This window comes from Cellvibrio fibrivorans, from assembly GCF_031457055.1.
In the GTDB taxonomy this organism is placed as follows: Bacteria; Pseudomonadota; Gammaproteobacteria; order Pseudomonadales; family Cellvibrionaceae; genus Cellvibrio; species Cellvibrio fibrivorans.
In genome coordinates this window covers 519,045-634,387 of sequence record NZ_JAVDVX010000002.1, presented here as the reverse complement: position 1 = coordinate 634,387, position 115,343 = coordinate 519,045, and the positions used below count along the sequence as shown (strand labels likewise).

Here is a 115,343-nt window from a genome sequence, read left to right as displayed (position 1 = left end):
CACGCTCTGCTTGCAAACCATCAACTAACAACGCCAGATCAATTTTTTCACCAGTTGTACCGTGCTTGACGCTGTCGGAACGTATTGCATCCAATTGATCTTCGTAAATCATTTTGGAGTCGTGCAACAAGCGGCCAATCAGGGTGCTTTTTCCATCATCCACACTGCCGCAGGTTAAAAAACGCAGCAATTCTTTTTGTTCATGTTGCGCGAGATATGCGTTGATATCCTGTGCAATTAATTCGGACTGATGACTCATAAGGGTCTCTTTGCAATCAGTAAGATGTGATAAACATTGTGTTAACGGACTTTAGAAATAGCCTTCTTGCTTTTTCTTTTCCATGGAGCCGGAACTGTCGTGATCGATAACTCTGCCCTGACGCTCTGAGGTAGTGGTCAGCAGCATCTCTTGAATAATTTCCGGCAAGGTGGTCGCCTCGGATTCAACAGCGCCAGTCAGCGGATAACAACCGAGTGTACGGAAACGCACCATTTTCTCTTCAATTTTGTCGTTCGGGCCAATAGGCATGCGATCATCATCAACCATAATAAGCGTGCCATCACGCTCAACAACAGGACGTTTTGCCGCAAAATAAAGAGGGACAATGGGGATATTTTCCAGATGAATATATTGCCAAATATCCAGTTCCGTCCAGTTGGATAACGGGAACACACGGATGCTTTCACCTTTATCTACGCGACCGTTATAAATATTCCACAACTCTGGGCGTTGATTTTTTGGATCCCAGCGATGATTTTTGTCGCGGAAAGAATATACACGCTCTTTCGCTCGCGACTTTTCCTCGTCGCGGCGTGCACCGCCAAATGCAGCATCAAAACCGTATTTATTCAACGCCTGTTTCAAACCTTGGGTTTTCATGATATCGGTGTGTTTGGCACTGCCGTGAACAAAAGGGCTAATCCCCATATCCACACCTTCTTGATTAATATGCACAATCAAATCCCATCCCAGCTCCTTGATGCGCTGATCACGAAACTCGATCATTTCACGAAATTTCCAAGTGGTATCCACATGCATCATAGGAAATGGTGGCTTACCGGGGAAAAAGGCTTTCATAGTGAGGTGCATCATCACGGCAGAATCTTTACCCACAGAGTAAAGCATAACCGGCTTATCAAATTCAGCAGCCACCTCGCGGATGATATGGATGCTTTCAGCTTCTAGCTGTTTGAGATGAGTCAAGCTGTAGTTTGACATTCAATAGTTACCAGATTGAGTACGCATTGGTGATTGGTGCAGTGTTAGAAAAACAGCAGCGATTATATAGAACCAACGCACAAGGTTTAATGACTAAATAATTCTAAGTTTATTGCTTTTAGTTTGGATGCAACCGATTTAATCCTCCTTAGCGGCTGCATGACGCTTTGCCAGCATGAGAGTGAATTCATCGCGTGCTTCTTTAGCGCGACTAAATACACTGAGTAAATAACTACTGTCCTCATGCTCTATTCCGCTACGCAACCGTGAGAGATTATCGATAAATAAATCCATCGATTGCAAAATCGCAGTTTTATTTGCCCGCATAATATCGTGCCACATTACCGGGTCACTGGAGGCGATGCGGGTAAAATCCCGAAAACCACCGGCAGCATAACGAAAAATATTAGGGTTCTTAATATCTTGCGCCAAGGTATCCACTAATGAATAGGCAATTACATGGGGCAGATGGCTGGTTGCGCCAAGAACTTCATCGTGCTCCGCTACTGACATGCTTAACACTTCTGCACCAACAACCTGCCACATACGGGTAACCAGATCAAAATGCTGGGTAGAAGTATTTTCCAGCGGAGTGAGAATGACGCGATGATTTTCATAAAGATTTGGATTCGCAGCAGTAACACCACTTTTTTCTGAACCAGCAATAGGATGTCCAAGCACAAATTGTGGTGGCACTACTCCAAACACAGCTTCAGCAGCACGTTGAACACTGCCTTTCACGCTAGCGCCATCTGTGATGGTTACAGAATCAGCAACGCAGCTTTTAATTTCATCCAGAACAGCACTTACCGACAGTGTCGGTACCGCGATAAAAATCACATCGCCCTGTCCTAATTCACCAGCAATATCACATAAAGAAGTATAGGCGCGATCAACTACTCCATGATTAACTGCCTCAGTGCAGGTATCGGATTTGCGCGCAATTCCAATGACTTCCGCACAGGCGCCACGCTGTTTCAAACCAGTGGCAAGGCTGCCACCAATTAAACCTATACCAACTACAACAAATTTATTGATTAAGGGTTGGGACATAAGTAATCACAACACCGCTTTGGGATAGGAGCCGAGCAATTTTAAATCGGCGCAACGGCTGGCGACTTCTTTCATCACATCGCTGATCAAAGGCTCATCGACATGCCCAGCGAAATCGATAAAGAAAACGTAAGTCCAGGCACCTGTGCGCGATGGACGTGTTTCTACGCGAGTTAAATCAATATTGTGACGATGGAAGGGTTCCAATAATTTATGCAATGCGCCCGGTTCATTGCGCATAGCGACAACGATAGAGGTTTTATCAACGCCACTTTGCGGAACCGCTTGTTTACCGATAATTAAAAAGCGCGTTGAATTATCTGGCTGGTCTTCAATTTTTTCGGCAATCATTTTCAAACCGTACAGTTCTGCTGCCATAGAGCCCGCAATAGCAGCTGCATTCCACTCACCTTTCAAACGTTTTGCTGCTTCAGCATTACTGCTGACGGCGATGCGCTCGGCGTTAGGATAATGCGCATCCAACCACTTGCGACATTGTGCAAGTGATTGGGAGTGGGAATAAATACGGGTGATACTATTAACGCTGGTGACATCTGACACCATCAAATTGTGATGAATACGCAATTCAACTTCACCGCAAATTTTCAGGTTGGAACCCATAAAATTATCAAGCGTGTGGTTTACTACACCTTCGGTAGAATTCTCTACCGGAACTACGCCGTAATTTACCGCACCGGCTTCCACTTCACGAAACACTTCATCAATCGCAGAGAATGGCAATACAACTGCCGAGTGGCCGAAATGTTTTAGCGATGCTTGTTGGGTAAATGTTCCTTCCGGGCCGAGATAAGCCACTTTAATTGGATTTTCCAGCGCCAAGCAAGCCGACATAATTTCACGAAACAAGCGCGCCATTTCTTCATCGCTAAGCGGGCCTTTATTGCGCTCCATCGCTTTGCGCAATACTTGTGCTTCGCGCTCGGGGCGATAAAACAAGATTTTGGCATCTTCAGGCAGATTCGCTTTTTTCACATCCGCAACTTCTTGCGCGCATTCTGCGCGCGCCGAAATCAAGCGACCGATTTCTTCATCAATCGCATCGATTTTGTTGCGCAATGCAAGCAGCTTTTCTGCTTCAGTTTGGTCAGTGCTCATGTGCCCACTCAATTTACTAATTGGTCATTTAGCTATCGATTGATTACTCGTCGGCTACTTCATCGGCCGCGTCATCGACGATATCGTCTGAGACATCATCTGCAGCTACACCATCTTCAAGCGCTTCTTCACCTTCGGCTGCCTCCGCACGTGCCAATTCACGCTTGGCATTTTCATCAACATTCTCTTCAATGCGCTCCAAGCCTTGCATGCGCTCGCCTTCTTTCAATTTAATCAGCCGCACGCCTTGGGTATTACGGCTCAGCACAGAGACTTCATCAACGCGGGTGCGAACCATAGTGCCCTGGTCAGAAATTAACATGATTTCTTCACCATCAAACACTTGTACAGCACCAACCAGTTGGCCGTTACGCTCGGTAGTTTGCATACCGATAACACCTTGTGAGCCACGACCTTTAGCAGGAAACTCGCCTACTTCGGTGCGTTTGCCATAACCATTTTCACTGACTGTCAGTACCTGGCCGTTTTCCATCGGGATGACCATGCCGACTACGCGCTGACCTTCGGCTAAACGAATACCGCGTACACCACGCGAGGTGCGGCCCATTGCTCGAACTTGCGATTCGCGGAAGCGCGCCGCTTTACCAGAGCTTGAGAACAGAATTACATCGCATGAACCGTTGGTGATAGCGGTGCCCACCAAGGTATCACCTTCATCCAATTCGATTGCACGCAAACCGACGCTGCGTTGACGCGAGAATTGAGTGAGCGCAGTTTTCTTCACTGTACCGTTAGCGGTGGTCATGAAAATAAACTTGTCGTCATCGTAAGATTTCACTGGCAGGATCGAGGTAATGCGCTCACCCTCTTCCAATGATGGCAACAAGTTGATAACTGGACGGCCACGTGATTGGCGACCAGCGACAGGAATCATATAAACCTTCAGCCAATACACTTTACCGGCGTTAGTAAACAAGAGCACGGTATCGTGAGTGCTGGCGATCAATAAGTGCTGAACATAATCTTCATCTTTTACGGCGGTCGCAGATTTGCCCATACCGCCACGACGCTGCGCCTGGTAATCATCAAGCGGCTGGCTCTTCGCATAACCACCATGAGAAATTGTCACAACGCGATCTTCAACATTAATCAGATCTTCCGTGGTTAAATCGAGTGTCGATGCAACAATTTCAGTGCGACGTTTATCGCCGTAGTCATTAATAACTTGCGTTAATTCTTCGCGGATAACTTCCATCAAACGCAAGGCATTGCCGAGAATTTCAAGAAACTCAGCAATCTGGATTAATTTCTCGTCGTATTCAGCGAGCAGCTTGTCGTGCTCCATGCCGGTCAAACGATGTAGGCGCAATTCGAGAATCGCCTGCGCTTGTGCGGCTGACAAATAATAATGTCCATCGCGCATGCCGAACTCGGGACCCAAATCTTCCGGGCGGCAAGCGTCTTCACCGGCGCGCTCAAGGTAAGGCGCCATCTCAGCGGCATTCCAGCCACGGCCCATCAAACTGTCTTTTGCCTCTGCAGGAGACGCTGAGTTTTTAATGAGTGCGATGACTTCATCAATATTGGAAATGGCAACCGCCAAACCTTCCAGGATATGGCCGCGTTCACGCGCTTTGCGCAGTAAATACACTGTGCGGCGGGTAACCACTTCACGGCGGTGCTTAACAAAAGCTTCAAGCAATTGTTTGAGATTGAGAATTTTTGGCTGGCCATCATCCAGCGCGACAATGTTAACGCCGAAGGTGGTTTGCAATTGGGTTTGTGAGTAAAGGTTGTTGAGCAACACATCTGCTGCTTCGCTCTTCTTCACTTCGATAACAATGCGCATACCGTCTTTGTCAGACTCATCGCGCAATTCGCTAATACCTTCTATTTTCTTTTCTTTTACCAGCTCGGCAATACGCTCAATCAAGCGCGCCTTGTTCAGTTGGTAGGGGATTTCGTGGATCAGAATTGTTTCGCGTCCGGTTTTTTCGTCGCGCTCAATTTCGGCTTTGGCGCGCACGATAATGCTGCCACGGCCAGTGCGGTATGCCTGCACAATGCCCGCTCGGCCATTGATGATGGCGCCGGTGGGGAAATCTGGCCCCGGGATAAATTCCATTAATTCATCGATGGTGATATCCGGGTTATTGATTAACTCTAAACAGCCTTGTACCACTTCTTTTAAGTTGTGCGGCGGAATATTGGTCGCCATACCTACGGCGATACCGGAGGAGCCATTGACCAACAGATTGGGAATACGGGTCGGCATTACTGCCGGAATTTGTTCAGTGCCGTCGTAGTTGGGTACAAAATCGACGGTTTCTTTGTCCAGATCCGCTAACAGATCGTGGGCAATTTTCGCCATACGGATTTCGGTATAACGCATGGCCGCTGCGCGGTCACCATCGACCGAACCGAAGTTACCCTGGCCATCGACCAGCATATAACGCAACGAGAAAGGCTGAGCCATACGGACGATAGTGTCGTATACAGCGGTATCACCATGCGGGTGGTATTTACCGATTACGTCACCCACCACACGGGCAGATTTTTTGTAAGGCTTATTCCAATCATTGTTAAGTTCGCTCATCGCAAACAGCACGCGGCGATGCACGGGCTTCAAACCATCGCGCACATCGGGCAAGGCGCGACCCACGATTACACTCATGGCGTAATCAAGGTAGGACTGTTTGAGTTCGTCTTCGATACTTACTGGTGATATTTCTTTGGCGAATTCGACCATGGGAATACAGCTTTCCTTTCTTATATAAAGCTATGGGCTTAAAAAGCGTTGGTTACGGACTGCGATTACAAGCAATTAAACGGATAGCGCCTGTTTTGCGCACCAATCAAATACAAGCAAAAACCGCTACCCTACTACCGGCCAAACAAAAGGCTGGCTAAAAATGCATCTAACGCTTAATTCAGGGCCGCGATGGTAGCATAAAATCTGCTGGATAGGCACTTGGCAGACTTGTATCACTATGAAAATACGAACGAATTTAACCGTAAAAGAAGCGCAGCCAGAGCAAGAAACCGCTGCGCAAATCTGCCATAACTGAGCAGAGGCTTTGCAGTATACTGGGCTCCCCTTTTTGCGACCAAAGCCGCCAGTTTACGCCTATGTTTACGCCTACCCCTGAACCTCATCCGATTGATTTGATTATCAAAGCCCGCTGGATTATCCCTGTGGTACCCGAAAATCGCGTGTTGGAAAACTGCGCAATAGCAATCGATAAGGGGCGAATCCTGGCACTGGTTCCCAGCGATGAAGCCGGGCGCCGTTTTACTGCTGCCGAAACAATCAATCTCGGCAGCCACGTATTGATTCCCGGGCTTGTCAATGCGCACGGTCATGCGGCGATGAGCCTGCTGCGGGGTTATGCTGACGACCAACCGCTGCACACCTGGCTTAACGATCACATTTGGCCAACGGAGAGCCGCTGGGTGGGAGAAGAGTTTGTACGCGATGGCACCCAGCTTGCCATGGCAGAAATGATTAAGACCGGCACCACCTGCTTTGCCGATATGTATTTTTACCCGGAGCAGGCCGCCCAAGTCTGCCTGGATGCCAAAATGCGCAGCCAAATCAGTTTCCCAATTTTCGACTTTGCCACCTCGTGGGGTTTGGGTGCTGACGATTACTTCGCCAAAGGCCTCAACCTGCACGACAGCTTGCGCGCAACAGACCTTGTCAATATTGCCTTTGGCCCTCATGCGCCCTACACGGTATCGGACGCGCCGCTGCAAAAGATTGCTGTGCTTGCACAGGAAATGGATATGCCAGTGCAGATCCACCTGCATGAAACTGCGTTTGAAGTAGAAGACTCACTCAATAAATTCGGCAAACGCCCAACCCAGCGATTGATGGAGCTCGGCTTGCTCTCACCACTCACACAATGCGTACATATGACGCAGATTACTGATGTGGATATAGTACTACTACAACAAACCGGCGCACATGTTGTGCACTGCCCGGAATCCAATTTGAAATTGGCGAGCGGCTTTTGCCCGGTCGATAAATTATTAAAAGCCGGAATTAATGTTGCTCTCGGTACCGATGGTGCCGCTAGCAATAATGACCTGGATTTATTTAGCGAATTAAAAACGGCTGCATTACTTGCTAAAGCGGTTGCCGGTGATGCCGCCGCATTGGATGCCCACACCGCATTGCGTATGGCCACACTCAATGGTGCCAAAGCGTTGGGCATGGAGGAAAAAATCGGCAGCCTGGAAACGGGGAAATTTGCCGACATTACCGCAATTGATTTAAGCGGACTAGGAACGCAACCTTTATATAACCCCGCATCGCAACTGGTTTACACCCATTCAGGTCAAGGTGTCACCCACGTATGGGTGCAAGGCAAAGCGTTACTCCTTAATCGCCAGTTACAAACGCTGGATGAACGCGAAATATTAGGTAAAGCCAATTGGTGGCGAAAACAAATCGCCACTCACTAAATCTACGAGATGGAAAAAATTATGGCCAATGTCGATACTGCCGAAATTGCAAAATTTGAAGCCCTCGCCAGCCGCTGGTGGGATAAGAACAGTGAATTCAAACCATTGCATGATATCAATCCACTGCGCGCTAATTTTATTGACGAACGCTCGCCGGTTGCACAGAAAAAAATTATCGACGTGGGTTGCGGCGGTGGCATTCTCGCCGAATCACTTGCACAGCGCGGCGCGGTAGTAACGGGCATCGATATGGGGGAAGCCCCACTTGCCGTTGCGCGTTTGCACGCACTGGAAAGTGGTGTTGAATTAACTTACGAGCAAATCACTGCAGAAGATAAAGCAGCGAAAATGCCCGGCGAGTTTGATGTTGTTACTTGTATGGAAATGCTGGAACACGTACCCGATCCCTCATCGGTAGTACGCGCCTGTGCGCAGCTGGTAAAAGAAGGTGGTGATGTATATTTCTCTACCATCAATCGCAGCCCGAAAGCCTATGCCTTTGCCATTCTTGGTGCAGAATATATTTTAAAATTGCTGCCCAAGGGCACACACGAGTACAGCAAATTTATTCGCCCCTCTGAACTGGCGCAATGGTTGCGCGCAGCAGGTTTGGAATTGCAAACCATTACCGGTATGACTTACAACCCGCTGACCAAACACTACAAGCTCAATCCCAATGATGTCAGCGTTAATTATCTGTTGCATGCTAAAAAGGTTAGCGATTAATGGCAAAATCTATTCGCGCAGTGATGTTTGATCTGGACGGGACTTTATTGGATACCGCGCCGGATTTTATTGTCGTCGTCAACCAATTACTCGCTGAACAACAACGCCCTGCCCTCGCTACAGAAACTATTCGCGCAGGCGTATCAAACGGCTCCAAAGCATTGATCAAACTTGCTTTTGCTATTGACGAGAGCAACGAGCAATTCGAGCCGCTACGCCATCGACTATTGGAATTGTACCTGGCGCATATCGCGGTCTATACCACTCCATTTCCCGGCATTAATGATTTACTCGATAAATTGGCCGATAACAACATCGTCTGGGGCATAGCTACCAATAAACCGGCAACCTATACCTTACCCTTAATGGCCGCACTGGACATACACCCTGCTCCGCTCAGTGTGATTTGCCCCGATCATGTAGCACGCAGCAAACCCGATCCTGAATCTTTATTTCTCGCCAGCAAACAATTGGGCTGCACCCCCGATGAGATAATTTATATCGGCGACCATAAACGCGATATCGACTGCGGCAAAGGCGCCGGTAGTATCACTATCGCTGCGGCTTATGGTTATGTAGATGAAGGTGATGATCCGGCAAGCTGGAATGCGGATTACTGCGTAAACCACGCTAATGAAATTTGGCCAATCATTGAAAAATATTTGTAAAACCATTTGTTAAAGGCATAGCCATGCAAACTCCTCACGATTACACCATTAAATCTGACGCACTGAGTGGAAAAATTATTCTCGTTACGGGTGCTGGTGCAGGCATTGGCAAAACGGCAGCAATAACGTTTGCCGGGTGTGGCGCGACCGTCATTCTCTGCGGGCGCACACTGGCCAAACTGGAACAGGTTTATGATGAGATTGAAGCGGCGGGCCATCCACAGCCCGCCATTTACCCTATTAATTTCGAAAGCGCCGTTGAAAAAGATTACGACGATATGTGCAACGCACTTGAAGATACGTTTGGGCGATTGGATGGAATCCTGTTTAATGCGGCAGATTTAGGTGAGCGCACACCTATTAGTAATTATTCAGTTAGCGCTTGGTTGCGCTGCATGCAAATCAATGTGAATTCACCGTTTATGATGACGCAGGCTTTGCTGCCATTGCTAGAGCGCTCAGAAAACGCGAGCATTTTATTTACCAGCTCCAGCGTTGCATTTAAAGGTCGTGCATTTTGGGGCGCTTATGCTGCATCCAAAGCGGCGACCGAAAATTTTATGCAGACGCTACACGACGAACTGGAAGGCGCGACTCACATTCGAGCCAATAGTATCAACCCCGGCGCGACACGTACTGCTATGCGCGCAGCGGCTTATCCTGCAGAAGATCCGGAAACGGTAAAATCACCAGAAGCATTAATGTCGTCTTACGTATATTTATTAAGCGATGATTCTGTTGGTGTTAGCGGGCAGGCATTTCATTATCAACAATAATTTCATGCTGCCAAATTCACGCAAAAAAATGACGCAATAAAAAAGGAGATCAATGGATCTCCTTTTTTTACACTCACGCTTGATGCTATTGTTAGTGACTGGATTTTTGCATCATCTCCAATAGCGAGGCTTCCGCGCGCGACAATCCACAGCGCCGCGCTACCTCATCGCAATCCATACCCATCTTAAACATTTGCGCCGCTTGTGAATAAGGCTGGAATTCATCGTCGTTGTAGTAATCAATTTTTTCCGGCTGTTTGGCCGCATTGGCTTGCAAACGCTTTTCCATTGCCAGCAAACGCTGCCCCATGCCGACGGAACCACTGCTGGACGCCGCAACCTCACGCATCAATTTTTGAATCAGTTTTTCATTTGCATCTGCTTGACGGCGCACGTGCTTCAAACTGAGCACGGCAATCACCAGTGCGATAACACTGACAATTGCAGATGCCGACAAACCTATTTCCAACACTGTCATGGGAGTTTCTCTGCGTCCGATTCCATCAATGACCGACAGCTTGCCCTAAGTGGTTTAACAACTCAAACATCTTCCAGTTCTGACCACTCTTCACTGGTCAGCAGTTTATTTAAATCGATCAGGATTAAGAGTTCGTTGTTTTTGTGGCAAACCCCCTGGATAAATTTAGCGCTTTCCTCATTGCCAACATTGGGAGCCATTTCAATTTCTGATTGGCGCAGGTAAACCACTTCGGCCACACTGTCCACCAAAATACCAATCACATGGCGGTCAGTTTCGATAATCACGATACGGGTATTATCGGTAATCTCGCCGCTGGATAAATTAAAGCGGTGGCGGGTATCAATCACCGTTACTACATTGCCGCGTAGATTGATAATCCCCAACACATAGGATGGCGCACCCGGTACCGGGGCTATCTCGGAGTAGCGCAGCACTTCCTGCACTTGCATTACGTTAATACCGTAAGTTTCGCCATCCAGTCGAAAGGTTACCCACTGCAGTACGGGATCATCACTACTCTTATTCTTTGCTGCATCAGTTGCCATCGTCTAATTCCTCTATAGCCGCCTCCGGTGGACGGCAAATCACATAAATGTCGTTATAACTATAGCCGAGGACTTTTCCTATGCCACTTTTGTTTAGTCATTGAGGCCGGCGTTAATAATCAGTTTGGCGCAATCAGGCAGGTACAAAATTTTTATCCGCATCAACCAGCATTTGACCGATACGGGGGATGTCCAACAACGCGCACATATGATCTTTCACTGTACCAGCAAGCCAAGGGCGATTGCTGCGATCACTGCGCCACTTAACATCATCTGGCATCAAGGTGATAGGTTGATTCACCGAATCAACGGCCAACCCCCAAGGCACTCCGTTGATCGACATAACATACTTTGCGGTTTCCAAAAATCGTGGATCATAACGCTCAGGCATCACAAACTTGGCTGTGTTGACCGTGCGGATTTTACCGGCCGGTGTAGGTTGCAACCCCATAAACCAATCAGCCTGACCAAATAACGGAGTCAGCTCATCCGTTAGCGGCTGTATTTGCCCTAGCGATATCAGCGGCACCGCAAGCGTCAGCCCTGATACCTTAAATAAGAGCACATCAAACCGCGACTGTGCCCATTGCGGACGGCCATTCTCCAGCCATTCCAACCCCTCCATTTGAAAATGCGCAACTTGGGAGATTTCTTCATGCGTAACCGCTGTGATCACCTCTACAGGAACAGCCTCGACAACTGGAGTTTCAATAATCCATTCCTGAATTTCATCAGGATCGCTGACAAATGAGGTTTTTGTCTCAGTCGAAATCTGCGTAGTTACTGGTGTATCCACTAATAATTGTGTTCGCGCCGATTGCAGCAGCCTTTCAAGTTGACGCTTCTGCTCCAGTGTTTGAACGGGTTCGGGTTCAGCAAATGAGGCTATAGGTTTGGGAGCAGATTTGGGCGTTGGCTCAGCGCGCAGGTTGGTTTTTTTAAGTTTTTCTTCCTGATTTTTTTTAGTCGGCAAGGAAACCACACGTGCACCACCGGAGCCGGCAGCAATCGGCATGGGGCGCTCATCCATTGCCGCAAACGCTTGCTCAAGCACATCTTCGCCACCCAGCAAATCATCAAAGTAATTACTCAAGCTGTCGTCAGGCGGCTTGATATCATCGCCGGAATCTTTTCGCTTACTCACGACACGACACCCGCCTTATTGGCGATAACTACTGGCGAGGTCTCGATTTTTGCTTCATCCGCACGTATCGCTTTTTCCAACCAATGCCAGAGAGACTGATAAGCCTCGGCACCGCGGCTGGCTGCATCAAATAAATGGGGCGGCACACCCGCTTTACTTGCATCGCGGAAGCGGGTATCGATAGGAATATGGCCAGGCCAGGCCTGTTCAGGATAAGTATTTCGAATGGTACGCAAGCTCGTGACCGATGCTTGGGTACGGCGGTCAAACATAACGGGAACAATAGTATAGGCCAGGGCTTTCTTGCGTGAACGCGACATCATCTTAAGTGTGTTGACCATGCGCTCCAACCCTTTGAGCGCAAGGAACTCCGTCTGCACGGGAATCACCAAATACTGGCAAGCCGCCAATGCATTTACCATCAATACACCCAACAAGGGCGGTGTATCTATCAACACATAATCGTAATCATCGGCGATATGCGCCAACGCCCGGCTTAATACGAGCCCCATCCCATCCTGCCCTATCGCTTGGCGCTCCAGGGTAGCCAAGGCAGTGGTCGACGGCATTACATGAAGATTGGGATAATCGGTGGCGATGATCAGCCTGCGGATAGAATCCCGCGAAAGCTCTTTGCGCTCCTGGAACAAGGTGTAGCTGCTGAGGGTTTGGGAGTCAGGATCCTGACGGAAATAGGTCGATAGCGAACCATGCGGGTCAATATCCAGCAATAGCACACGTTTCCCTGATGAGGCAATTAGCCCCCCAAGCGACACACTAGTGGTCGTTTTACCCACCCCACCCTTTTGGTTTGCTATTGCCAGAACACGCACGTTTGAATCCTCGCTGGCGTCAAACACCAGACATTTTTTGCCCCTACACCAAGCAAAGCAAGCTCTATGCCCACTCGCCTAAAAATCAGGATTATCAGTTTTATACTTTGCGGGTTATTGTCGCCTTTATCAACACCACACGGTAATGAAAATCCCTTATCGAACACTTGCAATGGACAGGGGCGATTATTTTTCAACCAGCCGGAAGTTAATTATTGCCCAGCCCCAAGGAACGTCAAGCTATCGGCATTTATCCGGGAATATTTAGCGAGGATGTAAAGCGCAATTGCGCGCTTACGACAGGGAAAAGATGCGGCAGGTTTTCAATGGTGGCGACCTATTACTGAGGTGCATCACTGAAACTAAAATTACTTAGCGGTATCACGCGGCGATTTGCTTGCTTGAGCATGGATTCAGCCCAGGTAAAGTTCTCAAACTGATGAAACAACGCATCAAAACTGCCATCGTCCACCGCTATTTTCAACCCAAGTGAAAGCCGCTCGGCAAGTAAAGTATTCGATTTGTTCACGTAAAAATACACCGGGTTTTCATAGCGAAGGAGCAGCTCACGCTCCAGTGCCAGCCCCTTATCTGCATAAGCGCTCACTTCAGGCAATACCTGATGGATGCCACGGGAGTAATAATCAAACCGGTTGGAGACAAGCATCTTGAACAAATTAAAATAACTTAAGCTTAATACCAGTGGCAGTCCGTTTTCTTCCATAACGGACCGATCAGGCCAATGCGAGCCAATACCACCGCGTAAGCGACGCAAGTCTTCTATGGACTTAACCTGGGAGAATCGAGCCTGATCATCTGCGCGAATTAAAAATACACGATGGTCACTCAAATTTTTTAACAGACGAATTTTAATGGGCATTAGCTGCGCTGGTGCATTCCTATTGTAGGGCATCCAGGTGATATCAACTCGGCCCAATTCAATTTCGCGCAGCAGCCGGTTAGTAATTGGCATAACCGGAACCAGTTTAATCTGGTACGGCCCATGAGTAGATGCAGTTTTAGCCAGCGCCAGCTCTAGCAACTTGCTGAAGTAATAATCGTCGTGATCAGGTGTGAGTTTGCTTTCGCGCGAAATCACCACCGTCATTAGAGGTTTTACATCATTAGCGAGAGAACTCACCGGTGCGACCGTCAAATAGAATGCAATAAAAACCAGCATCAGGCATCTGCAGTGCAAATACATTTTACCCAATGCCAATAGACGCATGAATGGCCTCATGGAGTTCACACTGAATGCCCCGGCTTTTTATCAATAGTGGGCTAACAGGCTAATTTGATACTGACGAATCAGGTACAGCTTGGGGCAATGGTTTAGCAGGTTCAACACCAATCTTGGGGCGATCCATTTTGCGTTTGGCAACCATAATAGTGACTCGGCGATTTTGTGCCCTACCCTGTTCCGTATCATTCGCGGCCACAGGCTGATACTCACCATAACCCACGGCAGACAAACGTTCAGGAGCAACACCTTTACTCGCCAGATACTTCACAATTGCGCTGGCACGCGCAGTGGAAAGTTCCCAGTTGGTAGGGTATTTCACACTCTTGATGGGAATGTTATCGGTAAACCCTTCTACTTGAACCGGGTTTGAATAGCCCTGCAAAATACCCGCAATCTCATCAAATATTTTTTGCGCTTGCTCACTGGTATCTGCACTGCCCGATGAAAACAAAATGCTATCCTTCAACTCAATCTGCAACCACAACTCATTGCTGGAGACCTGGATCATTTGATCATTGATTAGCTGCGTAAATTTTTCAGTCACCAAATCAGAAATTTGTGTGAGTTCATCACTGGTTTTAATTGGTTCATCCGGCTGCGGAATTTCAACGGTAGATTGGCCGCTAATTGCTGAGGCCTGCTCCCCACTCACCGGTTCTACTGCTGTTTGCCCCATATCAATAGGTGCAATGATCGCTGTTGATGGCGAGTTAGTGTCTTGCGGATCAGAATTTATTTGTGCATCGGTAGGCTGGTTGAATGCTTCAATAAAGGTATCAGATAAGACACGGTATTTACTGTCATTTACCTGGGAAATGGAATACATCACTACAAAAAAAGCAAACAGCAGGGTAATAAAGTCGGCATAGGAAATCAGCCAACGCTCTTGATTAACATGAACTTCTTGCCGTCTGCGACGCACCATAAAAAATGACTACTGTGAACTTAATGAGGATGTAAATACCCGTTTAATTTCATTTCAATCGAACGCGGGTTCTCGCCATCAGCAATAGCGATGATACCTTCGATAATTAATTCACGGTATTGGGAATTTTCATTTACACACATACGCAATTTGTTAGACATAGGAATGAATACCAAATTAGCAAGCGCCACACCATAAATGGTCGCCACAAACGCAATAGCGATTCCAGGCCCAAGAGTGGCAGGATCAGCAAGATTATTCATTACATGAATCAACCCCATTACGGCGCCAATAATTCCGATAGTGGGCGCGTATCCGCCCATGGATTCATAAAATTTTATTGCATCAAAATCGCGCTGCTCATCCACAATCAAATCTGTTTCCAGGATGCGGCGAATCACTTCTGGCTCATTGCCATCCACTAATAACTGCAATCCTTTTTTTGCAAACTTATCTTTTTCCCGCTCGGAAATCGCTTCAAGCCCCAAGAGACCATCCTTACGCGCGGCAGCTGCCCAGCGCACGATATTGGCAACACCTTGTTTAAAGGGAACATAGGGTGGTTTAAAAACCCAACTAATAATTTTTAATGCACGTTTCAAACTATTTTTGGATGTCTGTAGCATGGCAGCACCCAAGGTGCCACCAAATACAATAAAAGCAGCAGGTCCATTGACTAACGTACCCAACCCTCCACCTTCCAAAAAATTTCCACCGATAATGGCGGCAAACGCAATAATAACGCCAAGGATGCTGAGTAAATCCATTACATTACCTCTCGCACCAAACGCGGCCCTATGTCTTTCAGGCTAAGCACTTTATCTGTCAGTCCAGCACGCGCGACTGCCATGGGCATACCATAAATCACACAACTTGCTTCGTCCTGTGACCAGAGTGCTGAACCAGCCTCTTTTAATAGACGCGCACCATTGCAACCGTCCGACCCCATTCCCGTCAACACGACTCCCAACACTTTATCGCCATAAATATTAGCCGCCGATCCAAAGGTGATATCCAGCGACGGCTTGTAATTAACACGCTCATCATCCGGCAACACTCGCACAGAGCCACCATTGCGTTTATCCAGCATCAATTGTTTTCCACCTGGCGCCAGCAGCGCCAACCCCGGTTGTAATTGATCGCCATCAACCGCTTCACGAACACGAATGTTGCATTGTTTGTTTAAACGCTCTGCAAATGCTTTGGTAAAGTTTTCAGGCATATGCTGCACGAGCACTATCGGCAACGGAAAATTTGCTGGCAAGGTAACTAATACTTCTGCCAGGGCGACCGGCCCACCGGTAGATGCACCAATCACTAATATCTTGGGTTGTTTTTTTAAGCGGTAATTATCAGGACCAGATGCTTTTGCTGATTCATCTTGCTGGGAACTTACGGGGGCACGAGCAGGTGCAGATGCACCTGGAACCGGTGCGCGCAAATTAGGTGCGATAGGAATCGATGAAGGTTTCGGTTCAGCAACGGGAACTGCACGTGCTGTAACACCAGCCAGCGTAATTAAACGCTCGTGCAATTTTTTCTTTAGGGATTCTGAGCTGCGCGATACTTCAGCAAAATCCTTGGGAATAAAATCCAATGCACCTGCTGCCAATGCATCCAAAGTCACTTTCGCTCCCTCATAGGTGAGAGAGCTAAACATTAAAATAGGAACTTTACGATTCGCCATGATGAGCTTGATCGCCGTAACACCATCCATCACCGGCATTTCAAAATCCATGGTGATGATATCAGGCTTAAGCTGCTCTGCTTTCTCTACTGCTTCACGGCCATTACTGGCGATACCAATCACTTTTAAATCCGGATGCTCATTAATAATATCTTTCAGGCGATGCTGAAAGAAATTCGAATCATCAACTACCAATACCCGGACAGGCATCTAACTCACTCCGCAGTTGCAACTGCTTTGGAAAATAAAATGGTTGGAGCAACCTTGGGAAAAAGTATTGCCAGCTTAACGACAACTAACTATGACCCCAGCTAGTCGATCCCTTTGCATAGCGACGAAGTAAACTGGGAATATCCAAAATCAATGCGATGGTGCCATCACCGGTAATAGTTGCACCTGCCATACCCGGAGTACCTTGTAACATTTTTCCAAGCGGTTTAATCACCACCTCTTCCTGACCGATCAGTTGATCCACCACAAAACCAACACGGCGGGTGCCTACCGTGACAATCACCACATGTGCATTGTCCGGGCGCTCACCGTAGGCATTTTTTACCAACCAATCTTTCATATAAAACAGCGGTATTGCCTGGTCGCGAATAGCAACGCAATCCTGGCCGTCAACAATATGGCTCCTGGTGAGATCCATATGGAAAATTTCATTGACACTCACCAGCGGAAACGCAAAGGTTTGTTGCCCCAGCATAAACATTAACGTTGGCATAATCGCCAAAGTCAGTGGCACTTTGATGATAAAGCGTGTGCCTTTACCTAATTCTGATTTAATTTCCACGGTGCCGTTAAGTTGGGTGATTTTGGTTTTCACCACATCCATCCCCACACCACGCCCTGACACATCCGAAATTTCTTTTTTAGTAGAAAAACCCGGAGCAAAAATTAAATTATAGGCTTCCGTATCTGAGAGGCGATTAGCGGTGTCTTCATCAAACAACCCTTTTTCGACAGCAATCGTGCGTAGCTTAACGGGGTCCATACCTGCGCCATCATCGCTAATCGATAAAAGGATATGATCACCCTCTTGTTCTGCAGAAAGTATCACTTGCCCCAACCGTGGTTTACCGGCGGCTTCACGTACCTCAGGAAATTCAATGCCGTGGTCGACCGAGTTGCGTACCAAATGCACCAAAGGGTCGGCGAGCGCTTCTACCAAATTTTTATCCAGATCAGTTTCTTCACCTACCAATTCCAGATTGATTTCTTTGCGCAAACTGCGCGCCAAATCGCGCACTACACGCGGGAAACGACCAAACACCTTTTTGATCGGTTGCATGCGGGTTTTCATGACCGATGTTTGCAGATCGGCAGTCACCACATCAAGATTTGCGACAGCCTTTACCAAGGCCTCATTAGTAGAACTATTACCTAAACGCACTAAACGGTTGCGCACCAAAACTAATTCGCCAACCATATTCATAATATCGTCGAGACGCTGGGTATCGACACGCACAGTCGTTTCAACTTGCGGCGCTTCTTTATCGCTGACAGGTGCGGGAGAGGTCGCTGGTGCAACAACTGGTTTAGGCGGCTCTACTTTTTTGGCTGCAACCGGAGCAGGTTTTGCTACTGCAGGTGCAGGTTTTACTTCAGGTGCTTTTACGTTAGATGCGGGTACTGATGATGCAGGTGTAGCTGCTGTAACACCAGGCCCCTTACCTTTGCCATGAAGTTGATCCAGTAGCGCATCAAATTCATCATCACTAATTAAATCACTGCCACCGCTAGCTGCAGTTGGGGCTGGTGCAGATACCGCAGGCGCTACAGGTGCAGCAGCAGGCCCTTTACCCTTACCGTGCAATTGATCGAGTAATGCTTCGAATTCGTCTTCGGTAATCTCATTACTGGTGGCGGCAGTAGCAGGTGTGACAACAGCTGCCGCGGGAGGCGCGATGCCGGGAGCACTCCCTTTGCCGTGCAATTGATCAAGTAGTGCATCAAATTCATCTTCAGTAATTTCATCGTTGCCCGATGTACTGACGGGTGCAGCAGCAACAGATGTAGAAGCAGCCGATGCCGGTTGACCCGCAATTGCATCAAGTAATTGTTCAAACTCTGCATCGGTAATATCACCAGTGGGAGTTTCTGCAACCACAGTTTCACTGGCAGCCGCAATGTTTGCGTTTGCAGCTTCAGCGGCCTCATCCAAATCCGCGCATGAAACCAAACGTTCCAATGCTGCAATTAATGAGTGATCTACTGGGGGCAAGGCTTCGCGTTGGGAAACCAATTCAAACTGTTGGTTCACTAAGTCCAAAGCTTCTAGCACTACGTCCATTAATTCAGAAGTAACGGCGCGTTTTCCATTGCGTAAAATATCAAACAAGTTTTCCGTCAAATGACAACATTCAACCATTGGGGTCAACGCTAAAAAGCCGGCACCACCTTTTACGGTATGAAAACCGCGAAAGATTGCATTTAGCAAGTCTTTATCTTCAGGGCGCTGCTCCAAGTCAACCAATTGCTGGCTGAGGCGCTCAAGGATTTCTCCCGCCTCTACCAGAAAATCCTGGAGAATATCCTCGTCATCACCAAAACTCATTCAACGTTCCTCGCGTGACCCGCAGACCTAAAAACCAAGGCTAGACAATAAATCATCGACATCGTCTTGCCCGGACATTACATCTGCACGCTCTTTATTAATTTGTGGGCCTTCGGCTTCGACCTTGCGCTTATTCATAATTTCTTTGTCATGTTCGAGTGTCTCGCTGTCATTCGAAAGACCAGCAATTTCTTCCACTTGACCCGCAATACGCACCAGACTGACTAGATCTTTTTCAACATCGTTAATTAAACCGATCACGCGTTTTAACACTTGCCCAGTTAAATCCTGAAAGCCCTGCTCCAGTACAATGTCTTGTAGATTTTTACTTAATTGTTCGGTGCCAGTTACCATCTGCTTGAGAAAATCATCCATGCGGTCATAGAGCTGGCGAAATTCATCAGGGCCCATTTCACGGCGCTTAAGCCGCGCCCATTCTGCACGTAAGCTGCTGGCCTCTTGCCCAAGGTTCATCGCAATAGGTGCTGCCTCATCGACCATATCCATGGTTTTTTCAGCTGCTTTTTGTGTGAGATCAATAACGTAATTCAAACGATTGGATGCATCATGAATATCTGAGTTGGCAATTTTGGGCGGCTCTTTGGTTAAGTCCGCGTCCACATTAAAATTGACAATAGCATTGTGCAGACCGCGCGTTAAACGCCCCACCGACTGAAATATATGTCGGTCGCGCGCTTGGGTGATGGTGTGAATCAGCACCGATGCCTCTTCGAATTGATTGCTTTGCAATTTCTCCGTGAGCAACTTGGCGCACTCTTTCAATTCGACAACAAATTCTTCGTTGAAAGATGTTTGGGGTTCAGATGCCATGACAACGCCTTATTTATTATTTGATCGAGCCAAACTAACCTACGCGATCAAAAATTTTCTCGATTTTTTCCTTGAGTGCTTGTGCGGTAAATGGTTTGACAACATAACCATTAACACCCGCTTGCGCTGCCTCAATAATCTGGTCGCGCTTGGCCTCAGCCGTTACCATTAACACCGGTAAGGTGCGCAACTTTTCATCTGCCCGAACGGCTTTCAGCAAATCGATACCCGTCATACCTGGCATATTCCAATCCGTGACTAGAAATTGAAAGTCACCACTTTTCAGCATCGGCAATGCTGTAACCCCATCATCCGCTTCATGGGTATTGGAAAAACCCAAGTCCCGCAGCAAGTTTTTAATAATCCGTCGCATTGTTGAAAAGTCGTCAACAATTAAGATTTTCATATTCTTATCCAACGCAACCTCCACTCACCCTGACGGGATTTTCATTTAATCATAGTCTAGTAGGAGTTGAAGCTTCGGCCAGTTCCGGCGCATCAATCTTCAACTTTTAATTCGAATCATAGCCCAATTCGCTGAAAACACAGAGTTTTTGATATTTACACTGCAACTTGAACGATGCTTTTTGCTAGATTCGTTTGTTATTTAAACAGTCATCAGCCCGATTGCCAATCTGCCAATTTGTGGCGCAGCCGCGCTGCCGCCTGACTGTGGATCTGGCTCACGCGGGATTCACTGACTCCGAGCACCATACCAATTTCTTTCAGATTTAGTTCTTGATCATAGTAGAGCGCCAACACCATCCGTTCACGTTCGGGCAAGAGGGCTATAGCCTTCACCAGTGCTTTTTTTAAGCCATCGCGCTGGATACCATCGAGCGGGCTGACAAACGCGCTGCTGTGCTCAGATGCATCTATATTGCTGTCTTCCTCGCCAAAAGTTTCTTCATAGCTGAATAGGCGACTGCCGTTGGAATCTTGCAGCATTTCAAAATATTCATTGAGCCCCACACCTAACTCGGCAGCGACTTCACTGTCAGTGGCATCGCGGCCGGTGCGCGCTTCTACTGCAGCAACGGCCTGGGAAACACGGCGTGCATTGCGGTGCACTGAGCGCGGAACCCAATCGCCGCGGCGCATTTCGTCAACAATTGCACCGCGAATTCGGATACCCGCATAAGTTTCAAAACTTGCACCGCGGGAGGCATCGTATTTTTGGGAGGCTTCGATAAGGCCGATCATGCCAGCCTGGATAAGATCGTCCACCTGCACGCTGGCCGGCATACGCATCATCATGTGATAGGCAATACGCTTTACCAAAGGCGCGTAGTCTTCAATATTGATCTGTACATCAAGTAAGGTTTTTTTATCGTACATGGCTAAACCATTGACTACGGCCATTGAGCACCTTCTTATCAGCAACAACCCTGCGTTTTACCAACGATCTGGCGGCACAACGTATTACATACCTATTTTTTTCTGCATCACACACTAGGCTAACGCGCATTCGCAGCCTGCAATAAACGTTCTACAAAAAATTCCAGGCGCCCTGTAGGCGAGTTGGGTAGCGGCCATTTATCTACGACTTGTGCAAGTGCACGTATAGCGACAGACGCTTTGGAAGTGGGCGCAAATTCCAGCAGGGATTTTTGTTTTTGTACCGCTTTGCGCACGTTTTCGTCGAAGGGAACCTGGCCGACAAACTGCAAAGTCACATCCAGAAAGCGTTCGCATACGGTATTGAGCTTGTTAAACATATTGATGCCTTCCTGCGGTGTACGCGTCATATTCGCCACCACCCGGAAACGCTGCATGCCGTATTCTTTGTTGAGTAATTTGATCAATGCGTAGGAGTCGGTAATAGATGAAGGTTCGTCGCAGACAACGATAATCACTTCATTGGCAGCACGCACAAAACTCACGACCGTATCGGAAATACCGGCTGCCGTATCGATAACCAGGATATCGACTTGATCCGAAAGATCATTGAAGGCATTGATCAGTCCTGCGTGCTCAGCAGCACTTAGTTCTGCCATGCGCTGTACACCGGATGACGCAGGAACAATCTTCATACCTGCAGGACCACTTACCAGTACGTCCGCCAAACTATGGGTGCCGGCAAGTACATCTGCCAGCGTATGGGTCGCCCTGATACCCAACAGCACATCGACATTGGCTAAGCCCAAGTCAGCATCCAACAACACCACACGCCGACGCAATTCTGCCAGCGCAATGCTGAGGTTAACGGAAATATTGCTCTTCCCTACTCCGCCCTTGCCGCCGGACACAGCGATCACTTGTACTGGTCGCATTTGGCTCATCTACGCATAACTCCAAACCTATTTCTTCGAGTTGTACACCTGATTGCCAGATAGGCATTGGGGTACACAAATGGTGATCTGAGTATAGATAGGGATTGGAACTTCATCCGACTAATTTCAGTTTCACCGACAAATTCCTGTGGTTATAACTGTTGTTTAACCTTCACCGTTTACGAGACAGCCGTTGTTGGATTGGATTTAAGCAATGCAACCGCTTTCGACACCAATTGATGCGCACGCGCCACATCCAAATTTTTGGGAATGTCTTGCCCGTCGGTGGTGTAGGCAATCGACAGGCGATTTTGCATGGCAACTCCCAAGGCTTCACCAATGCTTGCGGTCTCGTCCAATTTGGTAAGGATGCAACCTTGCAAACGCGCAGCGCCATATGCATGGATCGATGCTTTTAACATCTGTACCTGGCTGTTGCATGACATAACAAGATAGGTTTTTACCACTTGCTGCTCAGCCAATGCTTTCAATTGTGCTTTCAGATGCGGGTCGCCGTGGCGGAAACCAGCGGTATCAATTAACACCAAAGAACAATGACGCAGGCTGCGCAGGACTGAATCCAGAGGATTGGCTTCGTCCACCACGCGCACTGGTACACGCAAAATACGCGCGAGTGAACGCAACTGGTCATGAGCGGCGATGCGGTAGGTATCGGTAGTAATAAGCGCGACCTTATCGGCACCATGCTGTAATACATAGCGCGCCGCCAATTTACCAATGGTAGTGGTTTTGCCTACACCGGTCGGGCCGACAAATGCAAACACACCGCCTTGCTCGACCACATCACGCCCATTAATTGGCAATTGGTGCGCAAGGTTCGCCAACGCATCCGGCCAGGCATCGCTTAGAGTTTTGGCTTTAGTGCAGGCGTTGATAACGCTGCTGATAACATCCTTCGGCAAATTCAATCGCTCAAGACGACGCGCAACGCTGGCAAGCACAGGGGAATTAATCGGTGCCGATTGTTGGCCAGTAAGACGATCCAATTGCTGCTCCAGTAAAAAGCGCATATCGGCAATTTCTGCTTGTAGATCGGTGAGCTGTGAGGATTGGTCAACGCTTTCCCTGGTTGGGCCTTCAGCCTTGGGCGCTTCTTGCAAGCGCCCCTCTTTCAGCAAGGTCTCGCGGAATGACATTGCCTCTTTGCTGAGTGCTGTCGCTGAAGCTGCTCGCAACGAGGGAGCTAAAGCAGATACCGGAGCTGCATCAACTAACGGATATCTTTCGGCGGCACTCATACCCACCATTGGCTTCTGTGCTGGTGCCGGAGTATTGCGCGGAATCCCCGCGTTCACGACCGTATTTTTTCCCACTAAAAATTCTTTTGCCGAATCTTCTGCTTTGCGCGCAGCAATCATGCGCAAACGCGCTTTTTCAATATCATCGGCCAACTGCGCACCGCTTTTACCTGCATTAGGATGGGCGGGCTGATCAACCGCTCTACTAATCACTGGCGCGGCGCGGCGCGGTTGCGGATTTGCCAAAGCGCGGGGAGAGATATCACCATCACTCAACAGCGGCTCGCTCGGCGCAAATGTGGATTCGGAAAAAGGGCGATTTTGCAATTGCTTGAGTTCGTAATCGGAACCCATGGTAGTCAGCAATTCCACCCCTTCCGGAATGCGATTGCTGGAGAGAATAATGGCATCTGGCCCCAGTTCCTGGCGAACCAATTCCAACGCACGGCGCATATCAGCTGCTACGAAACGTTTGACTTGCATATTCAACTCCTACCCGGTTGGGCTATTTTTTATCGGCACCGACACTTGCATCGATACTGATCTGTTTGTTGTCGGGCACTTCGGTGTAAGCCAGTACCCGCATATCAGGAACACTGTGGCGAACAAAGCGCGATAGCATTGGCCTGAGCGGCGCTGCTACGAGCAATACCAAAGGTTTACCTGAAAGTTCTTGTTTCTGCGCTGCGCTAATCAATGATTGCTGCAGGCGATCTGCCAAGCCAGGCTCAATAAAGGCGCTATCATCCGCGCCAGCTTTTTGTGCCTGCTGTACGGTGTTTAGCAACAACTGTTCCAACGTCGGCTCAAGCGTGATAACTGGCAGGTTTCGGTCATTACCCACAATGTTTTGGACAATTTGACGGCATAAGGCCACCCTGGCCAATGCGGTAAGAGCGGCGGGATCTTGACTCTTGCCACCGCTTCCCGCCAAGGCTTCGGCGATGGAACGGATATCGCGGATAGGTACGCGTTCGCGCAGCAAGTTCTGCAACACTTTCAACAGGACATTAATCCCCATCGTGTTAGGCACTAGCTCTTCCACAAGCTTGGGCGATGTCTTGGCTAGCATATCCAGCAGCTTCTGCACATCCTCATGACCGAGCAGTTCAAAAGTATGCTGCTGAAGGATTTGGTTGAGATGAGTCGCCACCACCGTGCTCGGATCAACTACGGTGTAACCCAATGTCTGCGCCTGTTCACGCTGGCTGGGATTGATCCAGATTGCATCCAGGCCAAACGCCGGATCTTTGGTTTTAATACCGTCGAGGGTACCGAACACCTGCCCCGGATTAATCGCCAATTCGCGATCGGGATACACGTCGGCTTCCGCCATCGAAACGCCCATCAAGCTGATGCGATAACCGGTGGGGTTCAAATCCAGATTGTCGCGGATATGAACTGAAGGAATTAAAAAGCCCATCTCTTGCGAGAGCTTTTTGCGCACACCTTTGATACGGCCAAGCAGTTCGCCACCTTGATTTTTATCGACCATAGGAATCAGGCGATACCCCACCTCCAAGCCGATGACATCCACCGGCTGCACATCATCCCAACCCAGCTCTGGCGACTCCTGAGCACCCGGAGGTAAAGCTGGTGCCGAGCGCTGCGGTGCAATACTGGCACCGCCCGACGGCGCAACCTCTCCCGCAGCACGAGCACCTGCAGGAATAAATGTATTCTCTTCCACTACAGCCGGTTGCTGCTTACGCCAATGGATGTAATACGCCAAGCCAGCACACAACAAGCCCAAGCCCAAGAATGCAAGATGTGGCATACCGGGGACGGAACCCATAATAATCAACATAATAGCAGCGACAGCTAAAGCTTTAGGCGAGGTAAACATTTGGCTTACCACCATTTTGCCCATGTCTTCAGAGCTATTAACGCGGGTTACCAAAATGGCGGAGGCAACCGACAGCAAAAGACCAGGGATTTGCGCCACAAGGCCATCGCCGATAGTGAGGATGGTGTATTTTTCAAAGGCATCACCAAACTCAAGATCATGCTGCATCATGCCGATGGCAAGTCCACCAAAAATATTGATGAACATAATCATGATGCCCGCGACAGCATCGCCGCGCACAAACTTACTTGCACCGTCCATTGCACCGTAAAAGTCAGCTTCGGCAGACACTTCCTGACGACGTGCGCGCGCCTGATCCTGATCAATTAAGCCCGCATTCAAGTCCGCATCAATCGCCATTTGTTTACCGGGCATTGCATCGAGGGTAAAGCGTGCGCTCACCTCGGATATACGGCCTGCACCCTTGGTGATTACCACGAAGTTGATGATCATCAAGATGATAAACACCACGATACCCACAGCGAGATTCCCGCCAATAACTACGTGCCCAAAGGCTTCGATTACCTTACCTGCCGCATCGCCACCATTGTGGCCTTCCAACAACACCACACGGGTGGAGGCTACGTTCAAGCCCAAGCGGAGAAGAGTTGCAATCAACAAAATAGTAGGGAAAGCGGCGAAATCTAAAGGGCGCATGGCATATACAGCAACCAGCAACACCACCAACGACAGCGCGATATTGAAGGTGAAGAACGCATCCAGCAGCAAGGGGGGAATCGGCAATATGATCATTGCCAGAAGCATCATCAGCAGGATTGGAATACCCAGATTGCCACGCCCCATGGCGCGTACTGAGCCAAACGCAGCTTTGCCGTTAAAGTTATTCAACTGGTTAAACGTTGGTAAGGCCATAAGCACGGATTCTTGACAGTTAGGTCATTTTTCCGTGATATCGCAAGAAGCGTACCGATTTACGCAATTACTACAACAGATCTGCAAAGCTGTTTATTATTTGATCTTTAATAAAAATGCGCATAAACTATGCGCATTATAATTGAGCATTAATCATGAACAACATCTACGATCCCAGCGCGTCCAAGAAGCCCACAAATGTGAGTATTAACAGTGAGTTATTGCGCAAAGCTAAGGAGTTTGAGATCAATTTATCCGCTACGCTCGAGCAGGCGCTAGTGGAGAAAGTGAAGCAGCGCCAACAGGAGCTTTGGTTATCCGCCAATAAAAGCGCCATCGATGAGTACAATCAATACACCGAACAAAACAGCAATCCCAATGATCCACAGCGGGGTTTCTGATGAGCCAATTCCGCGCTTACAAAAACCACAATCTGGAAAACCACCACGTCCCTTATTTGCTGGATGTGCAAAATGACCTACTTGCAGGCTTGGATACACGCATGGTGATCCCACTCATCCGCGAGTCCAGCTTTAAGGGCAGCGGCATTACCACCCTAACCCCCAAGCTCACCATCAACGGTGAAACGCTGTTGCTGTTAACACCGCAAATGGCGGGTATCAGCAAGCATCTGCTAACTGAAGAGGTAGGCAACTTGGGGAATTTTCGCTACGAAATTTTGGCGGCAATCAATTTATTGATAGAAGGGTTCTAAGTTTAATCCAACTTACCTTTAGCGTCGTAACGCAAGTCACGCGGTACATTGATATTGCGTGGATATGTAGGTTTCTCACCTTTTCCTTTACGGAAATTGCGCAGTTGAAACACATAAGCCAATATTTGCGCGACCGCAAGGTACAACCCGGATGGAATTTCCTGATCTACTTCTGTGGTGTAAAAAATCGCACGCGCGAGCACAGGTGATTGGATAATTTCGATTTTGTGGGCGTTGGCAATTTCACGGATCTTTAATGCCGTGTGATCACCACCTTTGGCAATCATAATCGGCGTATCCATATTTTCCGGATCGTATTTCAGGGCCACCGAAAAGTGTTCCGGGTTGGTGATGACGACATCGGCTTGGGGGACATTAGACATCATGCGGCGCTGCGCCATTTCCCGTTGCAATTGACGAATACGGCCTTTTACTTCCGGCTTACCATCCGTATCTTTGGATTCATCTTTTTGATCCTGCCGTGACATTTTTAATTTTTTATTGTATTCGTAAATTTGCAGAGGAACGTCAATCGCAGCAATTAAAATCGTAGTCGCAGAAAGTGCGATAGTGGCAAAAATGGAGATTTCCAGGGAATGGATAATCGCGTTGCCAACACTTTCATCCACCAAGCGAAACATATCCTGCGCGTAAAATTTTAACAGCCAAATAGTCGCACCTAAAATAATCAGTACTTTGCCCAGGGCTTTTAATAATTCAATCAGGGATTTAACTGAAAACATGCGTTTAATCCCCGCCAGCGGATCCATACGACTCAGCTTTGGCTCCATGGCTTTACCGCTGAAGTTCCAACCACCTAAAGCAATCGGGCCGACAATCGAGGCGATTAATAAAATCGCCATCAGTGGAGCAATACTAAAAAGGCCGTCATAAATGGCGCTAGCCAAATGGGCAATCATGGCATTGGGGTCATAAATCGTTGCGCGGTTGAGGACAAAATTGTCGCGTGTAAGGCCAATCAATTTTGCGCCCATAAATTCAGCAAAGAAATAAATACCCAGCGCCGCCAACATTAAAACCGCTGTAGTCGTGAGATCTCTGGAGCGGGGAATCTGGCCTTCTTCGCGCGCTTTTTCAATTTTGCGCGAACTGGCCTCTTCCGTTTTTTCCTGACTGCTATCGTCTTCTTCAGCCATTGCAGTACCTTAAGGTGTCAATGCCAAAGTACGTAGCACACCTATGCCCTCTTCCATAATTTCAAAATATACCGGGAGGAAGTTAGCAAGGGTGAACCACATAAGGATAAAACCAAAAATCAAAGTGATGGGAAAACCGACTGTAAACACGTTCATTTGTGGTGCTGAACGGCTCATCACTCCAAACGACATGTTCACAATCATTAAAGAGGTAAACAGCGGCAAGGTAATTAATAAGGCCGCACTAAATAACCAGGAACCCAAATCCACAATCGTCATAAAATGGGCGCTATTCATGCCTGCCCCACCAATCGGAAAGGTGGTAAAACTGTCGATCATTAATTGCAACACCACCAAGTGGCCATTGCTGGCCAAAAATAATAAGGTGGACACCAGTAAATAAAATTGCGATAAAATAGTTACACTCACACCGCTGGATGGATCATTCATCGCAGCAAATCCCAAGCCCATTTTCATTGCGATAAACTGCCCCGCCAATACAAACACATGCAGCACTACCTGCATGGCAAAGCCTAAAGCCAGACCAATCAGCACTTCTTGAATGATCATCATAAAACCTTGCGCCGACACAAACGAAACCACTGGCGCAGGCGGCAATACCGGAGCGATCATGATGGAGGTAAACAGGGTGAGGATAATACGCACACGGGCCGGTACAGTACGCGCACCAATGACCGGCACGGCAAAATAAAAAGCGCTGATACGTAACAACGGCCAGAGGTACTGGCCGATAAATTGCGATAGCTGCTCTTCACTTATGATTAATTCTTGCATTGCTCTGACCGACCCGATGAGGCCCCGTTTTACCCAATAAGAGAAGGTACGCTCGAAAATAATCGATTAAATAAATCCATAAACTTGGTTAACAACCAGGGACCCGCCATCATCAATGTAATCAAAGTAACGATAAGACGCGGCAAAAAACTGAGGGTCTGCTCGTTAATTTGAGTCGCCGCTTGGAACATACTCACGATCAGCCCCACGATCAAACCGGGGCCAATAATAACCAGCAGCATCAAGATCACCAGAAAAAATGCCTCTGCGAATAAATCCATTACTACTTCGGGAGTCATCATAATAAAGCCTCCATCATATGCCGTAGCTAGCGGCGAGCGTGCCTACAATCATCGCCCAGCCGTCAACGAGGACAAACAACATAATTTTAAACGGCAGGGAAATAATCAATGGCGAGAGCATCATCATACCCATGGCCATAAGCACACTGGATACCACAATATCGATTACCAAAAAGGGAATGAAAATAATAAAACCAATTTGGAATGCCGTTTTTAATTCACTGATAATGAATGCGGGCACCAAAATACTGAATGGTGTTTCCTCCGGTGTGGCTATCGGCGGATGCTTGGCGATGCCTACAAACAAAGCGATATCGGATTCGCGCGTCTGGGCAATCATAAACGCATGAAAAGGGGCAGCGGTTTTTGCCAGAGCTTCCTGCGCACCAATCTGCTGGTTAATGTAGGGCTGCAGCGCATCTTCATTCACCTTATTTAATACCGGCTGCATAATAAACAGGGTTAAAAATAACGCGAGACCAATCAAAATCTGGTTTGACGGCGACTGTTGCAAACCCAGTGCCTGACGCAAAATAGAAAACACAATAATAATGCGGGTAAAGGATGTCATCATCATTAATAGCGCCGGTAAAAACGTCAGCGCCGTCATAATGGCGAGGATTTGCAGCGTAACCGTATATTCCTGCGTGCCATCCGGATTGGTTTTAACCGTTAACGCTGGCAACCCAGGAATGGCAGGCAGGCTACCCAGGTTAGAGGGAGTTGTTTGCGTCAATGGTAAATTATTTGCGGCCGTATCCACTACATTAGGGGTATTGGTCTGCGCAGAAACAACCCCCGCAAACACCAGGCATAACAGTGCAAGCAAGATCCGCATAAATACCACTTTGGTATCAACAGCATTATTCAACATGGTATTTCCTAGGGAGCAGAATTGTTTTTATTATTGGAATCTTGCGCGGAGGTTAGCGATGACTTTTGCTGCAGGATCGCCATTAACTTACGGCTAAAGTCAGATGGATTTTCGGTTTTATCATCCACCACAATAGGCGTTTCAAATACATGCAGGGTATTAATATGAGTTGAAGTAATACCCAATAATAATTGCTGCCCACCCGCCTCAATCAGCACTATGCGTTCGCGCGTGCCCAAAGGCATAGCTGACAAAATTTTAATATGGGCGTTAGCTGAAAAAGTCCCTTGGCTAAAACGTTTTACGAACCAGGAAATCGCAAAAATTAAACCGATAATACCCATCAATGCCAGCGTCACATTTACCAGGTGACGGCCACTGCCAATTTGCGCAGTGGGGACCGTAGCCTGTGCATAACTGAGCTCGGTGAAGGACACCAACAACAATACCCAAAAACCTCGTCCTTTAACGGAGAGCCAGTTCCTCGATGAGAAGAGGATTGTTGTTAACAAGACTAGGTTCATTCTTTTATTCCTAACGCAATTTTTTAATGCGTTCCGCAGGGCTAATAACATCGGTCATACGAATACCGAATTTTTCATTGACCACCACCACTTCACCGTGGGCGATCAATGTACCATTGACCAATACATCCAACGGCTCGCCTGCAAGACGATCCAATTCAATTACCGAGCCTTGGTTAAGTTGCAATAAATTGCGAATCGTAATCGAAGTGCGCCCTACTTCCATGGAGATGGAAACTGGAATATCCAGAATCACATCCAAATCCGGGCTGCCCGGCGGTTGTTTAAGCACATCACTTTTTAATTCATCAAACGACACTGTGCTGGCCATGGCTTCATCAACATCAGCCTGCTCTGCCATAGCGGCAGCCCAATCATCGGCCATTGAGTCTTGATCAACATCATCACTTGCCATTTTTTCCACCTTTAGTTGCAGTCACGCGTTCATCTTTAGCGTTAGTTGTTTCATCCGTTTTTGTGCTATCGCCTTTAGTACCGGTTATATTGTAAGCACTGCGACGGTCAATAAATTCGCGAATTTTCAAACTGAGAAAACCATTGGTTTGACCTAACTGGGTCCTGAACATGGGAACACCATTGGCGGTCAACACATGGTAATCCGGGAATTCAATGGGGATAATATCGCCCGCTTTTAAATCAACAATATCGCGCAGGGTAATGTCGCGCCGCACGATATCGCATTCCAAATCCACGCTTGCCGAAAGCACATCCTCGCGCAAGGCCTTTTCCCAACGCTCATCGTGCTCGTCACTGTCACTTTGCAAACCGGCGTCGAGCACTTCACGAATCGGCTCAATCATTGAATAGGGAACGGTGATATGCATTTCACCACCGCCGCCGTCCAATTCAATATGGAATGTACTCACCACTACAACTTCACTGGGGCTCACAATGTTGGCAAGCGAGGGATTAACTTCTGAATGGACATATTCAAAATTGATGGGGAAAACCGCTTTCCAGGCCTCGGTTAAATCGATAAATGCCTGATTTAATACCATCTGCACAACGCGCAATTCAGTCGGGGTAAATTCGCGGCCTTCAATTTTTGCGTGGCGGCCGTCGCCCCCAAAAAAGTTATCCACTAATTTAAAAACCAACCGCGCATCGAGAATAATTAATGCCGTACCACGCAAAGGTCGAAACTTCACCATATTCAAACTGGTAGGCACGTAAAGCGTATGAACATACTCGCCAAATTTTTGGATTTGCACACCACCAACAGAAACATCGGCAGTTCTACGCAATAAGTTAAACATACTGATGCGGGTGTAGCGGGCAAAACGTTCATTGATCATTTCGAGCGTGGGCATGCGCCCACGCACAATACGATCCTGGCTGGTGAGGTCATAGTTTCTTACCGTGCCGGGTTCAGCATCGCCCTCGGTATCTATGTCACCGTCATCAACGCCATGGAGGAGCGCGTCAATTTCGTCTTGCGAGAGTAAATCTTGCACAGCGGTTTCCTTATTGCATTACAAAGTTGGTAAACAACACTTGTTCGACATTCGAGGGGGAAACCTCCTCGCTTTTGCCACTGGTAACCAGTGCCTCTTGTTCTTTTTGCAATTGGCTACGAATAATTTCCAGCGCTTCTTTCCGTAAAATTTCTTTCCCTTCGTTGGTCTGTAACTCTTCAAAGTTTTTGGCACTTAACAGCATGACCAAACCGTTGCGAATTGCCGGCATATGTAACTTTAATAGCTCCTCCAGCAAAGGATCGCGATACAACAAAGTAATTGCCGCCTGTAGATAACGCTGGCGGCCATTCACATTGAAATTAATCGTAAAGTTAGGGGTCATTTCATAATAGAGCGCTGGCGCTAAAGTCGATTCTGCCTGCTCTTCTTCTGCAACCTCACCCTCGGGTGGTGCTGGTGCTAAAAATTTTAACGCCACAATAGTACCGCCGATGGAAATTGCTATCAGCGCCACCGCCAGACCAATGATTAACAACAATTTCTTTTTTTTCTTTTTTGCATCTGCAGCTGCATCAGCGTTGCCTGCATCAGTTTTTGCTTTGGGGGCTGCCGCCATGTCAAAACTCCGTCACTTTCAAAGTCTAAAAGGGTTTGAGCAATACCTATGCCAGTATCGCCTTTGAAAGCTTAGCAGCGGATAGAGGGTTTGCGAGGGCAAGCGTGAGAAAGGTGTTTAGAATGAAGAAAAAAATCTGATGCAAAACAAAGGTGTAGAGAACCTGATCAATCTGATCAGGTTCCCGGCAAAAAAAGCTTAGCTTAATTAATGAGGAACAGATTAAATCTATGCGTAATGATCAACCAGACGCATTGAAACAGCTTGGGTGATGGCCACCGGCGCCAACTCCTCTTCATCCAACCCGGCATTACCTGAATTTTTAGTTGACTCCTCCTTTTCTCGCTCGTGTTGGGCAAAGGATTTGTCGGATACATCCACATTCACCAGATTTAATCCCTGCTCGGAGAACATTTCGCGCAGGCGATTCAATTGCTGATCCAGAGCTTCGCGCACCGCTGGATGTGGGCTGGTGAAAGTCACGCTGGCTTGGTCCTGATTAACGCTCACCCTGACTTGCATAGGGCCCAGCTCGGGCGGATCGAGGCGTATTTCAGCAGAGCTCACATTTTGTGCTGCAAGCCATAGTACTTTATCGCCCACTGCTTGACTCCATTGGGGCGTACCGACTGTTACTGGAACTCCCGTTTGAACAACAAACGCGCGCGCAGCAGGTGATTGTGCATCAGCTAATCGTGTCAATGTTTCAACTGCCGCGCTCACCGCTGCGGGTTTTGCCAAATCAGCGGCGGGAGCTGCTCTATCTAGCGTCGCTGTAGTCATGGTAGTTTCGGCCAATTTATTCAGCGCAGCTTTGGAGTTAAGCAGCAGAAAATCCGGGTTTTCTCCGGAATCAGTAGCGGAGCTATCGCCGGTCAATACATCGATTTCACCCTCCGCACCATCCAAGGCCAGTTCACTCACCAAGTTTGACGAGGTTCCGCCCAAAGCTAGCAGAGCGGCAGGCTGTGCATCTACAGCAGCACTTGTGATGGTGGGTCCAGCAACTTGACCCTGTGTAACCTGGGTAGTTACGGCTAAGGGTGGTTGATTATTGACTAATGTGCCTACTGCTAGCCCTGGCAATATGGAAGCTTCCGGCGCTACAGGCATAACAGATGGTTGTATTGCCAACACGCCTGGATCAAGCACAGAGTTATCTGATGATAAATCTATATCGTCATCATTTAGCGATTCATCTGCAAGCAACGGCTGCGGGTTCGCGGCATTGAACAAATTTTCAGGCGAAGCCAACATCTCATCAACCTTGCCCTCGCCTGATAAGCCGTGAGTAATCAACAAAAAATTATCGAGCGCAACAGGCACTTCATCGGCCGATTGATCCTCCCCCTCACCGGTGTGAGTAGTTCCTGCCTGTGTTTGCGGTTGGGCGTCGGCAGATTGCTCTTCAGTTTGATTATCCATCACAGGTTCATCCACACTTGTATCGCGAACTACCGTCTCTGATTTCTCTACCGGTTTACTAGCAACATCTTGCGCATGGTCGCGCGCTTTAGACGGTGTATCCGTCTTGTGTGTTTCTTGCACTGAATTGCGCTGGGCTGCAGGTTTTGAGGCTTGGCGCGCGGCCGCAGGCTCAGCGGGCGGATTTTCTTTGCGCGCAACCGGTTTGCGGGCGGCAACCTCTGGCCGCACTTGCTCAAGTGCCTGCTGGAATTTTTCAGTCGATTCGGCACGCGCTTTGGCGGCAGATGCTTTAGTCACCACCGGGTTTGCATTGGTTATGCCCAATAAACTATTTAAAAGATTGCCATTGTTCATCTGCTGCTCCTGCTCTTGATCACGGCAAGGGTTTGCCGCTCGATCAGCCAACAATTCGGTTCAGGAGAGTCTTTGCAAAGCAGGTGCCAATTCGCGGTGACAGCCCCACCCCGGGTCGGGATCGTTGTCGATGAATAAGGCAGGATGAGGAAAGGTGAAATGGGTAAAAATAAATCGCTAATCAGGGCAGAGAACGCAACAGAACCATAACTTGGGCAAACTCTCTTTCGATGGAATCGAGGTCAACGTCCAAGGCTTCCAGTCGCTTTTCCAAGGCCTTTTTTTCCAATGCAGCACACAATGACGACAAATGTGGAGCGCCAATGTTGCTGCTACTCCCCTTAAAGCTATGGGCTGCACGGCGGATCAAATCGGCATCGGTACCCTGGATAACCTCGCGTAAGGTGCTGATACGGTCAGTGGAATCTTGTACAAAGGTATCTATCAGCAACGCAAAATCATCCTCCATGACTTGCTTGAGCGTATTTAAGGTGTCGTAGTCCAGATGTTCCATTGGGCTGCATCTCATTCGTATGGGGGAATGCTCAGGGTTAATTCATCAACATGAATCAATCATCGCTCACCCATGAAAAAGCGACTTCGACGATATTACCGCATCCCAGATAGGTAACGGTACCACAAAGTTTCTCCACCAGCGCAATACCGCGCCCGCTATAACCGAATGACGTCAGATTGTCGGTAGAACGCTGCTGATGATCAAAGCCGTCACCACTGTCTTCAATGCGCACTTTTAATAGCCCGCCATTTTCATTGGTCTTGTGGGAGATATTAATGCGCACAAACCCTTCAGTGACTTGATTAATTCGCTGCTCGCGCAACTCATAATAATCGGAAAAACCATCCGGTGTTTTTTTGAGTTCAGAATCCAGTTTTAATACGCCATGCTCAAGGGCATTGGTGTATAGCTCGGCGAGAATGGTGTAAAGCGTGCTGCTAAACGCGCGCAAGCTGGGCACCTCCATCAGAACATTTAGCAGCATCGGCAGTGGATCAAATACTTTGAAGCTAGTGGGTTTGACTTCAAACCCCATGGTCCATTCAATTTCCGAGTTGCCAAATTTGTCGCTAGCTTCTTTAGCGAAACTATTCACCCGTGCAGGTTCATCCATGCGAATCTCAAGCAAGGATAAATCATCATCTTTTTCACCACTGCCAACAAATTGCTGCACACTTTCAATGATGTCGTTAAATAAAAGTTCGGGGTTGCTGTTGCGACTAAATACCGCCTTCAAGCGCTCTTCACCAAACATATCACCATCTGCATTGCGCGCCTCATGAATTCCATCCGACCAGACAAAAATCCGGTCCTCCTTCTGTAATTCAAAATATTCACAATTATCTTTAAAGGCGCGATTGGATAACACACCGAGCGGCAAATGGGTTGATTTAACTGGGGTGATATTGCCCTCTTGATGGTGATATACAAAACAATCGGGCAAACCACCATTCCAGATTTTCAAACGTTTTTTGCGGAAATTGATATCCATCATGGTGGCGCAACAAAAAATCCCTACCGGTAAAATATTTTTTAATTTGCCATTTATTTCACGCAAGATATCGGTCATGGAAAAGCCTTTCGACACCATACCGTAAAAAGTAGATGCCAAAGGCATAGCGCCAATTGCAGCGGGCAGACCATGGCCAGTAAAATCGCCAAGCAACACCATCATGCTGCCATTAGGACGCATAGCGGCGACCAATACATCGCCGTTAAATACCGCAAGCGACGATAAAAAATAACGGACATTACTGGCATTCAAGCAACCGCTGTGTGCGACATTGTCAAACACGTGTTTTGCAACGGTTTGTTCCTGCAATAAACGATTGTTGTACTGCACGATTTGGTTGCGCTGCGTCAGCATTGTGCTGTGCATCTCGCGCATACGGTTGAAGGATTTTATTTTGGCTTGCAGGATAATGCGGTTGTAAGGTTTGGAGAGAAAATCATCGCCACCAGCATCCAGGCACTGCACCAGGGATTCAGTATCGGAAAGGGAGGTGAGAAATATAATAGGGACTAATTCATCGCCCGCAAGCTCTTTGATTTTGCGCGCCGCACCAAAACCATCAAGTTCTGGCATGAGCGCATCGAGCAACACAATATCGGGTTTTTCAGCGGAGTAGACCTGAATCGCTTCAAGCCCGTTACAAGCGGAAACAACGTGATGGCCTTCTTTGCGAACAATACTTTCAAGGATGAGCCTGTCAGTGTCTGTATCATCGGCAACCAAAATTTTTAAACGCCGGACATCATTCATAAAATCGCTTCCATACATCACTCAACACGCAATTTGGGCATGCATGGCCACCTATTGGATATCAAATAATTGCTCAAAATTGGAAATTAATAAAATCTTTTTCACATCCGGTGCACAATTCACAATCTGAATATTGGATTGTTCGCCGCCCGCATAATCACGCAACAGCAATAACATGCCTAAGGCCGAACTATCCAGATAAGAAGTACCCTGCAAATCGACACGGTAATGAATGGGAGCTTGGGCGAGCTTTTCATACGCTCCGCGAAACTCCTGGTGGGAACTAAAATCGAAACGGCCCTGGATATAAATAGTGACTTGATTGCCATCAGGGGAAACTGTTGACGTGATCGCCATGTCTTACCTCATCAAAAAACTCTGAACATTCCTGATACGAGTCGGCAGGAAGTAACCCACTACCCTGCACCAGCACAACCTAAGGATAGCCTATAAAACTATAGTTGCTGGGGACTTACACAATATAACCAGTAAGCGATAAAACTGCTCTAAATGGCCAATTTACAATAACTATTGCGTTGCGGGTCCGGGTTATTGGCCGTTGTCCGACTGCCGCCGTAACTGCTGCGAGCTTAATTCATCCATTTCTTTCTGCAAGCGTTTATCGAGCAGAAGATTATCTTCCTGCTGCAAGCGAGTGATTAAATCCTCAATAGATTTTCGTTTTTGATGTTTAACGCGCCATTGTTGCTGCAAGGATTCAAGTATCGCTTTGTAGCGCTGTACTTTGGCTTCTTGCTCACGGCAGGCTTCATTGAGACGATTGATGAACGTACTGTAATTGATCAACTCGTGGGCAAGAACACCCTCGCGCAACTCCCCCTGGGCATGTAGATACTGGGTGGCATACTCACGCAAATCCGCCAGTTGCATTTCCTCCTGTGCAAGCTGTTCGCGAAACTGGCTAAGTTTTTTGGCCGCTTCATCCTCCTGACGCACAGCCAATGTCAGCACCACCTGCATACGTTTAGCGCGGGATTCAGCCATGACAGGGGCTCTCTGCTAGATAACCCAAGTTAATTTACCTTTTGTTTTTTTATTGGCGATTGATTTTTTATCGTTGCCGATGTTGCTGCGCCAGCGGGCTGTTAGCTTTGCTATTGGCGGGTGGCTTGAGTAACACTTTTAGATTGGCGATAGACTCCGGCAGACGCACCCCCTGCTTGATCCCCTGCTGAATGAACGCGCGCAAGTGCGGGAAGCGTTCGATAGCCGCATCAGTTTCCGGATCAGCTCCCGGTGTGTAGGCACCAATGGCAATTAAATCGCGGTTCTGTTGATAGCGGGCCAACAGTTGTTTAAACCGTTGCATCATTTTCAAATGGTCGTCATCAACGATATTTTGCATAGCCCGGCTAATCGATGCCTCGACATCAATTGCGGGGTAAACGCCCTCCTCCGCCAAGCGCCGCGATAGCACCACATGGCCGTCAAGAATTGCGCGCGCCGAATCGGCAATCGGGTCTTGCAAATCATCACCTTCCGTCAATACGGTATAAAAAGCGGTAATTGAACCCTCACCTTCTGCCGCATTACCGGCGCGTTCGACTAGCTGTGGAATTTTCGCGAACACCGAGGGCGGATAACCTTTTGTAGCAGGCGGCTCGCCAATTGCCAGTGCAATTTCACGCTGCGCCTGCGCAAAGCGCGTTAATGAATCCATTAGCAAAAGTACGTTTAATCCCTGGTCGCGATAATATTCTGCAATGCGGCTCGACAACTGCGAAGCGCGCAACCGCATCAAGGGCGCATCGTCGGCCGGTGATGCAACCACAACCGCACGGCGCAAACCTTCCTCACCGAGGATGTGATCAATAAATTCTTTTACTTCACGGCCACGCTCGCCTACCAACCCCACAACAACTACGTCTGCTGTCGTAAAGCGGGTCATCATTCCCAGGAGCACACTTTTACCCACACCGGAACCGGCCATTAAACCCAGACGCTGGCCACGCCCAACGGTAATCAGTGCATTGATTGCACGCACACCTACATCCAGCGGTTCGCTAATTGGGTGACGCTGCAAGGGATTAATTTCGTGCGGAGTGAAATCGAGGAATTCATCGCCAACGAGTGGGCCTTTACCATCCAACGGTTGGCCGATGCCATTCACAACACGGCCTAACAAATGCGGGCCAACCCGCATCCCCATTTGGGTGGCAATAGGCACGACGCGCGCACCTGGCTGCAAACCTTCAACGCGTTTAATCGGCATTAAAAAAACTTTATCGCCAGAAAAACCAACCACTTCTGCTTCAATACGGCGGTTGTCACTATTGATAATTTCACACTGGCGGCCGACAGATACATTCAAACCCACTGCTTCAAGAGTCAATCCGACTGAACGGGTAATACGCCCTTCTGCCTGAGGTTCCACCACAACTAACTTACGCGGTGCGTAAGTGCGTAAACGAGAACCGATAGATTGACGTTCTGACATGCTTACACCTCATCCTGTTGATCAGGTTTCAGGTCAGATTTTTTTTCACGTTCTTTCTCGTTCTCCAGTTCCGCTTTATGCAACATATTTCCGTGAGCAAACGCATCATCACCTTCGTCATCGTCTCTGTCTCCACTTGCTAACTGCTTGGAAATAAATTGTTCCAACACGGTTTGCAAACGCGATGACACAGAAAAATCCACGCGGCTTTCCGGAGTTTCAATTCGGCAACCACCGGGCAACAATTCCCCATCGCCAAAAAAACTCCAGGCTAATTGCTGTTCTGCAGCATAGGTTTCAACAGCGGCGAGATCGTCGGGATTTAAACAAACACGGATATTTTTACTGCCAATAGGCAATGCATCCACCGCATTTCTTACTAAACTGACAATATGGGATGAATCCGTCAGTAATTCGCGCTGCACCACACTTTGGGTGAGCGTGCAAATCACATCCAGTAATAAATGTTCTACATCGGTATCTTGTGCGTTGATGGGTTCGAGCAATGCATTGGCCAATTTTTGAAAACGCTGCTGCTCGGCAACCAACTGCGCGCGCATTTCCATTAGTCCCTGCTGGCGCCCGGCTTCATAACCCTCGGAATTGCCTTTAGTAAAACCTTCCTTATGCCCCTGCTCAAAACCGTCTTTTTCTGCAGTGTCAAAAATCGCCTGCATCTCCTCGGCGGTCATGCCTAATTGTGGTGGCGCTTCCGGCTCGGGGATTTCAACGGTTTCAATCGTTTCTTTTTCGCGGCGCAACAACCGCTCACGTCGTTCACGTGCTTCTTTTTCTGCCGACGACAAAATTTTGCCGTGTTCCGTAATCGGAGGAATTACCCAAGTCGTGGCATTTTCGACCACTTCAGCGGGAATACGATTTAGCAAACTGTTATCCGACATGGACGCTCTATCTCAATTTGGATACCCGCGTTCGCGGGTATGACGAGCAATGTACTGTTATGACGAGAAATGTATTTTTCAACGACCCCGTACTTAAACCATTTGATCGCCACCGCCACCCAACATAATTTCGCCAGCATCGGCCATACGGCGCGCGGTAATAAGGATTTCTTTTTGCGCGGCTTCCACATCGGCCAACCGCATTGGGGGTTTGGTTTCCAAATCGTCGCGCAACAATTCGGCGGCACGCTTGGACATATTTTTGAAGATTTTTTCTTTGAGTTCGTCGTCTGCACCTTTAAGTGCAACCACCAACACATCGGAGGACACTTCGCGCAGCAGCGCCTGGATTCCGCGGTCGTCCACCTCTTTGAGGTTTTCGAACACGAACATCAGATCCTGTATTTGGTTGCCCATATCCTCGTCGATTTCTTTGATGCCTTCCATCAATTCGGCTTCAATAGAACCATCCAGATTGTTCATAATTTCCGCCGCCACTTTGTAACCACCCATGGCTTTGGTTTGCGATGCCGCATTGCCCGAGAATTGTTTTTCCAGAATATCGTTCAATTCTTGCAACGCGCTCGGCTGCACCGTATCCAGCGATGCAACGCGCATCATAATATCGAGGCGCACTTTCTCAGGAAAATATCCCAAAATTTCTGCGGACTGATCCGAATCCAAATAGGCAATAACAATCGCCTGAATCTGCGGGTGTTCGTTGCGAATAATATCGGCTACGGAACGCGCCTCCATCCATTTGAGCGTATCCAGACCTGTGGTATTTCCACCAATCAAAATACGGTCGATCAAACTATTCGCTTTATCTTCACCTAACGCAGTGACCAGCATTTTGCGGATGTAATTATCAGCACCCACGCCAAGCCCGGTGAGTGTGCGCACTTCATCTAAAAAGTTACCGAGCACAGCATGTACTTCTGATTGCTGCACATTTTGCAACTGGGTCATTGCAGCACCAATCCGCTGCACTTCTTTTGGCCCCATGTGCTTGAGTATTTCTGCTGCGTCCGATTCACCCAGCGACATCAATAAAATGGCCGCCTGATCAACGTAGCGCAGTTTAAGTTTGGCTTTATCGACCGCTTTATCGTTAGCTTCAGTCATCGCGATTTATCCACTGTTTCACTACCTGAGCCACACGGCCCGGGTCATCGGCAATCAAACCTTTAATGGCGTTCAGTTGTGCTTCGTAACCTTCTTCCGGGCTGGGCAATAACAGCGCCGATCCGCCGGTCAGTGTGACAGTTTCATCAGACATGCCATCTAACCCGCCAGCGCCAGCTGCTTCCAGAGCGGCCAATTGACGCGCCTCTTCTTGTTCTGCCAGCGCGCCACCTTGTTTGGACAAACTTTTAAACATAGGGCGGAGCAAGCCAAATATGATCAACAGAATAACCAGCACACTGGCGATATATTTAATATTGGGAATAATCCATTGCTCCCACCAAGGTACGTCTACCATCACACTGGGATCTTCCACGCGATTGGCAAACGCCGAGTTCAAAACATTGACGCTATCGCCACGCACAGCACTGAAACCCACTGCGTCACGTACCAGTATAGACAAGCGTTCCAATTCGTTTTCTGTCCAGGGCACCATGGTTTCAGTACCGTCTGCATTTTTAACAACCTTATCATCGACAACGACAGCAACGGTCAGGCGCTTAAGGGTTCCCTGTTGATGCTTGGTGTAACTAACCGTGCGGTCCAGTTCGTAATTACGAGTTGCCTGTTCGCGGTTATTGGTCGGTTGCGCAGCAGCAACTGGCTGGCCAGTGGCAGGATCAATTTGTTCCGGCGCTTCTGCAGTGCCTGGTGGTTGATTGGTTAGGGCGCCAGGAATACCGGCAGCAACATCGCCCGCGCGGCGGGTTTCATTGAGGGTTTGCTCAGAGCGGATTGCCGGTAAGTCCGGGTTAAAGGTTTCGGCCGCCTGCTCTACCGCCGTAAAATCGATATCAGCGCTCACTTCTGCACGGAATTTACCACCGCCAACCACCGGTTCCAAAATACCGTTTATGCGTTTGATTACGCTGTTTTCGACCTCCTTGGAATATTGGTGTTGCTTCGCGGCCATCAACAAATCAGCACTGTCTTCGCCGGTGGAAATTAAATTGCCGTGTTGGTCTACCACCGTCACATCGGCCATTTTCATTCCAGGCACTGAGGATGCCACCAAATTCATAATGGCTTTGACTTGCGCAGGCTCAACACTGCGGCCAGCAAACACTTCCACAAATACCGATGCCGTTGGATTAGTTACATCGCGTACAAATACGGTTTTTTTCGGAATTGCCAAATGCACGCGCGCGTTACGAATACTGGTAATACTGGTAATGGTGCGCGCTAATTCGCCTTCAATGCTGCGCTGATAACGGGTGTTTTCCACAAATTGGCTGGTGCCTAGTGGCTGCTCTTTATCCATCAATTCAAAGCCCTGGGTCGGGCTGGAAGGCAAACCGAACTCAGCGAGTTTCAACCGCGCCATGTGCACATCTTCGCTAGCGACTAAAATCGCACCGCTGTTTTCGTCCACCTTGAATTTGATTTGGTTTTGTTCAAGCACGTCCACCACATTGGCGGCATCAAGGTTATCCATGCGGCCATACAGCGGGCGGTAATCCTCGCCCTGCATCCACATCACAATCGCAAAACCAATCGCAACACTGGCCGCGAGGGTGATCATCAAACCGACTTGGCGCAACAAATTCAGGTTGCTTAAACCTTCCAAAAAATCGCCACCCAATTTCGGTTGCGCTGGTGCATTTTCAGATTCGGAAGCGGCAGACGTAGCCATAATTTCAACACCTTAAACAAATTTTTAATCGCACTGGGTGATGCAACATAACCATCAGGTACAGCCATTAAATTGGCATGTTCATCACATCGCGATAGGCATCCACTAATTTATTGCGCACCTGCACCATCGCCTGAAACGACACTGAGGCTTTTTGCGAGGCGATCATCACATCGGTAATGTCTACACCGGCAACGCCGCGTTCATAAGCATCCGCCATAGAGCTGGAAGCCTTTTGCACATCATTCACTTTGTTGACTGCCTGCGTCATTAAATCGCCAAAGCTGGGAACTTTTGATGTCCCTTCCACCGGTAAAGCGCCAAGGCTACGCATACCGGCAGGTGTATCACCAACACCCTGCGGGCGCTGAAATGCCTGGGTTTGCGCCTTTAAATTACGCATATCGCCTAATAATCGGTTGATATCTACGCGATCAGTCATGGTATGCCCTCTCAAACAAGCTCAAAACAATCCCAAACAGCCATTTCACTTGTACAACTCACAGTGACAATAATTTGGCATTGCCGCCTATAAATCTGTCATTGCAGGGGATTTTGCACAAAGCAGGCCAACCTTTGCCGCCCGGCAATCACTTGCCCCAAGCTGCGCAAGCATTAATCAATTTGTCGCAGATCCTTAACCGGTTTGTCACCCAGCGCGATTAAGCTCAAGCCGTCACCAACCCCATCAAGGAGTTTTTCATGAGCGACATGAACCAACTAAGCGATCTGGAACTAATCGAAAATGCAATGGCGAGTTTCATCGCCGACGTGGTGATCTCAAAAGGAAAAAAACAACAGATACGCCGCAACATGGAATGCCGCCGCAAGCTGGAAGAAAAATGGGAAGAGAAAAAATTACAGCGGGAAACCTGTGAGTATGAATTTGAGTATTTGCACTAAATTGCCAGCGCAATTTAATGTAGGGGCGCTGCTTGCCGCGCCCAGGGTTTTTTCAGTAAATCGGGCGCAGCAAGCGGGGCCCCTACAATAAACGTCAATCACCTCATTTGCCGGTGATTGTCAGGTGGGTGTCGCCACCGTAAATTCTAATTTAGGCAACATTCTTTTCTGCGGTTCGCTATAAACCTCCCCAACTTTCATTGCGCCTTTCTTTAAATAAAATCCTTCAGCTTCAGTGTATTGCATTTTCTTTTTTCAAGTTGATACCGAGATAAGGATAGTTTTAAGCTCGACTTTATTAATAAAACAAAATAAAGCAGAAAAATTATAATGCAACGACACGGTAGCTGCGCATCAATTTATTTGTGTCTACCCTCATGATCCCAAAGCAAGAACATCTGATTTGAGGTCGATGCCATCGCCTGAATCAAGCGCTCGTTATTTAATGATGGAATTTCCTGAAGTCGTCGTAGCAGTTCGCCAGCGCCTGTAGCTTCACTCGGATATGTTACAACACCATTTTTCGTTGCCAGGTGCCACCACACATCCTCTACAAATGGCCCTTGATCAGTTGTTTCAACGGCCACTCCGATTAGTTCACTCCAAGCGACGGACTGAGGCTCTTTTTCCGGCCATCGTACATGAGCATAATCTTCATCGAACCAAACCTTTACCGCAGCATATGGGCTCGCCTGCCCCGCCTTCTCTGCAGATTTTTTGAGCTTAAATTTTGCAAGTAAAGATAAAATCAGATCAAACATCAACTATTCCCATTTTTCCAAAATTTTAAACCCGGAAGAGCTATTAAACAGCGCCTTAAAAAAATCAGTGGAAAAACTTTTCCGGCTGTACGCACAACAATCAGAGAACTACATATCTTCAGAGCTGAATTAAATCTTATCCTTCCCCATTAAATGTTCTCACACAGAAGGAACAGCAATCGCTCTACTGGTAAGCATTAACTGTTGAACAAGTTTATCAGGTGTTGTGGAATATACGCCCGTCAGCCAGTCGCTCAATAAAGAGAGTTGAGTTGCAGCCAGTGCCTGAGCAATAGCGGACACAGGCACGTAACGATTTTGTGAAGGTGAAGACATGTTATGCAATTGCTCAACAAGTATCTGGCTAAGGCAACGGCTGACATGCTTGCGTGTAGTGCCCGTCAATATAGGGCGAGCAAAACTTCTGTTCTGCCAAAAATGCTCCAGTATCCCTTGTAAATCCAACACCTTGTTCGGGGGTAACATCGCAGAGGCCAAAACAGTCATCGGCCAGCGCAAACTCGCATAGAGTAGATCGTCTTTGTTTTTATAATGCTCATAAAACGTCGAGCGCCCCACATCAGCCTTGGCGATGATGTCTGCAATTTTTATCTTGCTGTAAGGCTGCGATAACACCAGTTCAAAAAACGCGTTGCGCAACGCTAACCCTGTGCGCTCTGCTCGCTTGTCTCCTTCAAATTCCTCTGTCACACAATTTACCCAAGGTTTTGTTGTAGATGCCGGACATTCTAATCGTATTGTCCGCCAAGTATCCATATGCGCTTGCTAGGCTGGCACTGCATTTAAATAATTATCTCTGGAGGCATCGTGTTAAACGAAAACGAACAAAGAACACATTCGTATTACCGTCTTATTGGCTGGAGCTTAATTGCCCTATCCATATTGGCAAACGCGGGTATGGCTCATCACCCGTATATCAGCGCGTCGCAACCTGAAGCCCAAATTGAACAAATGGCTCAAATTGCCGGGCTGACTATGCATGTGCACGGCTTATTAATTCTGGTGGTACTCATCTACGTTTGGTTATTTACACTTTATGGTGCCGCAAAAAATACCCCTATCGTTTGGCTCGGAAGTGGTTTATTTGCAGCAGGCGGATTAGCGATGGCTGGCGCAGCGTTGATTAGCGGTTTTCTCGCACCTCCAATGGTGCTCGGAGCAGAGATCAATACCGCTGAGCAATTGGCGATTTTCGAATTTCAATCGCGCTTATTGATGCAATCGAATCAGGTGCTAGCGAATGCAGGAACCTTTGCATGGCTATGTGCGTTGATCTGTTGGAGCGGCAATCTGGTTCAGGATAACAAACTCTTTCGCTGGGTAGGATTAGCAGGTTTATTAATCGGCACAATCAGCTTGTTCATAATAGTTACTGGAAAGTGGCATTTGAATGTGAAAGGAATGAGTCTATTCGTGTTAGCTATTACCATCTGGTTTTGTGCACTTGGGAGTTGTTTGTTGTGGAGTACGCGTAGAAATAAGAGTTAGGAAATTATTTTTTAAAGAAAGCGTGATTGTTTTGGCATTGCATGAGCTGTAGGGCATGGATGCCTAACGGACGTTCTTTCGCCCATTTTAATACTTATTAAATTATGGAAATTTAATTATTGCTCACCCATTTTGCATTTGTAACAACCATATAGGTGAAGCCACTATCACTGGGAGTACGATAAACTCCGATTGCATTTAGGTGTTTAGCTAAAACAGCGGTCATTTCCCATCCATCAACCTCAGTAGCTGCATAACGACCTGCTACTAATTGCTTAATGCCTAGCTTCTGCCCGATAGCTCTAATATCCCTTGAAGATGCCTTAACATTTTCGTCTAAACTTTGGTTAGCCCACGCCCACATCCAGGTATTTGATTTAGTCGAGTAGGTGCCTGAAAACTGGATATCGGCCTCAACTTGAGGCACACCTTCATGAGAGAAAACTAACTTTGCGGTATCTTGATACCAATCCCATCTCTCATGCTTGCCAGCGTTGTATTTTGAAACAAACTCTTTATGTCTTGGCTCGATAAAGCTAAAACTGTTTCTAACCATGTTGTGATATACGTCTTGATCTTGAATCCAGTTTCGCTCACGAACATCCTCATAACAGTCAGCGCATACAAGCTTTATATCGGCGAATTTCTCAGACCTATTATTCCACTCGCCCTCTGCTTCAAAAACCTTTTCACATTCATCGCACCAAGCATCGGGCCACAAATCGTCTGGTTTTTCAGGATCATATCCTAAATTGAAACCAAGATTTTTACCCTCGATTAAATGACTACAAAGGAATGTAGCGTTATTAGTTCCGTGAGTTGTACATTCAACTTTATTTTCTGATTCGCTCATTATTCTATATCGTTTTTGTCTGCTTAAAATTGCTGCTCGATAGAAACAAAGCAGATGCGATTATTCGCCACACACCACCTACAATAAAAACTGCCAAATCCGTCATCGGCAAAATCACAACTCATGAGTTCGCTTACATACGTGAACTTGCGATTTAGTCAGGTTTCAGCCTAAGAGGACATTGATAATAATAGCTTTGTTGGGTTTTTCGCGATTACGGAAAACATTAATCTGATTTTCCTTGCTACTCATTTTCTAGATTTACTCCAAATTTCTTTACCCGTATTTTATTAATTACACTCTCTTTTGCTATGATTATTAGTGCTGCCTTGGCCCGGATAGCAATCTCTTTTTGTTGGTCGCTAGCATTACTTGATTGACCGAATTTTAAGCACGCAGTTACAAACGATGATAAATGGCGTCCAACCTCAGATTTGAATAAATCATAATACTCATCTACAGAGGTATTCGCTAATACCACCTCATCGTTTGGGTTCCAGCCATTTTTTCCTGCGATACGATCTAAAACACTTTTAGCTGTCTCTACAGTAATGGATTGCATATACGTAGCATTAAATTTTTCTACTATTTCTGGGTCTCGTACATCACCAAAAAAATTAATTTCTTTCATATTGAAAAGGTTAGTTTCTTCTTTCCTACGCTCAATATATATATCTATTATTTCGGATGCTTTTTCATTTTCATCAAGCTCTCTAAACAAAGATACAGTTCCATTAAGATTCGTTGGCGTTATGTATTTACAGTTCTCTTTAAAGCTTTGATACAAACGATTGACAACCTCATCGCCATTATCATTAAAGGTATCGTGATAAAGTCGCCAAGCTTCGGAAAACGATCCCTCAGATTTCGAGGCAATAATATATTCATTGTTGATAGATGCTTTTTTTCTAAATTCATCTTCAACAAAGTAGCCTGTTTTTATAGCTTCCGCCAACAACAGATCAAGCTCATCTGTCAGCCGATACCCATAAGATTCTAAAGTAGTCAACCACTTTTTCTCATTTTCATCAGGTTTCTCCTCGCCTATTCCAAGCCACGCATAACCTTTGCTGGTTATGAAGTCTAACGGCGGAATGTTTTCGTTTGAGCCTGAACAGAAATAACTCCACGAATAGAGCACAAGTGAGTGTATTACTTGATCTGTAATCTCTGGCTCAAAGTCTTTAAGCAACGGCAAGGAAAGCAGAACTAAGCGTTCAATTTTTTTCAGTATTCGTATATTACGAATTCCTAAACTTGCCGTCAGATCACCTAATTTGGAGTGAAGAGATGCGTCATCTGCATATGCGATGAAGGCACATTCGTCTGGATTTGGTGAAAAAGCAAGCTCAATATCAATTACTTTTTCACGATATTTTTCATAGTCTTGTAGTCCGTCCTCTCCGTCGTTTAGTAGAAAAACCACCTTGCATTTTTTTTGTTCTTTTAACAGGGAGGCTAAACCTAAAACATCTTTGATCTCCAATCCATTTCCTTTTCTCTCTAGATCATCAATGCAAATAATCGTACTGTTTAAAGACAAAAAAGAAATGGCTTCTATCGCGGGGCTAAATGATTCTGCTAGTGGCGATCCCTTAAGTACATTCAACGATCGCCGACCAAAAGACTCCATCAAACCTATAGTATTTCTTCTAAAAGTTGCGATATTTGCTTCCGTATCGATAATTTCACGCTTTACAACATTCTCAAATATCGCATATTTAAATGCTTCCAATGAGTTAATGCCAAACAAAGAAACGTACGAATAGCGATCTAGCTTTATTTGATTGTTAGATTTAGCTTCTATAAGAAATTTTTTCCAACTAAAGGTTTTCCCTACGCCCCATTCACCCTTAATAGCCATAATCTCAGGTTTGTCTGATGCTAAAAAATGGAAAATTTGGTCTTTAATAATTTCTACCGACATAGAGGTTCCTTCAGTATTACTTAAGAGTTAATTTAATGCGATTAAGGCTTATTCTTTACTTGTTATCTTTCATGAATAAAAACAGTCTTTGAAATTTTATCATTAAAATATTTGACAATTCAGAGCTGAATCGAACTTCCGCTTTGGGCACATTACCGCCATTTAATCCGCATCGGTTGATACTAGCTGAGAACAGCTAAATAGATCCATCCCGCAACACAGCCAATCATTCTGGCTTCCCCTTCAAACAAATCCCAAAGACTATTCGACTTACATCAACAAAGAATATTACAGAGCATTACACGGTTTGAATGCTCTTTTTATAGGCTAAAAACGACAGATTCAAAATCACCAACAGAGCTGTTGGATCACTAGGGCACCCGCATATCAGTTGCATTTAACTTCAACGCAGGCGCATTTTTCTGGACCGGCAAAAGCCTTGCATCGGTAATCACTATGCTGGCTTCTTTGCCAATAGATGAGTTTGCGGGGCGTATTTGCAAATGGTAGCTATCAACGCTGTCGGGGTATTCGGGAAATTCCATTTGCACAATTATGCTGTCGCCGACGTGGAGTTCTCCCCAAGGCTTGGGGCATAGTTCACTGGGTGATGCAACAAAGTGTTCGGTAAAATGCTCGGCGCTATATTGATATTGCAAACGAATGCAGACAGGTGAAACTGCGAAGCTGTAGATGTAAACCGGCACTGAATCGCGATTCAACCACTCGGCGCGGCTGAGTTGTACATGACCTTGCTGGAGAAAAAGTGCATCGCGAGCGGGATCGCGATGAGGGTAGCGGAGCCAGCGTGTGCGTAGACCATCAGGTAAATCGATTGATGGGCTGTCGCCCCAGCCGATGGAATTTTTTACGACGGATTCTTCGCCGACAATTAAACCCTTGTCGCCGTCTTTACCGATGTACACATGCTTTTTTTCAACGCCGTCGCGCACTATAAATCCGTCACGGCAGTAATAATCATGGTTACGCAGGTAGCGGATTTTGCGGTACGAGCCATCGATAATGCGCCTCGCACCGCCTGCGGCGAGTTGTTCAACACCAGCTTCATTGATGGAAAACTCAAACTCAATCCATGCACCATCGTCCGGTTGACGGACTTCAACGCGTTGCTCAACGAAACGTTCGCGCATGCGGATGCTGTCCATGCCGATCAGTGAGGCTACCAGGTTTTCGTTTGCGCCATCGTATTGGCCGCGCATGTCCGGGCAGCCATTGAGTCGATTAAAAAACCAGCCTTTGTCGGGCGCGGCCCAAGCATCGGGATAACCGGCTGGTCTTCCGCATCCGACGAGAGTGCAAACAAGCAGGATGCAACACAGGCATTTAAGGTGTTGAATTTTCTCACTCCGTAATTTCATACCCCTCTTCACGCAACCGCGCGATTTTATAACGCAGGGTACGCGCGCTAATGCCCAAACGCTCTGCCGTATTTTTGCGGCTGCCGCGTTCATTGCGCAGGGTGTTCATGATGATTTCGTATTCGCGCTGTTTAAGGTCATTGCCCAGCGCCGGGTTATTTAGCGATGAGTGATGCACAGGTTGGTTGCTGATCAGCGCGATATTATCAGCGATTCCGCCGACAGGAAATTGGCTGGCGCGGGCATAGGCTTGTGCCGCAAAAGATGATTCACCATTGGAATCAAAATCGGTCCCGGGGTTAACAGCTTGCGCGGCCTCTAACAAATTCGGTTTTTGGCTGTAGTGCGCAGGGCTTTGTGAATATGGGCCGTTTGCGCCCAAACCCAAATCATCCGCCTGGATGGATTTGCCTTCCTGCAAAATTAACGCGCGCTGCATAATATTGTCCAGCTCGCGCACATTGCCCGGCCATGGATAGGCGAGCAGCATTTGCTGTGCAGATGCCGACAAACTGACGCCGCGACGATTTTGTTTTTGTGCGTGTTTTTGCAAGATTTTTTCGGCGAGCGGAATAATATCCTCTGCGCGATCACGTAACGGTGCCCATTGCAGTGGCAATACGCTCAAGCGGTAGTACAAGTCTTCACGGAATTTTCCGGCCACAACATCGCTGCGCATATTGCGGTTGGATGTGGCAATCACACGCACATTTAATTTAATGGTCTTGCGGCCGCCCAAACGCTCTACTTCGCGCTCCTGCAATACGCGCAATAATTTCGCTTGCAAACCAATATCCATTTCGGAAATTTCATCGAGCAACAAAGTACCGCCGTTTGCTTGCTCAAATTTACCGGGGCTGCTGGTGTGCGCGCCGGTGTAGGCGCCCTTTTCATGGCCGAACAACATGGCTTCCAACATATTTTCTGGAATAGCCGCGCAGTTAATCGCAATAAACGGTTGATTGCGGCGCGATGAATGGTCGTGAATATAACGTGCGAGCACTTCTTTACCGGTGCCTGATTCGCCTACTACCAATACGGTTGAATCTGATTGCGCTACACGGCGGGCGAGTTGCAATAATTGTTTGCTGGACTGCGCCATAGCAACGGGTTCGTCACCCTCAATTTGTGCTACGCCCAGGTGACGCGCTACGGTTTCTACCAGGGTTTGTGGTTCAAAGGGCTTCACCAAATAATCGACGGCGCCCTGCTTCATCGCATTCACGGATTCAGCAATGCTGGCATAAGCGGTAATCAGCATCATGGGAATTTGTGGATATTCTTGCTTCACGCAGCGCAGTAAATCATGGCCGCTCATTGCGCCCATATTGACATCGGAAACAATCATGCGGATATCGCCATAAAGTGCTAACTCTTTTAGCGCCTCTTCGCCACTACTGACGGCAATTACCGAATAATCGGCTAATTGCAGCGTGTCTGTTAACGCCTCGCGGAGATTGTTGTCATCTTCAACAACCAATACCTTGATCGCATTTTCAAAATCAGCTTGTTGCAATGCTAACGCCATGATTATTCCCCTAAGATGTAAAATTCGCGAACGGCAACAGCAGACTTGCACAAGTCCCTTTGCCTACTGTTGATTGCAATAAAAATTTTCCGTGATGCGCACGCGCAACGGCTTTCACTACACTTAACCCCAAGCCAGTACCTTGCGCTTTGGTGGTGACAAATAAATCCCCTACGGATTTGAGCAACTCGGCAGACATTCCAGGCCCCTTATCGCACACGCGAATCCATAAACGCTGCTCTTCAGATGCGAGCTGCGCGCTGAGTGTTGAATCATTCAGGGTTTGTGGATAGAGATTGAATTCAATGCGCAGCGCCGCTTTGCGGTCTACTGCTTGAATCGCGTTATTGACCAGATTTAACAACGCGCCAATTAATGCATCGCGATTGCATTGGATGTAACGTTCGCGGCAATTGATAATCCAATCGCAGGTGGATTCGCTGGTCATCAACGGGACTTCCATTGCCTCTGCCAATTCAGACTGCAATTGCGCAACGCTGATCACATCGTTCAGCGCAAGCTCGCCCTTCACATAGAAAAGCATGTCTTGCACCTGACGCTCGATATTGTTCAAACGCCCGAGAATTTTTTCTGAAAATTGTTGGCGACGCGCATCATCCAACTTGCCGCTGCACAAATGGCCGGCGTATAACATGGCAGACGATAAAGGCGTGCGGATTTGATGCGCGAGTGCGCCCATCATTTTGCCTAATGCAGATAAACGCTCATGGCGACTTAATTCGCCCTGCAAACGACGGGTTTCAGTTTGATCGGTGAGTAAAATAATTTGACCATCAGCACCCAGGTTGCGGGTTTGAATACTAATGAGGCGGCCATCGCGCAATGACACTTCGTGGCCGTCATCCTGACGCGGTGCAAAACAGCGTGCGATCACTTCGCGCCACAATTCGCCTTGCAACGGTTCGCCCAGTAATTCAATCGCAGCGGGGTTTGATTCAGACACGCGGCCGGAGGAATCCAATACCACCACACCACCGGGTAAAAAATTCAGCAGGCTTTCAAGACGATTAGCTAATTTTTCTTTTTCCGCCAATTCCTGCAAGCGGCGGTCACTAAGGCTGGACAGTTCTTCATTTAATTCAGCAACGCGGTTTTCCAACAGGTGATAGGAATCCGCAAGCTGTTCAGACATCTGGTTAAACAGCTCAAACGCACTTTTGAGATCCTGGCCTTTTTCACTGAGCGCCTTCTCCATCGGCAGTGCCGCCAAAGGCTCATCCGAATTGGCAGCCAGTAGGCCAGCGCGCGCTTTAGCCGTGCCGCCGACCTTGATCACATTGGAAACTGCTTGCGTCATAAAAACCCCTGTTGCACAACTCTTGCCCTGCCCGAAAAACCAAACCGTCAATAAAACAACGGATATTTGTCGTTAAAGGCTTGCTTGAGGGGTTAATTGCAAGCTGGATGCCAAAATATTTAGTTGTTATTTTTCATATACTTACAACTAATTAGACGCAACAAAAGTCAAACATTTGGCTTGCGCGGGATTTTCAGGTTGTCGCATTAATCATGCATCCTTATAATGCGCGAACCCTCTCGGGGGAGTAATCTGCTCCAGCATTGCGATGCCTGTACCCGTAAATGCTGAGCGCTTTTGTCAACAAACTTGCCGCACTCTTCCTTCAAGAGCGCATTTACGGCATGGCAAAAGCGTCCTCTGTTGTGCTTACAGCACACATCGGATTGATGAGACCTGAGATACCACTGTGGCCCCGGCGGGACTGCGGTTGTATCTCATGTTATTCATCCCGCCCTGGTAAATTTTATGGAAGCCTTTCTCAGCTCAACCTTCGCTGTCGCCATCGCAGAAATTGGCGATAAAACTCAATTGCTCGCACTCTTCCTCGCTGCGCGCTATGGCCGCCCCTACATCATCAGCTTGGGTGTAATAGTCGCCACCATCGTTAACCATGCAATCTCGGCCTGGCTCGGAACTGTTTTGGCAGATGTGATTCCCGCCGAGTGGATTCGCTGGATTATTGCGGGCAGTTTTTTTGCTATCGGCCTTTGGTTATTAATTCCCGATAAAGAAGATGACGACATGGGCCGCTTTGCTAACTACGGCCCCTTTGTTGCAACGCTGGTGTTATTTTTTCTGGCAGAGATTGGCGATAAAACCCAAATCGCCACCGTCATACTCGCGGCCAAATACAATGCAGATATGTGGATGACCTGTGCCGTTATTGCCGGAACAACACTCGGCATGTTGCTGGCAAACGTGCCGGTTATTTTTGCAGGAAAATGGTTAATGGATAAATTGCCACTCGGTGTTGCACACAAAGCCGCCTGCGTTTTATTTATCGGGTTGGGAATTGCAACGCTGATAGGAATGGGCTGAGTTGATTCGCTAAACCTGATGTACTATGGTGGCACAGTCACCATAGTCGTCACGTCAGGCCAGAGATTAATGATTACTCCTATTTTTAATTTAAACGATATTATTCTCATTCTGGCGATAGGTTTGAGTTTAATTCTGGCCTTATTCCAACCCATCTTACCCGCCAAGAAAAAACTCACCAAAGCATTATTAGCCAGTTTTTTCTTGAGCCTCACATTATCCGATATCGGCATTATGTTGATCTGGAATGAATACATTCCACAATCGACCCTGAGCGCAACACTGGTGCCCTACTTCTATTGCTGCTCCATGCTGTTAAAAGCGCCTTTGCTGTTACTGTATGTGCGCAGTATTACGGAAGAAAATTTCCAATTAAAACGCATCCATCTTTTGCATTTAACACCGATGCTCATCGCCATCCTGGTGATATCCAGTTTCGATATTAATATCAACCGGCTGAAACTCGACACCTTTGGTATGGATGCACTGCTCTATCAAGTCATAGACAGCCTTTGGTATTCGCTGAAAATTATTCCACTGGGATATTTCATCGCTGCAACCTTTACTGTTTGGCACTATCACAAAATGCTGCGCCAACAACATTCCGACGTAAATGAAACTGCTCTCTGGTGGTTGTATTATTTAACCCTGGGTTTTGTATTAGCCGGTGTGTGGACGCTCTCCCTAAGCATACTTGCCTATTTCTATCGTTTGCCGTTTGGTGTTACCGATAACTACCTGAACTTTATTTTATTGATCGCACTCTTCTATTACAGTATTTCCCATGCGCAAAACCTCACTACCACCAAGGAAGAAGAGGAGTTTGATGATCCGAAAGAATCTGCTGCACTGGTAGACACCAAACCGCTGGATTCCACCATCAGCAAGATTATGGACGGCATAGTCAACCAAAAGCTTTACCTTAACCAAAGCCTTAACGTCGAGCAGTTTTCAGCAAAAATCGGGGTGCCCTACCGGGATGTCTCTTTTGCTATCAACAAAGCTTTTGGTACGAACTTTTTTGAGTTTGTTAATTCCTACCGCATTGAAGAATCCAAACGTTTTCTCGCCGATGAAAAATACAAAGACATGACCATTATGGATATTTTGTTAGAGTCGGGCTTTAACAGTAAATCGGCATTCCAACGCTTCTTCAAACGGTTGACCGGTACATCACCAACAGAATTCCGCCGCGAGGCATTGCGTAAAGCACATTTTGCGCAGGAGTAGTGTTCAGCACTTGAGGCTGTTTTTATGGATACCCGCGTATGCGGGTATGACGACAATATAACTATCCATTGATTTGCCATTATTTAGGCAAAAGACCAGCATCAGTTAATATCGCAATTGCAGGTTCAAGATAAGCCGCATAATGTTTCCATTGCCCAACACTTGCCGCTGAAATCGGTTGCCGGACTTGCACTGCGCTAGCCGTAGCAACTGGCTTGCTATTCTTCTCTACGGCCAAACAGGCCTCCTCCCACTCCAGACTACAAAAACCTAATAGTGTTTTAATTTCGCCATTAGGGTTAGCCACTAGGGATTCATAATTAACCACATAAAAATTATTGGGGTAAAGCGTTTGCCAGTGGTCAACCAAACGTTTGAACTCCACGTAATAGCGCGCGGCATCTTCAAGATTCAAGGTGTATCCAAAGGTGGAATCATGGAAGCTGAACAGTTGACGATAATTACTGACGACAGTGTCGAGCGGATTACGGTCAAGGCAGACAATTTTTGCTTCGGGCAAGGCCGCGATAATTAAACCGGCATAGAGTATATTCAACGGCAATTTATCCACTAAATAACGCTTGCCCGCCAACAAATAATCCGTGCTGGCGATATATTCACGCCCCAATGCTGCAAGATCCACCCCGCCCAACCGGTTAATAAAATCGCTATCAATAAATTCATTTCTGGTTGAATTGAGTTGAAGCTTTAGCGCCACCGAAAAATTATACAGCTCGCCGCCTGTGGCCACCTGGCTATGGTTTGAGATAATACGCTCAACCAGTGTGGTGCCCGTGCGCGGCATTCCAACAACAAAAATCGCTCGCGCATTTGCATATCCATTATTTAATACTAGCGGTTTTGCTGAAAAATGCTGCATCAATCGTGCAAAAATATCCTGATCCCGTGCAAACTGATAGGCGAGCTTTTTAGTCATTTTCTGCTTTGCTTGTGCCAGCACTACCATGGATTCATCAAAACACTTTAATGACTCAAGTTCTTTGGAAAGCGCATGAGCGATGCATAAACTATCGTCAGGATCTGTTGCTGTGGGCAAGAGTTCACGTAAGCGGGCAATGTGATTAGTTTCTGATGTAATGCCACCCAAGCTGGTTAACGCGGCATGTGCTTTGTAATAATCGGGTTTTAATTCGATAGCACTTTCATAAGCGGAACGTGCACCTGCAAAGTCACCACAAAATTTTAGTGACGAGGCAAGATTAAAAAAAAGACCAGGTTGTGCTTGCCCAAACGCGATAGCCTTTTTAAAACAAGTCGCCGCTTGCTCGTACATGCACAGCCGATTATAAGTAACACCCATCACATCCAACACTTCTGCCGTATGGTTTTCCAACCGCTCTGCACGTGCCAACAAATACACAGCATCACTTGTATTTCCAGCAAGCACCTGTGCACGAGCCAAATACACCGTGTATTCCAGTTTATCCGGCTCAAGGTGGTAAGCATGGGTAAGCATCTCAACTTCTTTGAGATGGTTTTTGAAATCATAGGCAATGCGGCTCAGCAAAAAATAAGCACCTGCCCAGTTTGGATAACGACTAACGGCATCAGTCAATAATTGAAACGCATTGCGGTAGTCGCCTTGCAGCAAAGCAAGGCGCGCCGAATCCTGAATCAGCATTTGTTCATGTTCATTATCGACTACAACCATACAATCGCCATTCTTTCAAAATTACTGGACGTCACAACCATTGGAAATAACTCCGCCCGATTGATTGCCATTCAGGTTTTTTACATCCAGGAACTTATCATAAATAAACCAGGTAGCACCAACGACCTCGATATTTTCCTTCCATGGCTTATTGAGTGCATCATACTGTTCGCGCCAGGATTTATAAGCCTGCTGATGTGGATTCTTTTCCAGCCAACATCCCATAAACGGAATATCGTTGGTGTTTTTTGGGCCTTCGTTGGAGAAAATGGGCGCAATTTTTACCTTGCGGCTAGCGGCAGATAGCCACTCAAGACGCTCAAGGCCGTAATTGATAATAGTCACATCCGTCTGCATGTAATAGTGCACTAAAATCCGGTCGGTAACATTTCCCAACCTAACGGCTTCATTTGCATTAATCCAACCAACATAAATTTCCGTTTGCAAATCATGCACCATGCCGACGGATTTAAAATGTTCTAACATCGCAATCGTATTGTTAAATGCAGTGGCCCGATCAGGCATATTCCAGAACTCGTACTCCACATTCAATACGTTGATACGTTCGGATTCAGGGCGCCCCTGATTGTAGGCCACAACTGTATCGGCCTCGCTAATATGACCTACTGCAGCGGCGACGCTTTTAACTCCGGCAGTTAATTTAGCGCGGCTGACCAACGCAGCAAACTGTTTAGCGGTGGTTGAGGTTGGATTAAGGCCTTCCAAATCATAAAAAATGAGATAGTTAAATCCATTATCACGCACAAATTTTATAAATTGATCTTCACGCTCAACATTACCCAACAATGCATTAGTGCGCCCAGTATTAAGGGAAACATACATACCGTATAGTTGATCGTTTTGTGGTTCACTACCTTGAGCTGATGATGCAATTGAGGAATTAGAGCTTGAAACTTCCGCGCTGGATGCACTTGCTTCTGCTGCTGAACTCGTATTCGTTACTATCTTAGATGAAGCGTTTGATGAAGCACTTGATCCAACAACAGAGTCGCCACTGCTATTGGTATTTTTTATTGCAGAGGAACCGCCACCGCAGGACACCAATGCAAGAATAAAACTAGAAATACATAAATTGCGTAACATTATAAAAACCTTTCAATAATTTTCCCGGAAGCGGCTGTATAGCCAATACCCTAATCAACAGTCGCTATATTGCTTACCACGGAATGTAAGCGGCTGCGCAGCAATACTTGCCCTGTCCCTACATCCACTTTATCTTGATACTGAACCCAATCTTTACCGTTATTAAGGCTGTACTCGATACCAATTCCGGGTAACGATGAATTAGCACTTAGCTGGTTGTTAACGCGAATACCGCCGGGGGGTGGCAAATAAAATTTAACGCCTGACTGTTCCAATTTGGGTAACTCTTTTGCAACCAAGGTGGCCGCGAACTCTCGCCAATCAGTAGCGCGTTTGCTCACATCAGGACTATCACTTTCCCACTCCGCCTTAAACCATGCGCGCTCTGCCAATACAATTACACGCGGGAAAATCATGGTTTGTAATTGTTCTGCAGTCCTGATGGTTTCAGTCCACACCTGCCCTTGCATACCCAGAACATGCCCGGGTTTTTTCAGCGGTGGAAGAATGCGGCCAACCAAGCCATTTAAATTGGTTATTTCATTTCCAATAAATGTCCTATCGGCATTGGCGTAAAGATTATCTGGCATAAAACCAAATACTTTTGCGAGATCGGTATAACGTGTTGCCCAGTGGTAGCCGCGCTCCCCTGCACTGGCTTCATGTGGGTGATCAAAATACAAATGTGTTGCACCGGAAATAACAACATCGTAACCGTTATTGGCTAAACGATGCGCACGGTCAGCGACACCGGCCTCCCAGATATTGTCCCAAGCATTGGCGATCACGCGTTTATTGAATAATTGGTTGCGGTTAAAGGTATTGTTCGGGTCGTACATCAAACCGTCTTCCCAACCCATCAAATCGAGGCCACGTTTGTTGGTCATTTCAGAAACACGTTGGACAAAATAGGGTTTAAGGTCAGCTACACCGGCTACGCCTTTATCATTGTTGGCAAATAATTGAGCACACGCGGGTGATGAAGTCCAAGCACCTGCACCGACTTCATCGCCACCCATGTGGAATACCGTCAGTTTTTGCCCTGCTTTGCGATACATTTGTTGCAGTTCGTAAGTCACCTTTTCAATAAATTCATAGGTGGATGGCAAGCAGACGTTGGCTGCGTTATCCGAATAACTTTGCACCGACATGTAGCGGGATTTGTCCTGTGGATCACTCAGTAGATATTGCTCTGCAGCGGCTTTTTGACCAGATGCCATTAACTTTTTATAGCGTGCCTCCATGGATTTAATGGCAGCGCGGGAATGGCCGGGCATATCTATTTCCGGGATAACATCAATATGCCGCTGCGCTGCGAATTTAATAATGTCAGTAAAATCTGCTGCCGTTAAATAGCCATTGCCAGCTGCTGATTTACTCGGGCCATTACCCAATTGCGTCATCAAGCAGGTTGTTTCGGTTAAATCGAAACAGCGGAATGCACCTACTTCGGTTAATTCCGGCAAGCCGGGAATTTCAATTCGCCAACCTTCGTCTTCCGTCAAATGCAAATGCAGCTTATTAAGTTTGTAACGCCCCATTTGTTCAACCAGCGACAGCACGGCTTCTTTGCCGTGAAAATTACGTGCAAGATCGTAATGCATGCCGCGCCATTCCGCCCGCGGCTCATCAAATACCCGCAGCGCAGGCACTGATTGCACGGTTGCTTTTTCTACTGGCAACAGACTCAATAAACTTTGTACTCCGTAAAACACACCCGTCGCGGTACCGGCTGAAACGGTAATTTTTTCGCTGGTAATATTTAGCTCATAGGCTGCAGAATCCGCGAGTTTTTTATCAACACTGAGTGCGATAACTTGTTGTTTGGGAATGTTGGTAGATACTCTTTTTTCAAGCGACAAGCCTGCATCATGCAACCGCTGCTGCAAATAACCGGATTCAAACGCAAGGCCACCAACTTCAATAATCACCCAGCGATTATCAATTTGTGCGCTGCCCTTGCTGTAGGTTACATTTTTGGGTGTCGGAACTATCTTTACGTGTTCAGTATCTACATCCAATTGGTTAATCGCCATATTGGTGTGATAACGGCTCTTGGTGGTTACAACGGAATAAAAGTCTTTAGGCGTATCAAAACGTAAAAATTGTTCTGGCTTAATAAAGGGATCAACAAAAGCTTCAAGGTTTTCAGTATCGGTATTGGCAAATACGGCTGCATCCCCTGCGGTATTGGCAATAAATGCGCGCGGCATAAAATCGCTGTAACTCACGATGTGGCCACGTGCCACATAGGGAAACCGCAAGGATTTTCCAGATGTTAAACCCGGGAATTTATCAGTGGGCGAAAGCTCATAAAGATCACCTTGCAGATGCTTAAAGGTAAATTCGGCGGAGTCACTCGACAATATGCGTTTGACCGAGTGAATATAAATTCTCCAATTTCCCTCTCCTTTTGGTAAGGCCAGGGAGGAATTATTATTGATAGTCACTTGCGCAGTAAAAGCACCTTCGCGGCCAAAATTACTGACTGTGCCAAAGCGCAATTCCGCGTTTTGGGCAAACACCCTTAAATCCGCCGATGAAAGCGACCCCGCGCACACCTGACCCGCAATAAGAACAAGCCCTGCAACTGATAAATATTTTTTCCACATAGTGCTAATACCTCTACCACATCAAACCCTGGGGTTTGATTAACAATAAAAATGACTGCCTCACAGAGGCAGTCTGTAACGAATCAATAGACTTCCAACTCAAACAGCGAGAAGCCCCAGGCAGGCAATGCCTTCGCTGTGCCGTTGATGCGGACATAACGCCCCGTGCCACTTAGGCCGGTTTGGTCATTGACCAGCGCTGTATTTCCCGTAACTGAACGCAGTGTTGTCCAGTTATTGCCATTAGTAGAAATCTGGATTTGATAAGCCGTTGCGTAAGCGGCTTCCCAGGTTAATTTCACCCGGGTAATGCTGTATGAAGCACCCAGATCAACCTGAATCCATTGTGAGCCGGAATAAGCACTTGCCCAGCGGGTTGTGGTGGTATTGCCGTCAACTACTTTTGCCGGTTCATAACCCGCTGCGATAAATGAAGATGCCGTAACCGATTTATTCAGCGCGCGATTTGTTCCAGAACCACCGCAGCTACCGCCTACGCTTAAGCTCGCATTGGTTGAGGTAAAACTGGTGGGATTATTTGCATCGTAACTAATAACCCGGGCCGCATAATTACCCACATCTGCTGCACTGATGTTGGAAACAGTGAGCGATGCCGTGCGTGCGCCAGCAATGTTTCCACCATCAATCAAGCACTTGCCATTTTTCATCCAGCAATAACTTTTGTTGGTAGCAGAACTCGCGACAGTAAAAGTGCGCGACTGACCAGCGCAGGCAGTTTGATTGGTGGGATTGCTGGTAATGTGATTGGGTTTAGCAGCGTAAATAGCGGGAAAATGATTGTATAAAAACCAATTGGAACCCACGACTTGAAGATTATTTTTCCAGGTGGCATTCAGTGCGTTGTAGCCGGTAATCCAACTTTTAAACGCTTTATCATTCGGGTTGGTTGCCAACCAGTTGCCCATAAAATAGGTTTCGGCATCGTCAGTAGTTGTTGGGCCTTCATTGGAAAAAATGGGCGCTATGTTCACTTTGCGGCTGGCACCAGCGAGGTACTGCAAACGCTCTATACCGTAATTAATAATTTCCGTATCGGTCTGGCGATAAAAATGTACCAATACACGATCAGCTGCATCACCCAAGCGCGCGCCTTCTGTAGCGGTAATCCAGCCAATATAAATTTCAGTGGTTAAGTTATTGGCAGTACCAAGATTTTTGAAGTAATTCAGTACATTGATGGTTTCATCAAATTCAGCAGCTCGGTTAGTTGTAGAACGCCAAAATTCACGCTCCACATTGAGCACATCAATTCGCTCGTTAAATGCATGGCTATTGTTGTAATCGACAATGTTGTTACCAAATTGTGATTCCGCTAATGCTGCCCCCACTTGCTGCACGCCATACTGGGTTTTTGCACGGGAAATCAGCGATGCCAATTGTGTTGCACGGGTAGAATTGGCCACTAATCCTTGCAGGTCGTACATGATCAGGTAATTGATGCCGTTGTCGCGCGCAAATTTGAGCAAAGTATTTTCAGCTGCGGCATCACCCAATACGCCAGCGATTCTGGAGGTTGAATCAAGCTTTACATACATTGCATTAATATCAGCGCAACCGCCACCGACATAGGCATTACAGGTTTGTTGTGCGCTAACTGAATAACAAAAAATAGATGATGTGATAAGTAACGATAGAAATTTAAAAATACCAAGGTTGAATAATTTTTTCATATAACACCTTTATCGGATAACAAACATTATTGTGTGATTAACGCTATCTACAGCAAAGATGTGGTCCATTACGCAGTACTTCCTGTTGAACACAAATTTCAGGCAAAAGGGGAAAAAGGCCCGGCCGAAGCCGGGCAAACGGGAGTCACAACTAAAGGACAATTAAGTAAGAACGACAAAAACCTAGAGCTTGGCGCGAATACCAAAGGTGTATAAAGCACCGGTATCTTCAAAACCAATAAATTGGTTTTTGTAACGGCCATATTTGTTGACGGTTTCGCCGGTGACGTTACTGCCTTCAACAAACACCGTAATCTTGTCGGTGAAATCGTAACTCGCACTGACATCAACCGCGCCATAGGCATCGTAATGAACAGGTTCACTACTTGGCCCGTTAGATACACGGCCGAGGAATTCGGTGCGGTAGTTATAGGCAACACGCAATTGCAGGCCATTTTTATCGTAAAAAACCGTTGCGTTTCCGGTGTCACTAATACCTGGCAACGCAAATCGTTGGATTGCACCAGCAGCACTTAGTGACGCATCGCTGTTCACAAATGTGTAGTTACCGGATAAACCAAATCCATTTTCAAACACGTGAGTCCAGTTAAGTTCAGCACCTTCTATAGTGGCCGACTCACCGTTTTGTGGACGCGTAACGGTAAACGTTCGCCAAGCCGGATCTTCAACATCAACAATCGTTTCCAAGGTTTCCGGCAAACTCATGGTCACGATAAAATCGTCGATATCTTTTTTATACAACGCCACAGCAATCATGTTCGCATCGTCGTAGTAGTACTCAAATGACACGTCCAGGTTTTGCGATACAAAGGGTTTGAGGTTCGGGTTATTACCACGCGCCGTACGCACTGAAGTCGTCGTTGTCTGATATGACGTGTAGGGAGCCAAGGCGGTTAATGTTGGACGAGTCAATGTCTCACTAAACGCAGCGCGAATATAAAAATCTTCAGTAACTTCAAGGCGCGCATTGAGCGATGGCAACCAATTGTCGTAATCATTTTTCATCGCAACAGCGGTACCTGCTGCATCCGCAAATTGTTGTACCAACCAGGGTGATGGTGGTCTGCCCGGCTCAGCAGCTTCTCGCTCAAGCCCAACCAATACTTGCGTAGTACCTGATGATGTCAATGCAGTATCGGTGTAACGCACACCGCCCGACACATGCAACGGCATTGCAAAAATATCTGTATCAGCTGCAGCTTCTAAATAGAAAGAAGTAACATCTTCTTCGATGATGGAGGAATCGTTGGATTTAACGGCATCCCAACTGCTTCCATTGGCCAGGAATGCTTCTTTTGAGGCGATACCCGCCGGTGTATTTGCGCGTGTACGACCGTCAATGTTTTCTGCCATCCAATTGCGATAGGCAACCGGATCAATCATGTAAACATCGCCGTTTAATCCGCCAAACACATTGCCCGGTTTTAAAACGCCTTTAATAACTGCATCTGTATCCATGACTTGCTGGGTTGCAAGGCCGTGATACATACGACGAATCAAATCGGGAGTTTTCCAGTATTCGGTCGCTTTTTCTGCAACGGTATTGTTCGCACCAAATTTCACTTGTGACAGGAATGAATCAGCTGGAGACCACTCAAAATCCAATTTGAATTCGTGGTTTTTGGCTTTGTTGTAAACACCATCATTCGAATTAATACGCGCGCGCAAATCTTTCATATTGGCGCTGCCCATTTCCGGTGTTATGGCTGCGGGATTAGCGTACTCAAGGGTTGGAATACCACCATTGGAGGTCATGATGTATCCAGGTCGATCCAAAAATTCAACGATGTACAAACGATCCAAACCACGGTTGTCGAGAATCGCATCGGACATGGAAATATCGGCGATCATTTTCCATTCGTCAGAAATATCCCAAGCCGCATTTAAACCGCCAACATTGGATTCTGTCGGGCGCTCGGTGGTCGTCAATAAATGCGCATAACCGGTGATATTGTAGCCAGCGTCATATCCGTGATTGATGACGTTGTAGAAACCGTGCTCATCAATTTGATTCAGCGGAGATAAAGTCGGCGCCCACATGTAAGAACCAGTGGAGTATTTTGATGTAGACGAATCATATTTGGAGTGGATTACATCTGCAGTTAATACCAGATCATCGGTTGCCTGCAATTGCAGCACTAAATTACCACCAATACGCTCGCGGGTTTCGTTGGTGATGCCCGCATACAAACTTTGGATGCGGTATGTATCTTCTTCCAAACCATCACCTGAATAAGCGTAACCGCCCGCCCAACCCTGTGAAGGATTGGTGAAGTTTAAAAAAGGTTCTTCAGTGGTTTTGGAAATATGTTCGTTCTCAACGGTATATTTCGCGCTGGAACGCTCTTGATAAGTGAGCGATGCAAGCACACCCAATTTTTCATCGTTAAACGTGTTACTGACAATAAATGATGCCTGTGGACTCGTGTCTTCGCTGTTTTCTTCATACATACCTTTGATGCTGCCTGCAGCATGGAAGCCATCAAAGTCAAAAGGACGTGCGGTAATAATATTGATAGTACCGCCCAAACCGCCCTCTTTCAGGCCGGCGTTAGAGGTTTTGAATACATCAACCGTGCGCACCAATTCAGAAGCAAGAGTATCGAAGCTGAATGCGCGGTCTTCGTTTTCCGTTGCCGGTGAGCGACCGTTGATCAACACTGCGCTGAAATCCGGCCCCAAACCGCGGATGCTGACAAAGCGCCCTTCACCGCCCGCGCGATCAATCGCCACACCGGGAATACGCTGCAATGAATCGGCGATGTTGTTGTCGGGGAACTTACCCAAATCCTCAGCGGTAATGCTGTCGCTGACCAATTCTGAATTACGCTTTTTATCGATACTGCGCCCCAGGCTCGCTGCAATACCCGTGACCACGACTTCTTCCAGGTTTTCATCGACAGTTGTATCTGCTGCCTGAGCACTCCCCAGTGCCAGTGTCGAGGTCATGGCTGCAACCACTGCCATCGACATTCTTGATTTTATGAACATAACAGCGTCCTCCTCGGACCTTTTTCTCGTTGGTTATCTCTCATTGGCTGCGTGGTCTTGTTGCTTGAGCGATCAACCTGACACTGGGTCTCTCCTCCCAGTGTAGGCTGGCTTATCTCCAGTGCAGCCATAGTTACCCAACGGAAAATAGGTAGTCGCTTCACTTTGGCGCCAGACGCAAAATGCTCCGGCTCAGTTTTGACGGAAAAGCGACCCACTTTTAATTAATTGATTTATAAAGAGTTTCAACAAACCAACTTAAACAATCCGGAGAATATGGGTCGGATTATTCACTGTTTTTAATGCTGGATAAACGCGCAGACGGGCACAAGCGCGAGAAAATACCAAGGCTACCGAAAGTCGCACTCGGCAGAAGGCATGGAAAAGAAGATAAAAAGAAAGCGGAGGTAGAATTAACGCGAGGTTACTTTTTATGCACCAGGTTTAATCTTTTAAATACCAATCATCGCGATAGGTTTTCACCATGTCGGGATACAACACCGTCATCACCGTAGCGATAAGACCGTTTACAAAACCTTCGGGAAAGGTCATCAACACAAAAACAATGAAATGCTCTTGAGTAGTTGCGAACTGAACATCACTACCTGTAACTGCAAATAACAACATGGCAGCAAGGCCGAGCCAGATACAACTTAGCATCGCGCCAAAAAATCCAACACCCCAGAAATAGGTGAAAGGATTTTTGAACTTCCAGCGATCCACCAACCAAAGTACACACCAGGCCCATCCCACCGGCACAGCGACGCTTAAACAAAAATCGACCGGCAAGGTGCTCAAATCAAACTGTGCGACGGCGACATCCCAATCCAGTGTGAGTGCATGTAGCGGTACTTGATAGATCTCCAGCGCAACCAAAGCCATGGCTCCGATTAAGGTCGCAAGGCTCCAGCCAAATACCATGGTGGTGACTGTCATTAATAAAGGATGAATTGCCAAGGTATCGCGCACCGATACTTGCAACAGCCACAACAGCGCCAGCGCAAGTATGGTGGCAAATAATGCATGTTGGCGTGCTTGGCTAGTGAGCACTTGTTGCCAGGGAGCATGGCGGACTGCCAATAATAAAATCGGGAGGGTGATACAGGTGGTTAGCCAGAAAAGCAGCGAATTGGTTGCGAGTAAGAGATTCATATAGGACATAAATACGCATCCAACTCGCGAATAGTTGGATGCGTGCTGTAATTAGACCTTCGCCTCAACAAAACCCTGCCCTTGTAAAACGCCGCGAATTTTTTCGGCTGTTTGTTTTAACACCTCACCATCGGCATTTTTTGCAAACGCGAAACTTAAATCATCCATTGAGTCCATGGGCACCAAGTGAATATGGGTGTGGGGAACCTCAAGGCCTGCGATCATAAAACCAACGCGGGTTGCGGGATAAGCCACTTTCAATGCGTTGGCGATGTTGTGGCTCACTTGCATTAAGTGTGACGCAAGATCCAATGGCAAGTCGCTCCACTGATCAATCTCTGCGCGCGGGATCACTAACACATGGCCCTGGCGTATAGGCTGAATAGTCAGGATGGCGACGGCCTTGTCATCTTTCCAGACAAAATTACCGGGGATTTTTCCTTCCATAATCATTGTAAAAACACTTGCCATGAGAAACTCCTAAAACTATTTATTAATAAACGGCAATGCCACGCCGCAACAATTCCCGCGCGAGTATTTCGTCTACCTGATGAATATTTTCATCGCGAAACTCGACGTAAGCAACCTTGTGTTTTTTGTAGGCCTGATTTTTTTCCAGTTCGCCGCTAATCACCGCCGCACGGTTGTTTTCCAATCCGAGTTCATCGGCCCAACACTCGATACAAAGCTCAGCATCAGGCAAATAAAAATCCGCAACCGCAGAATCCAGATCCCACAACAGAGAATAATCGCGTGCATGGATAACACGGGTCAGGTACAGCCAATTATCGATGCGGCGCTGCACTGCGTTATTCACACTGTGACCATCTAGTGTTGGATGACCAGCTAAGCCTTCATCGCCAGTAATTTGCAAGAGCGAGGCGATAAGCTCGGGTTCATCCAGAATTGTTTCCGGCCAGGTTACAAAAGGGATGCCGGAGTCAGCTTCCTGTTGCTGCCCGCCCATCTTCTTGCCTTTGGCGGTTATCAGCCAGCCGCGAATATGTTTCTTGATCAACCCTTTCTCGGCGAGCAACAAATTAACGAGGCGCGCGGGAATATCCCATTTATGGGCAAGATTGGTCGCACTCAAAGGAGCTTCCGGTAGGAGCTTTAATAGCGGATGCTGCTGGATCGATTCTGGCCAGGCAATATATTCGCCATATTTGGGATGATTGACGTAAATGCCACCCTCAAACTTACCTTTCTCGGTCAGCTGCCAATGGTTATCCACTTTGACGATCCAGCCACCGGTAGTCAGCAGGATAAATAGCTCTTTGCTCTCCTTATTAATCAGACGGGCAAGCGCGGTGGTAGAGATATGTCGTTCAGCCATAACATTCAGCCATAAAAGGGAATCTTTATTAAGGATAGAAGTGTAAACCCAGCCCCTCGCGCCGAACAGTCCGTTTCGCCAAGGGCGCTCACTTATGCAATTTTGTGCGCGATATTGCGCCGGCTTAGCACTAATTTGCGACGGGATTCAAATTTAACTGGCCTTGAAAGCCGCAAGCCTCTATACTCCGCGCACTTTCAGTAACCCCTCTCTTGATCGTGAATGTCTTGCCATGGGGTAAATGCTGAACAGACTGGATGTCTGAGGGCTGCCCGACCATTTGTTATATTTTTAGACACTTGGTAGATATTTACGCTGATCGATTCTGTTTTTCAAATCTCTTCAGCCTGCCCCATAGTATGCAATCGGTTATACGAATCGGAGTTTGTGGATTGCATAAACGTCTGCTTTGCAGATGACGCGGGAATTCGTTGATTAAATCGCCTTTTACGACTGCACTTGTGCCCTGACTCCTTGAGTTAATTTCACACGCAGCCGAACCTTGTATGTAGTTCATACGCTTAGCGATCAATCATCGCCCCCCACTTTATTGTGTTTGCCCATTCACTGTTGCCCTCCTTTATATTGGGCGATGCTTTTCGCAAACACCCATTAAAAAACTAATAAGAATCAAACCGTAAAAAAGTACAGATGCAGCGTTTCGCTGTTGTCTCGTGATTTTTTGCGTGCGATTTTTATGTTTAAACACAGGTTATTACATGTCTGAACCCATTATGTTTTCCGATTTAGCCCTCTCTGAACCCGTTATGCGCGCCATCCAAAAAGTTGGCTACGAGCAACCATCACCCATTCAAGCAGCTGCAATTCCCGTGTTGCTTGCGGGTGGCGATATACTCGGCATGGCACAGACCGGCACCGGTAAAACGGCGGCATTTGCATTGCCTTTGTTGTCTCGCATTGACACCAAGCAAGCAGATCCACAAATTTTGGTATTGGCACCGACGCGCGAACTCGCGATCCAGGTTGCAGAAGCTTTCCAAAAATACGCCAGTGAAATTCCTGGTTTCCACGTGCTGCCGATTTACGGCGGCCAGGATATGACGAGCCAACTGCGCTCATTAAAACGCGGTGCCCACGTAGTTGTAGGTACTCCAGGTCGCGTAATGGATCACTTGCGTCGCGGCAGTTTGAATCTCAATAATTTAAAAGCACTGGTACTCGATGAAGCCGACGAAATGTTGCGTATGGGTTTTATCGATGACGTTGAATGGATTTTGGAACACACGCCAAAGACTCGCCAGACCGCATTGTTCTCTGCCACCATGCCGAAAGAAATTCGCCATGTGTGCAACAATTATTTGAACAACGCCACCGAAATTAAAATCGCCAGCAGCCAATCAACCGATGCCAATATTGAGCAGGTTTATTGGATGGTCAGCGGCACCAACAAACTCGATGCGCTCACCCGCATTCTGGAAGTTGAACCTTTCGACGGTATGATTATTTTTGTGCGCACCAAAACTGCCACCGTTGAACTCGCCGAAAAATTGGAAGCACGTGGTTACTCTGCCTCTGCACTCAACGGCGATATGAACCAACAATTGCGCGAGCGCACCATTGAGCGATTGAAAACCAACAAGCTCGATATCGTTATCGCCACCGACGTTGCCGCGCGCGGTATTGACGTTGAACGTGTAAGCCACGTGGTGAACTACGATATTCCGTACGATAGCGAAGCCTATGTTCACCGTATTGGTCGTACTGGCCGCGCTGGTCGCAGTGGTAAAGCGATTTTGTTCGTTGCTCCACGTGAAAAGCGTTTGCTTTATACCATCGAAAAGGCAACTAAAAAGCCCATCACTTTGATGGAATTACCGAGTGGTGCAACGGTTACCAAACATCGTATCGACCAATTTACCCAGCAAATCACCGACACCTTGCAAGCGCAAGCTGACCTGAGCTTCTTTAACGATTTGCTGGCTGAATACAGCCACAAAAATGATGTATCGCCAGAACAAATTGCCTCTGCCCTCGCCTTTTTGTTACAACGCGAGCGTCCATTGCAAGTGAAATTTACCGATGTGAAACCTGAGCGTGAGCGCAGTGAACGTGGCGGCCGCGATGAGCGTAGCTCGCGTGATGATCGCGGTGGTCGTGATGGTGGACGCGATCGCGGCTCACGTGAAGATCGCCCGCGCCGCGAGCACAATGACGAGAACATGGATCGCTACCGCATTGAGGTGGGTCGCAACCACGAAGCTCGCCCAGGCGATATCGTTGGCGCTATCGCTAATGAAGCAGGTATCGAGAGCCGTTTCATCGGCCACATCAAATTGCACGATGAGTTTTCTACTGTCGATTTGCCCACCGGCATTTCAAAAGACATTCTTGCCAAATTGAAAAAAGTGCGCGTGCGTAACCGCCCATTGGAAATTTCTCTGGATACTGGCCCACGCACTGGCGGCGATGATTTTAGCCGCAAACCAAAACGTGACTTTGGTCCGCGAGAAGGTGGTGGCCGTGACTTTGGCAATAAAGATGGCGGCCGTGACAAACCACGCTTCGGCGAGCGCGATGGCAAAAAAACCAGCTTTCGCCCAAAGAAAACCGATTAATTTGTAGCGATTATTAATATTGAGTTTCTTGTTAAGTAGTCGGATGAATAATTCGGCTACTTAAACTCCCTTGTCGTCATAACATGCAAATGTTATGGCGATTTTTTTATTCATCAAATCGCAGCTTTCCCTTTACATCGCTATTCACCCGCTCCAACATTTTTTCACTTTCCGATTGACCACCGCAGGCTGTGAAATACCAATTTTTGGGTGCGCCGATTTTTGTGTTCGCGGGAGAACTCATACAACCTCCACTAGGCAACTTCACTACCGTTGCACCGGCCGGATCGGTAAACGTTTGCAAACCTGAATCTTCAACTCGCATCAGTGTTGGTTTGTTTGCCTCAGCAGAGAGCCGTGCGCGCAGACCGGGATGAAATACATTTTCTGCGATTGCAGCAGTGGAATGAGAAGCCGATTGCGCGTCATGTCTCTCAGCAATCTCTTTTAGCTCTTGCGCTGACAGTGGGTCGATCACCAATCGAGTGGCGGGTTTGGCTGCAAGCGGTTTTTCAACTGTGACAATTTTTTCCGCAACAACAGACGAGGCAACAACCTTTGGTTCTACATTCGAAACATGCGGGATCTCAATAACACCCGGTGTGATTATCTCTGGCGCAATTTCCGGTGTCTTAACGGGTGTTTGACGCAAATCAATATGGAGTGTTGGAGTCGGTTGAGGATGAAATTGTTTTTCGCCAAATTGGAATAGCAGTAAGGATAAATGCAGCAACAAGGATAAAAGTAACGCCAGCCATAGCAAAGTCGATCGCTGCTTGCGCACAGGCTCGACCGATTCTGGATTGGTACCCGCAATGGAGAGATGGGAAAAATCAACTTCCCTGAATTCAGGAATGCTAGCCAACATGCTTGTAGTGCCAGAAAAAGTGCCAGTGATAAAAACTTATCTCTAGACCCACAAGCAGTTTAAAAGTTCGCGCTGTTATTGCACTGCATTCATTTCACTTTAAGCAATTTATTTCACTCTACGCAAAGGAACGGACGCCAAAGCGGCAGGAGCGCAAACAGATTGGCCAAAATAATTTTTTACTTCTTTGCGTTTGTTGCGGCTTATGGCCACTTTCAATCCATTAGTCATGACACAGTAAGCATCGGTAGTAGTGATATGAACTTTCACAATATGTTTTTTGGCAACCCAATTGGCGCGATGCACCTGCATACCGGAATCCACCAGGGCTTCGGCGTAATATTTCAAACTGCCCAAGATCATGGTTTTTCCGAGCGTCGTATATACATTGAGATAATGCAGATCAGAAGAAATGGCAACTATATCCCTGCCAAGCACCTCCGGCAGGCGTTCATATAGATGTTCCAAACGCTGCTTGCGCTCTTGAATCTCTTTTTCAGTCTCGTCAAAACTGTCATCTGGAGCATCGGGCTCGGATATAGTCGTCAACACGGGTTTATTTAACAGATAGGGTAAGTTTACGGTGTACCAGCTCATCAACATGATAGGCATCACACACGCAAACTCAGCAACAATTGCCTGCCACCATCCCTGTGAAGCAAACTCATCCAATGCACCATCAATTAACTCGGGTGGATACATTAGCTCCACCACACAATAAAGCGGTGCAGCCAGAGCCGCGCCTATAACACCGGTGATACCCAAGGATAGTACTGTGGACAGCTGCGCCAACCGCCAAAACCTTAAGCAGTAACTCGCCAATAAAATGGCCAATAACCCGATTCCAATATGCAGCACCCAAAAACTGAAACGCGCCCAGAATCCCAATCCGGCCGATGCTTCGGGTTTCACCAGGGTAAAGAGCACACTCAAAGATGCAGCCACTAACAACAAACTGGTTTTGATTGGCGTCGCGCCCAGGACGGTCCCATTCACTAACATACTGTAGCTTCCTGATTGTTTATCGTTCATTGTGCATTTCCCTTCGGATTCCGCATGTTTTTTTGTATGGGTGGCAGTTTTTATTCATCAAAAGTCAATCAGGGTCACAAGCTGTTTTGACGCAGGGGAACTGCGCGAAAAGCGGATTCAAGCAAGATAAACAATTTCAGCCTGGCCTTTCATGAAAAATATCAACATTTCATACAAGCCAGTGAAATAAAACCGGAGTGGCTACGTATAGTCGAGGGAATCAAAACATCACCAAGTCCACTCACAGCGTGGATGAATTCAAGGAGTCGTCACATTTATGTTCCGCCACAAGCATACCAACCCATTGTATCGTTTCACCCACACACTCCTGCCGCTGGTACTTGCAGGTTATGTATCCAACACCTTCGCGGATACCGGGAAAATTCGCCTGACAGTGATCGACTCCAGTACGCAGAGACCTATCCCTAATGCCGCGATCACCCTTCTATCGCGCGCTGGTGCGACTACAGAAACCCGTGCGAACGAACAAGGCCTGGTGCAAATTGATGCATTGGATGCCGGACTCTATACGCTGCTTATCAATCATCCGGATTACCAAAGTGTGCGCCTGCCGCGAGTAAGAGTCCTGGATAATAAGACAACGCCGATAGAAACCAAACTTGCTGGCGTCAGCCCAGGTGTGGAAGAACTATTAGTTGTTGGAAAAACGATTGCAGGCAATCCGCTCAACCCGGCTGGCACCAGCTTTATTGATGGGGAAGCACTGAACAGCGCCGCTGGCAGTGGTAGCGATGTGCTGCGCTCGCTGGATGGATTGCCGGGCTTGTTCGGCGATGGCGAGTTCTCCAGCTTTACCGTGCGCGGCAATGGTCCGCGCGACAATTTGATTCTGGTGGACGGCATTCCATTCGATAAGGTGGTGCATTTCAGCGATAGCTTCGGAGAGCAGGAAGAAATTGAAGGCGGCGGGCGCTACTCCGTCTTTGCACCCAACACCATCGCAACCGCCGAATTTCAACCGGGCGGCTGGAACCCTGCCTATGGTGGTCGCGCTGGTTCCTTATTGAAGTTAAATGTCGCCGAAGGTAATCCGGATACTCCCTCCTATCGCACCCGCCTGGATATTGCCGGCATCGAAATTGGTTACGATGGCCCCAGCGGGTTTCACGACCAAACCTCTATTTTATTTTCTGCACGCGATTACGATTTCGGCCGGTTGTTTGAAACCATCGGGTTAGATGATATAGGCACACCCAAACTCACCGATGTGATTTTTAAATCCACCAGCGAACTTGGTGATAATGATCAATTAAGTTTTCTGGCGATTTACGCCCCCGAAGAATACCAGCGCACTATCGATAACGTTTTGGCATCGGATGAAGATGAACCGGGCAATTATGTAGATGTGGAGCTGGTAGACAGCGAAGCGGATAACAGCCTCTTTGCACTGACCTGGACCCGTTTGATTGGCAGCGATGGCGAACTCACCAACCAAATTTATTTACGCAATTATGATGAGCGCAGCAGCACCGGTGAAGCCTATCCGGATCTGGTAGAAACGGGTGCTCCTGCCAATACAATTCCTGTGCGCAATAATATTCTTCGCTCCGAAGCCGAGGAACAAGAACTCGGGTTACAAACGGATTTTGAAATCAATAATACATTCGGCCGGTTATCCAGCGGCCTGCGCATCACCCAGGTTGATTTGGCATTTTCACTGGCACTGGATGATGACTGGATTCGCTACACCTATGATCAAAATGATTATCGAGAAAATCCCGAGCAAAAATATGTAGTACTCACACCGCAAGCAATCAACAATCATTACACACAGACTGAAACCAATTACGCACTTTACGCCAACCAGGAGTTCGCGCTCGATGATTGGAGCTTTCGCGCCGGTGCGCGTTACGATCGCGATAATTTTTCCAGTGAAGACTTACTATCACCACGCGTTGGCGCTACCTGGCTCATTAATAGCAACCTACGTCTGACAACTAGCGCAGGACGCTATTTTCAAGCGCCGCGCTTTAATGACCGCGCCAGCGATGCAAACAACAGCCAACTTGAAAACGAAGTAATCGATCAAGTCAGCATAGGATTTGTCTATCGCTGGAATAATGATGTTGAGTTGTTAGTCGAACCCTACTACCAGGATTTGCACAACCTTGTTGTCAACGGGGACAATGTTAATCAAACACTGGCCAATACAGGCGAAGGAAAATCTTTTGGTGTTGATACCGCGCTTACGCGGCTGTTCGATAATGGCTGGTCAGCCAGCATCAATTATTCCTATAACGACGCGCGCGTGCGCGATAATCCTGATGCAACAGAATACGATGCCGACTTCAACCGCCCGCATATTGTGAGCATCGGTGGCGTTTGGGAAATCAATCAGCGGTGGAAATTGTCGTCGCGCTGGAAATGGGCATCCGGAAAACCCAGTGACACTTACACGATCCACGATAATGTTTTGGGTGATGCACAACCACTGCGTTATTCACGCGAGACTATCGCAACCAATACGGATAGATACGGCAATTACAACTCATTGAATTTTCGCGCGGATTATCTCCGCAGTTTTGGCCGCACCAATGTTATTGCATTTATTGATGTCATTAACTTGCTCGGCTCAGAAAACCCCGGCAATTCAGATTTTAACGAGCGCAGCGGAAAAGAGGAAATTGAAGACGGGGAAGCAATACCCATTGTTGGCTTAATGTTTGAGTGGTGAGATTTTACCAATGAGTCCGGCGGCTGATAAAAAATTCACTGCCATCTAGCCGCCGGATTTTATTGAGATTATTTATTTTTCAAACATTGGGATATTTTTCAAACATCGGTTTATTCGTCAAACATCTGGATCATATAACCGTCTTTCAATGCTTCTGCCATCGCTTTATCGGCCGCAACCACACGCGGATCACTAGTCAGGTTGCTAGGCACCAGTTTGCGGTTTTCAATTTGTATTTCAATAAAACCTGCGCGCATCAAATAAAGTTTGCACAGGTGCTCTGCGCCGAATAAATCTTTGAAATTGATATACACAATAAAAGGCACCATTTGGCCTTCTTTAATATCATCGAAGGCTTTTTTTGCGCGGCCATTGGCAGAGAAAATATACATAATGTTTGTCTCGGGTTAATTCAGGCAAAAACCATTGAATCATTGCATCTATTAGGTAAGCATTCCCAAGCTGAGCTTGGGAATGAGGGTTAAATGAATTTTTATATCGTCATTACGACACGCAGTGCATCCAAACGAATTTTTGCTTGCGACAAAAAGTGTTGGCTTGCGCTCAAGCGCTGCTGCAAATAATCAATCTCCTCTTGGCGCACATTCGGGTTCACATCTTTCAGCGCCTTCATGCGCGCAAGTTCACCGTTCAACTGCTCGCTAACTTTCGCCTGTGCTTCAGCAATTAGTTCAGTTTGCTTTGCAGCGGTAATTTCTTCCGCTTTCTGCACCATAGTCGTCAAGGTCGGGCGCGCGTGGCGAACCAGATCTTGGGCGTTGTTGCGTGGCACTTTTTGCAACAGCTTACTCAGTTGGTTAATGCCCAGCACATTGGATAAATCCTTGCCCTTATCGTCCAACAATACCCGCAATAAGGATTGCGGCATATAGCGGAATAACTGTAATTCCGCCGGTGCCGGGCAATGCAATACAAACAGGGCTTCCAGCATCAGGGTGCCGGGTTTTAGCGGCGGTAATTTCAAGGTACAAAAAGCAGTGTTGCCAAATTCGCTGAGTGATATCAGGTCCTGCGCACCGCGCACCAGTGGATGTTCCCAGGTGAGGAATTGCATATCCTCACGCGATAGCGCCTGTTGGCGATCATAGGTCACGGTCAATCCATCTTCCGGTAAACCGGGAAATTGTTCAATTCGCATATGGTCGCTGGGGTGCAGCACCAAACTTTTTTCGCTGTGCTTTTCAAAATCGATACCGAAGCTGTCGAACACCTGCTCCATATAAATCGGCAGCACACTACTCGCATCATTTTCTGCCAAGGCATCTACCAGGGCTTCGGCTTGTGCGGGCTTGCACGAATTCAATTCCAATAAGCGATCGCGCCCCTGTTGTAACTGGGCGACCAATTCAGCGGAAAATGCGCGCGTCTCGTCTAACAATTGTGCAAAGGTGGTGTCATCGTTATTCACTAATGCTGGCAAAAGCGTATCAGCAAATTTGACATAGGCCGCCTGCCCAATTGCACAGGTTTTTTCAAAGGCATTTAAACCCTGGTGATACCAATCCAACAATTTTTGCTGTGCAGTATCTTCATAATAAGGCACATGGATATTCACTGTGGCGGTTTGGCCGATACGATCCAAACGGCCAATACGCTGCTCCAACAAATCCGGATTGGTAGGCAAATCAAACAACACCAAATCCTGCGCAAATTGGAAGTTGCGCCCTTCACTGCCAATCTCCGAACAGACCAATACCTGCGCACCGTCTTCAGCTTCAGCAAAATAAGCGGCAGCGCGGTCACGTTCGATTAAATTCAAACCTTCGTGAAATACGGCTGTGGTTAAGCCTTTGCGCAAACGCAAATACTCTTCGATTGATTGCGCAGAATCCGCGTTGGCACAGATCACCAATACTTTTTTCCGGCGATGTTGACGCAGCCACTCAGCGAGCCAAACCACACGCGGATCTTGTGTCCACCAATCGGATTCCGTTTTTTGTTGCCAATATTGTTCGGCGCAAATTTGTGTCGCCAGTGGTTGCTCAAGTAAGGCGATAAGATCTTCATCGTCCAAATTAAGCGCGTGCGCTTGCAATTTACGCTCGGGAAATCCACTCACAGAATTACGCGTATTGCGGAACAACACGCGGCCAGTGCCGTGGCGGTCCAATAGATAGTGAATGGCGGTATCTATCGCCGCGCCCAGACTTTGGGTTTCCGCTTGCGCTTGCAATTCGTTGATAGTTTCAACGGGCAAATAAGCGCTTAAGGATTTAACCAGCGCGGCGGAAATTGTTCCGGTATCGTCACGGTGATCCTGTAATAAATCTTGTACCAAACCATTTAAAGGTTGATAGGCTTTTTGCTCGGCGACAAATTTTTCCAAATCGTAATAGCGATCCGGATCGAGCAAACGCAAACGTGCAAAATGGCTTTCAACACCCAACTGCTCCGGCGTTGCCGTCAACAACAACAGGCCTTTGGATTTTTTTGCCAAGCCTTCTATGCAGGTGTAGGCCTTGCTCGGCTTCTTTTCGCTCCATTGCAAATGGTGTGCTTCATCCACCAATAATAAATCCCACTCGGCCGCCACCGCTTGCTCGTAGCGATAATTATTTTTGGTAAGAAAATCCAGCGAGCAAATAACCAGCTGCGCAGTTTCAAACGGGTTACTGATATCCGCCGCTTGTGCAAACTCGTCTTTGTCATCGCCTTTAAAATCATCATCTGCAAAGTCATCGACGTAATCGACTGACTCTTCAACGCTATCCAACCCCACCAAAGCATTGCAGCGTGCTTCATCAAGCAGCGTAAATGCCAAATTAAACCGGCGCAGCATTTCCACCAGCCACTGGTGTTGCAAACTCGCGGGCACCACAATCAATGCACGCTGCACACGCCCGCTCATTAATTGTTGATGCAAAATCAAACCGGCTTCGATGGTTTTACCCAAGCCCACTTCGTCTGCTAATAACACGCGCGGCGCATGGCGCTGGGACACTTCGCTGGCGATATAAAGTTGATGTGGCAGCAATTGCACACGCGGCCCCGCCAATCCAAACATGGATGATTGGCGATGCTGGTTTTGATAATGGAGTGTTTGGTAGCGCAGAGTGAAATGGTTGTGTTTGTCGATCTGCCCCGCGAACAAACGGTCGCGCGGTGTACTGAATTGCACAAAGCTATCCAGCTCAAATTCGGGGATGGAAAACTCCTCTCCCTCTTTAGTCAGACCGACATACATCAAACAACCAGCCTGCTCGACAATACTGGTAATCTGGATTTTGGTTCCGTCCTGATGGCGAACCTTCTCACCCACTTCGTATTTCACACGGCTGACGGGCGCATTATCTATCGCATAGGTGCGGCGTTCACCCGCGGCGGGGAAACTCAGGGTAAGGCGGCGATTGGCCACATCCAACACGATTCCCAGCCCCAAATCTGCTTCTGACTCACTAATCCAGCGCTGGCCGATGACAAAAGCCGTTCCACCCACAAACTGCGTCTTACTACTCACTCAAGCACCTACTCTATTCCAGTATCCGGGCACTGCCCAAGAAAAATCAAAATTGTCGAAAAGGCGCGCATCATACTGTTTTAAAGCCCACAAAACCAAAAAATTTGGCTGTTAGCTGGCACGCTTTTCTATAGAATCGAGCCCATTAGTCACATAAATGGAAGCCATCATGCATATCAACACCCCCGATGCGGAAAGCAAACTCCACCTGGATCAACTGGTGGCCAAATCCGGCTTCTTACGCCTTACCACCAGCAAAGAACAATACCCCAATTCACCCGGGACAGGCTTGCCGTTATTGGTGGTAGAAACTGAATTGTGCAGCGCGGTCATTTCACTGCAAGGCGCGCATCTCTTGGAATTTAAAACCACCAACGGAGATCCATTGCTTTGGCTCAGCCCTAATTGCGATTTTTCCGCAGGTACCGCTCTACGCGGTGGCGTTCCCCTATGCCTACCATGGTTTGGCGTCAACCAAGCCGACCCAACCAAACCCAAGCACGGTTTTGCGCGCAATAATTTTTGGGAATTAGGAGAGGCGCATTTACTGAGCGACGGCAACGTCGAGCTGGAATTTTTATTTTTAAGCGATGCTAACGATTTATTTCCGTTCGATTTTTCAGCCGAATTGCGCATGACATTAGGCAAGACGGCAAAACTTGAAATCACCATCAACAATACTGACACCGAAGACTTTGAGTGCAGTTGGGCGATGCACAATTACCATCGCATCAGCTCACTGAGCGATGTGCGTGTGCTGGGCTTGGCAGAGAGAAAGTATCTCGACAACTTTGAAGGCTATGCAGAAAAACACCAATCCGGCGATGTGAGTTTTCCGGGACCCGTAGATCGTGTTTATCACGCAATCGACAACACAGTCAGCATCATCGGCTCACCCAACATTGAAATCACCCACAGCAATTGCCCGAGCGTTGTCGTGTGGAACCCGGGTAGTGAAGCTGCCGCAAAAATTGCGGATATTGGCGAAGGTCAGGAACAATTTTATATTTGTGTGGAGCGTGGTGCAGTGCTTAGCGAAAAATGGCATTTGCCTGCAGGGACTAGCAAAAGTGCATGGATGGAGTTTAAGCAAATTTAAAAACGCACAATAACAATTATCAACAAAAATGCCGCTGCTTCTCACAAAGCAGCGGCATTTTTTCATCAACTTATTGCGAATTACGCAGGCAGCAATTCTTTTACTGCATCGCGCTCTTCTTGCAATTCTTTCTCGGTCGCAGTCATACGCGCACGCGAGAATTCATTGATTTCCAAACCTTGTACGATTTCCCAATCGCCGTTTTTGCACACGCATGGGAAAGAGTAGATCAGGCCTTTCTCGATGCCGTAAGAACCATCGCTGTATACACCCATGCTCACCCAATCGTTCGCTGGAGTGCCCAGAGCCCAATCACGGATGTGGTTGATTGCCGCGTTAGCAGCTGAAGCAGCTGAAGAAGCACCACGTGCAGCAATGATTGCAGCACCACGTTGTTGTACGGTTGGGATGTAATCTGCTTCGTACCAAGCTTGGTCAACCAGGCTCAATGCTGGTTTGCCGTCAACCAAGGTGTTGTGCAGGTCTGGATACTGGGTAGATGAGTGGTTACCCCAGATCAGCGCTTTGGTGATGTTGTTGATGCTGGTGCCGGTTTTGGTAGCCAACTGTGACAGCGCACGGTTGTGGTCCAAACGGGTCATCGCAGTGAATTGACGTGGGTTGATGTTTGGAGCGTTGCGTTGGGCGATCAAGGAGTTGGTGTTAGCTGGATTGCCTACAACCAATACTTTGATGTTGCGTGACGCATGGTCATCAATCGCTTTACCTTGCACAGAGAAAATAGCGGCGTTAGCTGCCAAGAGGTCTTTACGCTCCATGCCTGGGCCACGTGGACGTGCGCCTACCAGCAATGCGTAATCTGAGTCTTTGAAAGCAACAGCAGGATCATCGGTAGTAACAATACCAGCCAACAGTGGGAATGCACAGTCATCCAACTCCATGGCCACGCCTTGCAGGGCTTTGAGCGCCGGGGTGATTTCCAGCAATTGCAGGATTACTGGTTGATCTTTACCCAACATGTCGCCAGCGGCAATGCGGAACAACAAGGAATAGCTGATTTGGCCAGCGGCGCCAGTGACGGTAACTCTTACAGGTGCTTTCACGATGAGACTCCATTTATTCGGGTGATATTGGATAGGAAACGAAAGTTCGGCATTGTGTGCCAGGGTTTACTGCTAAGACGGGTGGGCATTATAGGCATTTGGGCAAAAAATTCACCCTGTTAATGCGTATGAATGAGAAAGGCTCGCAGATTTCATCCGCGAGCCTTGACTCAAAACCAGATCGGTCATTAATGAAGCAATTAGCGAACGCTTGCCGCTAAGCGCCCGGGCCACAATCCAGGCAGGCGTCCGGCATCCGCGCCGTTTTATGCAACTTATGATTAAGATCGCGTAAAGCCGTGCGCATCCCCTCTTCCAGCACGGGGTGATAGAAAGGTAACTCGAGGATTTGGGACACGGTCATCCGCATTTGTATAACCCACGCCAGCTGGTGGGCGATATGTTCCACTGCAGGACCAAACATTTCAGCGCCTAACAGTAAACCTGTGCCTTTTTCACCGTAGACTCGCAGCAGTCCGCGGTTTTTATTCATTACACGGGCGCGCCCCTGATTTTCAAAGCTGACTTCACCGATTGCATAACAATTGCCGCAATTTTTTCTGATTTCCTCCAAATTCTGTCCGACACTGGCAATTTGCGGATCGGTAAATACAATGCTTAACGGCGTTCGCCGCAAGCCAGCGCGTATATCTTCAGGGTTTCTTAACGAACGCCCCGCATTACCGCCTGCAATTCGTCCTTCATCAGCAGCCTCATGAAGCAAAGGGATGTCATTGGATACATCGCCCGCTATATAAATTGAACTGGAACCGCACTGCCCTGTATACCGATCATGAAATGGAATTCCTCTATGATCCAATTCGATATCTGCATTTTCCAACGCGAGTGTATCGATGTTCGGCCGACGTCCTGTTGCAGCAAGCACATAATCAAAAGCTTCCTCGACCATTCCTTTTTCGCGATGACGATATTCAACAATCACCGAATCCTTTTCGGTGCGCACAATATTGATAAAGGCATTTAAATCCAAACAGAATTCGCGGTTGAATTCAGCATCCGCATATTCACTGATTGCTGGATCTTTAATGAAAGTAAGCTCGCCGTTTTTACCAAACACGGCAACCTTCACACCCAGCCGGCTCAATGCCTGCCCCAATTCCAACCCGATTACACCAGCACCAAAAATTGCAACCGATTTGGGTAAGTTGTCCAATTCAAACAAGTCGTCACTGGTTAACAAGCGCCCGCCCACCCCCTGAAGAAAATCGGGAATGACGGATATTGAACCAGTTGCGATAACAATTCGTTCAGCACGCACTTGCGACACGGAACCATCAGCACCGGTTAGTTCCAGTTCGCGGGTGGAGATAAATTTAGCTTGGGCTTTGATTTTATGTTGAATGGGAAATTCATCAATAGCCTCAACGACAGAACCGACAAATCTATCCCGCTCATACCTGATACGTTTCAAAACCGCTTGCCCATTGATAAAGAGCGTTGGGTAATCCACTCCAAAAACACCGTTTTGGCTGGCGTGATGGGCGTGATCAGCCGCTGCAATAAGCAATTTACTCGGCATACAACCAACGCGTGCGCAGGTTGTTCCGTAAGCACCGCCCTCGATCAGGACAAGGTTATCAGTGTAGTTTCGCGCTTCGCGGTAAGCGCTCAAACCGGCAGTGCCGGCGCCAATGACAGCAATATCAACGTGACGTATTTTCATCAAATCCTCGCAATAGAAAAACATCACTTAATGTATAAATTCACACCAGTTGATTCGGTACGGCAACCCACATATACCCGAACCTGCTAGCCTCGCACGACAGTGGTTTACAATATTCTCCTTAGTCGGCGCGATATATAACCTCATCAAGATTACGTGCCACCAAACATTTATCCGCAAGCGAGCGAAGAAAACCGGGTAAACATTGATAAGTAATATCGGGATGATTGTGCCCGGGCCTTCCATCATGCATGAGCACAATATCCCCAGACTTTATTTGATCCAAGCGCCTCGCTATACCCACTTTGGTTCCGCAAAAACCCCAATCAATAATACTGCGGCTCCACAACACCGTAGTCATTTGCTCGCTGTGTGCTTGCACGCGCATAGCAGTGCGCAAACGTCCAAAGGGCGGGCGAAACCAGCGCGGTGTTATTCCGGCAATAGTGTTAATCACCAAATTTGTTTGAACCACTTCTTGCTTAGCTTGTTCTGATGACATCCCCCAGGGATGACGGTGACTGTAAGTGTGGTTACCGATGGAATGCCCCGCTTGCAGTATCTGCTCTACCAAATGAGGAAATTGCTCAGCCGCCTTACCTAATACAAAAAAAGTCGCCTTAGCTTGATGATCGGCCAGCACGTCAAGTATTTTCGGGGTATATAACGGGTCTGGCCCGTCATCAAAGGTTAAACAAATCGAATGAGCCGGATTGATTTCTGATAATGCAATAATGTCTGGAGCTGGCACTTTATGCACAGGCGGAGGCAAAACCCGATTGACAGATGAAACAGAGGCGAGCCCTGTATTGTTAATGAATAAGAGGCTCATGCGATGACTCCGGCGTAAAATTTTTAAGTAAACTTTGGCGGGTCAACCAATAGGCATGCGGTTGAACGCGATTTTTTTCCGCCGCCGCAAGATGCGGAAAAAATGTGTTTAACAGAATTTTAAAATATAACGTCCGCACCTGATTCAACATAGAATCTGGTAGGCGCTCAATAAGAAAACCCAATTTTTCGCCATGTGGTGGTAACCAGCTAACACCGTGAAACGCTTTTACCATGACAAATTTTTCGTTCGCAATTACATCCAGCGCCAATTTCCTTAGAGATGACAAGATTAGCTTCCTGAATCGTAAAGCGTTGCGGATGTAATCTTTTGGATTAGCCGAAGAGCTGGCAAAACATTCGCGATTAAAATGTAAGATGGCTAACCAATCTCCAGGCTCAATCCAGGTGCCATCATTCATAATACGACGTTCACCCGCGTATTTTTCAAACGAAAAACTCAGTAACTCGTCAAATTTTTCCACGCCGTGAGTGCGGCGCCAATAGGCGTCGTACCAGCACATAAATCGATAGAACAAATGGCTCTTCATAATCCGAAAGCGCTTGTTGGCTCTATATAACGGTCGTCATCCTGTTGCAGGATATTTTCCAGTTCTGCAACAACTGCCATAGCCGCATCAGGCCGACCCAATTGATAAGCGTTTCTTTTCATATTTCGCAACAGTTCTGTATTACTGAACAGCTCATCCAATACCTGCGGCAATTGCTCCAAGCCCGCTTGCAGCCCCACTTTATTGGTTTGCAAAAATTGCACGTTATGCGCTTCTTGCCCACCTAAACAGCAGGTAGCAATAAAAGGTCGTCCACACGCTAGCGTTTCACTTAAGGTTAAACCACCGGGTTTACCCACAACCACATCGGCAGCGCAGATCAAGTAACTGATGTCGCTGCACCAGCCATACAATCTAAAACGATGCTGATGATGTCTGGCGAGTTGTTGCAATGTCTCCATATCAGCCGTGTGCTTCCCTGCCGTCACCAATATTTGATAATTGTGATACTCGTCATTCAATAATTTTTGAACTGCATTTAAAACACCTATGCTGCACTGACCTCCAGTTATTAAAACGGTTGGACATGAATCCAATCCAAGATGCGCACGCGCTTGGGACTGGGTAGGAATATTGGAAAATGCTGGCACCAAGGGGATTCCCGTTACTTTTATACGGTCTGCGGCTATACCCTGCTTGCGTAACTCTGCAGCAACGTCTTCATGACTAACACAGTAGGTGTCCGTTGTGTTGCGCACCCATACACCATGTACACCGTAATCGGTAAGCACGCCTATCACTGGTTGTTTAATCAAGCCTTTTTTAATGGAGTGCGATAGCAATGCATTAGGGTACATTTGGGTGGCAATTAAAATATCCGGTTTATATTCATTGACAAACTTTCTTACACGCGCAGCAAGAATGTTAAAAATCAACACGAGCAACCCTTGGGTCAGGAGCCTTCCGGCTGGAATTTTTTCGCGGTTGCAAATGCTGTTAATCAAGGTATTTAATAACGCACTATCAAGACTTTTGTAAAATACAGGCAGTGAAAACCGGGAACGCTCAAACACTTCTGGAAAAAATCGTCGCTGCTGCTCTTCAAGAAAATCTATCAAGTTTTGATCCGCAGGAATTTTTCCTGCGAGTTGGCGATAGAAATTTTTGTCCATGTCATACAGTTTTTGATACAGCTCTGGCTGTTCTGCAGTCATCCTGAGATAACCGTCCTGAATGGCATTACTCACGTGACTATCGAGCAGACTGGTGATATTTAAATATTCCGTTTCAATACCGGGATACCGGCACTGGAGCGCCATATCAATGGCCTCTGCAGCGCGGGTGTGGCCGTAACCGGGACTAGACGTGAGAAATAGGCATTTCATAATATTTCCTTTTTAAAATGCAGCGTATTTGTAACAGGTTTATCGTCATAATCTGCATGAGCAACAACGATTAGCTTACAAACAAAGCTGCTTGTGTATCAATGAGAGCTTAAGATTAATCACCTCTTATGCGATCTTCGGTACGCCAAGCCACATATGAACCACTTCCTAAAACAGTGCTGTTTATACCCTTAGCGGAATAAAAAGGTTATTCGTTAATATTGGTACTTGAGGATCATTTCAGTTAAATCGCGCAAGGGTACATCTAACCAATCCGGGCGGTGCTCCGCCTTAATAATTTCACGCGCACGATTATCCAAACAAAACAGTGCAAGCGCTGCGGCTTCACCACCGCGTTGCGACCAGTGTTGAGCCAGTTCATTCGCAGCACCCACATAGGCATCATAAAAAGCCACACTGGCCGCAGAGGTGTAAGCAACGATTAAACGACGAATTTCTTCACTATCGGACGACACGTTAGTTGTCTGCGCGTTGCGAATGGCCAACGCCGCAGCATCATTAAATGCACACAACATATCGGCGACATCCCGCAATGGATTTTGGTGGGAGGCATCTTCAAAATTTACGAAATAGGCATCACCCGCCACGACCAGTACCTGTACCAGATTGAGGTTGCCATGAATACGTGTGCGTATACCACCGAGTGCGCGAGTGCCGAGTTGCGCCATTAACTGCTGTATTTTTTCTGCACGTGCGATCAGCCAATTCGCATCGCGCGTGTTTTGATTACGTAATATTTCCAGCGCTTTGGCAAACCGCCGCCCAATAGCGTCTACCCATTCTGCGGTGTCTGCGGCGTGAATTGGCCGCACACCAAAACGTGGATCGTCACTTGGTTGTGCCAATACAACATGCATTTCGCCCAATCGCTGGCCGAGTAAATTAGCAAAGCTTTTTAATTCCCGCAGTGCCGGGTATTGCATGTCCATTGAAGAACTGCCGGCTGAAAGCTGGTCGCGCAATGCACGCTGTAAGGTATTTTGCGTCCACTGCCATGCATCTCCCTGATTGCTAATAAAATCTTGCAAGATGATCAATGTGAAGGTTTCACCTTGTGCGTTGACACGCTTCATCTCACCATAAATGGGCGCAATATTCGGAAATTTGTGGTCGCCAAGGTAGGCGCCAATCTCTACTTCAGGGTGAATACCGGCGAACACTTTACGCAGCGGCTTCAAGCGCATTTTCTCGCCGATAATGACTGAACCATTGATGCTCATTGTAGGTGCGAGATTAATATCCTCATCCAGAGTCGCATCAAAACTCGCCAACATTGGTCGAGCAATAAAATGCAACTCACCAGTACCAAAAGGCAGTACCGCTGACTCGCGCATGTAGCGCATTAGCTTGCGACTAAAGTCCGGCAGAGTGAATGCATCTGTCAGTAAACCCACGCGCCGTTTTTGGCGTAAGCGCGCTAAAGCTAATTGTTGTGCGGGTGTCCCCGCCAAATGATCAGCCACTACTCCCATTGGTAAAAAATATATTTCTTCCGTTGCGTCGCGCTGGACGGCTACTTCCGTCAATACCAACAAATCAGAAGGGTCGCCTAAAGGAAGCGCATAGCGCAGCTCTACTGAGGAAATTGGACGCCCCGATAACGCAAACCAGGGACATTTCGGCAAATACACGGGTAAAGATTCGGTTTCGATATGCGCGCGCACTGGTTCGGATTCAATTAATTCAAGCAGGCTCTGCTTGATAATAATGGTCGTGAGTTCAGGCATAGGTTCGACTGGCGCCACATACCAGCTGGGCATTTGCGCCTCATCCACCAATAAAAACCAATAAAAACCATAGGGTGGCAAAGTGAGTTGGTAATTCAATTTACTGATCAATGGAAAAGAGGTTCCGCCAATAAGCTCAACCGGAATTTTTCCGGCATAGGCTGACAAATCCAACTCAGCTGCCTGTGCTGCACGGCTCACATTTGCCACGCACAAAATAATTTCACTCACACCTTCCGCACTTGAATACTCACGCAAATAAGCGAGTATCCTGCGATTAGCCGGAGTCAGCATTTTTAAATTGCCGCGCCCAAACGCTTTTTGCTGCTTGCGAATAGCCAGAATACGCCGCGTCCAATTGAGCAGCGAATGCGTATCGCGCGCTTGCGCTTCCACATTCACACTTTGAAAACCGTAAAGTGGATCCATAATTGCCGGGGCGATAAGACTGGCCGGATCAGCGCGGGAAAAACCGCCATTGCGATCATCGGACCACTGCATAGGTGTACGCACACCGTGACGGTCACCGAGGAAAATATTATCGCCCATGCCGATTTCATCGCCGTAATACAAAGTCGGTGTGCCGGGCATTGAGAGCAGCAAACTATTTAATAATTCAATGCGGCGGCGGTCACGCTCAACCAGTGGTGCCAAGCGGCGGCGTATGCCCAAATTAATCCGCGCCCGCTGATCGGCTGCATAGTGATTCCACAAATAGTCGCGCTCTTGATCGGTCACCATTTCCAGCGTTAATTCATCGTGGTTGCGCAAGAAAATCGCCCACTGGCAATTGGCGGGTATCTCCGGCATTTGCCGCAAAATATCGATAATAGGAAAACGGTCCTCCTGCGCAATAGCCATGTACATGCGCGGCATCAACGGAAAGTGAAATGCCATATGGCATTCATCGCCGTTGCCAAAATATTGCTGGATATCCTCAGGCCATAAATTGGCTTCTGCTAACAGCAAACGATCGGGGTAATTCGCATCTAATTCGGCACGGATTTTTTTCAATACCTCATGGGTTTCCGGCAAATTTTCATTGCTAGTTCCCTCGCGTTCAACCAGATAGGGAATTGCGTCCAAACGCAAACCGTCAACACCTATATCGAACCAAAAGCGCATGATACTCAGCACTTCTTTTAATACGTCGGGATTATCAAAATTTAAATCCGGTTGGTTGCTGTAAAAACGATGCCAAAAATATTGACCTGCGAGCGGGTCCCAGGTCCAGTTGGAACTCTCAGTATCTGAAAAGATAATTCGTGTCCCTTCATATTTTTGATTGGTATCAGACCACACATAAAAATTTCGCGCTTTGGAACCTTTTTTTGCGCGTCGGGATTTCTGAAACCAAGCATGCTGGTCAGAGGTATGGTTAATGACCAGCTCAGTAATAATCCGCAAGCCCCGCTTATGCGCCTCGGTAATAAATCGACGCACATCACCCAAGCTGCCATACGCAGAATGCACACTGCGGTACTCCGCAATATCGTAGCCATCATCGCGCATAGGTGAAGGATAAAAAGGCAATAACCAAATAGCATTGACGCCGAGGTCAACAATGTAATCCAGTTTCTCCATTAACCCTACAAAATCCCCTACTCCATCATTATTAGCATCAAAAAACGACTTGACATGCGCCTGATAAATAATGGCGTCTTTGTACCAGGTGATGTCATTGAGAAAATCGTTCTTGAGAAAATTGTTGCTTTTTTCAGTCATAGAAATGCGCTTCCACGCGATAGGATTGCTAATAGGTATAACTGAACGACAACTATCCCACTGTGCGGCACATAACATATGCATTTATTTCGCTGGCGGCGTTTACGTATTCCACCTTTTTTAACTTTTTTAGTTATAGGTTAGATACCACACCGAAGCCCCTCATTTTTCTTGGCAGGATTAACCTAAGGTAGGTAGTGAACCTATCGTCAAACCAATCTGGTTAAACCGATTAATTTTTCAAACCAGATTTATAAGGATTAATCCAAAAAGAGGTACTAACGATGACTATCAAAAAACTACTGACTAATAGCGCGCTTGTGTGCATTTTCGGTGCAACCTCGAGCCTGACCTTTGCTGTAGATAAAATTGACGCAGATGATTTTGTCGAAGAAGTGTCGGCCAAAGGTGTCGCCGAAGTTGAAGGTGCAAAACTGGCATTGGAGAAATCAAGCTCACCCGATGTGCAAGCATTTGCACAAAAAATGATTAGCGATCACACCGCTGCCAATATGGAATTGGCAGGCATCGCAAGCCGGAAAAATCTTGAGGTGTCGGATGAAGCAGAGCTGACTACCAAAGCAAAGAAATTCGTATTGGAGCAACGCGATGGTGAATCCTTTGACGAAGCCTATGCAAAAAATCAGGTTTCGGCTCACGAAGATACTATCGAGCTGTTTCAGCAAGCTGCAGTGTCTGATGACGCAGAAATCGCCGCATTTGCCAAACAAACTCTACCCAAATTGCAACACCATTTAAAAATGGCAAAAGCGTTGGTCGCTGCGCACGACAAGGAATAAATCAGCAACTTCCTTCAGCTGCGTAGCGATTTGATCGCTGCGCTGCAGGCGGCGTTATTCTGAAAACGGAAACTCAGCAACGCTTTCTAATAGCACAAAAATCCGGGAGATTCATATGGCTATCGGCAGCAAGCAAAAATATACCGACGCCCAAAAGCGAAAGGCGGAACACATTGAAGACAGTTATGAAGCCAAAGGCGTTTCGCATGAAAAAGCGGAACAAATTGCATGGGCCACGGTAAACAAACATTCGGGCGGTGGTGAGCGCTCCGGCTCTGGCACTACGACACCGGAAACGACAAAAGAAGCGGCGCGTAAAGATTCGGCGGAGCATGCAGCAGAAACACGTCAAGCAAAAGCTGAACCCAATGCACTTGAAAAGCAATCCATCGCCGCACTGAGATCGAAGGCGCGTAAAAAACATATCAGCGGCCGCTCTACAATGAGTAAAGTTGAGCTCATTCTGGCACTAAGACAGAAGCGCTGATATTACGACGCAAAATTCTGTGCGTAAAAACGCGTTAATAAAGGCATAGTCATGAATTACAACTGGGCAGAGCATGTTCCTGAATTAACTTTTTTAGCAACGGCGCTAATTACCCTTGTTGTACTTTCATTAGTAGCACCAGGGGTTACGTTTTTATTGACACGTATAGCCAACCCATTTTCGTTTGCGCGCGATTTACTTGAACGCGTCAAACCGCCGCTGCATTTTTTAATACCCCTTATTGGTTTGCAAATAGTGTGGCGTTCAGCACCAGAGACGTTGCGTTTTGCAGGTGCTGTCAACCATCTTATTACGCTGGCTATTATTGGCGTAATTATCTGGCTGGGATTACGTTTTGTAGACGCAGGCCGTCAGGTGATTTTCAAACGTCACCCCATTCAAGTGAGTGACAACCGCACGGCACGAAAAATTCACACACAGACACAAGTGCTCGTTCATACACTCTCTTTTTTCGTTATTTTATTCGGCGTCGCCGCCATGTTGATGACTTTCCCCGGCGCAAAACAAATCGGCGCCAGCTTGTTAGCTTCTGCGGGTTTAGCAGGTCTGGCGGTAGGTTTCGCGGCGAAACCCGTGTTAGGTAATTTGATCGCAGGATTACAGATCGCAATCACCCAACCTCTTAGTCTCGACGATGTGGTGATTGTGGAAAATGAATGGGGGCGCATCGAAGAAATTACCAGTACTTATGTGGTTATAAAAATATGGGATGAGCGGCGCCTGATAGTGCCGCTGCAATATTTTATTGAAAATCCATTCCAAAACTGGACAAGGGAATCCACCCAATTATTAGGTTCATTATTTTTATGGGTCGACTATGCAATGCCGCTTGATCCCTTGCGCAATGAACTGGAGCGCTTGTGCAAACAAAATCCTGAATTATGGGACGGCCGCGTAAGCAACATCCAGGTCACTGATACCAGCGATAAAGCCATTCAGTTACGCATTCTGGTTAGCTCCAGCAACGCCAGCAACAGTTGGGATTTGCGCTGCCTGCTGCGTGAAAAACTGGTGCAATTTATTGCCACTAACCATCCGGATTATCTACCGCAATTGCGCACCAATTATTTTGAAGACTCAGCAACTATCGACTTTCAACCAGCTAAAAAAAATCGTGATAGCACTCCGGCAGCCGATTAAACATTGCGATTGCCTCTACGCAAAAATACGCGGAGCAGTTTGATATGCCTTATAGCACCACCACTAAAAGCGCTTTTACCAAATATGAAAGCGTGCAAGAAACTTATTCACATGGCGCCTTTCCGTTACCGGATGGCACTACACGCTTTTCACTGTGGGCTCCCGATGCGGACAAAGTTGATGTCAGCTTGGGGGATGGGCGACTTTATCCACTGGAATATAAAAAAAACGGCTGGTACAGCACCCGCGTTGAATGTGTCGCGGGCACAGCTTATCGCTACATCATTAATGGCAAGGCACGAGTACCAGATCCTGCTGCCCGACTCCAACATGGCGATGCCCATGGGTTGAGTTGCGTAGTTGATCAGGCATACCCCTGGCAAACCAATTCATGGGAAGGTTTGCCATGGCACCAGACCGTATTGTATGAGCTGCACGTCGGGCTCATTGGCGGTTTTAGCAAGGTCGAGAGACTGTTGCCTTCGCTGGCACGATTGGGGATAACCGCTATTGAGCTAATGCCCATTAATGAGTTTCCCGGTACTCGCAATTGGGGTTATGACGGTGTCTTGCCTTTCGCCCCGGAGGCGTCTTACGGTACACCTGACGAATTGAAGCGCCTGATTGATACTGCCCACAGCCTGGGCCTAATGGTATTTCTGGATGTGGTCTACAACCACTTTGGCCCGGATGGCAATTATCTCGGTGAGTACGCAAGCGGGTTCTTTCGTCACGACATACACACTCCGTGGGGGGCCGCAATTGATTTTCGCAAGCGCGAAGTGCGCGATTTTTTTTGCGAAAACGCCCTCATGTGGATTTTCGACTATCGCTTTGATGGATTGCGCCTGGATGCAGTACATACGATCAGCGAAAAGGATTTCCTGGTCGAATTGGCCGATCGGGTACGCAGTGCCCTTCCGTTCAATCGCCATGTCCATTTAATTCTGGAAAATGAAGACAATTCCGCCAGTCTGCTGGAAGAGGGGTTCAATGCCCAATGGAACGACGACGGCCACAATGTGCTGCATTACTTGCTCACTGGTGAAGATGAAGGCTATTACGCCGATTTCGCCAAATCCCCTACGGTCAAGCTGGCGCGCTGCCTGGGTGAAGGATTTATTTACCAGGGTGAGATGAGCCATACCGGACGTTACCGTGGTGAACCCAGCGCCCATCTATCGCCGACTGCTTTTGTACTTTTTTTACAGAATCATGATCAGGTGGGCAATCGCGCGCTAGGCGAGCGCCTGCCCCAAATTGCCGATCCCGATGCGTTGAAAGCTGCGGTTACATTAATGCTCCTCTCGCCCATGATCCCAATGTTGTTTATGGGCGAAGAGTGGGGAGAAAAGCACCCATTTTTGTATTTCACCGACCATGAAGACAATTTGGCCAAAGCGGTACGTGATGGGCGGCGGGCAGAATTTGCGCACTTCACGCAATTTCAGGACCCATCAATGCGCCAACAAATCCCTGATCCCAACGCCATCAGCACCTTTCTCAGCTCCAGAATCGAATTCACCGGAAACAGTGACACTGATGAGCAAGAGGAGGGCCAGCTGTCGGAGCGCGAACGTTGGTGGAGCTTTTACCAGCAGCTACTCACTCTGCGTCGCACCCACGTAACTCCTTTCCTGCCAGGGGCACGCTCGACTGGCACCACCATCATGGGGCCGAGGGCCATACGGGCGGCCTGGATTTTGGGTAACGGTAGCCAGCTGGGTATTTATCTTAATCTGTCGCATTCCCGGGTAATGGCGTCCCCCCCGTGGGACGGTGAACACCCCCTGTTTCGCCATAATGTGGCGGAGTCTGATTACCAGCAAGGAATCCTCCCGCCCTACAGTGCGGTCGTCATTATGCGTCTTTAATCCCTGCTGCCCCTCTGTTAGCTAACCAACAGACAGCAAAGCGCAGGATTTGAGACAAAGCGGGTATTGTTTTAATTGATACCCATGCGGGAACTCAACACGATGCCAGACGTTCGTGCCACTGTCAGACTGCAATTCCATCGCGATTTTACGTTTGATGACGCGATACCCTTGGTCGCCTATTTTAGCGAGCTGGGCATAAGCCATATCTACTCGTCACCCATCCTTAAAGCGCGTGCAGGCTCGCAACATGGATACGATGTCGTCGACCCAACGCAGGTAAATCCGGAGCTAGGCGGAGAGGAAGCGCTGGAGCGGCTCGTCGCCGAACTGCGACGATATGACATGGGCTTGATTGTCGATATCGTCTCCAACCATATGGCCGTAGGTAAGGACGATAACCCCTGGTGGCTTGATGCGCTGAAATGGGGAGCCAAAAGCCGCTACGCCAAGTTTTTTGATATCCAATGGAATTCCCCTGACCCGGCTCTTAAAGGCCAGTTATTAGTTCCCTTCTTGCGTACCAACTACGGCGATGTATTGGCAGCAGGTGAAATAACCGTCCATTTCAACGAAGACACTGGCGAATTCTATGCACGCCACTTTGACCACTATTTTCCGCTGAGCCCTGCCAGCTACAGCCATATCCTGTACAACTCGCCAGATCCGGTTTTGCAGGCATTCGCCCAACCTTTTGCCGCTCTCGAAACCAGCGCCGATGGTTGGCAAGCTGCACCTACTCTGCACCAGCAACTGCGAGAGACCGCCCGGCAACCAGAACAACGCGCAAGTATTGCAGCTGTGCTTGCGCTCTATCGCATTACCCCGAACAACGCAGAGACATCCGACCAGCCCGAACCTGCAATAACAGATTCAGATGGGACACAATCAACTGATAACCTCGACAGACTCCATCATCTGCTGGAACTTCAGTATTACCGGCTAGCCAGCTGGCGCACCGCCGCTGACGATATCAATTGGCGCAGGTTCTTCGATGTAAACGAACTGGGCGGATTGCGAGTGGAACGGCAGCAAGTGTTTGAGGCCATCCACGCCAGGATTTTTGAGCTGATTGAGCGCGGGATAATTGATGGGCTGCGTATCGACCACGTGGATGGTTTGGCCAATCCACGCGCTTACTGCCGTAAATTACGCCGCCGTCTTGATCGCCTCGTCCTTGAGCGCCCAACAGAATTAAAAAAGGGCCACCTGCCCCTTTATGCGGAAAAAATACTGGCAGACGGCGAACAACTTGCGCGGGATTGGATGCTCGATGGCACCACCGGCTATGAATTTATGAACCAGGTATCGCTGTTGCAACACGACCCCAAAGGAGCATTTCAGCTTTACGATTTATGGAGCCGCGTGAGTGGACGCGCAGGAACATTTGAGGAGGAAGTTAAAGAAGCGCGGCGTTTGGTGCTCTCCAGCAATCTGGCCGGGGACGTGGAAACCGTCGCGCAAGGACTGCTATCGATTGCCCGCCTCGATATACGCACCCGCGACCTCACCCTCAGCGCATTGCGCCGCGCGCTGATCGAATTGGTCGTCCACTTCCCGGTCTACCGCACTTATGTCACTGTTTGTGGCCGCACCGCGTCTGACCAAATTGAGTTCTTTAATCGCGCATTGGCGGGCGCGAAGACGACCTTGGCCGAAGCTGATTGGCCTCTGCTGGAACATCTTGACCGCTGGCTGGGTGGTGAGCCCTTGCATGAGTTACCCCCGGGCGCAACACGCGATTTGCGGCGGAAAGTACTTGCGCGTTTCCAGCAACTTACATCACCTGCCGCCGCCAAAGCAGTTGAGGACACCGCCTGCTACCGCTCTGCAGTGCTGTTATCACGCAACGACGTCGGCTTTGATCCGCAACATTTCAGCGCCCCACCCGCGCAGTTTCATGCGCGCAACGGAGAGCGCGCCAGAAGCTTCCCACATAACTTGCTTACCACCGCCACCCATGACCATAAACGCGGTGAAGATACGCGCGCGCGCCTCGCGGTAATCAGTGAGCGGTCCGTGTGGTTCAGCGAGAAAGTGGCCAACTGGCAAACCGCGGCAAGATCGTTGCGGACCGAGCTACCGGACGGAATCGCGCCATCTCCCGGCGACGAACTGATTCTCTACCAAACCCTGCTTGGATGCTGGCCACCCCAACTGGAGGCCGATGATGAAGCGGCGATGGAAGCCTTTCTCACGCGGGTGTTGCGCTGGCAAGAGAAGGCACTGCGCGAGGCAAAATTACGCAGTCATTGGAGCGCACCCAATGCCGAATACGAAGCCGCCTGTACCCGCTTTGTCACTGATCTCCTGACGTCTGTAGACAGGGTCGAATTGTGTGAGGACATTTGCGCTGCGGCGCATACCATCGCACCGGCTGGTGTGCTGAATAGCCTGAGCCAGACACTGTTGCGGATGACCTGCCCCGGTGTGCCGGATCTGTATCAAGGCACCGAATTTTGGGATTTCAGCCTCGTTGACCCGGACAATCGCCAACCCGTGGATTTCTTCTGCCGCCGCACGGCGCTCGCACAGGTAGAACGCACTGCGCCGGCTGATTTAGTTCAGCACTGGCCGGATGGCCGGCTAAAACAATGGCTGATCAGTCGCACGCTCAGCACTCGCAAGCAGTATCCAGCATTATTTTCCGCAGGCGATTACCAAGCATTAACGGTGGAGGGCGAGCAAGCAGATCACGTGCTCGCCTTTACGCGCGAACACAAGGATAACTGCTTGTTGGTCGTGATACCTCGCCTCACCACTTCGCTACTCGACGATACCGGTTTACCCCTGATTCCAGCCGCTGCCTGGGGAGATACCCAAGTGTTATTACCTTCACAACTCTCGGGCCGGATTTTTACTCACTCATTGCTCAGCAATGCGCGGTGTCAAGCCCCTTCAGGCCGTTTGCCGGTAGCGCAACTATTGGATGGATTCCCGGTGCATTTATCGATTGCACGCTCCACCACATCCCTTCAACCCAACCAATCCACATTTAAAACACCTACCCCAGGAGAACTGCATGATGAATGCTCATGAACAACGCATCCGCGAATTTGCCCACCAAATTTGGGAATCTGAAGGCTGCCCTACGGGGCATGAATATCGGCATTGGGAGATGGCCTGCAAATTAGTAGAGGCTCAAAAAAGCGTATATCCCCACGAAAAAGTCACCGGCCACATCAAAAGCATCATTGCTCCGGAAGAGCCGTTCGACCCGAATCCAAAACCCGAAATCGATCCTGCGCCGCCGCAACCCGACCAGCCTGCGCAACCCAATGTACCGGTTGACCCTATAGCGCCGGTGCAACCGCCACCGCACATATCGCCAACTCCACCGCCCCAACCTATCCACCCGACCGACCCCGTTCAGCCCGGGAATCCAGCCCAGCCTATTCAGCCAACCGCGAGCAAACCAAAAAAGGCAGCCTCAACACCGTCATCGTCAACATCTATGAAAAGTGATGAGGCGAATGCGTCACCCGGCCCGAGGACGACCAAAGCGCGCAAACCCCGCGCCACCAAAAACCAGGATTCAATGAGCCTGTAACAATTGTCTTTGCACAAGGAGAATGGCCATGACCACCAGAGAAAAAATTCATGCGGCAGTAAAGCAGACCATGCGGATTTGCGAGGGAAAACCTTTTCCTCTCGGCGCAACCTGGGACGGACAGGGAGTCAATTTCGCAATTTTTTCTGCCCACGCCACCAAAGTTGAACTCTGCCTGTTTGACCAGCAAGGCAAACGGGAACTTGAACGTATTGAATTACCGGAGTTTACCGACGAAATCTGGCATGGGTATTTGCCGGATGTACGCATTGGGCAGGTTTACGGTTATCGCGTGTATGGCCCATACGAGCCGGATGCGGGTTACCGCTTTAACCATCACAAATTGCTCATTGACCCCTACGCCAAGCAGTTGGTGGGCGAGCTGAAATGGGATGCCGCTATCTTTGGTTACACGCTCGATTCGCCCGATGGCGACCTGAGCTTCGATGAGCGCGACAGCGCGGCGTTTGTACCAAAAGCAAAAGTCATCGACTCGACGTTTGACTGGCAGGGCAAACATTCCCACAGCGTCGCCTGGGATAAAACGATTATTTACGAAGCACACTTGCGCGGCATGAGCATGCGCCACCCCTCGGTACCGGAACATTTGCGCGGCACGTTTGCGGGCTTGACCAACAAAGACCTACTCAAACATATCAAATCACTTGGCGTCACCAGTCTTGAACTGCTCCCGGTGCATGCTTTTGTACACGACAATCAGCTGCTGGAAAAAGGGCTCAAAAATTATTGGGGCTACAACAGCATTGCGTTTTTGGCGCCCCATTGCGAATACCTTGCCACGGGGGAATTGCGCGAGTTCAAAGAGATGGCAGCAGCACTGCACGATGCAGGTCTGGAGCTCATTCTCGATGTGGTTTACAACCATACCGCCGAAGGTAACGAGCGCGGCCCTACGCTGTCCATGCGCGGCATCGACAACCTCACCTACTATCGGCTAATGCCAGATAACAAACGCTATTACATCAATGATTCTGGCACGGGTAATACGCTGGATCTGTCCCACCCCTGCGTCTTACGGTTGGTCACAGATTCGCTGCGCTACTGGACAATTGATATGGGCGTGGATGGTTTCCGCTTTGATTTGGGCACCATTCTGGCGCGCGAAAAAAACGGCTTCAACGAACGCCACGCCTTCCATGTTGGCTGCCGCCAGGATCCAACGTTAAGTCAGCTAAAACTGATTGCCGAACCTTGGGATTGCGGCTTGGGCGGTTATCAGGTGGGTGCATTCCCACCGGGCTGGGTTGAGTGGAATGATCGCTTCCGCGATACGGTGCGCACCTTCTGGCGTGGAGATAAAGGCAAGCTTCCTGAATTGGCCAGTCGAATTACTGCTTCAGGCGACTTATTCAATAAAGGCGGCCGCAAACCTTATTCATCCGTCAACTTTATCACCGCGCACGATGGTTTCAGCCTGCGCGATTTAGTGAGCTACAACTCACCGCACAATGAAGCCAACGCCGATGAAAATGACCGGGGCAACACTAACAGTTTGTCATTCAATCACGGTGCAGAAGGCCCCACGGATGACCCCGACATTCGCGCAATTCGGCTGCGGCAAATACGCAACTACCTTGCCACATTATTGTTGTCGCAAGGTACGCCTATGCTTCGCGCCGGCGATGAAATTGGCCACACTCAACAAGGCAATGACAATACTTATTGCCAGGACAACGAATTGAACTGGTTGAATTGGGATCTCGATGAAGAAGCGCAAGAGCTGCTCGATTTCACGCGACGATTAATCCAGTTGCGTCACGATTACCCGATCCTGCGCCGCAATCGGTTTTTGGTCGGAAACTATAACGAAACTACAGGCGTTAAAGATGTAACCTGGATTACCCCCAACGGTGATGAAATGACCGAGGCTCACTGGGGAAATTTGGATGCATCCTGCCTGGGTGTAATCATCGACGGGCGTGCACAAGTGTCGGGAATTCAACGCCCGGGGCACGATGCCACATTATTATTAATATTAAATGCGCATGATTTTCCCGTTAATTTCACTCTGCCAGAAGTCGTGAAAGGAATAGGCTGGAATTGTTTGCTCGATACCAACTTAACCGCTGCGAGGTCAGCAGAAATTTTCGACTTTAGTTACACATTCGTAGTAACGCAACGATCGCTATTACTATTTGAACTTCACTCCGATAACACCAGTGCAATAAATCCAGAAGAAATTTCAACGCTAATAGAGGCTTTACCCATACTCACATCCGAGAAATAGCGAAAATTAAAAAAGGTTTTATAGATAAGTTAGATGTCACACAGACCAAAAACCGGGCTCTATTTAAGATTAAATGGATGGTTGGCAATAGGTGAATAATCCAACCAATTGCCAATAAATATATTTCATTAACCCTTAACGTAGAAGGTAGTTGCCATGTCAATACTATCCCATACCGCCAAAAAAGAAGTAGGCATTAGTAAAGATAAAATTCACGAAGCATCGACAGATATCACCAACGAATTTAAAAGTTTTGTTAGTGATATTGAAAGCCTCGTCAAAGAAACTGCGTCGCTAACTGGCGACGATTTGGCGCAGGCCAAAATCAAAATTAATCAACGCATCAATGCAGCCAAACATCGCTTTAGTCATGCTGGCGACACGGTGCTAACACAAGCGCGGAAAACCGCCGTTCGCACCAATGAGTATGTCCATGAAAAACCTTGGGCTATTATTGGAACCAGCGCACTTGTGAGTTTTGTTTTAGGCATGTTACTTGGCCATCGCGATGAAAGCTCAGCCAAATAACCATTCGGGAGGGGCAATCTTGCCCCTCGTTTTCTTGCCGCTTCGCTATGCTTTTTGCACAACCTCCCTTCCCCTTAATTTTCCTGCAATCTATTTATATCGATAAATCCATCCTCATTGTTTTAATTTCTGATTTTATTTACCTCTGTTAACTCTCGTACAGACCATCAAAATTTGCTTGGTTATAGTGCACATAAGATGAAAGGAATTAACTGCGATCCTTTTATTTTAATGATTTTACCCCTGTTAATAATTAGGAGATCAAAAATGAACTACGAAACTCGCGACACTTATGGCATCTATAAAGCAGATCATCACAATGATGGCCCGGGACCACGACTCATGGGAGCAGACACGCTAATAGGTAATGATGTTTGCAATCTCCAAAATGAAGACATTGGTGATATCAAGGAAATTATGCTCGACGTTGCCACCGGCAATATCGAATATGCCGTGTTGTCTTTTGGCTCATTTCTCGGCATGGGCGAAAAACTTTTTGCAGTGCCTTGGACTGCTCTTAAACTCGATACTGAAAACAAACGCTTTCTACTTGATGTAGATAAAGATCGACTGAAAAATGCACCGGGATTTGATAAAGACAGCTGGCCAGATTTGGCTGACAAAACCTTGGCAAATGACCTTCATTCCTATTATGGAACCAAGCCTTACACCAGTCGTCTGCGCAATTAATTGCGCGCAAGCATCTGCCCTCGCAATACCGAGGGCGTTGTTTTTGCGGACTAAACGCAGTTAAACTTACTTTGCTTCAGTGTAATCGCCTACTGCATCCTTGAAAATTTTCCCGGCAGTCTCTGTCTCTTCAATCGACAAAGTTTCAACTACCACCACCAGACTTCCACTAACTATTGCATCGTGAACCAATTCGGACAAAGGTTTTACTTTTTCCGCAGCACCCACACTTGCTCCCACCAATCCACCAATACTCGCTCCCCACCCCAACATAACCAACGGACCGATTAATGGGCTGGCAACAAATAACGTCACATTTGCAGCAACCATTGCCGCAGTCAATAAAGCACCCACTCCTGTTCCTACAGCCGTTCCGATAGCACCATCAACAACAATGTCTTTTAAAACCCCTTCGCTACTGTCAGTAGCCGTATGAGTAGGAGGCATGGAATCTTTGTCAAAAAGGTGAACGCGCACCAATGGCAAACCAGCAACTACCAGTTCTGATACCACCTTTTCCGCTTGATCGCGGTGCGCAAAAAAACCGGACACATAGTGATGATAAGTTTCCATTATCTTTCCCCTTTGATGAGAACCAAAAATGGCGGTTAATACATCATGGTACTCACCCACAAATGGACACTCTGTGCGTTTACGTACTTATTAATAAATTATTTTCCAGAGCCATTTATTAAACATTTGTTTAACTAACAATGTAACAGCCGCTGAAATAATGTGACCTGGATTCAAAACCAGCGAATATCTTCATACGAACTTTCCCAAAAAGGTGGATATGTTAGCCATCCAACAGACCGACACACGCAATAATCGGATTATCCGGCGGTTACAGGCATATCATCACAGCCGGATGGCTCTTCCAGAGCAACGTATAGCAACAACTATTACCCCCCTTCAGCACAATGAGTCTATGACCGTGTAGTAGAGTAGATTTTATGAAAGCAAAAGTTACCCGCAAGAATATATTTTTACTCAGTACGCCTACGATTATTGTGGTGATTATTGCAGCTACATTATTTTGGTTTTTTGACCGGATGAAAGCAGCGGACAGGCTTCGCATGCAAACAACACTCGCTATAAATAGCGCCCAAAAGATTTTATCGCTACTTGTAGACTCTGAAATCGGAACTCGTGGATACATATTGACCTATGACACCAAATTTTTGCAGCCCTATTTTGATACACGGGATAATATAAAAAAGGAAATAAAGCTCCTACGGAATGCATCAAGCAGCACTGAAAGCATGGAACAAGTTGATAAGCTAACACCTATTATTGACGAGCAACTCGAATTTCTTGCAGCCACTATTGCAGACACAGGCCAAATAGAATCAGGCGACCTGCTTCTCAGGTTTACCAATGGTGAAGGCACAGAGCTAATGAATAATCTCCGTGCCGTACTAAAAGAATATCAAGAGATCCAAAATAAACTGCTTCAGCGATACAGAAGCGACCACCGCAAATATATGGGATATCTATTTGGATTTATCGTACTCGTCAGTGTTTTTATGTTGTTATTTGCCCAGGCATTTGCCTATGGAATTTATCGCAATATTCACCAGCGCTTAATGGATCTGGTCCATCTCGAAACAAAACGCTCCCTCGACAAACAAGAGGCAATGAATCAGCAACTGAATCTTGCTTATATCACCGTGCAAGATAGTGAAAGAAAACTGGAGGTGACACTCAATTCAATCGCGGACGCAGTAATAGCTACTGATTGCAATGCATCGGTAACCTTGATGAACCACGTGGCTGAACAGCTAACGGCATCTACAATTGAAATGGCTGCCGGCAAATCAATTTGCGAATTTTTCCATCTCGTCAACAAAGAAACGCGCGAATCTGTATTAAATCCGGTATTGGAAACTCTGCTGCACGGCGTTGCCCAGGGTGCAAGTAATAACATACTCATTTTGCCCGATGGTACCGAATATAATATCTCCCATAGTTGTGCACCGATTCGCGACCGCGATGGCCAGGTTATCGGTGCCGTATTAGTATTTCGCAATATCACTGCAGAAAACGCCGCGCAACAAGCCCTCCTTGATAGCACTGAACGGATCAAAACAATATTGGATACGGTGAGTGATGGCATAGTGACCTTTAATGCACGCACCCAGGTAATAGAAAGCGTTAATACCGCAACCGAGAAAATGTTTGGCTATAAAGCTGCTGAATTGGTTGGCCAAAAAATTAGCATCATTGTCCCCGAGTTAGATGGGACACCAGGTGCACTGGACTATTACAAAACGTCGCTGGAAGAACGCAGTAAAGGCATAGTTCGCGAAGTTATAGGGCAGCAAAAGGATGGACAATTCCTACCCATGGAAATTGCTGTCAATGAAATGCGTTTGGGCGGCCAACGCTATCTAGCCTGCGTATTGCGCAACATCACTGCACGTAAGCATGCTGAAGCCTTAATGCTCGAATCCGAATACCGTTACCGCAGCTTGTTTGAAACGATCGATGAAGGCTTCTGTGTCGCTGAAATTATTTACAAAAATGATCAACCCGTAGATCAGTTTTTTCTCGAAATCAATCCTTCTTTTGAAAAACACAGCGGCTTCAAAAATGCACAGGGTCGATATGTCAGTGAATTTATCCCCGACTTAGGCGCGGATCTATTTGCTGTCTATGATCAGGTGCTACAAACCGGTGAGCCAATCCGTTTCGAATACCAGGTTCCATCGCTCCAGCGTTGGTTTGATATTTATACCTGCCGCTTGGGTAAACAAGGTAGCAAGAAGGTCGCTATTTTATTTACCGATGTCACACAACGAAAATTATCAGAACAGGCGTTACGCGAAAGTGATGAACGCGTTCGCTTGGCCACTGAGGCAACTGGCGTAGGCATTTGGGAATTGAATCTTGTCGATAATCGTATGCGTTGGGATAAGCAAATGTTCCGCATCTACGGTGTACAACCGACTCCCGATGGTATTGTAACGCGCGACCTCTGGCCACAACACTTGTTGCCTAATGACAGGATTGAACAAGAAGGCTGGGACAATGCTATTCACCTGCAAAAAGGAAGCACCCGGGAGTTTCGCATCAAACAAAGCGGCACTAATGCTATTCGACATATCCGCTCTGTTGAAACCTTGCGCACCGATTCGCAAGGCAAAGTAGAATCCATTGTCGGCACTAACCTTGATATCACCGAAATCAAACGCACTGAAGAAACATTGCGCGAAAGCGAGCGTCATTTGCGCGCCGTGATCAATGCACTACCTGTTGCTATTTACGCAACCGATGCCGAAGGCAGGTTAACGCACTTTAACCAAACCGCAGTGGAATTTTCCGGCTGCGAACCCGAATTGGGTAACGACAAGTGGTGCAAGGGTTTACGGTTATTCCACCCCGACGGCTCCGCCATGCCTTATGAAGAATGCCCAATGGCAATTGCACTTAGAGAGGGGCGAGCTCTATTCGGTGTAGAGGCAATGGCAGAACGGCCAGACAAATCACGCGTCAACTTTGTCGCCCACCCTACCCCTCTGCGCGATACTGCTGGCAAGATTATCGGCGGCATCAATATGCTGATTGATATAAGCGAACGAAAACGGCTAGATCAGGTGCTTCTGGAAAATAATCTTGAACTGAATAAAGCCAAAAATCTCGCAGAAAAAGCCAACCGCGCAAAATCCGATTTTCTTTCCAACATGAGTCATGAACTACGCACACCATTGAATGCCATCTTGGGATTTGCACAATTAATTGATGCCAGTAATCCACCACCAACCCCGTCCCAAAAACGTAGCGTGCTACAAATACTACAGGCGGGATGGTATCTACTGGATTTGATTAATGAAATTCTTGATCTTACGCTCATCGAGTCCGGTCGCCTTCCGCTATCCATGGAAATGGTTTCGCTCCCCGGCCTTATGCGTGAGTGCAAAGCCATGGTTGAACCGCAAGCACTTAACCGTAATATCACGCTAAATTTCCCAGAATTTGAATCAGCATTTGTAGTGACCGCTGACAACACCCGGTTAAAACAAGTACTCATAAACCTCCTTTCCAATGCCATTAAATATAACCGCCCAAACGGCAAGGTAACCGTGACCTGCAAGGAATATCGACCGGGACGCGTGAAAATCAGTGTCGAAGATACCGGCGAGGGTTTATCACCCGAACAGCTTTCACAATTGTTTCAGCCGTTTAATCGCCTCGGGAAAGAAAATAGCAACGAGGAAGGTACAGGTATAGGGCTGGTGATGACCAAGCGCCTTATTAAACTGATGGGAGGAAAAATTTCCGTTGAAAGTAAAGTGGGGAAAGGCACCATCTTCAGTGTCGAACTGTTAATGGGAACAGAAAACCCTATGGTGATTGCTAACAGCGAAATCCCTCCAACGCCTAAGCTTCACCCCATAAAGAATGGCGCAACAAAATATACTCTCCTTTATGTAGAAGATAATCCAGCCAACTTAACCTTAGTGGAAGACATAATGGAATCGCGAACAGATTTTCTTCTGCTCACCGCACGCGATGGATTTGCAGGAGTCGAACAGGCGCGCTTGGCTCAGCCGGATTTAATATTAATGGATATTAATTTGCCTGGCATGAATGGTACGGAAGCGTTAAAAATTCTCGCTAAGGATCCTTTAACCAAGCATATTCCAGTGATTGCACTTAGCGCCAACGCAATTCCCCATGACATTGAAAAAGGCCTTGCGGCAGGCTTTTTTCGCTACCTCACCAAGCCTATTCGAATTAATGAATTTACGAGCACACTTGATGCAGCGCTTGAGCTAACAGAAAAAAGAACAACCCAATTGAAAAAAGAGGAAAGAGCATGAAGCTAACAGAGCAAGACATTCTTAATGCCAGCATTCTGATTGTTGATGACCAACAAGCTAATGTTGCCCTTCTGGAAACCTTATTGAGTGAAGCAGGTTATACCAATGTCAGCGCTACGATGAATCCACTAGAAGTAGGATCACTCTACCGAAAACACCATTACGATTTAATTTTGCTTGATCTGCAAATGCCTGAGATGGACGGATTCCAAGTAATGGAATGTCTTAAAGCCAATATGCAAAACGATTATTTACCCGTGATTGTATTAACTGCACAACCTGGCCACAAATTGCGGGCATTACAATGCGGAGCAAAAGACTTTATCAGTAAACCCATTGATGTAGTTGAAGTTAAAACACGCATTCACAATATGCTGGAAGTACGCTTGCTATACAAAAAACTAGAAAACTACAACAAATTACTGGAAGAAACCGTACAGGAACGCACAGCAGAATTGCGTGAAAGCGAAGCGCGTTTTCGCAGTCTGACCGAACTGGCATCAGATTGGTATTGGGAGCAGGATGAAAATGGAAAGTTTACGAGAGTGTCAGGCCCCGTATTGGAGATGTTGGGACTTCAGGTAGATTCTTTTACTGACAACAACACGCTAACCAGCGCGAACAACAGTAATGAAGCATCAGGTTGGGATGAAAACGAACGCAAAGAGCTTCAAGACATTATCGCCGCACGCCAACCTTTTATTGATTTTTCTTTCAGCCGTACAACCCCTTCCGGAAATAGAAATTTTTACCGCGTAAGCGGCACGCCCATTTTTGATCACTCAAGCCGTTTTATTGGTTATCGCGGGATCGGAATTCAATGCAAAGAAATGCCGTAATGCCAATGAGTTATTTCAATTTAAACGCCGCTTCATTTAACGAGAAAGGAATGCCTATGCCTAAAAATATTGCCGTAGAAAATCAAACCCCGGAAAAAAATTATATTCTTGCGAAGCTAGGCCGCACTGAAACTGATCGGCTAATAAAACATCTCGAACCAGTGAACTTAAAATTGGGGGATGTAATTTATGGACCAAACCAACACATTAGCCATGCCTATTTCCCGACGACAAGTATCATTTCATTACAATACATAATGGACACGGGAGCCTGCGCCGAGGCCGCTGAAGTTGGCAATGAAGGAATGTTGGGATTACCAATCCTCTTAGGAGGTAGTGTCACACCCAATACTGCAATAGTTCAAACTGCCGGGCACGCTTACCGGCTGGATCAACACATATTAAAAGCAGAATTTAATTCCGCTGGAATAATGCAGCGGCTCTTGCTGCGCTATACCCAAGCAGTGATGACACAGATGTTCCAGACCGCCGCGTGTAATCGCCACCACACTATTGAACAACAGCTGTGCCGCTGGCTGCTCTTAACCGTTGATCGCATTCCATCAGGAGAATTATTAATGACGCAGGAGTTAGTGGCGAATATGCTTGGCGTGCGCCGCGAAAGCATTACGGAAGCCGCAAAAGGCCTGCAAGATGCCGGTTGTATACGCTATCGGCGTGGTCACATATCCGTATTGGACCGGCCAAAATTGGAGCGCTGCGTGTGCGAATGCTATTCAGTAGTTAAAGAAGAATTTATTCGACTGATGTCCAGCGTCAACTAACGAGTGAGGCCATATCCCTATCTCCCACTCCCAGCCCCTCAACTGCTCATTCCACTCATAATCACTCCCTTGCAAGATCAATCACATCGAATAACGCTTCACCAGGGCCGCATACAATTCGTCTTTAAATTCCGGTCTGGTTGTATCAAGGCTTTGCACAGCCTCAACCAAATGCTCGTTATCTTCGCGACCATCGTGCCAATGCTTGCGGTAACTGCCGTCTTTATAACCGTGATCCTGACGGAAGAAATTCAGTACATTCTTACCAACATAACCGCGATAGAGTTGCTCAAAACTCATATCGATACCCGCCATTAAACGCGCAAACAAGCCAAGATGGAATTGGCGGTCACCCAGGGTTGCAGCAGCAAATTTTTCCAAGTCCAGACGGAAGTCTTGTTCATCTGTAGCAATCACTAATTCATTTTGGATTTTCGCAATAATTTCTTCGAGCGACGCACCTGGTTGTAATTGGATACTTAAACCAAAGTGCCAGATATCGATTAATTCGAGTGCAACCTGTTCGGTGTCGGGTGATTGCTTTTTCCACCATTTCCAACCGTAATGATCCAGCAGCTCAGCACATTCAACCCAGATGGCGCGATACCATTCATAACCTTGTTGTTTCCAATTAGCGTTGACTTTGGTGTTCATCGCATCCTGTAACTCGAGCATAATTTTGATTTGTTGGGCGTTCATTGTAGGACCTTACTTGTAGGGGTTAGATTTTTTTTGGGCGCAGCAAGCAGCGCCCCTACATTTAGATTGGGAGATATTGTTTTGCTTTGCTGAATAAACGATAAAAATTTTCCGTCGTATTTTCAGCAAGTTCTTCTAGAGGAATCCCGCGCACATCCGCAACAAACTGAGCAACTTCGCGCACGTACTTTGGTTCGTTAGGTTTACCACGATAAGGAATTGGGGCGAGGTAAGGAGAATCCGTTTCTACCAACAAACGATCTATCGGCATATTGCGCACCACATCGCGGATTTGTTCGGCGGTTTTAAACGTGACGATACCAGAAATCGAAATGTAGTAATTCAAATCCAGCGCAGCTTTCGCCATATCCCAGTCTTCAGTAAAACAATGCAATACGCCGCTCTGCTCGAGGCTGCCGTGCTCCTTTATCAACGCGAGCGTATCGGCTTTGGCTTCACGGGTATGCACAACCACGGGCAAGCCAATTTGTTTACCCACGTTTAAATGCAGTGCAAAACTTTCGTGTTGGATATCTTTGCTTTCAGTTTCGTAGTGATAGTCCAAGCCCGTTTCACCCAGCGCAACCACCTTGGGTTGCGATGCCCAATTGATTAATTGCTCTGCGGTTGCAGCGCCCTCTTTCACATCGCACGGATGAACCCCTACAGAGGCAACCACACGGGGATGGGCTTGCGCAATATCAATCACTGTTTGGATATTTTCCAAACTAATACCGATGCACAACATTTGCTGGATACCACGCTCATGGGCAGCGGCAATGGCAGCGCTCAAGTCGCCGTCGTAGGGATCGAGCTTGATTCGATCGAGGTGGCAATGGGAGTCGATTAACATGGGCACATCCAATAACAAGAGCAAAAATAAAAAGCAGAAACAACAAAGCCAGGCATAACCTGGCTTCACGGAAACTCAGTGGGGCGATTTTACACGTTATAAGATACTACATGGTATGTGTGGGCTTATCAGAACTGAGCATGCCAGCCAGATAGGTTTCTATTTTGTTGATCGCGGTGTTGTCCTGATCGCTAAACTGTACACCTATCCCCGCCGCGCGATTGCCCTGCGCACCTTTCGGGGTTACCCACACCACTTTTCCCGCCACCGGGATTTTTTCCGGCTCGTCCATCAGGCTCAACAACATAAATACTTCATCGCCCAACTTGTAGCTTTTATTGGTAGGAATAAACATGCCGCCATTTTTTACAAAGGGCATATAGGCTGCATAGAGAACAGCTTTGTCTTTAATCGTTAGAGAAAGTATGCCATTACGGGCACCACCGCCAATCGGTTGCATAACAGATCCTGAATTGTTGTTTTGTCAGATCACAGGCTTAATAAGGCCGAAACACTAATAGATTAGCTCACTAGTGTCCAGACGCCATTGCGCGATTCGTGCTCGCGCGCAACAAAGCGCCCCAATCGAGCAATAATTCCTCTAATAACAATTGCTTATTGGGATTTGACCCGCTCAACAATTGCTTTTTGGAGATCAGGATTTTTTCAATATAGCGATGCAGCAACGGTAAGTTAAGGTTACTCAAGCGCTCGCGCCATTCAACCGGCGCCTGCTCCATTTGCGCATCTTCACCACCCACTCGCCAGCGCGCGATGCTGTGCAACAAGCCGAGAAACCATTCCATAAAGCCATGCACATCGCCGCTGTGCCACTGAGCGGCCAACTCAATCGCCGATATTTGCCCGAGACTCAAGCGCACAAATTGTTGTAGCACCTGTTCGCGCTGCTCCAGTGCATCACCTTGCAACAATGCCAAGGCAGTGAGCGGTGCCCCGCGCGCGGCAACCAATAAGGTATCTGCCTTAGCATTACTTCCCGCTAGCAAAGGCGATAGCCAATGCAATACTTGTTCAGCGCGCGGCATAGGGAACTTGCGTAACTGGCAGCGGCTGCGAATGGTGGGCAGCACCGAACTTGGGCTGTGGGTAACGAGCACCAGCAACGTATTAGCCGCAGGTTCTTCAAGCGATTTCAACAGCGCATTAGCAGAGTTGCCATTCATTGCCTCAGCAGGCTCGATAATCACCACTTTGTAACCGCCCTGCTGGGCGGTTTTACTGAGCGATTCCGTCAGCTCACGCACCTGATCCACTTTGATCGCCTTGCCCTCTTCTTCGGGCTCCAGCCATACCAGATCAGGATGTGTTTGCGATTTATTCAATTCGCAACCACGACACTTGCCGCAAGGGGTTCCTTCAATCGGCGCCTGGCACAACAACAACTGCGCCAGCGCGTCGGCCAGATGACGTTTACCGATTCCCTTAGGGCCTGCAATCATCATGGCGTGGGGTAATTTTTTAGCGGCCATCTGCTGCAGCAACTGCTGCCATTCGCTGAGCTGCCAAGGATATGGATGGATGGGAAAGTCGCTCATGAACTACTCAACTGGATTGCACTGAATAAAAGATTGGGCAAGCTTAGCAAATTTGCGATAATCCGCGCCCGCTTAATTCAGCTTCAGGCTTACCGATGACCGATTCCCAGCTCGACATTTTGTACCTCGACGAGGATTTACTCATCGCCAATAAACCCGCCGGCCTGCTCTGCGTACCGGGTAAAGGCCCGGATAAACAGGATTGCCTGTCCAATCGAGCACTGAAATTTAACCCCAACGCCCGAATTGTTCATCGCCTTGACCAAGGTACATCCGGCATTGTGATGTTCCCGCTCAATTATCTGACACTGAAAAATCTCACCCATATGTTTGAATCCCGCGCGATCCACAAGCGTTACGTCGCCGTGGTAGATGGATTAGTGGCGGACGATGAAGGTGAAATCAAACTGCCACTCATTTGCGACTGGCCCAATCGCCCGCTGCAGAAAGTATGCTTTGAAAGCGGCAAAGCGGCGCATACACGCTATCGGGTACTGGAAAGGGATTTGGAAAAGAAGGTAACCCGCGTTTTACTTGAGCCGGTAAGCGGCCGCACCCATCAACTGCGCATCCATATGCTGAGCCTTGGCCACCCCATGCTGGGTGATGGACTCTACGCGCCGGAGAATGTACTCGCAAAAGCCCCGCGCCTATTACTGCATGCACAGGAACTCTGGTTAAATCACCCGATTACCGGCGTTGAAGTGCGCGTACAAGCAACACCGGATTTTTAACCGATCAGACTCGTCAACACCTGATCTATTTCAATCTGAACCTCGTCGAGCGTTTTGCCTGCATCAACCAACGCATAACGATTGGGCGCTGACTCTGCACGCTGGCGATAAGCCGCTCGCACGCGCTCAAAGAACACCACCGCCTCGCTTTCAAAGCGATCCAACTCACCGCGTTGGCGCGCACGGTTCAACCCCAGTTCGACATCAATATCGAGGATCAAGGTCAGATCCGGGCGCAAATCGCCCTGCACCAGTTGCTCGAGCTGCTCGATAATGGCTTTACTCAAGCCGCGCCCACCGCCCTGATACGCAAAGGTCGCATCGGTAAAACGATCACTTAACACCCAGGCACCTCGCGCGAGGGCCGGTTTTATCACCTGCGCCAAATGTTGCGCACGCGCGGCAAACACCAACAGCAGCTCAGCAGTTTCATCGAATGGCTCTTCACGCTTGCTAAGCAAAAGGCTGCGGATCTCCTCCGCCAGAGGCGTACCGCCCGGCTCCCGGGTGATTATCACCTCAATGCCGCGCCCGCGCAGCCAATCGGCCACAAAAGCCAAATTTGTGCTTTTTCCGACACCCTCGGTGCCTTCAATCGTCAGAAATTTACCGCGCTGCATAGATCTCTCTAATATTCTCTGCTGTTAAATTTAACTATTTACGCATTCCTTCCCCTTGGGGGAGCGCGTATCATACCGGCTTTTTCCAGCACCACCCTCTAAATCTCAAGGGAGATTCACCATGATTACATTACATACTAACTACGGCGATATCGTTATTGAATTGGATTTTGATAAAGCGCCCAAGACCGCTGCCAACTTCAAACAATATGTCGAAGAAGGTTTTTATAACGGCACCATTTTTCACCGCGTAATCGATGGCTTTATGATTCAGGGCGGTGGCTTTACCGAGGATTTCCAACAAAAAGAAACCCGGGAAATGATTCAAAACGAAGCCGATAACGGTTTGCAAAACCTGACAGGCACTTTAGCTATGGCGCGCACCAATGATCCACACAGCGCGACTGCACAGTTTTTTATCAACGTAAAAGACAACAGCTTTCTGAATCACTCAGGCAAAAATGCATCGGGCTGGGGCTACTGTGTATTTGGCAAAGTCGTTGATGGTATGGACGTAGTCAACAAAATCAAAGGTGTCAAAACCGGCAGCAAAGGTTTCCATCAAGATGTACCAAAAGAAGCCGTGATTATTCAAAGCGCCACCATTGCAGAATAATATGCACACGCTGTTTATTTCGGATTTACATCTTCACGAGTCACGCCCGCAAGTTACGCGGGCGTTTTTTCAATTTTTGCACACCCAAGCCGTTCACGCCGAAGCGCTCTATATTCTCGGCGATTTTTTTGATGCCTGGATTGGAGATGATGACAACTCAGAACTGGCGCAGGATGTTACCAATGGATTGCACAAGCTAAGTGAGCTAGGTGTTGCAATTTATTTTATGCATGGCAACCGCGATTTCTTATTGGGCGCGACCTATGCTAAAAAAGCCGGAATGGAATTAATCCCCGACGGAATAACTATCGATTTATATGGCACGCCTACATTATTAATGCACGGCGATAGCTTGTGCACTGACGATGTCGAGTACCAACAATTTCGTGCAATGGTGCGCAGCCCGCATTGGCAACAACAAATCCTTGCGCAGCCAATTGCAACACGCCGCGCTCTTGCCGCACAAATGCGTGCAAAAAGCCAAAGTATGAATAGCCTAAAAGCAGACGATATTATGGATGTATCGCCCGCCGAAGTTTTAACACAAATGGAAAGCGCTGGTGTCACACGCATGATTCATGGACACACCCATCGCCCTGCACGCCATCAACTGGTTATCGCTGGCAAACCCGCTGAACGCATTGTGCTGGGCGATTGGCATGACGCAGGCTGGTGCATCAAAGCGGATCAAAACAGTATTGAATTAATCGACTGGAAAATTTAACTCATTACTTAATTACGGTTGCGACTCGTCATCATATAAAGCCCACCAATAATCACAAAAATCGGCCACCAGGTTCCAAATGAAAGATCGAGCAAAAACATCATGGCAATAAAAATAATCGCCCCCGCTGACACCAATGAATTGGCAACAGCGGCACCGAAACCCTCTTTGCGATAAAAACTGAACGCTTGCTGCAATGGCCCGATAGCCGCCAACAAAATAAAAAACGCCCACCAATTGTGAAAATCCAAAAAGAACAACTCAAAGCCAAGATTGCGCGCCAACAATAAGCCGCCGATTACAACAATCGCCAAACCTAGCGGCCAATTGCTAGACGCAGGCTTAGTGTCTTTGATCGGGGCCGGGGTTGGATGCGGGGATAAATTATTATCGTCAGGGCTAGACATAACAAACTCCATATTGGTTAGGGTGCCTTTTTAGACATCATAAACCAGAAATTGGGTTCACACATCCCGCACTTAATTGCGGACGTCCGCAGAAATGATTACCGCCAAGTAAAAAGCCCCACCAGTAGGTGAGGCTTTCCCGGATAGAACAACCAACAATCCAACTATTCTTTCAAAACATCTTCCGCTGCATTCACCAAAAAGATGTAACTCGCCGCAAGGTTAACCACGTATTCGTTCTCCCCCCAGAAGAACGGCCAGTCTTCGTGATTTTCTGGATAGTCCGGCTTTAACACCAAAATACCGGGAACAATACCGCCAGAGATAAACGAGAAGTCAGCACGGTTCATTCCATATGCCACTTCTTTGGAGCGGGTTCCTACGTTTGATACCAACGACAAATTGTGCGCAGGGTGAGTTCCATAAAGGAAATTCAAACCTTGCAACACAGACTCACGACTCACCAATTCAGGAAACGCTTTGTGAATATAATAGTTGTTGGTTGCGTGGCGAATCACCCAACCACTGCCCGCCCAACCGCCTTCGGTGATGGGAACACCAAAAGGATTTTTTGCTTGAGTCGCAGCAAGTTCAGTTTGATAAATTTGCGCTTTACTTTTTAGTTGCTGTTTGAAATCTGCATCCATATACGGGATAGCGCGAATAAACCAGGAAGCATTGCCACCAAAGTCCACTTCAGTTGCCAGTTTTTTAACCGCTTGTGCATACTTTGCTTCACCAGTAGTGATCAACAACTCAGTCGCCGCTTTGAGTTGTTCATGCTCAAGTTTTCCACCAGTTGTGTTGCCATGCTTGAACGAATCCGGCTTCGCTTTTGCGGCCTCTTCCGCCCACACTTTTTTTGCGGTTGCCAAACATTCTTTAGCAAGTTCATCATTGAATCCGGTTAATGCCCTACTAGCCGCAGCAAGCGCGGCGGCAGAACCGTAATTTAATGATGAGGATTTGCTAGTAAATGCCCAGCGATCATCAAATTTGCCGCTTTTAAAACCATCAGTTTCCATTTCACCCATTTTCGGATCGTAAATTAAATTATCCGTCTTAGTGATTCCATCTCCCAAATGGTGATACTGATCAATATGCGCCTCTACAATACCGGGAATTGCATGACCCACAGCGCGATGCTGCGCAATTAACGCAAGCGTTCCGTGTTCGATTTGTTGCAACACGTCGGGCTTGCCATCTGCCGTGTGCAGATCAACAAATTTGCGCGCGTAGTCCACGCTGGTAGTATCACGTTTCAAACCAAAGGTTTCCCACGCAGTCACCAAAGTATTCACCACATCGTATTGGGTCTGCGTACGGATGTCGTAATCACCTGCGTCATACCAGCCGCCGATATTTAAACCGGGAATATGTTCGCCCGGTTTATAAGGTGTATCAGTTGTCGGCCCCTGCGCATACAAATCAAAATGTTCGATATTTACTGGCGCTTGCAAAGCATCATCAAGATGGGATGCACCATGCCAAATACGATAGGATTCGTTGATCGTCATATGATCCATTTGCACCGGCAAATACATATCCAGCGTTGGATGCCATGCGGCTTGGTAAACTGCTTTATCAATGCGGAAACTGTGGGTCTCCTGATCACCATAAGTGATTGTATACAATCCCGGCGTTTGAATTTTACTGAAATCAAATTGGCGATATTCGTAGCGCAAATATTTGCCCCAGCTTTCGGGTTTTTCACTCAATACTGTTTTACGGGTGCCATCGGCATTAATTTTTATCAAGCTCGCCTTCTGGATTTTTTTATCGCGCGCATCCAACTCAATGACGGCGATTTTTTTCTGCGCTGGGTGATAGCCCACCTGCGAATGCGCAATCATAGGTTTGCGAATCCAGTTTTTTACCGTCGCCGCATCAATTTGCCACTCGATTACCGCACCGGTTTTATTCGCCGGAATTTTACTGCGCACCACAAACCAGCCGTTTTGCGCCTTGCCACGACCATCATAAAGTTCGAGCGGTGCGCTGGCAGAACGGATACTTACACGGCGCTCATTATCTTCCGGAGCAAATACCAAATGCTGCCCTTGCGCGAGCGCAATGGGATCAGCTTTACCATTAATTTCTTTTAGACCTGTGGGATAAACCGGAAAACCGCCAGCTGTGTCATCCATCAAAAACGATTTATGGAAGTAAGCTGCAGGCAAAAACTCCAAATTAAAACCGGCTTTGCCTTCAAGGGATTTTGGTAGCGGTTTTGGCAAGTTAACTGTTAAACGCACGCCTGCTGCGTTTTTAGTCACTTTGATGGAGAAGTCAAATTGCTCATCGGGATAATGCAGAAATGCTTCGATGGATTGATCTTCACGATTCACTTTGCGCTCCTTGAACATGGGCGTCATATCCCATTGCTCCGGCGTCGCATTCAAACGCACATCACCGTTGGTAACCGTGCGCTCACCGTGATGAATTAATTCCACCCCGCTGGTTTTGGAATCGCTAAAAAG

99 protein-coding genes (2 of these 99 cut by a window edge) are annotated in these 115,343 nt (G+C 47.6%); 28 read left to right on the top strand and 71 right to left on the bottom strand.

The window, feature by feature from the left end; translation table 11 throughout:
• The 5 genes from cysN to gyrA all read right to left on the bottom strand — a co-directional run.
• A protein-coding gene (gene cysN / locus J2X05_RS07595) for a sulfate adenylyltransferase subunit CysN (RefSeq protein WP_310070803.1) crosses the window boundary here: on the bottom strand, positions 1-259 show its start. Its footprint begins 1,160 nt before the window's first position; the window shows 259 of its 1,419 coding nt (coding positions 1-259); the start codon lies at positions 257-259; its stop codon lies off the left edge, out of view.
• Between the two features lie 51 nt (positions 260-310).
• Positions 311-1,219: a sulfate adenylyltransferase subunit CysD gene (gene cysD, locus J2X05_RS07590; protein ID WP_310070800.1), complete on the bottom strand. Its 909-nt coding sequence runs from the start codon at positions 1,217-1,219 to the stop codon at positions 311-313.
• Between the two features lie 138 nt (positions 1,220-1,357).
• Positions 1,358-2,272 carry a prephenate dehydrogenase/arogenate dehydrogenase family protein gene (locus tag J2X05_RS07585; protein WP_310070797.1) on the bottom strand — a complete coding sequence of 305 codons (915 nt, stop codon included), beginning with the start codon at positions 2,270-2,272 and terminating at the stop codon, positions 1,358-1,360.
• A gap of 6 nt (positions 2,273-2,278) precedes the next feature.
• The gene (gene pheA / locus J2X05_RS07580; protein WP_310070795.1) at positions 2,279-3,388 is read right to left on the bottom strand and encodes a prephenate dehydratase; all 1,110 of its coding nucleotides are present in this window, start codon (positions 3,386-3,388) and stop codon (positions 2,279-2,281) included.
• A 43-nt stretch (positions 3,389-3,431) separates the two neighbouring features.
• A complete protein-coding gene (gene gyrA, locus J2X05_RS07575; protein ID WP_310070793.1) occupies positions 3,432-6,098 on the bottom strand; it encodes a DNA gyrase subunit A in 2,667 nt (888 codons plus the stop codon).
• 380 nt (positions 6,099-6,478) lie between these two features.
• On the opposite strand from gyrA, the gene J2X05_RS07570 reads away from it, so the two are divergent.
• From J2X05_RS07570 to J2X05_RS07555, 4 genes are read left to right on the top strand one after another with little or no spacing between them, the layout of a single operon-like run.
• Positions 6,479-7,816, top strand: coding sequence for a TRZ/ATZ family hydrolase (locus J2X05_RS07570; protein WP_310070790.1), 1,338 nt, complete (start codon positions 6,479-6,481; stop codon positions 7,814-7,816).
• 21 nt (positions 7,817-7,837) lie between these two features.
• Complete coding sequence (gene ubiG / locus J2X05_RS07565) at positions 7,838-8,542, top strand: bifunctional 2-polyprenyl-6-hydroxyphenol methylase/3-demethylubiquinol 3-O-methyltransferase UbiG (protein WP_310071337.1); 705 nt, start codon at positions 7,838-7,840, stop codon at positions 8,540-8,542.
• Complete coding sequence (locus J2X05_RS07560; protein WP_310070785.1) at positions 8,542-9,210, top strand: HAD family hydrolase; 669 nt, start codon at positions 8,542-8,544, stop codon at positions 9,208-9,210. Before ubiG ends, J2X05_RS07560 begins: the two co-directional genes overlap by 1 nt.
• A gap of 23 nt (positions 9,211-9,233) precedes the next feature.
• On the top strand, positions 9,234-9,986 hold the full coding sequence (locus tag J2X05_RS07555) for a YciK family oxidoreductase (RefSeq protein ID WP_310070783.1): 753 nt from the start codon (positions 9,234-9,236) through the stop codon (positions 9,984-9,986).
• A gap of 91 nt (positions 9,987-10,077) precedes the next feature.
• Here J2X05_RS07555 and J2X05_RS07550 read toward each other — a convergent pair whose 3' ends face one another.
• From J2X05_RS07550 to flhA, 15 genes are all read right to left on the bottom strand, one after another.
• Complete coding sequence (locus J2X05_RS07550) at positions 10,078-10,464, bottom strand: DUF2802 domain-containing protein (RefSeq protein WP_310070780.1); 387 nt, start codon at positions 10,462-10,464, stop codon at positions 10,078-10,080.
• A gap of 62 nt (positions 10,465-10,526) precedes the next feature.
• Positions 10,527-11,012 (bottom strand): chemotaxis protein CheW, encoded by a 486-nt coding sequence (locus J2X05_RS07545; protein ID WP_310070777.1) that lies wholly within the window; start codon positions 11,010-11,012, stop codon positions 10,527-10,529.
• A 133-nt stretch (positions 11,013-11,145) separates the two neighbouring features.
• The gene (locus J2X05_RS07540) at positions 11,146-12,156 is read right to left on the bottom strand and encodes a chemotaxis protein CheW (RefSeq protein ID WP_310070775.1); all 1,011 of its coding nucleotides are present in this window, start codon (positions 12,154-12,156) and stop codon (positions 11,146-11,148) included.
• Positions 12,153-12,989, bottom strand: a complete 837-nt coding sequence (locus J2X05_RS07535) for a ParA family protein (protein ID WP_310070774.1) — start codon at positions 12,987-12,989, stop codon at positions 12,153-12,155. The genes J2X05_RS07540 and J2X05_RS07535 overlap by 4 nt, the downstream gene beginning before the upstream one ends.
• A gap of 340 nt (positions 12,990-13,329) precedes the next feature.
• Positions 13,330-14,169 carry a transporter substrate-binding domain-containing protein gene (locus tag J2X05_RS07530; protein ID WP_310070773.1) on the bottom strand — a complete coding sequence of 280 codons (840 nt, stop codon included), beginning with the start codon at positions 14,167-14,169 and terminating at the stop codon, positions 13,330-13,332.
• Between the two features lie 109 nt (positions 14,170-14,278).
• The gene (motD, locus tag J2X05_RS07525) at positions 14,279-15,157 is read right to left on the bottom strand and encodes a flagellar motor protein MotD (protein ID WP_310070770.1); all 879 of its coding nucleotides are present in this window, start codon (positions 15,155-15,157) and stop codon (positions 14,279-14,281) included.
• A gap of 20 nt (positions 15,158-15,177) precedes the next feature.
• The gene (locus tag J2X05_RS07520) at positions 15,178-15,924 is read right to left on the bottom strand and encodes a flagellar motor protein (protein ID WP_310070767.1); all 747 of its coding nucleotides are present in this window, start codon (positions 15,922-15,924) and stop codon (positions 15,178-15,180) included.
• On the bottom strand, positions 15,924-17,054 hold the full coding sequence (locus J2X05_RS07515; RefSeq protein ID WP_310070763.1) for a protein-glutamate methylesterase/protein-glutamine glutaminase: 1,131 nt from the start codon (positions 17,052-17,054) through the stop codon (positions 15,924-15,926). The genes J2X05_RS07520 and J2X05_RS07515 overlap by 1 nt, the downstream gene beginning before the upstream one ends.
• An 85-nt stretch (positions 17,055-17,139) precedes the next feature.
• The gene (locus J2X05_RS07510) at positions 17,140-19,401 is read right to left on the bottom strand and encodes a chemotaxis protein CheA (RefSeq protein ID WP_310070760.1); all 2,262 of its coding nucleotides are present in this window, start codon (positions 19,399-19,401) and stop codon (positions 17,140-17,142) included.
• Between the two features lie 27 nt (positions 19,402-19,428).
• A complete protein-coding gene (locus J2X05_RS07505; RefSeq protein WP_310070759.1) occupies positions 19,429-20,232 on the bottom strand; it encodes a protein phosphatase CheZ in 804 nt (267 codons plus the stop codon).
• Between the two features lie 34 nt (positions 20,233-20,266).
• A complete protein-coding gene (gene cheY, locus J2X05_RS07500) occupies positions 20,267-20,650 on the bottom strand; it encodes a chemotaxis response regulator CheY (protein WP_039914554.1) in 384 nt (127 codons plus the stop codon).
• A 200-nt stretch (positions 20,651-20,850) separates the two neighbouring features.
• Positions 20,851-21,594: an RNA polymerase sigma factor FliA gene (locus tag J2X05_RS07495; protein ID WP_310070753.1), complete on the bottom strand. Its 744-nt coding sequence runs from the start codon at positions 21,592-21,594 to the stop codon at positions 20,851-20,853.
• Between the two features lie 95 nt (positions 21,595-21,689).
• Positions 21,690-22,514 (bottom strand): MinD/ParA family protein, encoded by an 825-nt coding sequence (locus J2X05_RS07490; RefSeq protein WP_310070750.1) that lies wholly within the window; start codon positions 22,512-22,514, stop codon positions 21,690-21,692.
• A 170-nt stretch (positions 22,515-22,684) separates the two neighbouring features.
• Positions 22,685-24,247: a flagellar biosynthesis GTPase FlhF gene (flhF, locus tag J2X05_RS07485; RefSeq protein WP_310070747.1), complete on the bottom strand. Its 1,563-nt coding sequence runs from the start codon at positions 24,245-24,247 to the stop codon at positions 22,685-22,687.
• Between the two features lie 22 nt (positions 24,248-24,269).
• Positions 24,270-26,483: a flagellar biosynthesis protein FlhA gene (gene flhA, locus J2X05_RS07480; RefSeq protein ID WP_310070745.1), complete on the bottom strand. Its 2,214-nt coding sequence runs from the start codon at positions 26,481-26,483 to the stop codon at positions 24,270-24,272.
• Between the two features lie 155 nt (positions 26,484-26,638).
• Between flhA and J2X05_RS07475 the strand changes: the two genes are divergently transcribed.
• Together J2X05_RS07475 and J2X05_RS07470 are read left to right on the top strand one after the other, a co-directional pair.
• A complete protein-coding gene (locus J2X05_RS07475; protein ID WP_310070743.1) occupies positions 26,639-26,884 on the top strand; it encodes a type II toxin-antitoxin system CcdA family antitoxin in 246 nt (81 codons plus the stop codon).
• The gene (locus J2X05_RS07470) at positions 26,884-27,198 is read left to right on the top strand and encodes a CcdB family protein (RefSeq protein WP_310070741.1); all 315 of its coding nucleotides are present in this window, start codon (positions 26,884-26,886) and stop codon (positions 27,196-27,198) included. Before J2X05_RS07475 ends, J2X05_RS07470 begins: the two co-directional genes overlap by 1 nt.
• Before the next feature lie 2 nt (positions 27,199-27,200).
• On the opposite strand, the gene flhB is transcribed toward J2X05_RS07470, so the two are convergent.
• The 18 genes from flhB to fliE form a co-directional block, all read right to left on the bottom strand.
• Positions 27,201-28,355 carry a flagellar biosynthesis protein FlhB gene (flhB, locus tag J2X05_RS07465; protein WP_310070739.1) on the bottom strand — a complete coding sequence of 385 codons (1,155 nt, stop codon included), beginning with the start codon at positions 28,353-28,355 and terminating at the stop codon, positions 27,201-27,203.
• A gap of 9 nt (positions 28,356-28,364) precedes the next feature.
• The gene (gene fliR, locus J2X05_RS07460; protein WP_310070735.1) at positions 28,365-29,150 is read right to left on the bottom strand and encodes a flagellar biosynthetic protein FliR; all 786 of its coding nucleotides are present in this window, start codon (positions 29,148-29,150) and stop codon (positions 28,365-28,367) included.
• A 29-nt stretch (positions 29,151-29,179) separates the two neighbouring features.
• Positions 29,180-29,449, bottom strand: a complete 270-nt coding sequence (fliQ, locus tag J2X05_RS07455; protein WP_133684121.1) for a flagellar biosynthesis protein FliQ — start codon at positions 29,447-29,449, stop codon at positions 29,180-29,182.
• Positions 29,450-29,465: 16 nt separating this feature from the next.
• Entirely contained in the window at positions 29,466-30,326 is an 861-nt protein-coding gene (fliP, locus tag J2X05_RS07450) for a flagellar type III secretion system pore protein FliP (protein WP_310070732.1), read from the bottom strand.
• Between the two features lie 8 nt (positions 30,327-30,334).
• The gene (gene fliO / locus J2X05_RS07445) at positions 30,335-30,850 is read right to left on the bottom strand and encodes a flagellar biosynthetic protein FliO (RefSeq protein ID WP_310070729.1); all 516 of its coding nucleotides are present in this window, start codon (positions 30,848-30,850) and stop codon (positions 30,335-30,337) included.
• A gap of 10 nt (positions 30,851-30,860) precedes the next feature.
• Positions 30,861-31,265: a flagellar motor switch protein FliN gene (gene fliN, locus J2X05_RS07440; protein WP_310070726.1), complete on the bottom strand. Its 405-nt coding sequence runs from the start codon at positions 31,263-31,265 to the stop codon at positions 30,861-30,863.
• Positions 31,255-32,325 (bottom strand): flagellar motor switch protein FliM, encoded by a 1,071-nt coding sequence (fliM, locus tag J2X05_RS07435; protein ID WP_310070723.1) that lies wholly within the window; start codon positions 32,323-32,325, stop codon positions 31,255-31,257. The genes fliN and fliM overlap by 11 nt, the downstream gene beginning before the upstream one ends.
• A 10-nt stretch (positions 32,326-32,335) precedes the next feature.
• Positions 32,336-32,905 (bottom strand): flagellar basal body-associated FliL family protein, encoded by a 570-nt coding sequence (locus J2X05_RS07430; RefSeq protein ID WP_310070720.1) that lies wholly within the window; start codon positions 32,903-32,905, stop codon positions 32,336-32,338.
• Positions 32,906-33,133: 228 nt separating this feature from the next.
• Positions 33,134-34,687, bottom strand: a complete 1,554-nt coding sequence (locus J2X05_RS07425) for a flagellar hook-length control protein FliK (RefSeq protein ID WP_310070717.1) — start codon at positions 34,685-34,687, stop codon at positions 33,134-33,136.
• Between the two features lie 181 nt (positions 34,688-34,868).
• Positions 34,869-35,201 carry an Hpt domain-containing protein gene (locus tag J2X05_RS07420; RefSeq protein ID WP_310070714.1) on the bottom strand — a complete coding sequence of 111 codons (333 nt, stop codon included), beginning with the start codon at positions 35,199-35,201 and terminating at the stop codon, positions 34,869-34,871.
• A gap of 55 nt (positions 35,202-35,256) precedes the next feature.
• Positions 35,257-36,966, bottom strand: a complete 1,710-nt coding sequence (locus J2X05_RS07415; RefSeq protein WP_310070712.1) for an ATP-binding SpoIIE family protein phosphatase — start codon at positions 36,964-36,966, stop codon at positions 35,257-35,259.
• A 51-nt stretch (positions 36,967-37,017) separates the two neighbouring features.
• Entirely contained in the window at positions 37,018-37,323 is a 306-nt protein-coding gene (locus J2X05_RS07410; RefSeq protein ID WP_310070709.1) for an STAS domain-containing protein, read from the bottom strand.
• A gap of 192 nt (positions 37,324-37,515) precedes the next feature.
• Entirely contained in the window at positions 37,516-37,971 is a 456-nt protein-coding gene (fliJ, locus tag J2X05_RS07405; RefSeq protein WP_310070707.1) for a flagellar export protein FliJ, read from the bottom strand.
• 67 nt (positions 37,972-38,038) lie between these two features.
• Positions 38,039-39,424 carry a flagellar protein export ATPase FliI gene (gene fliI / locus J2X05_RS07400; RefSeq protein ID WP_310070705.1) on the bottom strand — a complete coding sequence of 462 codons (1,386 nt, stop codon included), beginning with the start codon at positions 39,422-39,424 and terminating at the stop codon, positions 38,039-38,041.
• A gap of 2 nt (positions 39,425-39,426) precedes the next feature.
• On the bottom strand, positions 39,427-40,326 hold the full coding sequence (locus tag J2X05_RS07395) for a flagellar assembly protein FliH (RefSeq protein WP_310070703.1): 900 nt from the start codon (positions 40,324-40,326) through the stop codon (positions 39,427-39,429).
• A 93-nt stretch (positions 40,327-40,419) separates the two neighbouring features.
• Entirely contained in the window at positions 40,420-41,451 is a 1,032-nt protein-coding gene (gene fliG / locus J2X05_RS07390) for a flagellar motor switch protein FliG (RefSeq protein ID WP_310070702.1), read from the bottom strand.
• Complete coding sequence (gene fliF, locus J2X05_RS07385; RefSeq protein WP_310070701.1) at positions 41,444-43,144, bottom strand: flagellar basal-body MS-ring/collar protein FliF; 1,701 nt, start codon at positions 43,142-43,144, stop codon at positions 41,444-41,446. The genes fliG and fliF overlap by 8 nt, the downstream gene beginning before the upstream one ends.
• 67 nt (positions 43,145-43,211) lie before the next feature.
• Entirely contained in the window at positions 43,212-43,586 is a 375-nt protein-coding gene (gene fliE / locus J2X05_RS07380) for a flagellar hook-basal body complex protein FliE (RefSeq protein ID WP_310070700.1), read from the bottom strand.
• Positions 43,587-43,846: 260 nt separating this feature from the next.
• Between fliE and J2X05_RS07375 the strand changes: the two genes are divergently transcribed.
• Positions 43,847-44,047, top strand: coding sequence for a PA3496 family putative envelope integrity protein (locus J2X05_RS07375; RefSeq protein WP_310070698.1), 201 nt, complete (start codon positions 43,847-43,849; stop codon positions 44,045-44,047).
• Positions 44,048-44,406: 359 nt separating this feature from the next.
• Here J2X05_RS07375 and J2X05_RS07370 read toward each other — a convergent pair whose 3' ends face one another.
• Together J2X05_RS07370 and J2X05_RS07365 are read right to left on the bottom strand one after the other, a co-directional pair.
• A complete protein-coding gene (locus J2X05_RS07370) occupies positions 44,407-44,808 on the bottom strand; it encodes a hypothetical protein (RefSeq protein WP_310070697.1) in 402 nt (133 codons plus the stop codon).
• A 159-nt stretch (positions 44,809-44,967) separates the two neighbouring features.
• Positions 44,968-45,519 carry a TetR/AcrR family transcriptional regulator gene (locus J2X05_RS07365; protein ID WP_310070695.1) on the bottom strand — a complete coding sequence of 184 codons (552 nt, stop codon included), beginning with the start codon at positions 45,517-45,519 and terminating at the stop codon, positions 44,968-44,970.
• A 117-nt stretch (positions 45,520-45,636) separates the two neighbouring features.
• On the opposite strand from J2X05_RS07365, the gene J2X05_RS07360 reads away from it, so the two are divergent.
• Positions 45,637-46,317, top strand: coding sequence for a hypothetical protein (locus J2X05_RS07360; RefSeq protein WP_310070691.1), 681 nt, complete (start codon positions 45,637-45,639; stop codon positions 46,315-46,317).
• 112 nt (positions 46,318-46,429) lie between these two features.
• Here J2X05_RS07360 and J2X05_RS07355 read toward each other — a convergent pair whose 3' ends face one another.
• The 5 genes from J2X05_RS07355 to J2X05_RS07335 all read right to left on the bottom strand — a co-directional run bounded on the left by J2X05_RS07355 (position 46,430) and on the right by J2X05_RS07335 (position 53,322).
• On the bottom strand, positions 46,430-47,170 hold the full coding sequence (locus J2X05_RS07355) for a DUF6882 domain-containing protein (RefSeq protein ID WP_310070688.1): 741 nt from the start codon (positions 47,168-47,170) through the stop codon (positions 46,430-46,432).
• Positions 47,171-47,414: 244 nt separating this feature from the next.
• Positions 47,415-49,097 carry a hypothetical protein gene (locus tag J2X05_RS07350; protein ID WP_310070685.1) on the bottom strand — a complete coding sequence of 561 codons (1,683 nt, stop codon included), beginning with the start codon at positions 49,095-49,097 and terminating at the stop codon, positions 47,415-47,417.
• A 371-nt stretch (positions 49,098-49,468) separates the two neighbouring features.
• Complete coding sequence (locus tag J2X05_RS07345) at positions 49,469-50,476, bottom strand: hypothetical protein (RefSeq protein ID WP_310070683.1); 1,008 nt, start codon at positions 50,474-50,476, stop codon at positions 49,469-49,471.
• The gene (locus J2X05_RS07340; protein ID WP_310070681.1) at positions 50,460-52,004 is read right to left on the bottom strand and encodes a sigma-54-dependent transcriptional regulator; all 1,545 of its coding nucleotides are present in this window, start codon (positions 52,002-52,004) and stop codon (positions 50,460-50,462) included. Before J2X05_RS07340 ends, J2X05_RS07345 begins: the two co-directional genes overlap by 17 nt.
• 10 nt (positions 52,005-52,014) lie before the next feature.
• Positions 52,015-53,322 (bottom strand): sensor histidine kinase, encoded by a 1,308-nt coding sequence (locus J2X05_RS07335; protein WP_310070680.1) that lies wholly within the window; start codon positions 53,320-53,322, stop codon positions 52,015-52,017.
• A 468-nt stretch (positions 53,323-53,790) separates the two neighbouring features.
• Between J2X05_RS07335 and J2X05_RS07330 the strand changes: the two genes are divergently transcribed.
• Both J2X05_RS07330 and J2X05_RS07325 read left to right on the top strand, forming a co-directional pair.
• On the top strand, positions 53,791-54,363 hold the full coding sequence (locus tag J2X05_RS07330) for a TMEM165/GDT1 family protein (RefSeq protein WP_310070678.1): 573 nt from the start codon (positions 53,791-53,793) through the stop codon (positions 54,361-54,363).
• A gap of 69 nt (positions 54,364-54,432) precedes the next feature.
• Entirely contained in the window at positions 54,433-55,593 is a 1,161-nt protein-coding gene (locus tag J2X05_RS07325) for a helix-turn-helix domain-containing protein (RefSeq protein ID WP_310070675.1), read from the top strand.
• Between the two features lie 79 nt (positions 55,594-55,672).
• Here J2X05_RS07325 and J2X05_RS07320 read toward each other — a convergent pair whose 3' ends face one another.
• From J2X05_RS07320 to J2X05_RS07285, 8 genes are all read right to left on the bottom strand, one after another.
• The gene (locus J2X05_RS07320; RefSeq protein ID WP_310070673.1) at positions 55,673-57,265 is read right to left on the bottom strand and encodes a tetratricopeptide repeat-containing sulfotransferase family protein; all 1,593 of its coding nucleotides are present in this window, start codon (positions 57,263-57,265) and stop codon (positions 55,673-55,675) included.
• 21 nt (positions 57,266-57,286) lie between these two features.
• Positions 57,287-58,369, bottom strand: a complete 1,083-nt coding sequence (locus J2X05_RS07315) for a hypothetical protein (protein WP_310070668.1) — start codon at positions 58,367-58,369, stop codon at positions 57,287-57,289.
• 50 nt (positions 58,370-58,419) lie between these two features.
• Positions 58,420-60,981 (bottom strand): family 20 glycosylhydrolase, encoded by a 2,562-nt coding sequence (locus tag J2X05_RS07310; protein WP_310070664.1) that lies wholly within the window; start codon positions 60,979-60,981, stop codon positions 58,420-58,422.
• A gap of 83 nt (positions 60,982-61,064) precedes the next feature.
• Positions 61,065-62,672 carry a discoidin domain-containing protein gene (locus J2X05_RS07305; RefSeq protein ID WP_310070662.1) on the bottom strand — a complete coding sequence of 536 codons (1,608 nt, stop codon included), beginning with the start codon at positions 62,670-62,672 and terminating at the stop codon, positions 61,065-61,067.
• 183 nt (positions 62,673-62,855) lie between these two features.
• Complete coding sequence (locus J2X05_RS07300; protein WP_310070659.1) at positions 62,856-65,684, bottom strand: TonB-dependent receptor; 2,829 nt, start codon at positions 65,682-65,684, stop codon at positions 62,856-62,858.
• A gap of 444 nt (positions 65,685-66,128) precedes the next feature.
• Positions 66,129-66,845, bottom strand: a complete 717-nt coding sequence (locus J2X05_RS07295; protein WP_310070656.1) for a hypothetical protein — start codon at positions 66,843-66,845, stop codon at positions 66,129-66,131.
• A 42-nt stretch (positions 66,846-66,887) separates the two neighbouring features.
• Entirely contained in the window at positions 66,888-67,307 is a 420-nt protein-coding gene (locus tag J2X05_RS07290; protein ID WP_310070653.1) for an HIT family protein, read from the bottom strand.
• Positions 67,308-67,329: 22 nt separating this feature from the next.
• Positions 67,330-68,172, bottom strand: a complete 843-nt coding sequence (locus J2X05_RS07285; protein ID WP_310070651.1) for a 4-alpha-glucanotransferase — start codon at positions 68,170-68,172, stop codon at positions 67,330-67,332.
• 719 nt (positions 68,173-68,891) lie between these two features.
• Between J2X05_RS07285 and J2X05_RS07280 the strand changes: the two genes are divergently transcribed.
• A complete protein-coding gene (locus J2X05_RS07280) occupies positions 68,892-70,748 on the top strand; it encodes a DEAD/DEAH box helicase (protein WP_310070648.1) in 1,857 nt (618 codons plus the stop codon).
• A 106-nt stretch (positions 70,749-70,854) separates the two neighbouring features.
• Here J2X05_RS07280 and J2X05_RS07275 read toward each other — a convergent pair whose 3' ends face one another.
• Entirely contained in the window at positions 70,855-71,616 is a 762-nt protein-coding gene (locus tag J2X05_RS07275) for a hypothetical protein (protein WP_310070644.1), read from the bottom strand.
• 108 nt (positions 71,617-71,724) lie between these two features.
• A complete protein-coding gene (locus tag J2X05_RS07270) occupies positions 71,725-72,648 on the bottom strand; it encodes a LytTR family DNA-binding domain-containing protein (RefSeq protein ID WP_310070641.1) in 924 nt (307 codons plus the stop codon).
• Positions 72,649-72,925: 277 nt separating this feature from the next.
• Here J2X05_RS07270 and J2X05_RS07265 point away from each other — a divergent pair, with 277 nt between their 5' ends.
• Positions 72,926-75,343 (top strand): TonB-dependent receptor, encoded by a 2,418-nt coding sequence (locus J2X05_RS07265; RefSeq protein WP_310070638.1) that lies wholly within the window; start codon positions 72,926-72,928, stop codon positions 75,341-75,343.
• 110 nt (positions 75,344-75,453) lie between these two features.
• Here J2X05_RS07265 and J2X05_RS07260 read toward each other — a convergent pair whose 3' ends face one another.
• Both J2X05_RS07260 and rapA read right to left on the bottom strand, forming a co-directional pair.
• Complete coding sequence (locus J2X05_RS07260) at positions 75,454-75,735, bottom strand: hypothetical protein (RefSeq protein WP_310070636.1); 282 nt, start codon at positions 75,733-75,735, stop codon at positions 75,454-75,456.
• Between the two features lie 101 nt (positions 75,736-75,836).
• Positions 75,837-78,821 carry an RNA polymerase-associated protein RapA gene (gene rapA, locus J2X05_RS07255; protein ID WP_310070633.1) on the bottom strand — a complete coding sequence of 995 codons (2,985 nt, stop codon included), beginning with the start codon at positions 78,819-78,821 and terminating at the stop codon, positions 75,837-75,839.
• Positions 78,822-78,990: 169 nt separating this feature from the next.
• On the opposite strand from rapA, the gene J2X05_RS07250 reads away from it, so the two are divergent.
• Positions 78,991-79,920, top strand: a complete 930-nt coding sequence (locus J2X05_RS07250) for a D-hexose-6-phosphate mutarotase (RefSeq protein WP_310070630.1) — start codon at positions 78,991-78,993, stop codon at positions 79,918-79,920.
• An 80-nt stretch (positions 79,921-80,000) separates the two neighbouring features.
• On the opposite strand, the gene J2X05_RS07245 is transcribed toward J2X05_RS07250, so the two are convergent.
• The 6 genes from J2X05_RS07245 to treS form a co-directional block, all read right to left on the bottom strand.
• Positions 80,001-80,984 carry a malate dehydrogenase gene (locus J2X05_RS07245; protein ID WP_310070628.1) on the bottom strand — a complete coding sequence of 328 codons (984 nt, stop codon included), beginning with the start codon at positions 80,982-80,984 and terminating at the stop codon, positions 80,001-80,003.
• A gap of 217 nt (positions 80,985-81,201) precedes the next feature.
• A complete protein-coding gene (locus J2X05_RS07240) occupies positions 81,202-82,668 on the bottom strand; it encodes a dihydrolipoyl dehydrogenase (protein WP_310070626.1) in 1,467 nt (488 codons plus the stop codon).
• A gap of 121 nt (positions 82,669-82,789) precedes the next feature.
• Positions 82,790-83,500 carry a polysaccharide deacetylase family protein gene (locus J2X05_RS07235; RefSeq protein ID WP_310070625.1) on the bottom strand — a complete coding sequence of 237 codons (711 nt, stop codon included), beginning with the start codon at positions 83,498-83,500 and terminating at the stop codon, positions 82,790-82,792.
• A complete protein-coding gene (locus J2X05_RS07230) occupies positions 83,481-83,984 on the bottom strand; it encodes a YkoP family protein (RefSeq protein ID WP_310070622.1) in 504 nt (167 codons plus the stop codon). The genes J2X05_RS07235 and J2X05_RS07230 overlap by 20 nt, the downstream gene beginning before the upstream one ends.
• Before the next feature lie 62 nt (positions 83,985-84,046).
• Complete coding sequence (locus J2X05_RS07225; RefSeq protein ID WP_310070618.1) at positions 84,047-85,396, bottom strand: MGDG synthase family glycosyltransferase; 1,350 nt, start codon at positions 85,394-85,396, stop codon at positions 84,047-84,049.
• Positions 85,397-85,611: 215 nt separating this feature from the next.
• Positions 85,612-88,869: a maltose alpha-D-glucosyltransferase gene (gene treS / locus J2X05_RS07220; RefSeq protein ID WP_310070615.1), complete on the bottom strand. Its 3,258-nt coding sequence runs from the start codon at positions 88,867-88,869 to the stop codon at positions 85,612-85,614.
• Positions 88,870-89,153: 284 nt separating this feature from the next.
• Here treS and J2X05_RS07215 point away from each other — a divergent pair, with 284 nt between their 5' ends.
• The 9 genes from J2X05_RS07215 (at position 89,154) to J2X05_RS07175 (ending at position 100,207) form a co-directional block, all read left to right on the top strand.
• Positions 89,154-89,669: a DUF4142 domain-containing protein gene (locus tag J2X05_RS07215; RefSeq protein WP_310070612.1), complete on the top strand. Its 516-nt coding sequence runs from the start codon at positions 89,154-89,156 to the stop codon at positions 89,667-89,669.
• A gap of 115 nt (positions 89,670-89,784) precedes the next feature.
• Entirely contained in the window at positions 89,785-90,156 is a 372-nt protein-coding gene (locus tag J2X05_RS07210) for a termination factor Rho (protein WP_310070609.1), read from the top strand.
• A 51-nt stretch (positions 90,157-90,207) separates the two neighbouring features.
• Positions 90,208-91,317 carry a mechanosensitive ion channel family protein gene (locus tag J2X05_RS07205; protein ID WP_310070606.1) on the top strand — a complete coding sequence of 370 codons (1,110 nt, stop codon included), beginning with the start codon at positions 90,208-90,210 and terminating at the stop codon, positions 91,315-91,317.
• A 44-nt stretch (positions 91,318-91,361) separates the two neighbouring features.
• Positions 91,362-93,191 (top strand): malto-oligosyltrehalose trehalohydrolase, encoded by a 1,830-nt coding sequence (gene treZ, locus J2X05_RS07200; RefSeq protein ID WP_310070603.1) that lies wholly within the window; start codon positions 91,362-91,364, stop codon positions 93,189-93,191.
• A 102-nt stretch (positions 93,192-93,293) separates the two neighbouring features.
• Positions 93,294-96,230, top strand: a complete 2,937-nt coding sequence (locus tag J2X05_RS07195) for a malto-oligosyltrehalose synthase (protein ID WP_310070601.1) — start codon at positions 93,294-93,296, stop codon at positions 96,228-96,230.
• A complete protein-coding gene (locus tag J2X05_RS07190; protein WP_310070597.1) occupies positions 96,214-96,741 on the top strand; it encodes a DUF2934 domain-containing protein in 528 nt (175 codons plus the stop codon). The genes J2X05_RS07195 and J2X05_RS07190 overlap by 17 nt, the downstream gene beginning before the upstream one ends.
• A gap of 28 nt (positions 96,742-96,769) precedes the next feature.
• On the top strand, positions 96,770-98,989 hold the full coding sequence (gene glgX / locus J2X05_RS07185) for a glycogen debranching protein GlgX (RefSeq protein WP_310070595.1): 2,220 nt from the start codon (positions 96,770-96,772) through the stop codon (positions 98,987-98,989).
• 156 nt (positions 98,990-99,145) lie between these two features.
• A complete protein-coding gene (locus J2X05_RS07180; protein WP_310070594.1) occupies positions 99,146-99,517 on the top strand; it encodes an ElaB/YgaM/YqjD family protein in 372 nt (123 codons plus the stop codon).
• Positions 99,518-99,784: 267 nt separating this feature from the next.
• Complete coding sequence (locus tag J2X05_RS07175; RefSeq protein WP_310070592.1) at positions 99,785-100,207, top strand: PRC-barrel domain-containing protein; 423 nt, start codon at positions 99,785-99,787, stop codon at positions 100,205-100,207.
• Positions 100,208-100,273: 66 nt separating this feature from the next.
• Here the strand turns inward: J2X05_RS07175 and J2X05_RS07170 are convergent, their stop codons facing one another.
• Entirely contained in the window at positions 100,274-100,780 is a 507-nt protein-coding gene (locus J2X05_RS07170; protein ID WP_310070590.1) for a hypothetical protein, read from the bottom strand.
• Positions 100,781-101,160: 380 nt separating this feature from the next.
• On the opposite strand from J2X05_RS07170, the gene J2X05_RS07165 reads away from it, so the two are divergent.
• The 3 genes from J2X05_RS07165 to J2X05_RS07155 are packed head-to-tail and all read left to right on the top strand — an operon-like array spanning position 101,161 to position 106,654.
• The gene (locus J2X05_RS07165; protein ID WP_310070588.1) at positions 101,161-105,030 is read left to right on the top strand and encodes a PAS domain S-box protein; all 3,870 of its coding nucleotides are present in this window, start codon (positions 101,161-101,163) and stop codon (positions 105,028-105,030) included.
• Positions 105,027-105,869 carry a response regulator gene (locus tag J2X05_RS07160; protein WP_310070586.1) on the top strand — a complete coding sequence of 281 codons (843 nt, stop codon included), beginning with the start codon at positions 105,027-105,029 and terminating at the stop codon, positions 105,867-105,869. The genes J2X05_RS07165 and J2X05_RS07160 overlap by 4 nt, the downstream gene beginning before the upstream one ends.
• Positions 105,870-105,925: 56 nt before the next feature.
• Positions 105,926-106,654 (top strand): Crp/Fnr family transcriptional regulator, encoded by a 729-nt coding sequence (locus tag J2X05_RS07155; protein WP_310070583.1) that lies wholly within the window; start codon positions 105,926-105,928, stop codon positions 106,652-106,654.
• An 81-nt stretch (positions 106,655-106,735) separates the two neighbouring features.
• Here the strand turns inward: J2X05_RS07155 and J2X05_RS07150 are convergent, their stop codons facing one another.
• The 4 genes from J2X05_RS07150 to J2X05_RS07135 all read right to left on the bottom strand — a co-directional run bounded on the left by J2X05_RS07150 (position 106,736) and on the right by J2X05_RS07135 (position 109,762).
• On the bottom strand, positions 106,736-107,353 hold the full coding sequence (locus tag J2X05_RS07150) for a dUTP diphosphatase (RefSeq protein WP_310070580.1): 618 nt from the start codon (positions 107,351-107,353) through the stop codon (positions 106,736-106,738).
• 61 nt (positions 107,354-107,414) lie between these two features.
• Positions 107,415-108,206, bottom strand: coding sequence for a TatD family hydrolase (locus J2X05_RS07145; protein WP_310070576.1), 792 nt, complete (start codon positions 108,204-108,206; stop codon positions 107,415-107,417).
• A 106-nt stretch (positions 108,207-108,312) separates the two neighbouring features.
• Entirely contained in the window at positions 108,313-108,666 is a 354-nt protein-coding gene (locus tag J2X05_RS07140; protein WP_310070574.1) for a PilZ domain-containing protein, read from the bottom strand.
• A gap of 70 nt (positions 108,667-108,736) precedes the next feature.
• Positions 108,737-109,762 carry a DNA polymerase III subunit delta' gene (locus J2X05_RS07135; RefSeq protein WP_310070571.1) on the bottom strand — a complete coding sequence of 342 codons (1,026 nt, stop codon included), beginning with the start codon at positions 109,760-109,762 and terminating at the stop codon, positions 108,737-108,739.
• Between the two features lie 95 nt (positions 109,763-109,857).
• Between J2X05_RS07135 and J2X05_RS07130 the strand changes: the two genes are divergently transcribed.
• Positions 109,858-110,496 (top strand): pseudouridine synthase, encoded by a 639-nt coding sequence (locus J2X05_RS07130; RefSeq protein WP_310070568.1) that lies wholly within the window; start codon positions 109,858-109,860, stop codon positions 110,494-110,496.
• Here the strand turns inward: J2X05_RS07130 and tmk are convergent.
• Positions 110,493-111,116 carry a dTMP kinase gene (gene tmk / locus J2X05_RS07125; protein ID WP_310070565.1) on the bottom strand — a complete coding sequence of 208 codons (624 nt, stop codon included), beginning with the start codon at positions 111,114-111,116 and terminating at the stop codon, positions 110,493-110,495. The two genes, J2X05_RS07130 and tmk, sit on opposite strands and share 4 nt — an antisense overlap.
• Positions 111,117-111,237: 121 nt before the next feature.
• On the opposite strand from tmk, the gene J2X05_RS07120 reads away from it, so the two are divergent.
• Together J2X05_RS07120 and lpxH are read left to right on the top strand one after the other, a co-directional pair.
• Entirely contained in the window at positions 111,238-111,732 is a 495-nt protein-coding gene (locus tag J2X05_RS07120) for a peptidylprolyl isomerase (protein WP_310070562.1), read from the top strand.
• Between the two features lies 1 nt (position 111,733).
• On the top strand, positions 111,734-112,456 hold the full coding sequence (gene lpxH, locus J2X05_RS07115) for a UDP-2,3-diacylglucosamine diphosphatase (protein ID WP_310070561.1): 723 nt from the start codon (positions 111,734-111,736) through the stop codon (positions 112,454-112,456).
• 8 nt (positions 112,457-112,464) lie between these two features.
• Here the strand turns inward: lpxH and J2X05_RS07110 are convergent, their stop codons facing one another.
• Together J2X05_RS07110 and J2X05_RS07105 are read right to left on the bottom strand one after the other, a co-directional pair.
• Positions 112,465-112,863, bottom strand: a complete 399-nt coding sequence (locus tag J2X05_RS07110) for a LiaF transmembrane domain-containing protein (protein ID WP_310070560.1) — start codon at positions 112,861-112,863, stop codon at positions 112,465-112,467.
• 164 nt (positions 112,864-113,027) lie between these two features.
• On the bottom strand, positions 113,028-115,343 hold the 3' portion of the coding sequence (locus J2X05_RS07105; RefSeq protein WP_310070556.1) for a glycoside hydrolase family 9 protein. It continues 159 nt past the right edge of the window; only the last 2,316 of its 2,475 coding nucleotides appear in the window; its start codon lies beyond the right edge, outside the window — the gene reads right to left on this strand; its stop codon occupies positions 113,028-113,030.

What these genes read in the sequence shown, in the direction of transcription:
- J2X05_RS07190 (WP_310070597.1), top strand. Translation starts at nt 96,214, where the DNA reads ATGATGAATGCTCATGAACAACGCATCCGCGAATTTGCCCACCAAATT.
- J2X05_RS07330 (WP_310070678.1), top strand. Translation starts at nt 53,791, where the DNA reads ATGGAAGCCTTTCTCAGCTCAACCTTCGCTGTCGCCATCGCAGAAATT.
- pheA (WP_310070795.1), bottom strand. Translation starts at nt 3,388, where the DNA reads ATGAGCACTGACCAAACTGAAGCAGAAAAGCTGCTTGCATTGCGCAAC.
- J2X05_RS07195 (WP_310070601.1), top strand. Translation starts at nt 93,294, where the DNA reads ATGCCAGACGTTCGTGCCACTGTCAGACTGCAATTCCATCGCGATTTT.
- J2X05_RS07520 (WP_310070767.1), bottom strand. Translation starts at nt 15,924, where the DNA reads ATGGATTTACTCAGCATCCTTGGCGTTATTATTGCGTTTGCCGCCATT.
- J2X05_RS07150 (WP_310070580.1), bottom strand. Translation starts at nt 107,353, where the DNA reads ATGAACGCCCAACAAATCAAAATTATGCTCGAGTTACAGGATGCGATG.
- J2X05_RS07110 (WP_310070560.1), bottom strand. Translation starts at nt 112,863, where the DNA reads ATGTCTAGCCCTGACGATAATAATTTATCCCCGCATCCAACCCCGGCC.
- J2X05_RS07550 (WP_310070780.1), bottom strand. Translation starts at nt 10,464, where the DNA reads ATGACAGTGTTGGAAATAGGTTTGTCGGCATCTGCAATTGTCAGTGTT.
- J2X05_RS07560 (WP_310070785.1), top strand. Translation starts at nt 8,542, where the DNA reads ATGGCAAAATCTATTCGCGCAGTGATGTTTGATCTGGACGGGACTTTA.
- J2X05_RS07310 (WP_310070664.1), bottom strand. Translation starts at nt 60,981, where the DNA reads ATGTGGAAAAAATATTTATCAGTTGCAGGGCTTGTTCTTATTGCGGGT.
- fliF (WP_310070701.1), bottom strand. Translation starts at nt 43,144, where the DNA reads ATGGCTACGTCTGCCGCTTCCGAATCTGAAAATGCACCAGCGCAACCG.
- J2X05_RS07180 (WP_310070594.1), top strand. Translation starts at nt 99,146, where the DNA reads ATGTCAATACTATCCCATACCGCCAAAAAAGAAGTAGGCATTAGTAAA.
- treZ (WP_310070603.1), top strand. Translation starts at nt 91,362, where the DNA reads ATGCCTTATAGCACCACCACTAAAAGCGCTTTTACCAAATATGAAAGC.
- J2X05_RS07350 (WP_310070685.1), bottom strand. Translation starts at nt 49,097, where the DNA reads ATGTCGGTAGAAATTATTAAAGACCAAATTTTCCATTTTTTAGCATCA.
- J2X05_RS07320 (WP_310070673.1), bottom strand. Translation starts at nt 57,265, where the DNA reads ATGGTTGTAGTCGATAATGAACATGAACAAATGCTGATTCAGGATTCG.
- J2X05_RS07430 (WP_310070720.1), bottom strand. Translation starts at nt 32,905, where the DNA reads ATGGCGGCAGCCCCCAAAGCAAAAACTGATGCAGGCAACGCTGATGCA.
- J2X05_RS07395 (WP_310070703.1), bottom strand. Translation starts at nt 40,326, where the DNA reads ATGTCGGATAACAGTTTGCTAAATCGTATTCCCGCTGAAGTGGTCGAA.
- J2X05_RS07375 (WP_310070698.1), top strand. Translation starts at nt 43,847, where the DNA reads ATGAGCGACATGAACCAACTAAGCGATCTGGAACTAATCGAAAATGCA.
- J2X05_RS07300 (WP_310070659.1), bottom strand. Translation starts at nt 65,684, where the DNA reads ATGTTCATAAAATCAAGAATGTCGATGGCAGTGGTTGCAGCCATGACC.
- J2X05_RS07275 (WP_310070644.1), bottom strand. Translation starts at nt 71,616, where the DNA reads ATGTTGGCTAGCATTCCTGAATTCAGGGAAGTTGATTTTTCCCATCTC.
- fliE (WP_310070700.1), bottom strand. Translation starts at nt 43,586, where the DNA reads ATGACTGATCGCGTAGATATCAACCGATTATTAGGCGATATGCGTAAT.
- glgX (WP_310070595.1), top strand. Translation starts at nt 96,770, where the DNA reads ATGACCACCAGAGAAAAAATTCATGCGGCAGTAAAGCAGACCATGCGG.
- J2X05_RS07165 (WP_310070588.1), top strand. Translation starts at nt 101,161, where the DNA reads ATGAAAGCAAAAGTTACCCGCAAGAATATATTTTTACTCAGTACGCCT.
- J2X05_RS07495 (WP_310070753.1), bottom strand. Translation starts at nt 21,594, where the DNA reads ATGGCCGTAGTCAATGGTTTAGCCATGTACGATAAAAAAACCTTACTT.
- J2X05_RS07510 (WP_310070760.1), bottom strand. Translation starts at nt 19,401, where the DNA reads ATGAGTTTTGGTGATGACGAGGATATTCTCCAGGATTTTCTGGTAGAG.
- J2X05_RS07290 (WP_310070653.1), bottom strand. Translation starts at nt 67,307, where the DNA reads ATGGCAAGTGTTTTTACAATGATTATGGAAGGAAAAATCCCCGGTAAT.
- fliI (WP_310070705.1), bottom strand. Translation starts at nt 39,424, where the DNA reads ATGTCAGAACGTCAATCTATCGGTTCTCGTTTACGCACTTACGCACCG.
- J2X05_RS07305 (WP_310070662.1), bottom strand. Translation starts at nt 62,672, where the DNA reads ATGAAAAAATTATTCAACCTTGGTATTTTTAAATTTCTATCGTTACTT.
- fliJ (WP_310070707.1), bottom strand. Translation starts at nt 37,971, where the DNA reads ATGGCTGAATCCCGCGCTAAACGTATGCAGGTGGTGCTGACATTGGCT.
- J2X05_RS07415 (WP_310070712.1), bottom strand. Translation starts at nt 36,966, where the DNA reads ATGAATGATGTCCGGCGTTTAAAAATTTTGGTTGCCGATGATACAGAC.
- J2X05_RS07355 (WP_310070688.1), bottom strand. Translation starts at nt 47,170, where the DNA reads ATGAGCGAATCAGAAAATAAAGTTGAATGTACAACTCACGGAACTAAT.
- J2X05_RS07235 (WP_310070625.1), bottom strand. Translation starts at nt 83,500, where the DNA reads ATGAGCCTCTTATTCATTAACAATACAGGGCTCGCCTCTGTTTCATCT.
- J2X05_RS07325 (WP_310070675.1), top strand. Translation starts at nt 54,433, where the DNA reads ATGATTACTCCTATTTTTAATTTAAACGATATTATTCTCATTCTGGCG.
- flhA (WP_310070745.1), bottom strand. Translation starts at nt 26,483, where the DNA reads ATGGCCTTACCAACGTTTAACCAGTTGAATAACTTTAACGGCAAAGCT.
- J2X05_RS07335 (WP_310070680.1), bottom strand. Translation starts at nt 53,322, where the DNA reads ATGACGCAAGCAGTTTCCAATGTGATCAAGGTCGGCGGCACGGCTAAA.
- J2X05_RS07270 (WP_310070641.1), bottom strand. Translation starts at nt 72,648, where the DNA reads ATGAACGATAAACAATCAGGAAGCTACAGTATGTTAGTGAATGGGACC.
- fliO (WP_310070729.1), bottom strand. Translation starts at nt 30,850, where the DNA reads ATGAACCTAGTCTTGTTAACAACAATCCTCTTCTCATCGAGGAACTGG.
- fliR (WP_310070735.1), bottom strand. Translation starts at nt 29,150, where the DNA reads ATGCAAGAATTAATCATAAGTGAAGAGCAGCTATCGCAATTTATCGGC.
- J2X05_RS07160 (WP_310070586.1), top strand. Translation starts at nt 105,027, where the DNA reads ATGAAGCTAACAGAGCAAGACATTCTTAATGCCAGCATTCTGATTGTT.
- J2X05_RS07470 (WP_310070741.1), top strand. Translation starts at nt 26,884, where the DNA reads ATGAGCCAATTCCGCGCTTACAAAAACCACAATCTGGAAAACCACCAC.
- flhF (WP_310070747.1), bottom strand. Translation starts at nt 24,247, where the DNA reads ATGCAAGTCAAACGTTTCGTAGCAGCTGATATGCGCCGTGCGTTGGAA.
- flhB (WP_310070739.1), bottom strand. Translation starts at nt 28,355, where the DNA reads ATGGCTGAAGAAGACGATAGCAGTCAGGAAAAAACGGAAGAGGCCAGT.
- fliP (WP_310070732.1), bottom strand. Translation starts at nt 30,326, where the DNA reads ATGTTGAATAATGCTGTTGATACCAAAGTGGTATTTATGCGGATCTTG.
- J2X05_RS07280 (WP_310070648.1), top strand. Translation starts at nt 68,892, where the DNA reads ATGTCTGAACCCATTATGTTTTCCGATTTAGCCCTCTCTGAACCCGTT.
- J2X05_RS07295 (WP_310070656.1), bottom strand. Translation starts at nt 66,845, where the DNA reads ATGTCCTATATGAATCTCTTACTCGCAACCAATTCGCTGCTTTTCTGG.
- J2X05_RS07130 (WP_310070568.1), top strand. Translation starts at nt 109,858, where the DNA reads ATGACCGATTCCCAGCTCGACATTTTGTACCTCGACGAGGATTTACTC.
- J2X05_RS07315 (WP_310070668.1), bottom strand. Translation starts at nt 58,369, where the DNA reads ATGTTACGCAATTTATGTATTTCTAGTTTTATTCTTGCATTGGTGTCC.
- gyrA (WP_310070793.1), bottom strand. Translation starts at nt 6,098, where the DNA reads ATGGTCGAATTCGCCAAAGAAATATCACCAGTAAGTATCGAAGACGAA.
- J2X05_RS07140 (WP_310070574.1), bottom strand. Translation starts at nt 108,666, where the DNA reads ATGCAACCGATTGGCGGTGGTGCCCGTAATGGCATACTTTCTCTAACG.
- J2X05_RS07170 (WP_310070590.1), bottom strand. Translation starts at nt 100,780, where the DNA reads ATGGAAACTTATCATCACTATGTGTCCGGTTTTTTTGCGCACCGCGAT.
- J2X05_RS07240 (WP_310070626.1), bottom strand. Translation starts at nt 82,668, where the DNA reads ATGAAAATACGTCACGTTGATATTGCTGTCATTGGCGCCGGCACTGCC.
- tmk (WP_310070565.1), bottom strand. Translation starts at nt 111,116, where the DNA reads ATGCAGCGCGGTAAATTTCTGACGATTGAAGGCACCGAGGGTGTCGGA.
- J2X05_RS07120 (WP_310070562.1), top strand. Translation starts at nt 111,238, where the DNA reads ATGATTACATTACATACTAACTACGGCGATATCGTTATTGAATTGGAT.
- J2X05_RS07410 (WP_310070709.1), bottom strand. Translation starts at nt 37,323, where the DNA reads ATGGCGATCACGTCAACAGTTTCCCCTGATGGCAATCAAGTCACTATT.
- J2X05_RS07145 (WP_310070576.1), bottom strand. Translation starts at nt 108,206, where the DNA reads ATGTTAATCGACTCCCATTGCCACCTCGATCGAATCAAGCTCGATCCC.
- J2X05_RS07265 (WP_310070638.1), top strand. Translation starts at nt 72,926, where the DNA reads ATGTTCCGCCACAAGCATACCAACCCATTGTATCGTTTCACCCACACA.
- J2X05_RS07425 (WP_310070717.1), bottom strand. Translation starts at nt 34,687, where the DNA reads ATGAACAATGGCAATCTTTTAAATAGTTTATTGGGCATAACCAATGCA.
- J2X05_RS07475 (WP_310070743.1), top strand. Translation starts at nt 26,639, where the DNA reads ATGAACAACATCTACGATCCCAGCGCGTCCAAGAAGCCCACAAATGTG.
- J2X05_RS07155 (WP_310070583.1), top strand. Translation starts at nt 105,926, where the DNA reads ATGCCTAAAAATATTGCCGTAGAAAATCAAACCCCGGAAAAAAATTAT.
- J2X05_RS07285 (WP_310070651.1), bottom strand. Translation starts at nt 68,172, where the DNA reads ATGGCTGAACGACATATCTCTACCACCGCGCTTGCCCGTCTGATTAAT.
- motD (WP_310070770.1), bottom strand. Translation starts at nt 15,157, where the DNA reads ATGGTGCGTCGCAGACGGCAAGAAGTTCATGTTAATCAAGAGCGTTGG.
- treS (WP_310070615.1), bottom strand. Translation starts at nt 88,869, where the DNA reads ATGACTGAAAAAAGCAACAATTTTCTCAAGAACGATTTTCTCAATGAC.
- J2X05_RS07420 (WP_310070714.1), bottom strand. Translation starts at nt 35,201, where the DNA reads ATGGAACATCTGGACTACGACACCTTAAATACGCTCAAGCAAGTCATG.
- J2X05_RS07260 (WP_310070636.1), bottom strand. Translation starts at nt 75,735, where the DNA reads ATGTATATTTTCTCTGCCAATGGCCGCGCAAAAAAAGCCTTCGATGAT.
- fliQ (WP_133684121.1), bottom strand. Translation starts at nt 29,449, where the DNA reads ATGACTCCCGAAGTAGTAATGGATTTATTCGCAGAGGCATTTTTTCTG.
- J2X05_RS07175 (WP_310070592.1), top strand. Translation starts at nt 99,785, where the DNA reads ATGAACTACGAAACTCGCGACACTTATGGCATCTATAAAGCAGATCAT.
- cysD (WP_310070800.1), bottom strand. Translation starts at nt 1,219, where the DNA reads ATGTCAAACTACAGCTTGACTCATCTCAAACAGCTAGAAGCTGAAAGC.
- J2X05_RS07555 (WP_310070783.1), top strand. Translation starts at nt 9,234, where the DNA reads ATGCAAACTCCTCACGATTACACCATTAAATCTGACGCACTGAGTGGA.
- J2X05_RS07205 (WP_310070606.1), top strand. Translation starts at nt 90,208, where the DNA reads ATGAATTACAACTGGGCAGAGCATGTTCCTGAATTAACTTTTTTAGCA.
- J2X05_RS07530 (WP_310070773.1), bottom strand. Translation starts at nt 14,169, where the DNA reads ATGCTGGTTTTTATTGCATTCTATTTGACGGTCGCACCGGTGAGTTCT.
- J2X05_RS07585 (WP_310070797.1), bottom strand. Translation starts at nt 2,272, where the DNA reads ATGTCCCAACCCTTAATCAATAAATTTGTTGTAGTTGGTATAGGTTTA.
- J2X05_RS07225 (WP_310070618.1), bottom strand. Translation starts at nt 85,396, where the DNA reads ATGAAATGCCTATTTCTCACGTCTAGTCCCGGTTACGGCCACACCCGC.
- ubiG (WP_310071337.1), top strand. Translation starts at nt 7,838, where the DNA reads ATGGCCAATGTCGATACTGCCGAAATTGCAAAATTTGAAGCCCTCGCC.
- J2X05_RS07345 (WP_310070683.1), bottom strand. Translation starts at nt 50,476, where the DNA reads ATGAAATTACGGAGTGAGAAAATTCAACACCTTAAATGCCTGTGTTGC.
- lpxH (WP_310070561.1), top strand. Translation starts at nt 111,734, where the DNA reads ATGCACACGCTGTTTATTTCGGATTTACATCTTCACGAGTCACGCCCG.
- J2X05_RS07515 (WP_310070763.1), bottom strand. Translation starts at nt 17,054, where the DNA reads ATGCCTGTCCGGGTATTGGTAGTTGATGATTCGAATTTCTTTCAGCAT.
- J2X05_RS07570 (WP_310070790.1), top strand. Translation starts at nt 6,479, where the DNA reads ATGTTTACGCCTACCCCTGAACCTCATCCGATTGATTTGATTATCAAA.
- J2X05_RS07250 (WP_310070630.1), top strand. Translation starts at nt 78,991, where the DNA reads ATGCATATCAACACCCCCGATGCGGAAAGCAAACTCCACCTGGATCAA.
- J2X05_RS07210 (WP_310070609.1), top strand. Translation starts at nt 89,785, where the DNA reads ATGGCTATCGGCAGCAAGCAAAAATATACCGACGCCCAAAAGCGAAAG.
- J2X05_RS07135 (WP_310070571.1), bottom strand. Translation starts at nt 109,762, where the DNA reads ATGAGCGACTTTCCCATCCATCCATATCCTTGGCAGCTCAGCGAATGG.
- fliG (WP_310070702.1), bottom strand. Translation starts at nt 41,451, where the DNA reads ATGACTGAAGCTAACGATAAAGCGGTCGATAAAGCCAAACTTAAACTG.
- J2X05_RS07545 (WP_310070777.1), bottom strand. Translation starts at nt 11,012, where the DNA reads ATGGCAACTGATGCAGCAAAGAATAAGAGTAGTGATGATCCCGTACTG.
- fliN (WP_310070726.1), bottom strand. Translation starts at nt 31,265, where the DNA reads ATGGCAAGTGATGATGTTGATCAAGACTCAATGGCCGATGATTGGGCT.
- J2X05_RS07490 (WP_310070750.1), bottom strand. Translation starts at nt 22,514, where the DNA reads ATGAGCCAAATGCGACCAGTACAAGTGATCGCTGTGTCCGGCGGCAAG.
- J2X05_RS07340 (WP_310070681.1), bottom strand. Translation starts at nt 52,004, where the DNA reads ATGGCGTTAGCATTGCAACAAGCTGATTTTGAAAATGCGATCAAGGTA.
- J2X05_RS07370 (WP_310070697.1), bottom strand. Translation starts at nt 44,808, where the DNA reads ATGTTTGATCTGATTTTATCTTTACTTGCAAAATTTAAGCTCAAAAAA.
- J2X05_RS07215 (WP_310070612.1), top strand. Translation starts at nt 89,154, where the DNA reads ATGACTATCAAAAAACTACTGACTAATAGCGCGCTTGTGTGCATTTTC.
- J2X05_RS07505 (WP_310070759.1), bottom strand. Translation starts at nt 20,232, where the DNA reads ATGGCATCTGAACCCCAAACATCTTTCAACGAAGAATTTGTTGTCGAA.